Annotated in this window: 101 protein-coding genes and 8 pseudogenes (1 of these 109 only partly in view); 49 read left to right on the plus strand and 60 right to left on the minus strand. The window is 41.1% G+C overall.

From position 1 onward, the window contains the following. From QI031_RS04410 to QI031_RS04420, 3 genes are all read right to left on the minus strand, one after another. A protein-coding gene (locus QI031_RS04410) for a RecQ family ATP-dependent DNA helicase (RefSeq protein ID WP_281484000.1) crosses the window boundary here: on the minus strand, window positions 1-119 show its beginning. The gene continues 1,324 nt to the left of window position 1, outside the view; only the first 119 of its 1,443 coding nucleotides appear in the window; it begins with the start codon at window positions 117-119; the stop codon falls past the left edge of the window. 149 nt (window positions 120-268) lie between these two features. Continuing rightward, on the minus strand, window positions 269-2,311 hold the full coding sequence (locus QI031_RS04415) for a cation:proton antiporter domain-containing protein (RefSeq protein WP_281485929.1): 2,043 nt from the start codon (window positions 2,309-2,311) through the stop codon (window positions 269-271). A gap of 243 nt (window positions 2,312-2,554) precedes the next feature. After that, window positions 2,555-3,010 carry a DUF1392 domain-containing protein gene (locus QI031_RS04420; RefSeq protein WP_281484001.1) on the minus strand — a complete coding sequence of 152 codons (456 nt, stop codon included), beginning with the start codon at window positions 3,008-3,010 and terminating at the stop codon, window positions 2,555-2,557. A 146-nt stretch (window positions 3,011-3,156) separates the two neighbouring features. On the opposite strand from QI031_RS04420, the pseudogene QI031_RS04425 reads away from it, so the two are divergent. Continuing rightward, window positions 3,157-3,312: pseudogene (locus QI031_RS04425) on the plus strand (helix-turn-helix domain-containing protein); the annotation flags it as partial. A 129-nt stretch (window positions 3,313-3,441) separates the two neighbouring features. On the opposite strand, the gene QI031_RS04430 reads toward QI031_RS04425, so the two are convergent. Then, window positions 3,442-3,831 carry a hypothetical protein gene (locus QI031_RS04430; protein WP_281484004.1) on the minus strand — a complete coding sequence of 130 codons (390 nt, stop codon included), beginning with the start codon at window positions 3,829-3,831 and terminating at the stop codon, window positions 3,442-3,444. A 935-nt stretch (window positions 3,832-4,766) separates the two neighbouring features. On the opposite strand from QI031_RS04430, the gene QI031_RS04435 reads away from it, so the two are divergent. The 3 genes from QI031_RS04435 to QI031_RS04445 all read left to right on the plus strand — a co-directional run bounded on the left by QI031_RS04435 (window position 4,767) and on the right by QI031_RS04445 (window position 7,146). Continuing rightward, window positions 4,767-5,567, plus strand: coding sequence for a superoxide dismutase (locus tag QI031_RS04435; protein WP_281484005.1), 801 nt, complete (start codon window positions 4,767-4,769; stop codon window positions 5,565-5,567). A gap of 74 nt (window positions 5,568-5,641) precedes the next feature. Then, a complete protein-coding gene (gene rpiA, locus QI031_RS04440; protein ID WP_281484006.1) occupies window positions 5,642-6,352 on the plus strand; it encodes a ribose-5-phosphate isomerase RpiA in 711 nt (236 codons plus the stop codon). 101 nt (window positions 6,353-6,453) lie between these two features. Further along, window positions 6,454-7,146, plus strand: a complete 693-nt coding sequence (locus QI031_RS04445; RefSeq protein ID WP_281484007.1) for a Uma2 family endonuclease — start codon at window positions 6,454-6,456, stop codon at window positions 7,144-7,146. A gap of 327 nt (window positions 7,147-7,473) precedes the next feature. Here the strand turns inward: QI031_RS04445 and QI031_RS04450 are convergent, their stop codons facing one another. Then, entirely contained in the window at window positions 7,474-7,788 is a 315-nt protein-coding gene (locus QI031_RS04450) for a hypothetical protein (RefSeq protein WP_281484008.1), read from the minus strand. Between the two features lie 620 nt (window positions 7,789-8,408). Between QI031_RS04450 and QI031_RS04455 the strand changes: the two genes are divergently transcribed. The 4 genes from QI031_RS04455 (at window position 8,409) to QI031_RS04470 (ending at window position 12,944) form a co-directional block, all read left to right on the plus strand. Then, entirely contained in the window at window positions 8,409-8,537 is a 129-nt protein-coding gene (locus QI031_RS04455; protein WP_281484009.1) for a hypothetical protein, read from the plus strand. Between the two features lie 509 nt (window positions 8,538-9,046). Next, entirely contained in the window at window positions 9,047-9,742 is a 696-nt protein-coding gene (locus QI031_RS04460) for an acyltransferase (RefSeq protein ID WP_281484010.1), read from the plus strand. 386 nt (window positions 9,743-10,128) lie between these two features. Then, a complete protein-coding gene (locus QI031_RS04465; RefSeq protein WP_281484011.1) occupies window positions 10,129-10,245 on the plus strand; it encodes a photosystem II reaction center protein I in 117 nt (38 codons plus the stop codon). Between the two features lie 218 nt (window positions 10,246-10,463). After that, the gene (locus QI031_RS04470; RefSeq protein ID WP_281484012.1) at window positions 10,464-12,944 is read left to right on the plus strand and encodes a DUF3769 domain-containing protein; all 2,481 of its coding nucleotides are present in this window, start codon (window positions 10,464-10,466) and stop codon (window positions 12,942-12,944) included. Between the two features lies 1 nt (window position 12,945). On the opposite strand, the pseudogene QI031_RS04475 reads toward QI031_RS04470, so the two are convergent. Further along, window positions 12,946-13,176 (minus strand): annotated as a pseudogene (locus QI031_RS04475) (fasciclin domain-containing protein); the annotation flags it as partial. A 388-nt stretch (window positions 13,177-13,564) separates the two neighbouring features. Between QI031_RS04475 and QI031_RS04480 the strand changes: the two are divergent. The 3 genes from QI031_RS04480 to QI031_RS04490 all read left to right on the plus strand — a co-directional run bounded on the left by QI031_RS04480 (window position 13,565) and on the right by QI031_RS04490 (window position 17,003). Next, on the plus strand, window positions 13,565-13,804 hold the full coding sequence (locus tag QI031_RS04480) for a DNA-directed RNA polymerase subunit omega (RefSeq protein ID WP_281484013.1): 240 nt from the start codon (window positions 13,565-13,567) through the stop codon (window positions 13,802-13,804). 257 nt (window positions 13,805-14,061) lie between these two features. Beyond that, complete coding sequence (locus QI031_RS04485) at window positions 14,062-14,652, plus strand: hypothetical protein (protein ID WP_281484014.1); 591 nt, start codon at window positions 14,062-14,064, stop codon at window positions 14,650-14,652. 251 nt (window positions 14,653-14,903) lie between these two features. Continuing rightward, window positions 14,904-17,003 carry a protein kinase domain-containing protein gene (locus QI031_RS04490; RefSeq protein WP_281484015.1) on the plus strand — a complete coding sequence of 700 codons (2,100 nt, stop codon included), beginning with the start codon at window positions 14,904-14,906 and terminating at the stop codon, window positions 17,001-17,003. Between the two features lie 97 nt (window positions 17,004-17,100). On the opposite strand, the gene QI031_RS04495 is transcribed toward QI031_RS04490, so the two are convergent. Both QI031_RS04495 and QI031_RS31680 read right to left on the minus strand, forming a co-directional pair. Further along, window positions 17,101-17,328, minus strand: a complete 228-nt coding sequence (locus QI031_RS04495; protein WP_281484016.1) for a DUF6887 family protein — start codon at window positions 17,326-17,328, stop codon at window positions 17,101-17,103. Further along, window positions 17,312-17,605 (minus strand): DUF6888 family protein, encoded by a 294-nt coding sequence (locus QI031_RS31680; RefSeq protein WP_425526006.1) that lies wholly within the window; start codon window positions 17,603-17,605, stop codon window positions 17,312-17,314. The genes QI031_RS04495 and QI031_RS31680 overlap by 17 nt, the downstream gene beginning before the upstream one ends. Before the next feature lie 173 nt (window positions 17,606-17,778). Here QI031_RS31680 and QI031_RS04500 point away from each other — a divergent pair, with 173 nt between their 5' ends. Both QI031_RS04500 and QI031_RS04505 read left to right on the plus strand, forming a co-directional pair. Beyond that, window positions 17,779-18,372 carry a Uma2 family endonuclease gene (locus QI031_RS04500; RefSeq protein ID WP_281484017.1) on the plus strand — a complete coding sequence of 198 codons (594 nt, stop codon included), beginning with the start codon at window positions 17,779-17,781 and terminating at the stop codon, window positions 18,370-18,372. 939 nt (window positions 18,373-19,311) lie between these two features. Beyond that, window positions 19,312-20,277 (plus strand): DUF1517 domain-containing protein, encoded by a 966-nt coding sequence (locus tag QI031_RS04505; protein WP_281484018.1) that lies wholly within the window; start codon window positions 19,312-19,314, stop codon window positions 20,275-20,277. A gap of 310 nt (window positions 20,278-20,587) precedes the next feature. On the opposite strand, the gene QI031_RS04510 is transcribed toward QI031_RS04505, so the two are convergent. Both QI031_RS04510 and cobU read right to left on the minus strand, forming a co-directional pair. Then, a complete protein-coding gene (locus tag QI031_RS04510) occupies window positions 20,588-21,019 on the minus strand; it encodes a hypothetical protein (protein WP_281484019.1) in 432 nt (143 codons plus the stop codon). 56 nt (window positions 21,020-21,075) lie between these two features. After that, the gene (gene cobU / locus QI031_RS04515) at window positions 21,076-21,624 is read right to left on the minus strand and encodes a bifunctional adenosylcobinamide kinase/adenosylcobinamide-phosphate guanylyltransferase (RefSeq protein ID WP_281484020.1); all 549 of its coding nucleotides are present in this window, start codon (window positions 21,622-21,624) and stop codon (window positions 21,076-21,078) included. Window positions 21,625-22,131: 507 nt separating this feature from the next. On the opposite strand from cobU, the gene argJ reads away from it, so the two are divergent. Continuing rightward, window positions 22,132-23,445 carry a bifunctional ornithine acetyltransferase/N-acetylglutamate synthase gene (gene argJ, locus QI031_RS04520; RefSeq protein ID WP_281484021.1) on the plus strand — a complete coding sequence of 438 codons (1,314 nt, stop codon included), beginning with the start codon at window positions 22,132-22,134 and terminating at the stop codon, window positions 23,443-23,445. A 459-nt stretch (window positions 23,446-23,904) separates the two neighbouring features. Further along, window positions 23,905-24,558, plus strand: a complete 654-nt coding sequence (locus QI031_RS04525; RefSeq protein ID WP_281484022.1) for a MotA/TolQ/ExbB proton channel family protein — start codon at window positions 23,905-23,907, stop codon at window positions 24,556-24,558. Window positions 24,559-24,687: 129 nt separating this feature from the next. Here QI031_RS04525 and QI031_RS04530 read toward each other — a convergent pair whose 3' ends face one another. Continuing rightward, window positions 24,688-25,932 carry an ABC transporter substrate-binding protein gene (locus QI031_RS04530; RefSeq protein ID WP_281485930.1) on the minus strand — a complete coding sequence of 415 codons (1,245 nt, stop codon included), beginning with the start codon at window positions 25,930-25,932 and terminating at the stop codon, window positions 24,688-24,690. A gap of 65 nt (window positions 25,933-25,997) precedes the next feature. After that, window positions 25,998-27,254, minus strand: a complete 1,257-nt coding sequence (locus tag QI031_RS04535) for an FGGY-family carbohydrate kinase (protein ID WP_281484023.1) — start codon at window positions 27,252-27,254, stop codon at window positions 25,998-26,000. Window positions 27,255-27,401: 147 nt separating this feature from the next. Here QI031_RS04535 and psaM point away from each other — a divergent pair, with 147 nt between their 5' ends. Beyond that, the gene (psaM, locus tag QI031_RS04540; protein ID WP_281484024.1) at window positions 27,402-27,497 is read left to right on the plus strand and encodes a photosystem I reaction center subunit XII; all 96 of its coding nucleotides are present in this window, start codon (window positions 27,402-27,404) and stop codon (window positions 27,495-27,497) included. A gap of 230 nt (window positions 27,498-27,727) precedes the next feature. Here the strand turns inward: psaM and QI031_RS04545 are convergent, their stop codons facing one another. The 3 genes from QI031_RS04545 to QI031_RS04555 form a co-directional block, all read right to left on the minus strand. Next, a complete protein-coding gene (locus QI031_RS04545; protein WP_281484025.1) occupies window positions 27,728-28,810 on the minus strand; it encodes a glycosyl transferase in 1,083 nt (360 codons plus the stop codon). A gap of 309 nt (window positions 28,811-29,119) precedes the next feature. Beyond that, a complete protein-coding gene (locus QI031_RS04550; protein ID WP_281484026.1) occupies window positions 29,120-30,334 on the minus strand; it encodes an aminotransferase class V-fold PLP-dependent enzyme in 1,215 nt (404 codons plus the stop codon). A gap of 7 nt (window positions 30,335-30,341) precedes the next feature. Next, window positions 30,342-30,878 carry a PadR family transcriptional regulator gene (locus QI031_RS04555; RefSeq protein WP_281484027.1) on the minus strand — a complete coding sequence of 179 codons (537 nt, stop codon included), beginning with the start codon at window positions 30,876-30,878 and terminating at the stop codon, window positions 30,342-30,344. 213 nt (window positions 30,879-31,091) lie between these two features. Here QI031_RS04555 and QI031_RS04560 point away from each other — a divergent pair, with 213 nt between their 5' ends. Next, complete coding sequence (locus QI031_RS04560) at window positions 31,092-31,505, plus strand: hypothetical protein (RefSeq protein WP_281484028.1); 414 nt, start codon at window positions 31,092-31,094, stop codon at window positions 31,503-31,505. Window positions 31,506-32,168: 663 nt separating this feature from the next. Here QI031_RS04560 and QI031_RS04565 read toward each other — a convergent pair. The 8 genes and pseudogenes from QI031_RS04565 to QI031_RS04600 form a co-directional block, all read right to left on the minus strand. Next, window positions 32,169-33,152 carry an SDR family NAD(P)-dependent oxidoreductase gene (locus QI031_RS04565; RefSeq protein WP_281484029.1) on the minus strand — a complete coding sequence of 328 codons (984 nt, stop codon included), beginning with the start codon at window positions 33,150-33,152 and terminating at the stop codon, window positions 32,169-32,171. Between the two features lie 51 nt (window positions 33,153-33,203). Then, window positions 33,204-33,608, minus strand: a complete 405-nt coding sequence (locus QI031_RS04570) for an ExbD/TolR family protein (RefSeq protein ID WP_281484030.1) — start codon at window positions 33,606-33,608, stop codon at window positions 33,204-33,206. 151 nt (window positions 33,609-33,759) lie between these two features. Next, window positions 33,760-35,856, minus strand: coding sequence for a hybrid sensor histidine kinase/response regulator (locus tag QI031_RS04575; protein WP_281484031.1), 2,097 nt, complete (start codon window positions 35,854-35,856; stop codon window positions 33,760-33,762). A gap of 4 nt (window positions 35,857-35,860) precedes the next feature. Next, window positions 35,861-36,433, minus strand: a complete 573-nt coding sequence (locus QI031_RS04580; RefSeq protein ID WP_281484032.1) for a chemotaxis protein CheB — start codon at window positions 36,431-36,433, stop codon at window positions 35,861-35,863. After that, the gene (locus QI031_RS04585) at window positions 36,434-37,264 is read right to left on the minus strand and encodes a CheR family methyltransferase (RefSeq protein ID WP_281484033.1); all 831 of its coding nucleotides are present in this window, start codon (window positions 37,262-37,264) and stop codon (window positions 36,434-36,436) included. A 180-nt stretch (window positions 37,265-37,444) separates the two neighbouring features. After that, window positions 37,445-38,306, minus strand: a pseudogene (locus QI031_RS04590) (PAS domain S-box protein); the annotation flags it as partial. A gap of 51 nt (window positions 38,307-38,357) precedes the next feature. Beyond that, window positions 38,358-38,636: pseudogene (locus tag QI031_RS31685) on the minus strand (PAS domain-containing protein); the annotation flags it as partial. A 126-nt stretch (window positions 38,637-38,762) separates the two neighbouring features. Next, window positions 38,763-40,106: pseudogene (locus tag QI031_RS04600) on the minus strand (protein kinase domain-containing protein); the annotation flags it as partial. A 59-nt stretch (window positions 40,107-40,165) separates the two neighbouring features. Between QI031_RS04600 and QI031_RS04605 the strand changes: the two are divergent. Next, the gene (locus QI031_RS04605; RefSeq protein ID WP_281484034.1) at window positions 40,166-41,251 is read left to right on the plus strand and encodes a polyamine ABC transporter substrate-binding protein; all 1,086 of its coding nucleotides are present in this window, start codon (window positions 40,166-40,168) and stop codon (window positions 41,249-41,251) included. 24 nt (window positions 41,252-41,275) lie between these two features. Then, window positions 41,276-42,190: an ABC transporter permease gene (locus QI031_RS04610; RefSeq protein ID WP_281484035.1), complete on the plus strand. Its 915-nt coding sequence runs from the start codon at window positions 41,276-41,278 to the stop codon at window positions 42,188-42,190. 273 nt (window positions 42,191-42,463) lie between these two features. Here QI031_RS04610 and leuS read toward each other — a convergent pair whose 3' ends face one another. Further along, on the minus strand, window positions 42,464-45,091 hold the full coding sequence (gene leuS / locus QI031_RS04615) for a leucine--tRNA ligase (protein ID WP_281484036.1): 2,628 nt from the start codon (window positions 45,089-45,091) through the stop codon (window positions 42,464-42,466). A 134-nt stretch (window positions 45,092-45,225) separates the two neighbouring features. Between leuS and QI031_RS04620 the strand changes: the two genes are divergently transcribed. Continuing rightward, the gene (locus tag QI031_RS04620) at window positions 45,226-45,666 is read left to right on the plus strand and encodes a gamma-glutamylcyclotransferase family protein (RefSeq protein WP_281484037.1); all 441 of its coding nucleotides are present in this window, start codon (window positions 45,226-45,228) and stop codon (window positions 45,664-45,666) included. Window positions 45,667-45,698: 32 nt separating this feature from the next. Here QI031_RS04620 and QI031_RS04625 read toward each other — a convergent pair whose 3' ends face one another. The 3 genes from QI031_RS04625 to QI031_RS04635 form a co-directional block, all read right to left on the minus strand. Further along, on the minus strand, window positions 45,699-46,316 hold the full coding sequence (locus QI031_RS04625; protein ID WP_281484038.1) for an anti-sigma factor family protein: 618 nt from the start codon (window positions 46,314-46,316) through the stop codon (window positions 45,699-45,701). 155 nt (window positions 46,317-46,471) lie between these two features. Further along, window positions 46,472-47,128 (minus strand): sigma-70 family RNA polymerase sigma factor, encoded by a 657-nt coding sequence (locus QI031_RS04630; protein ID WP_281484039.1) that lies wholly within the window; start codon window positions 47,126-47,128, stop codon window positions 46,472-46,474. A gap of 708 nt (window positions 47,129-47,836) precedes the next feature. Further along, a complete protein-coding gene (locus tag QI031_RS04635) occupies window positions 47,837-47,989 on the minus strand; it encodes a hypothetical protein (protein ID WP_281484040.1) in 153 nt (50 codons plus the stop codon). A 273-nt stretch (window positions 47,990-48,262) separates the two neighbouring features. Here QI031_RS04635 and QI031_RS04640 point away from each other — a divergent pair, with 273 nt between their 5' ends. After that, window positions 48,263-49,084, plus strand: a complete 822-nt coding sequence (locus QI031_RS04640; protein WP_281484041.1) for a L,D-transpeptidase — start codon at window positions 48,263-48,265, stop codon at window positions 49,082-49,084. 57 nt (window positions 49,085-49,141) lie between these two features. On the opposite strand, the gene QI031_RS04645 is transcribed toward QI031_RS04640, so the two are convergent. The 11 genes from QI031_RS04645 to QI031_RS04695 all read right to left on the minus strand — a co-directional run bounded on the left by QI031_RS04645 (window position 49,142) and on the right by QI031_RS04695 (window position 61,521). Further along, window positions 49,142-49,687, minus strand: coding sequence for a late competence development ComFB family protein (locus tag QI031_RS04645; protein ID WP_281484042.1), 546 nt, complete (start codon window positions 49,685-49,687; stop codon window positions 49,142-49,144). Window positions 49,688-49,814: 127 nt separating this feature from the next. Next, on the minus strand, window positions 49,815-50,750 hold the full coding sequence (locus tag QI031_RS04650) for a M23 family metallopeptidase (RefSeq protein ID WP_281484043.1): 936 nt from the start codon (window positions 50,748-50,750) through the stop codon (window positions 49,815-49,817). 257 nt (window positions 50,751-51,007) lie between these two features. After that, the gene (locus tag QI031_RS04655; protein ID WP_281484044.1) at window positions 51,008-51,643 is read right to left on the minus strand and encodes a Uma2 family endonuclease; all 636 of its coding nucleotides are present in this window, start codon (window positions 51,641-51,643) and stop codon (window positions 51,008-51,010) included. Between the two features lie 742 nt (window positions 51,644-52,385). Then, window positions 52,386-53,084 carry a DevA family ABC transporter ATP-binding protein gene (locus QI031_RS04660; protein WP_281484045.1) on the minus strand — a complete coding sequence of 233 codons (699 nt, stop codon included), beginning with the start codon at window positions 53,082-53,084 and terminating at the stop codon, window positions 52,386-52,388. A gap of 108 nt (window positions 53,085-53,192) precedes the next feature. Further along, the gene (gene devC, locus QI031_RS04665; RefSeq protein ID WP_281484046.1) at window positions 53,193-54,365 is read right to left on the minus strand and encodes an ABC transporter permease DevC; all 1,173 of its coding nucleotides are present in this window, start codon (window positions 54,363-54,365) and stop codon (window positions 53,193-53,195) included. Window positions 54,366-54,608: 243 nt separating this feature from the next. Then, window positions 54,609-55,829 carry an ABC exporter membrane fusion protein gene (locus QI031_RS04670; protein WP_281484047.1) on the minus strand — a complete coding sequence of 407 codons (1,221 nt, stop codon included), beginning with the start codon at window positions 55,827-55,829 and terminating at the stop codon, window positions 54,609-54,611. 556 nt (window positions 55,830-56,385) lie between these two features. Then, window positions 56,386-56,961, minus strand: a complete 576-nt coding sequence (locus tag QI031_RS04675; protein ID WP_281484048.1) for a Uma2 family endonuclease — start codon at window positions 56,959-56,961, stop codon at window positions 56,386-56,388. Window positions 56,962-57,245: 284 nt separating this feature from the next. Beyond that, window positions 57,246-58,352 carry a Gfo/Idh/MocA family protein gene (locus QI031_RS04680; RefSeq protein WP_281484049.1) on the minus strand — a complete coding sequence of 369 codons (1,107 nt, stop codon included), beginning with the start codon at window positions 58,350-58,352 and terminating at the stop codon, window positions 57,246-57,248. Between the two features lie 55 nt (window positions 58,353-58,407). Further along, on the minus strand, window positions 58,408-58,875 hold the full coding sequence (locus tag QI031_RS04685; RefSeq protein ID WP_281484050.1) for a DUF4870 domain-containing protein: 468 nt from the start codon (window positions 58,873-58,875) through the stop codon (window positions 58,408-58,410). A gap of 74 nt (window positions 58,876-58,949) precedes the next feature. Beyond that, on the minus strand, window positions 58,950-60,110 hold the full coding sequence (locus QI031_RS04690; RefSeq protein WP_281484051.1) for a DUF1822 family protein: 1,161 nt from the start codon (window positions 60,108-60,110) through the stop codon (window positions 58,950-58,952). A 235-nt stretch (window positions 60,111-60,345) separates the two neighbouring features. Then, the gene (locus QI031_RS04695) at window positions 60,346-61,521 is read right to left on the minus strand and encodes a sigma-70 family RNA polymerase sigma factor (RefSeq protein WP_281484052.1); all 1,176 of its coding nucleotides are present in this window, start codon (window positions 61,519-61,521) and stop codon (window positions 60,346-60,348) included. A gap of 85 nt (window positions 61,522-61,606) precedes the next feature. Between QI031_RS04695 and QI031_RS04700 the strand changes: the two genes are divergently transcribed. Together QI031_RS04700 and QI031_RS04705 are read left to right on the plus strand one after the other, a co-directional pair. Then, window positions 61,607-62,395, plus strand: coding sequence for a hypothetical protein (locus tag QI031_RS04700; protein ID WP_281484053.1), 789 nt, complete (start codon window positions 61,607-61,609; stop codon window positions 62,393-62,395). Window positions 62,396-62,524: 129 nt separating this feature from the next. Continuing rightward, a complete protein-coding gene (locus QI031_RS04705; protein ID WP_281484054.1) occupies window positions 62,525-62,998 on the plus strand; it encodes a hypothetical protein in 474 nt (157 codons plus the stop codon). Between the two features lie 107 nt (window positions 62,999-63,105). On the opposite strand, the gene QI031_RS04710 is transcribed toward QI031_RS04705, so the two are convergent. After that, window positions 63,106-63,486: a hypothetical protein gene (locus tag QI031_RS04710; RefSeq protein ID WP_281484055.1), complete on the minus strand. Its 381-nt coding sequence runs from the start codon at window positions 63,484-63,486 to the stop codon at window positions 63,106-63,108. A gap of 118 nt (window positions 63,487-63,604) precedes the next feature. Here QI031_RS04710 and QI031_RS04715 point away from each other — a divergent pair, with 118 nt between their 5' ends. Then, on the plus strand, window positions 63,605-63,934 hold the full coding sequence (locus QI031_RS04715) for a hypothetical protein (RefSeq protein ID WP_281484056.1): 330 nt from the start codon (window positions 63,605-63,607) through the stop codon (window positions 63,932-63,934). Between the two features lie 166 nt (window positions 63,935-64,100). On the opposite strand, the gene QI031_RS04720 is transcribed toward QI031_RS04715, so the two are convergent. Then, entirely contained in the window at window positions 64,101-64,532 is a 432-nt protein-coding gene (locus QI031_RS04720) for a hypothetical protein (RefSeq protein ID WP_281484057.1), read from the minus strand. A 562-nt stretch (window positions 64,533-65,094) separates the two neighbouring features. Then, a complete protein-coding gene (locus QI031_RS04725) occupies window positions 65,095-68,103 on the minus strand; it encodes a valine--tRNA ligase (protein WP_281484058.1) in 3,009 nt (1,002 codons plus the stop codon). A 60-nt stretch (window positions 68,104-68,163) separates the two neighbouring features. Here QI031_RS04725 and QI031_RS04730 point away from each other — a divergent pair, with 60 nt between their 5' ends. From QI031_RS04730 to QI031_RS04780, 11 genes are all read left to right on the plus strand, one after another. Next, entirely contained in the window at window positions 68,164-68,589 is a 426-nt protein-coding gene (locus QI031_RS04730; protein WP_281484059.1) for a GxxExxY protein, read from the plus strand. Between the two features lie 74 nt (window positions 68,590-68,663). Then, window positions 68,664-69,935, plus strand: coding sequence for an MFS transporter (locus tag QI031_RS04735; protein ID WP_281484060.1), 1,272 nt, complete (start codon window positions 68,664-68,666; stop codon window positions 69,933-69,935). A 60-nt stretch (window positions 69,936-69,995) separates the two neighbouring features. Then, window positions 69,996-70,940, plus strand: coding sequence for an N-acetylglucosamine kinase (locus QI031_RS04740; RefSeq protein WP_281484061.1), 945 nt, complete (start codon window positions 69,996-69,998; stop codon window positions 70,938-70,940). Between the two features lie 121 nt (window positions 70,941-71,061). Then, entirely contained in the window at window positions 71,062-73,002 is a 1,941-nt protein-coding gene (locus QI031_RS04745) for an APC family permease (RefSeq protein WP_281484062.1), read from the plus strand. 763 nt (window positions 73,003-73,765) lie between these two features. Then, window positions 73,766-74,446 (plus strand): tetratricopeptide repeat protein, encoded by a 681-nt coding sequence (locus QI031_RS04750; protein ID WP_281484063.1) that lies wholly within the window; start codon window positions 73,766-73,768, stop codon window positions 74,444-74,446. A gap of 856 nt (window positions 74,447-75,302) precedes the next feature. Then, the gene (locus tag QI031_RS04755) at window positions 75,303-76,748 is read left to right on the plus strand and encodes a glycoside hydrolase 100 family protein (RefSeq protein WP_281484064.1); all 1,446 of its coding nucleotides are present in this window, start codon (window positions 75,303-75,305) and stop codon (window positions 76,746-76,748) included. Window positions 76,749-77,071: 323 nt separating this feature from the next. Continuing rightward, window positions 77,072-78,487, plus strand: a complete 1,416-nt coding sequence (locus QI031_RS04760; RefSeq protein ID WP_281484065.1) for a glycoside hydrolase 100 family protein — start codon at window positions 77,072-77,074, stop codon at window positions 78,485-78,487. A gap of 371 nt (window positions 78,488-78,858) precedes the next feature. Next, a complete protein-coding gene (locus QI031_RS04765; RefSeq protein WP_281484066.1) occupies window positions 78,859-79,749 on the plus strand; it encodes a hypothetical protein in 891 nt (296 codons plus the stop codon). Window positions 79,750-79,758: 9 nt separating this feature from the next. Then, window positions 79,759-80,172, plus strand: a complete 414-nt coding sequence (locus tag QI031_RS04770) for a hypothetical protein (protein WP_281484067.1) — start codon at window positions 79,759-79,761, stop codon at window positions 80,170-80,172. A 163-nt stretch (window positions 80,173-80,335) separates the two neighbouring features. Continuing rightward, window positions 80,336-81,685, plus strand: a complete 1,350-nt coding sequence (locus QI031_RS04775) for a 16S rRNA (cytosine(967)-C(5))-methyltransferase (protein ID WP_281484068.1) — start codon at window positions 80,336-80,338, stop codon at window positions 81,683-81,685. Window positions 81,686-81,743: 58 nt separating this feature from the next. Beyond that, window positions 81,744-82,166, plus strand: a complete 423-nt coding sequence (locus QI031_RS04780; protein ID WP_281485931.1) for a tellurite resistance TerB family protein — start codon at window positions 81,744-81,746, stop codon at window positions 82,164-82,166. A gap of 57 nt (window positions 82,167-82,223) precedes the next feature. Here the strand turns inward: QI031_RS04780 and psb35 are convergent, their stop codons facing one another. After that, a complete protein-coding gene (gene psb35, locus QI031_RS04785) occupies window positions 82,224-82,457 on the minus strand; it encodes a photosystem II assembly protein Psb35 (protein ID WP_281484069.1) in 234 nt (77 codons plus the stop codon). 575 nt (window positions 82,458-83,032) lie between these two features. On the opposite strand from psb35, the gene bchD reads away from it, so the two are divergent. Continuing rightward, complete coding sequence (bchD, locus tag QI031_RS04790) at window positions 83,033-85,060, plus strand: magnesium chelatase ATPase subunit D (protein ID WP_281484070.1); 2,028 nt, start codon at window positions 83,033-83,035, stop codon at window positions 85,058-85,060. Between the two features lie 250 nt (window positions 85,061-85,310). Here the strand turns inward: bchD and QI031_RS04795 are convergent, their stop codons facing one another. Beyond that, the gene (locus tag QI031_RS04795) at window positions 85,311-86,096 is read right to left on the minus strand and encodes an RNA polymerase sigma factor SigF (RefSeq protein ID WP_281484071.1); all 786 of its coding nucleotides are present in this window, start codon (window positions 86,094-86,096) and stop codon (window positions 85,311-85,313) included. A gap of 559 nt (window positions 86,097-86,655) precedes the next feature. Between QI031_RS04795 and QI031_RS04800 the strand changes: the two genes are divergently transcribed. From QI031_RS04800 to QI031_RS04830, 7 genes and pseudogenes are all read left to right on the plus strand, one after another. Further along, complete coding sequence (locus tag QI031_RS04800; RefSeq protein ID WP_281484072.1) at window positions 86,656-87,963, plus strand: restriction endonuclease-related protein; 1,308 nt, start codon at window positions 86,656-86,658, stop codon at window positions 87,961-87,963. Further along, window positions 87,963-88,673 (plus strand): annotated as a pseudogene (locus tag QI031_RS04805) (pPIWI_RE_Z domain-containing protein). Before QI031_RS04800 ends, QI031_RS04805 begins: the two are co-directional and overlap by 1 nt. 135 nt (window positions 88,674-88,808) lie before the next feature. After that, complete coding sequence (locus QI031_RS04810; protein WP_281484073.1) at window positions 88,809-91,433, plus strand: hypothetical protein; 2,625 nt, start codon at window positions 88,809-88,811, stop codon at window positions 91,431-91,433. Continuing rightward, entirely contained in the window at window positions 91,426-94,179 is a 2,754-nt protein-coding gene (locus QI031_RS04815) for a pPIWI_RE module domain-containing protein (protein WP_281484074.1), read from the plus strand. The genes QI031_RS04810 and QI031_RS04815 overlap by 8 nt, the downstream gene beginning before the upstream one ends. A 112-nt stretch (window positions 94,180-94,291) precedes the next feature. Next, window positions 94,292-95,021, plus strand: a pseudogene (locus QI031_RS04820) (Bax inhibitor-1/YccA family protein). A 339-nt stretch (window positions 95,022-95,360) separates the two neighbouring features. Continuing rightward, window positions 95,361-95,489, plus strand: a complete 129-nt coding sequence (locus tag QI031_RS31690; RefSeq protein WP_425526007.1) for a hypothetical protein — start codon at window positions 95,361-95,363, stop codon at window positions 95,487-95,489. A gap of 2 nt (window positions 95,490-95,491) precedes the next feature. Continuing rightward, window positions 95,492-95,896, plus strand: a complete 405-nt coding sequence (locus QI031_RS04830) for a type II toxin-antitoxin system VapC family toxin (RefSeq protein WP_281484075.1) — start codon at window positions 95,492-95,494, stop codon at window positions 95,894-95,896. Between the two features lie 61 nt (window positions 95,897-95,957). Here the strand turns inward: QI031_RS04830 and QI031_RS04835 are convergent, their stop codons facing one another. From QI031_RS04835 to QI031_RS04865, 7 genes are all read right to left on the minus strand, one after another. Then, window positions 95,958-97,175 (minus strand): ABC transporter permease, encoded by a 1,218-nt coding sequence (locus QI031_RS04835; RefSeq protein ID WP_281484076.1) that lies wholly within the window; start codon window positions 97,173-97,175, stop codon window positions 95,958-95,960. A gap of 10 nt (window positions 97,176-97,185) precedes the next feature. Then, a complete protein-coding gene (locus tag QI031_RS04840; protein WP_281484077.1) occupies window positions 97,186-98,655 on the minus strand; it encodes an efflux RND transporter periplasmic adaptor subunit in 1,470 nt (489 codons plus the stop codon). A gap of 330 nt (window positions 98,656-98,985) precedes the next feature. After that, window positions 98,986-99,657 carry an ABC transporter ATP-binding protein gene (locus QI031_RS04845; protein WP_281484078.1) on the minus strand — a complete coding sequence of 224 codons (672 nt, stop codon included), beginning with the start codon at window positions 99,655-99,657 and terminating at the stop codon, window positions 98,986-98,988. A gap of 101 nt (window positions 99,658-99,758) precedes the next feature. Next, the gene (locus QI031_RS04850) at window positions 99,759-101,030 is read right to left on the minus strand and encodes an ABC transporter permease (protein WP_281484079.1); all 1,272 of its coding nucleotides are present in this window, start codon (window positions 101,028-101,030) and stop codon (window positions 99,759-99,761) included. A gap of 124 nt (window positions 101,031-101,154) precedes the next feature. Then, window positions 101,155-102,708 (minus strand): efflux RND transporter periplasmic adaptor subunit, encoded by a 1,554-nt coding sequence (locus QI031_RS04855; RefSeq protein ID WP_281484080.1) that lies wholly within the window; start codon window positions 102,706-102,708, stop codon window positions 101,155-101,157. Between the two features lie 187 nt (window positions 102,709-102,895). Further along, window positions 102,896-103,324: a hypothetical protein gene (locus tag QI031_RS04860; RefSeq protein WP_281484081.1), complete on the minus strand. Its 429-nt coding sequence runs from the start codon at window positions 103,322-103,324 to the stop codon at window positions 102,896-102,898. 59 nt (window positions 103,325-103,383) lie between these two features. Further along, entirely contained in the window at window positions 103,384-103,578 is a 195-nt protein-coding gene (locus tag QI031_RS04865; protein ID WP_281484082.1) for a hypothetical protein, read from the minus strand. A gap of 431 nt (window positions 103,579-104,009) precedes the next feature. On the opposite strand from QI031_RS04865, the gene QI031_RS04870 reads away from it, so the two are divergent. The 4 genes from QI031_RS04870 to QI031_RS04885 all read left to right on the plus strand — a co-directional run bounded on the left by QI031_RS04870 (window position 104,010) and on the right by QI031_RS04885 (window position 107,217). Continuing rightward, entirely contained in the window at window positions 104,010-104,384 is a 375-nt protein-coding gene (locus QI031_RS04870) for an NINE protein (RefSeq protein ID WP_281484083.1), read from the plus strand. A 14-nt stretch (window positions 104,385-104,398) separates the two neighbouring features. After that, on the plus strand, window positions 104,399-104,932 hold the full coding sequence (locus QI031_RS04875; RefSeq protein WP_281485933.1) for a ComEA family DNA-binding protein: 534 nt from the start codon (window positions 104,399-104,401) through the stop codon (window positions 104,930-104,932). A gap of 348 nt (window positions 104,933-105,280) precedes the next feature. Then, a complete protein-coding gene (locus tag QI031_RS04880; RefSeq protein ID WP_281484084.1) occupies window positions 105,281-106,474 on the plus strand; it encodes an NAD(P)/FAD-dependent oxidoreductase in 1,194 nt (397 codons plus the stop codon). An 80-nt stretch (window positions 106,475-106,554) separates the two neighbouring features. Further along, window positions 106,555-107,217, plus strand: coding sequence for an HAD-IA family hydrolase (locus QI031_RS04885; protein ID WP_281484085.1), 663 nt, complete (start codon window positions 106,555-106,557; stop codon window positions 107,215-107,217). Between the two features lie 234 nt (window positions 107,218-107,451). On the opposite strand, the gene QI031_RS04890 is transcribed toward QI031_RS04885, so the two are convergent. The 6 genes and pseudogenes from QI031_RS04890 to QI031_RS04915 form a co-directional block, all read right to left on the minus strand. Further along, window positions 107,452-108,279, minus strand: coding sequence for an oxidoreductase (locus tag QI031_RS04890; RefSeq protein ID WP_281484086.1), 828 nt, complete (start codon window positions 108,277-108,279; stop codon window positions 107,452-107,454). Between the two features lie 32 nt (window positions 108,280-108,311). Then, window positions 108,312-108,851 carry a quercetin 2,3-dioxygenase gene (locus tag QI031_RS04895; RefSeq protein ID WP_425526008.1) on the minus strand — a complete coding sequence of 180 codons (540 nt, stop codon included), beginning with the start codon at window positions 108,849-108,851 and terminating at the stop codon, window positions 108,312-108,314. Window positions 108,852-108,884: 33 nt separating this feature from the next. Continuing rightward, the gene (locus tag QI031_RS04900; RefSeq protein WP_281484088.1) at window positions 108,885-109,406 is read right to left on the minus strand and encodes an aromatic-ring hydroxylase C-terminal domain-containing protein; all 522 of its coding nucleotides are present in this window, start codon (window positions 109,404-109,406) and stop codon (window positions 108,885-108,887) included. A 9-nt stretch (window positions 109,407-109,415) separates the two neighbouring features. Next, window positions 109,416-110,414, minus strand: a complete 999-nt coding sequence (locus QI031_RS04905; RefSeq protein WP_281484089.1) for an alpha/beta fold hydrolase — start codon at window positions 110,412-110,414, stop codon at window positions 109,416-109,418. A gap of 19 nt (window positions 110,415-110,433) precedes the next feature. Continuing rightward, window positions 110,434-110,560 (minus strand): annotated as a pseudogene (locus QI031_RS04910) (IS982 family transposase); the annotation flags it as partial. A gap of 11 nt (window positions 110,561-110,571) precedes the next feature. Further along, complete coding sequence (locus QI031_RS04915; RefSeq protein WP_281484090.1) at window positions 110,572-110,697, minus strand: hypothetical protein; 126 nt, start codon at window positions 110,695-110,697, stop codon at window positions 110,572-110,574. On the opposite strand from QI031_RS04915, the gene QI031_RS04920 reads away from it, so the two are divergent. Together QI031_RS04920 and QI031_RS04925 are read left to right on the plus strand one after the other, a co-directional pair. Then, window positions 110,686-111,276, plus strand: coding sequence for a class I SAM-dependent methyltransferase (locus tag QI031_RS04920; protein WP_281484091.1), 591 nt, complete (start codon window positions 110,686-110,688; stop codon window positions 111,274-111,276). The two genes, QI031_RS04915 and QI031_RS04920, sit on opposite strands and share 12 nt — an antisense overlap. Before the next feature lie 53 nt (window positions 111,277-111,329). Continuing rightward, entirely contained in the window at window positions 111,330-111,593 is a 264-nt protein-coding gene (locus QI031_RS04925; protein ID WP_281484092.1) for a PIN domain-containing protein, read from the plus strand. A gap of 558 nt (window positions 111,594-112,151) precedes the next feature. On the opposite strand, the gene QI031_RS04930 is transcribed toward QI031_RS04925, so the two are convergent. The 4 genes from QI031_RS04930 to QI031_RS04945 form a co-directional block, all read right to left on the minus strand. Further along, window positions 112,152-113,030: an alpha/beta fold hydrolase gene (locus QI031_RS04930; protein ID WP_281484093.1), complete on the minus strand. Its 879-nt coding sequence runs from the start codon at window positions 113,028-113,030 to the stop codon at window positions 112,152-112,154. Between the two features lie 436 nt (window positions 113,031-113,466). Then, window positions 113,467-113,847, minus strand: a complete 381-nt coding sequence (locus tag QI031_RS04935; RefSeq protein WP_281484094.1) for an antibiotic biosynthesis monooxygenase family protein — start codon at window positions 113,845-113,847, stop codon at window positions 113,467-113,469. 75 nt (window positions 113,848-113,922) lie between these two features. Further along, window positions 113,923-114,816, minus strand: a complete 894-nt coding sequence (locus QI031_RS04940) for an NmrA family NAD(P)-binding protein (protein ID WP_281484095.1) — start codon at window positions 114,814-114,816, stop codon at window positions 113,923-113,925. A gap of 177 nt (window positions 114,817-114,993) precedes the next feature. Further along, window positions 114,994-115,299: an antibiotic biosynthesis monooxygenase family protein gene (locus QI031_RS04945; RefSeq protein WP_281484096.1), complete on the minus strand. Its 306-nt coding sequence runs from the start codon at window positions 115,297-115,299 to the stop codon at window positions 114,994-114,996. Window positions 115,300-115,343 lie beyond the last annotated feature (44 nt).

A 115,343-nucleotide genomic window follows, 5' to 3' on the forward strand; every position in this document is an offset into this window, starting at 1 on the left:
TTTTGGGCTAATAAAGTATTGACAATTTCTCCTTGTGGCGGACGGAAATCTTCGTAACCCCAAATTTTTTTGAAAGTAGTACGGACTTCGTTGCAAGATGGTGTTATTGGATGATTCATTTACATTAGTAGATGCGTGGAGTTTTAAATCAGTGAACAGTTAACAGTAACAACTGATAACTGTTGAATATATCCTCTACTAATGATTTACTGGTTCAGTAATATTATCAGACGATTATGGAGACGCAAAATCTCACGTCTCCACAACACTATTGGGGAAAATAGGCAATAATCATGGCAATTTCCGGATGACTTCGAGCGATCGCTTCTGGTGCATGACCTAAAAGCGAAAATAGTTGATGTTTATGCTCAACAGTTCCATTTAAAAGTAGTATATCGTTGGGTTTGAGTAACCGAGAAACTTGCCGGACAAAGTTACCTCGCACCCGTTGAATGGGTGTATCTTCTGGTAATCCCATATCAGTTAATACGGCAGTTGCACCTCTAACTGAAACTACTTGTAAAAGTTGTAGGGATGCTTTAAGTTCTGTTGACAGACTTTTGGCTAGTTGGATACTTTGTCCAAAAGAATTAGCATAAGTTTGTTGGGTGGTAAAAGCTAGAAATACTCGTGTTGTATGCTCAATTGGCAAGGGAAATCGAGTTACCAAAACAGGTACAGAACTGCGTTGGACAATTTTATCAATGACACCGCCAAATAAGTTTTCTTGATAACTGGAGTAACCTTTCCAACCACAAACAACCAAACTCACTTGCTTTTCTTCTGCCACACGGGCAATACCCTTATCAATCGATTCATCAATTCGATCAATTGGGGTAACATTTGCCACAGCTGCATGGGCAATCATTTCTGCGGTTGAGAGTAATTGGCTTTGCTTAGCTTTAGCCTCTGGGGAAATAGGATCACCTTTTTCAAGTAAAATGTGAAGTGGTAACAAAGTCCCATTTGCTGATTTAGCCAGCAAAATTGCTAACTGTAATAAATTATCTTCTGTACTGGGGTTAGCAACTGGAACTAATACGCGATCGCCTAGATGTCCTCCTGGATGGCTTTGGGTACTAACTTCTGGCTTAAGTTTTTTTCCCCACTGACTTGTTACCCAAGGAGAAGCAATACAGGTAACTAAGATCATGGCGATCGTGCCATTTACTGTTAATTGGTCAACTAGCTTGATATTATAAGCAACGGTGATCGCAGCCAGAGTAGATGCCGCCTGAGCTACTGATAGCCCAAACATCACCATAATATTGTCAAAGTTGAATCCAAATAACTTGCCAGATCCCCAAGCAGGGATGTACTTGGCAATTATTGCCACAGCCACCATTACACCTGACACTACCAGCGATCGCGGTTCTTGAATTAAAATGCCGGGATTAACTAACATCCCTACAGAAATCAAGAAAAATGGCACAAATAGCGTATTTCCAATAAATTGAATCCGATTCATCAAAGGACTCAGTTGGGGAATCAATTGAGTAATCGCAACTCCCGCTAAAAAAGCCCCAATAATCGGCTCAATTTGCACTAATTCTGCCCCATAAGACACTACAAACAAGGTAGCCAATACAAAAGTAAATTCTGCTCCCTCATCATGTCCAAAGCGCTGAAAAAACCAGCGTCCTAAACGAGGTAAACCCCACAAAATCAAAAATGTGTAGATAGTCAGTGAGGGAATCATGAATAACCAAAAACTCAAGGTCAAACTACCTTGATGCGCTCTCACCACCACTGCTAAAACTAAAAGTGCCAGAATATTGGTGATTAAAGTGCCTCCTAAAGTCGTAGTTAAGACCTGAGAACGCATGATGCCTAATTTACTGGCTACAGGCAAAGCTAGTAGAGTGTGGGAGGCAAAACACGAAGCAACTAAAACGGCTGCCAATGGGCTATAACCAATGGCTAACATTGCTCCCGTACCCAATGCCATCGGCACTAGAAAAGTCGCAAACCCAAAAATCAGCGCTTTATCAGCGTTATATTTCAGGTCATCTAAGCTAGTTTCTAGACCTGCCATGAACATGAGAAATAACAAGCCTACCGTACCCAAAAGTACAATAGTACTATCTCGTGCTAATAATCCAAATCCATTTGGCCCAACCACAACGCCTGCCAAAATTAATCCCACAATCCCAGGTAAACGGACTTTCTCAAATAGCAGGGGTGCGATTAGCATAATCCCCAGAATCATCAAAAAAACCGGTACAGGATCTTTAATGGGTGTAGATAATACAGAAGCTATCCAGTAATTAGATATACTTGCCCCAAGAGTCGCGATCGCATCTGGTGTCATAGATGTTTGTAAGGCACTATAGATAGTTGACTGACTCAAATATTAGTACCTTCTCAAAACTTCAATCGCATTAACACTGTTTTTAGATATATATTTCTTTAACCTAGGAACTTGGAAGTCAAATAATTTCGGAAATTGAGGCTGCCTAAGCAAGAATTGCTTTTATTGAACTGTTCCCTGCAATGCACTGAGCGTAGCCGAAGTGTTCTCTGCCTCTACTAATTGAAAAATCAAACCCGATTCCTATACATCTACACTTACTAAATCAACATCAGCAAGCCATATAGTTCGGCTTGGGGCTAATGTCCCTTCTTCTAGAATAGGAGAACGCCAATCTACAGCATAAAGCCAATTGTTTTTGAGGCTAAAAATACCTTGGATAATCCGACGTGTCGGCTGTTCACTAAAATCAACTTCAACTACATCCCCCAATTTGAAAGCTGGAATAGAAACAGTGGCATTTTCCCATAAATTGGTTGCATAAAATTCTCGTCTTGGCAAGTAGAGTGTTTCACCAAAGCAAACAATCGCGTATATCCACTCTTGCGCTTCCCAATGCACACCACAGCAATAGCCTGACAAATCAGAACCTGATAAAAAAACTTTCTCATGCATTTGAACTACCAGTGGTGGCATGACTTGACCCCAAGGCGGAGAAATATGCCAGCAAGACTCTAAAGCGGTAATCTGGTTAATCATAATACTTTAACTTTATAGTTCCCTTTTTATACATACACTCGCTTACACCAGTATTATCCGGAATGTATGGATTAAGGAAACTTATCTATTTATTGAGGCAGATAGGGAAAGAGAAATCTGTATCAATTTTATTTGATCAATTGCCTATAAAACTCTCCCAACTTAGAGCCGTAGTCGCAGTTGCAGATTGTGGCAACTTTAGTGAAGTAGCCTTGGAATTGGAGCTTACCCAGCTAGCAATTAGTTATGCTATTGCTACTTTAGAAGAGGAACTGGATGTGTCTTTGTTTGCCAGAGACCGTGAGCTGACGGCATAGCTACGCTTAAGGCGGAGCATCTCGTAGAGAAATAATCGCAAAGGCTTAGTTTTCGTCACCAGTGCGTAAGTTTTAATTGATTACAATTTTAGGGCGTTTTAAAATCATTGATATCTATTTAAAAAACTTTTTTGCCGAAAAGTCACCTTTTTTGGGTGAATATTCAGAGCAATCTTGAGCCTCTTCAGTCATCACAATATCAGGTTTGACTGCACACTTAAGATAATTATTATTTGAATAAAATTGACAGTTTCTGCAAGGGACTTTATGTAATCCTTTAACTTCAAAAACCATCTTATTATCTAAAACCGTCCGAATTTTGCGTAAAATCAGAAAAAAAATCACCCAACTGGAAAGTAAACCAACAGGAGCCAAAGATACTAATACATCAGGAACATTTGAAACATCAACTTGTACTTGCTCTTGTTTAACATCACTTCGATTTGCTTGAAGAGTATTTCTGTTGACTGTTAAGTTTTTTTCTAGTGTTTGTTTAATAAACATATTATTTATCCTTGAATATTATATATTTTTACCGCCTTAATGTTGTGATCAAGAGATAATTTTTAATGGTGAACAGTAACAATCAATTGCTACTTGCTAAATAGCAATAAGAAAGAATCAGATACCAGAGATGAAAATACTTTATATTTCGGATAACTGCTGACTATAATTACTGTTTTATGTTTGTCAAAATATTTTTGACAGAGTCTAGCAGTCACCGTAAGCAGGAAGACAAAGTAATACAAGATCTCCGTAGCTTGTTCAAAATATAGTATGCTCAACGTTCCAATTATATATTTAACAGAATAAGATTTATCCTATCTCTGCCGATAGTTTTGCTTGTCATTTAAGGTTGTATGTCCAAAGAAGTATATTAAAAACTAGGTGATGAATATATGTTCCTGTATTAAAGTAGACTGACATTTGAACTAAATTCTCAATTCTAAGCAAAAAATATTGTAGCTTCCTAATTTTTGAGGTTAATTCTTAAAAGAAGAAATCATCATCTGATTAGATCATATATATAGTAAATAAAACGAGCAACTATTATATTAGACATAAATCCTCACTTGATTAGTTGCCTGTATCAAGTCTTTGGTTATTTATCGACTGACTACGTAATAAGTTTGACAAAATATAGTAATCCGGTTTGATTTGGTAAATCACTCGTAGAGGTAGGGAACACTTCGGCTACGCTCAGTGCATCGCAGGGAATAGCCAAGAAGGGATAAAGCGAAAAGTCAAGCCAGTCTCGTGGGTGGCTTTGCCGACTTGAGAGAACTGGCGTTGTGCGTCTCGGTTTCCGGGCGCAGAACTTTTCAAGACAATGTACTGAATCTTGTTCAAAAATCAAATAGGAGTCCTATATATTTTTGTCTGCTCGTTAAACAATAGTAAAATTTTTATAATTTCAGCAAAAATTTAATACACAGCCAATGTTGATCACAAAAATTAGACAAAAAGTAACTGCTTTTCTATTTACAGTCGTATTGGGGATTCTACTAGTTTCTTGTCAACCAGTACCATTAGCTGGTTCTCAATCTCCCACAGTAACTCCGACTCCTACTGAATCGCGTCCTCCTGTAGCTTCGACTCAAAATGAATTAAGTGCTAACCCAGCCAAGCTACCGCCATTACCTTACGATTATGGGGTACTAGGAAAAGCAATTGATGCTGAAACAATGAAATTGCATCATGACGCGCACCATGCAAGCTATGTCAGTAAACTGAATGACGCTTTAAAAAATTATCCAAATCTGCGAAAAAAAAGTGTTGAAGCTTTGTTGAAAGATTTAAACAGTGTGCCAGAGGATATTCGCACAAAGGTACGCAATAACGGCGGTGGACACGTCAACCATACAATGTTTTGGCAGATTATGAGTCCTCAAGGTGGTGGAGAACCAAAAGGAGCGATCGCTAAAGAAATTAACCAAACCTTTGGCAGTTTTGATGACTTTAAAAAACAATTTAATGCAGCAGGTGGCGATCGCTTCGGTAGTGGTTGGGTGTGGCTAGTACGTAACCCCCAAGGTAAACTCCAAATCACCACCACAGCAAATCAAGATAGCCCAATTACAGATGGTGCATATCCAATCATGGGTAACGATGTTTGGGAACATGCCTATTATCTGCGCTATCGCAACCGTCGCGGTGAATATTTAGATAATTGGTGGAATGTAGTCAACTGGCCAGAAATTGACAAGCGATCGCAACTTTCATTGCAACAGCGCGGTTAACATCCAGTAAAGCGAAAAATGTACGTAACTTTAGGTTATGTTCATTTTAGAAGTTTTATGGAGCAGATTTGGGCATGACCGCAGCAGCAGACCCAGTAAAGTTGATGAAGCAAGAAGTTGGCAAAGCCGCCGCCGCCCTGGTAAAGTCAGGTTCAATAGTCGGTTTGGGTACAGGCTCAACCACAGCTTATACAATTCAGTTTTTGGGCGATCGCCTCAAGTCTGGTGAAATTAAAGATATCGTGGGCATCCCTACTTCTTTTCAATCAGAAGTTTTGGCCAAGCAGTACGGTGTTCCTCTTACCACCTTAGACGCTATTGACCACATTGATATTGCGATCGATGGCGCTGATGAAGTTGATCCCCAAAAAAATCTCATCAAAGGTGGTGGTGCAGCACATACCCGCGAAAAAGTAGTCGATTACTTGGCAGAACAATTTATCGTTGTGGTTGATAGCGGTAAGTTAGTTGATCGTCTGGGATCAAGTTTCGCCGTACCAGTAGAAGTGATCCCAATGGCTATTACCCCCGTGATCAATGCAATTAAAAAACTTGGCGGAAAACCAGAACTCCGCATGGGTGTAAAAAAAGCTGGGCCAGTCATCACCGATCAAGGCAACATGGTTGTAGATGTTAGATTTGATTCAATTGACGACCCAGTTAACCTGGAAAAAACATTAAATAATATTCCAGGAGTCTTAGAAAATGGCATCTTCGTCAACTGTGTAAACTTGGTTTTAATTGGCGAAGTTAAAGACGGCAAACCCTTAGTCAGAGAACTATAGATTTTCCTTAGTGTCTTAGTGTCTTGGTGGTTCAAAAATCATCACCACTAAGTCACAAAGACACTAAGATGTTAAATGCAAGCTACAACTCTTTCTGAGATATGGCTGATTCTGTGAAACATGGCTTCAATAATAACGCTTTGATTCCTCCTTTAGAAAGTGGCGATCGCTTAAACCGTCACGAATTTGAGCGCCGCTATACAGCAATGCCTCATATTAAAAAAGCAGAACTAATAGAAGGAGTCGTCTACTTGGCATCACCTCTACGTTTTAGAAGTCATGGACAACCTCATGGACAGTTAATTACTTGGTTGGGAGTTTATCAAGTTTGCACTCCAGGCGTAGCGCTAGGCGACAATGCTACCGTTCGTTTGGATTTAGACAATGAACCACAACCTGATGTTTTGCTGTTGATAGATAAACCAGCAAGAGGACAAGCACAAATTAGTGAAGATGACTATGTAGAAGGCGCACCGGAATTAGTAGCGGAAGTAGCAGCCAGTAGTGCATCTATTGATTTGTATGACAAAAAACGCGCCTACCGCCGCAATGGCGTACAAGAGTATATTGTCTGGCAAGTTTTAGAGAACAAACTTGACTGGTTCTATTTACAAAATGGTGAATACTTACCACTTGTGGCAGATGCAAACGGTATTATTAAGAGTCAAGTATTTCCTGGTTTATGGTTATCGATTAACTCGTTAATTACAGGAGATATGACTAAAGTTTTAGCAGTGTTGCAACAAGGGTTAAATTCCTCAGAACACACACAATTTGTGCAGCAGTTAGCTTAATAAAACTTTAGAGAAATATATAGCATTCAACCTGAATTGGTTCAACTTCAACCAATCAGTACTTGATTCTCAAGGACATGTAATTGATAAGTAAGTCGGTGAAATAAAACCAAACTATGTAAATATTAAAGTAAATAAGGCTCAAACTCTTTCTCCCCCTGCCTCCGGTCACTGAGTTTCGACTACTTCGACTTCGCCCTTCGGCTACGCTCAGGCTAAACTCAGTACAAGTGCGCTCAACTACCGCATAGCCGAAGTGCTGCTTCTCTTCTTCCCCTGCCCCCCTGTTTTATTCTTTGACAGGAGGGCGCTTTTTCCATAGACAATCTATGCACCCAAAGAAGGTTGATCTTGAGGCATAGTCAGAGCCATAGCTGCTGCAAAAGCCATCTCTGCTGCCATTTGATAAGCAAGTTTGATATTAGATGTAGTATCTTTATTATGGGAAGAACGAAAAGTTTTGCGAGTACGCGATTCTTCTTTAACATCACCAGCCACAACAGCTCGCTGCAAAATGATATAGGCATCTAGGTCTTCTGAGTCGTAACTTGTTTGCAGTAGCACTTGTATCTGGTTTTGGTCTGCCACGCTCAAGTAGCCAGTAGTTAAAGCTTGTTGAACAATTTCTTTAATTAAAACCATAATCTTAAACCAAGTGTGTGAGTTAACAGTGATGCCTTTGTGTACGAGTTAGCTGTTGTGTGTGTAGATTTTGTCAATAATTTATAATGAATAGATACCAAAACACATCACCCATTTGGATCACCTGATCGGGTGATTGACACATTTTGGATTATAGGCAGTGATAAAAACCTTTTAACTTTGTTGGTTGTTTAAAAACCTCAGTTGTAAAAAGTATCGCAGATATCATTTTTACTTTAAATAATGTAGCAAATAATTCCTTTACTATTTTAGAGTAACTTGAATAGCTTCCGGATGTATAAGCCTAGATAATGATAAATTATCAATTGTGTTTCTTGTAGATGTTTAATATATATCAATTAATCTAAAACTTGCCAATTTCCAACTTGGTAATGTATATTTTTTAGCATGAAGATAAAATATTTGACAATCAAGATTACAAAAGTAATAATGTTGGCTTAATCGTAAATTTTATATATAAACAAAATAGAAGTAAACTTACTTCTTCAGAGTGAACCACTAAAAGGAAAATGTGTTATCGTTATAAACAACTATTATTAAAAAACATTAATGTAGTTATAATTGTGACTTGGTTGGTATGTAAATCATCGGTGTGCAACATGGTTAGAGCAGCATACTCTAGAAATTCGTTGCAAGAAAGTCGTCATCGCAGTCGAGGAAGTGCTTACTTGTTTGCACCGATGGTGAATTTTAATGTGATGGCTGAAGTTGGCGATACTCCACCCTAATGGAGTTTTACTTAGATAAAATACTCAAAATAATTAAACAATAATCACATTTTGGTGGATAGAATAAATTCTCCTCATAATTTGAGATCTTTCCATAAAAATGTAGGAATGTTGAAAACATCGTGAAATTGGGTTTTTGAAAAAGAAAAAACTCAACTTTATTGATAGGAAATAGCTTGAGGCTCAACAACTGTATTGACCGTGCATCCAGCTATTCATATCATTTTGTCTCTAACACCCAATTTTTTAAATTCTGAGGCTAGACGCTGTAACTCACTAAAGTATTAGTTTGGGAATGCATCCCGAAAAAATATCAATATCATTACTTTGATATTGAAACACTGGGACAAAGTTTTTTGTCGGCCAAGACGATTGATGTGCAGGTAAATTTGGAAAACTTTGTATTCCTGAAAACTAAATTCTTAAATTGATAGCAGGATAAGCACTACTACCAGAAATAACAGATATTCAATACTGTCAACAACAATTCATTTGAGACATATTCAGCCATGAATAACAAGCGATACTCCTCAAAATGGCAGCGCTTACAAGAACTATTAGTAGTCACTTTGTTAGGAGATATTCCTACCATTGCTTTAGGCCCAAAGTTGCGAAATTTGATATATCGCAGAATTTTTGCTCGGATGGGCAACCCAGTTTATATTCAAAATGGTGTTGAATTTATTAGCGCTGACTGTATTGAAATAGGCAAGGGAGTATACCTTTTTAAGGGTGTGCGTATTGATGCCAAAGGACACCAAAATAATCGGGTGTATCTAGATAATGGAGTTGCCATTGAGCGTAACGTTGATATCGGGTGTATGGAAAACACTTACATACATATTAGTGAAGAAACCTTTATCGGAACCGATGTCTGTATTGCTGGGCCTGGAAACATCAAAATTGGTAAACGTTGTATGATAGCAGCCCACTCTGGCATATATGCTAACCAACATAATTTTACAGATCCACTAAAGCCAATCAAATATCAAGGTATTACTCGCAAGGGCATTGTGATTGAAGATGATTGTTGGTTAGGGCATGGAGTAACAGTATTAGATGGTGTTACTATCGGTCAAGGCAGTGTTATTGGCGCTGGAGCCGTTGTCAATAAAGATATTCCTCCCTTTTCTGTTGCTGTAGGCGCGCCTGCGCGAGTGATCAAAAGCCGAATTGCCAAGGATTTAGTCACATCTTCTGACTGAAAAACTCTAAGAAGTCGGTGCAACTGGAAACTTGTTGTTGTTAGTGAACGTCACCAAATTAAACAGCTAAAAACGACCTTTTCAGGTGCATCTACAAGAGCAGACAAATCATATAGCCCAACTTGCGTAAACTCGCATCCCTGTCTTTTAAATGCAGCACGGTTTTCTTACCAAGCTACTGTATTGCTGATTTGCGATCGCGTGTTTGCAAACAAAAGGTACTTTGTGATTGAACTGTATCTAGTTAAGTAGCCAAAGGTTCTCCACTTTGACCAGAGTCATCTAAAAAAGGGACGAGATTTGGGTAATATAAAGGAACTATCTTTTTCTGCATGGCGGATACCAACAGAAAAGCTCTGTTTCTCATAACCCTTGGAGATATTTCTATGGTGACTTTAAAAATCGCTGTTTATATTGTTGTTGCTTTCTTCGTGAGTATCTTTATCTTCGGATTTTTGTCAAATGACCCAGCTCGTAACCCCGGTCGTCGGGATGCAGAGTAATTCCCGATAATTATCCGCGACTGCCGGTAGGCGAAAAACACCAGACTTAAGAACACTTGTTTCAACGGGACGGCAGTTGCTGATGACTCTTTGCAACGCAGTGTTTTCTTCCGGGCGGTTTGCTGCTTGTAAGCAAAAAGCAAAATCGGAAGGCTAAAAGTGTAAATTCCTCCTTCCGGCTATCAATTGGCTATTTGCTAGCTTGATTGTTCCTAGATATGCTGCATTCAGTTCCACCGCCCGCACTGCTTCCCGTTACCGAACCTGTACAAACTGCAAATTCTATCTCATTTGCTAGTAATCTTCAGTTTCCTTCTGTCGTAGGAACTGAAAGTAGTACTTCAGAAAATTTAACAAAAGCCCATACACAAAAGGAAACGCCACAAATACCAAGTGTGCGGCTACTAACTACCACTGAAGCTACTAGAAATAACTCAGTAGCACCTAACTCTCTAGAAACCCTCCCTCCAGAATTTCCTCCTGTCAACGTCTCTAGGAGTGCTGCCAATTTGGGGCAACCCCAGGTAGTGGGCTATCCCCAAGCCTCTAATTCTGATGACGGCAGTAATTCAAATTTACCTATTGTTCCCAGCCTCACAAACAGTAGAAACTCATTACCAACCAAAACGCCAGTCTTAGCTGAAAAATTAGCTCCAACAGCACAACAGGCTTCCGGAAAAATCAATATTTCTGTATCTACTGCTGATTATTCACCAAGTTCTCAACCAGTAAGAAATACTATACAATTTAAGTCTCGCAGCCCGATAAACACATCTGCAACGCCTTCTACTATAGAGTTTAACTCAACTCAACAAACTGCACCCGCACCTGCCCCTACGCCTCCAGCCAGAATGAGAGTTGTAGAAGTCACATCAGATCAGCAGGTATATGACGAACAACGGCGAATTGTCACAGCACAAGGTAATGTGATAGTGCGCTTTGATGGGGCAGTCATAGATGCCGATCGCTTGCAAGTAAATTTAGACAATTTAATTGCCGTTGGGGAAGGTAACGTAGCCTTGACAAGGGGCGATCAGGTATTACGAGGACAACGTTTTACCTATAACTTTGTCCAAGACAGTGGAGAATTAGAAAATGGTAGGGGAGAGATTAATATCCCCTCAGCCCAAACAGACTTTGCTTTCTCACCTAATGATGTCACAGCAGGTAGTGTACCCCAGCGTCCTCCAAGCGATCGCATTCGGGCTAATCAGCCTACTACTGGTGTCAGTAGTCCGGGAGGAGTTGATTTTGTGTTAGGTGGTAGGCCAGATGCGAGAAACCTTGCATCACCCAAAGCAGGGGGTGTAGTCAAGCGAGTACGGTTTGAGGCTGCACGAATTGAATTTTACCCGCGCGGCTGGCAAGCTAGGGATGTGCGGCTGACTAATGACCCGTTTTCGCCGCCAGAACTAGAACTGCGAGCAGATAAAGTAACTCTGACGCGGGAAGCACCGTTAGTAGACCGCATCAAGACAGAGCGCCAGCGTTTAGTATTTGATCAGGGGATCACTATCCCGATTCCAGTAGATCAGCAGATTATTGACCGTCGCGAAAGAGAAGTTACACCTGCGCTCGTCTCCCCTGGTTTTGACGGAGATAAACGGGGTGGTTTGTTTGTAGAACGCGGCTTTACACCAGTAGATACAGAACAAACCCGCTGGACAATTACACCCCAGTTTTTTGTGCAGAAAGCTGTGCAAGAAGGCACAAGTGATATATCCTCGCTATTTGGTGTCAAAACAAAACTAAGTGCTGTTTTGAGTCCACGAGCTTCACTCCGAGGTTCTGGGGAATTGACCAGTTTAAATTTAAATAAATTAGATGAAAATTTACGGGCAAGTTTGCGATTGCGCCAACAACTAGGCGATATCAATCCCCACATCTTGAATTTAGAATACAGCTACCGCGATCGCCTTTATAACGGTACTCTCGGTTTTCAAACTGTCCAGAGTAGTCTGGGTGGTGTAATTATCTCTCCAGTCATTCCTTTAGGTAATAGTGGTGTTAACCTCAGCTATCAAGCAGGCGCTCAATATATCAACGCCAACACCGACCGCCAAGACTTGCTAGAAGTCAACCGGGAAAACAATCGCATCTCCCTAGGTCGCTTACAAGCCAGCGCTGACCTCAGTACTGGTGTATTGTTGTGGCAGGGTAAACCACTACCACCTACACCGACTGAGGGATTAAAATACACAGCTAATCCTGTAGTTCCTTACTTGCAAGCTGTAGCTGGTGTTACAGCCACTAGTAGTTATTACACTAATGGAGACAACCAAACCACTCTAACTGGTAGAGTTGGCTTGGTAGGACAGGTGGGTCATTTTTCTCGCCCCTTTTTAGACTACACGGCTTTTAATGTTATTTATTCCCAAGGCGTAAACAATGGCTTATCGCCCTTTTTGTTTGATCGTTCTGTAGATAATCGAGTTTTAAGTGCTGGAATTTCCCAACAAATTTACGGGCCATTACGCTTAGGCTTTCAAACATCAGTTAACTTGGATACAGGTGAAGAAAGTAGTACCGACTACATTTTAGAATACAGCCGCCGCACTTATGGTCTTACCTTGCGTTACAATCCGGTGTTGGAATTAGGCGGTATCAGCATCCGGATTAGTGACTTTAACTGGGCTGGCGGTACTGATCCATTTTCTGATGTTAAACCAGTTGTAGGTGGTGTGCGACAGGATTATTAATTAAAGCTTCAGATCTGACATCACCAAAAGCAACATGATACATCAATATCTTTTTCAACTTATGGATGTCTTGCAGTAGAGAATCTAAACTCCAGTGTGGTAGTTGAGCAAAAGCTTCATCAGTAGGTGCAAAAACTGTCAGAAAATCAGGACTTTTGAGAGTTTCTACAAGTTTCGCCGCTTTAGCAACTTCTATTAAGAGAAAGGTTAGTTGCAGTTGAGCATACAGCAGTAGATTTATTTACGCTACACGGGTCAGTTGTCAGTTGTCAGTTGTCATACCATTTCACGAAATTATTGATACAAATTACTTTTCTTACTCCCCCTGCCTTTGGTCACTGAGTTTCGACACTTCGACAGGCTCAGTGCGGCGCTGCGCGGCAGTTGAGCGTAGCCGAAACTCAACTACCGCGTAGCCGAAGTGCTGCTTCCCCAGCTTGCCCAAATGTATCAACTTTAAAGTGAAAAGGTATCAGCGGTGCATTGAGTTTCGACTACTTCGACTTCGCTCAGTACAAGTGCGCTCAACTACCGCGTAGTCTAAGTGTCGAAGTGCTGTCCCCCTGCTTCTTCTTGACTAGTACTGCTAAACTGGGGAATAACCACAACAACCACTGAATATGCTAAAGCGTTCTAAGTTCGAGACCACTCAGTCTCAAATTATGCATCGTGCCGAAGATTTGATTGGTGCAGCCTCAAATCGTTATCGCATCACAGTTCAGGTGGCAAATCGTGCCAAACGTCGGCGTTACGAAGACTTTGATAATCCTGCGGAAGATGTAATGATGAAGCCAGTACTGAGGGCAATTATCGAAATGTCTGATGAACTAACTCAACCCGAAATTATTGGCGAATTATAAAATTTTGTCAGTGGTCAGCGATGCCTGAGTTTCGATAATTTAACAGGTTCAGTGCAGCGCTACGCGGTAGTTAAAGTGTGGTTAGTAGTCAGTGGTAAAGAGAAAAGTCTAATGGGAGGATACTCTTACCAGAGAACTTTTCAATCACATGTTTTTAAGGCCACTGGAGTATTAAACCAGATAAAAAACAACTGACAACTGACTATTGACAACTGACCCGCGTGGCGTAAGTAAAAAATGGCTTTAGAGAAGGTAGGATGAGCAAAAAATCATCGTTCATTCAAGTCTTACTCCAGCCTTGGCAGGCACTCACTGTCTTAATGGTGGTGAGTGTACTTGTTTTAGGTTTAGGAGTGGGTAAATTAATGCCAACAAATTTACTTGGCATTTCATCAGCCCTAGCTCAAAGAGTAAGTCCTGGAGACGTTTGGCAGCAAGTGTATCAGCAATTGCCCGACTTACCCAAGGAAAATAAGTATAACCGTAAAGATTCGGGGAAAGTTGCCGACAATAACACCTTAGCAAGTCGTCTAATTCGTTATCACATCTATATAAAAGGACGTTCCCCGATTTATCGCTTAGATTGGAAGCTGACTTTGGCTGATTACCTGGGTGTCAATGAAATTATGTATGACACCACCTATCCAGGTAATGATACATTACAACAAAATCCGATCGCAGGCGATCGCACCGCCATCAAAAACCTGACTCGTCAGCAAAGAAACGCTTTAGTACAAGTTTTAGTTAATATCTTTAATCCCAGTTCTCCAAATACTCAAGTTCCCAGTCCCAGTCCATCAACGCCTTCACAGCAGCCCCAACGAGGAGGTGCTGATCTATTAAAATAACTAAGTATCAAAGCTTGCAAAAATAAACACAACTCCTGTTTAGTTATCTAACGGAATAGTTGGACATTTCTAAAGCTATTTGATCACATTTGGCAGACACGCACACAGGCTTGTGCTTGTTCATTTGTTAGATTTATCATCTGTTCCTCAATTGTGATATGAGTAATAATAAGCGTTAATTTTGCGGTTTCTACCAAGAGTGGATTGTGTTTAAGCGATAATAAATACATTTCCCCACAGAAGCGTAGTTTATGACCTGCTGCCTGAACTCAGCTTGCCACAATCCGCCCAACCCTGATGGCACAATGTTTTGCTCTAACTGTGGTACAGGGTTAGTCGTGTTGAGAAACCACTATCGCCCGATTAAATCATTAGGTGGTGGGGGATTTGGTAAAACTTATTTGGCAGAAGATATAGACAAACTAAATGAGCATTGTGTCATCAAGCAATTTGCACCGCAAGTACAAGGAACAGCATCACTCAACAAAGCCACAGAATTATTTGAGCAAGAAGCAAAGCGACTGCAACAACTAGGAGAACATTCACAAATTCCGACATTGTTGGCGTACTTTGAAGAAGATACTCGCCTGTATTTGGTACAGCAATTTATCAACGGGCAAAATTTATTAGATGAATTAAAAAAGCAGGGACTTTTTAACGAGCAAAAAACCAGAGAATTATTGCTCGATTTGTTATATATTCTCAAAACAGTTCATCAACACAAAGTCATTCACCGCGATATCAAGCCAGAGAATATCATTCGTCGCAGTGATGGCAAGTTGGTGCTAATTGACTTTGGTGCATCTAAGCAACTGACAATGACGGTAATGCCTCGTCCAGGAACAAAAATTGCTTCCTTTGGTTATGCACCGTTGGAACAGATGCAGGATGGTGAAGCTTACCCAGCCAGTGATTTATATAGTGTGGGTGCAACTTGCTTTCACCTGTTGAGTGGAATTCACCCTTATCCACTTTTCCTACAGCAAGGTTACACTTGGGTTGCTAATTGGAGACAGCATTTACCACAACCAGTCAGTCAAGAATTGGGGGAAATGCTGGATAAATTGCTACAAAAAGAATACCAGCAGCGTTATCAGTCAACTGAGGAAGTCTTACAAGATTTAAATCCCCCACCACCTTCAATACCCCCAACTCAATCAGGGATTCCAGCGCAAGCTTTACCACCTGTTATAGTACCTTCTCAACCTCCGATACCAACGCCAGTAGCACCGACAAAGTTACCAGTAAAACTCACGTTAAAACTAAAAGCACGGCAACAAAGATTACTTGCGGGTGTGGCTATTACTCTGGGGGGATTAGTGTTAACCCAGTTCGTTGGCTATGTTCGCTATGGCTTATTTCCAACTAATCCCGTATCTCTAATTGCTAACAAAGATAGCGATGTTTTCTTAAAAAGAACTCTAACAGGGCATTCTTACTGGGTTGGTTCCGTCGCTATAAGCCCTAATGGTAAAACCCTTGTCAGTGGTAGTGGTGACGGAACCATCAAACTATGGAATTTGGCAACAGGAGAGCAAATCCGCACTTTAATAAGGCATTCCAGCCCAGTTAAGACCTTTACCATCAGCCCAGATGGTAAAACCCTTGCTAGTAATGGTGTAATTGATATTCTTGGTAAACGTGATAATGACAAGACCATCAAACTATGGAATCTGGAAACAGGAAAGCAAATCCGCACTTTCATAGGGCATTCTGACTCGGTTAATTCCGTCACCTTTAGCCCAGATGGCAAAACCCTTGCTAGTGGTAGTGGTAGTTTCTCCTTTACTCTTAATAATGCTAATAATAGCAATGACAAGACCATCAAACTATGGAATCTGGAAACAGGAAAGCAAATCCGCACTTTCATAGGGCATTCCTCCTGGATTAATTCCGTCGCCATCAGCCCAGATGGCAAAACCCTTGTCAGTGGTAGTAGTGACGAAACCATCAAACTGTGGAATTTAGAAACAGGAGAGCAAATCCGCACTTTCACAGGACATTCTGAATCGGTTAATTCCGTCGCCATTAGCCCAGATGGCAAAACCCTTGTCAGTGGTAGTAGTGACGAAACCATCAAACTGTGGAATTTAGAAACAGGAGAGCAAATCCGCACTTTCACAGGACATTCTGAATCGGTTAATTCCGTCGCCATTAGCCCAGATAGCAAAACCCTTGTCAGTGGTAGTAGTGACGAAACCATTAAACTGTGGAATTTAGAAACAGGAGAGCAAATCCGCACCTTCACAGGGCATTCTGATCCGGTTAATTCCGTCGCCATCAGTCCAGATGGCAAAACCCTTGTTAGTGGTAGTAGTGACGAAACCATCAAAATTTGGCGGCTAGAGTAGCGTTAGCGGTAGCGGGGCGTTTAGCCCGTACTGAGTTCGCTGTTTTGAATATTTAGCTAGATACAGAACAACTAACCTAAACTATCTGGGTAACTTTTTATTTATCGTCGCTATTTCCCGCGTCAATTCTCTGTTTAATCGCTTCCTCAACTGTGCGAATATTTTCCTCTACTTGTATTCCATCTACTGTAGCAAGCGGAGGCATAATTTTCCATTTCAAACTAGGATGATGAAACAGCACACGCATAGCTTCTAGATCATCGCGGTGTTCTAATACATATTTTCTCAACTCAGGTACATTCATCTCTTCAAAGTTCGGTTTCATCTACAAACCTCCAAGGTTCATGAGAGGGTACGATAATTTGTATGTCCTCACTTGCCAAAATATAGATATCTCCAGTTTTGTCATCGAATCTAAACAACCGGATATCACAATAGTAGTTAGACAACATTTGACAAACTATTAAACAAGTTATAGCTTGCTGTGCATTGGTATATATAGTATTTTCCTCAATTGTGGCATAAATAATATTAAGCTTTAAAGGGTTACAAAATCTCGGCCAACAAATGACAACTTGCAGTGGTAGTCGTGACAAAACCATCAAAATTTGGCGGCTAGAGTAGTAAGTGCTGAGTTAGCAGTTTTGAGTATTTAGCTAGATACAGAAAAAGTAACCTAAACTAATAGAATCTGAATAAATAGCTTAATCAAGATTATCTGGATTTATCTCATCTCAGTTCTATGATAGAAACAAGCCACTCTCTGGTTTAATTTATGTCTCCCCTTGTCTTGGAAAAACCTTCGACCTCTAATACTTCTTACGTTCTTCTATACAATGTCAGTTGGGAACAGTTAGAACAGCTTGATGTCGCCCTTACAGGAACAAGCGCACGACTAACTTATTTAGATGGGATTCTTGAAATTATGTCCCCACTTTCTGACGACCATGAGGATAACAAAAAAACTCTGGCGATGTTGCTGGAAGTTTATATGCGGGCAAAGAATATCCGCTTTTATGGACGGGGAAGTGCAACTATAGGTAAACAAGAAGACAAAACTCGGCGAGAACCAGATGAGTCTTATAATTTAGGCACAAAAAAATCTATTCCTGATTTAATTGTGGAAATAACTGTCACGAGTGGTGGAATTAATAAGCTACAAATTTATCAACGTTTGCGAGTACCTGAAGTTTGGTTTTGCGAAGATGGTTTATTATCAGTTTATTGTCTGCAAGTTGATAGCTATATAAAAGTTCCTAAAAGTACTTTATTGCCTGATTTGGATTTGGATTTGTTAGCAAAATATGCACTAAGGGCTGACCAATATGATGCTGTGACTGAATATAGTGAGATAATCACTAAGGAATAGTAATTCAGCAATTGAATAATCACAACATAAACTTAATCAAGATTATCTGGATCTATGCCAAGCAATGTCTGAAGTTACGTTAAGTTATAATCAGCAGTCCAACGTTTAAAACAAATGAACTGAAAACTTGCCGAAGCACAAGAAAAACTGCCAGAGGTAATTGATACTATTACCTCAGAACCTCAATTAATCTTCAAGCAGTATAAATTTAGTTGCTGCGATTGTAGAACATAAATTTTTTCAATACTTCATGGCTTGGTATCAACAACAAAAAGCCTCTTCCCTCGCAGATGCTTTTGCAGAATTATGTCAACTTTGTGCTGAAGAGAATTACATTTTAGAAACTCCTGAACGATGTAGCGATAAGAGTCTCCTTACTTGAGTAGCTTTTTAACAATAAGAAGCGCCAGAAAGATTTCTGGCTGTAAAACTAAGCGAAGTTACTTAAATTACTGGCGAACAGGTATTGCGATCGCTAGAGCCTCAATCTAACTTACATCTAATGTAACTATAACGGGATAATAGTTTTGTTAGCACTTTTACCGGAGGTGCAAGGGAATAGTTGACAACTGACCACTGACACGAAATTCCGCCCCTTCCAGGAGTGGGATAAGCTTAAAATGCCCCAAAATTTATGCAATTAGGTAGTTAAGTAAGTATCCTCAGACATAAATAATTAATTGATTCCAAAGTTCCCTTGATCAAGAATACGTTCTCAGGTACGGTTATCTACTACAGAAATCCCCCCTTTGCTTGCTGTCTAACCAAGATCAGACGCGGTAAATTGGATATGTAGCCATTAAAGATGAATTTTACAAAAAGCTACAATCAATCAAAATCTCGCTGACTTGTTGCGGGCTAATACAACCCACACCCCGAAACATTTTTGCCAACAGGGGGAGCAACCATTAGCAATACAATTTTTCAAGCGACTGTGCTATGCGTAAAAAACTACAACAAACAATCAAACCGCTGTTAAAAACTTTCTTTGTTCTAAGTCTAGTTTTAGGCTTAGTGCTGAGTCATGCCGATGGAGCATTTGCCCGTGGTAGTGGTGGTAGAATCGGCGGCGGTTCCTTTAGAGCGCCTTCTAGCCGTACCTATACACCGCGTACTTATGCGCCTCGTGGTGGTGGAGGATACTATCCTGGCGGTGGTTTTGGCTTTCCTTTTTTAATTCCCTTCTGGGGTATTGGAGGAGGCTTTGGTGGTCTGTTCAGTATCTTAATTTTCTTGGCGATCGCTAACTTTTTAGTACAAACCTTCCGCCGTGTCGGCAGTGGCGAAGGAGAAGTAGGCTATAGCAGCAATCCTTCTGTTTCTGTGACTCGTTTGCAAGTTGGTTTATTAGCTCAAGCTCGTGATTTGCAAACTGAACTTAACCAAATTGCTGAAACTGCCGATACCAATTCTCCACAAGGCAGAGCAGAAGTTTTGCAAGAAGCTAGCCTAGCTTTGCTGCGCCATCCAGAATACTGGGTATATGCAGGTGGTGGTACACAACAAGCGAAGTTAAATTCAGCAGAATCTCAATTTAACCGTCTTTCATTGGCAGAACGGAGCAAATTTAGCGAAGAAACTCTTTCTAATGTCAATAATCAGCTCAAAGCGGCTCTAAAAAAAGATGCTTTACCGAGCGCTGGTGAAATCGATAATCCAACTAGTTTAATTGCCGAAGGTCCTGGAGAGTATCTAATTGTTACTTTATTAGCAGCTACACTAGGCAAATTTGAAATACCAACAATCAACAGTGCTGATGACTTACGTCAAGCCTTGCGACAAATAGGTGGTATGTCCAGTGAGCAACTTCTGGCCATAGAAGTTCTTTGGACTCCTCAAGCTGAAGGTGATACCTTAACATCTGACGATGTTTTGGCTGAGTATCCTGATTTGAAATTGGTTTAACTACGAGTTATATAAGCAACACAAAGCAGGGTATGTGCTACCCTGCTTTCTTTATTTTCATTAACAGTGGCGGGAAACTCCATCCCTTCGTGGATGGTTAAATTAATTATCAGTTAACAGTGATAACTGATTACTTCTTCCCTATGCCCCCTTCGGGTTCGCAGTCGCCTGCGGAGGGAAACCCTCCCGCAGCGCTGTCTCACCATGCGCCATGCCCTATTCCCTATACTTCGGCTAAATTAAGTACAAGTGTTCTATGTCCGAAAACTTCATCCCACTTGCGGGATGAAGTTTTTTATTATTCTTAAACTCAGGTATTTGGAGATGACTGGGCATTCGCCAAGCGATCGCGAATGACCGATAATTGTTCTTTGGTATTAACTGGATTTCTTGGTGCTGGCAGTTCGGTGTTAGGCCAATTGGGTAAATCGTTGCAAGGACACAACAAAGCCGGCATCCCTACGTTCCGCATAGCTACTGGCATACTGCAACGACTGCAAGGCGCTAGTTCCCATGTTGGCATCAACAGTTCGGCAAGGGTTTCATGAGTACCTTCTAGGTAACAGTCACCAGATTCCGGCAAAAGAATTTTTTGCCAACACTGTTCAAATTCATCGCTATAACCATCGCCTTGGAACACTGATTGGGGCAAAAAGCTTGCCTTACCATTGTTTGTTATTACTCTTTTTCCTAACTGAAACCAGTAGGCTAGATATCTTTTGACTTCTTGTTTTGTTGCCATACCATGATTTTAAATTTTAGATGAGCAATTTTGGGTTTTGAATGCTTAATTTTGAATTAAGATTTTGGTGCTGGCAAAGGTGAACCAAGGACACTGAGATTGAGAACATGTCCACCTGTGACTAAATAGACAACCTCGCAAATTGTGCCTAACTGACGCACTAAACAACCCAGGCGATCGCGGAATTTCCTACCTAAAGGATAAGCTGGTATTATGCCCCAGCCTGTTTCTTCTGCTACGAATAGCATATCAGCAGCAACTAGTTGTACTGTTTCTAAAAATTCTGATAGCGTATTTTCCCAGTCCACCTCATCTTGTTCCAAAAGGTTAGCTACCCAAGTTCCCAAAGAATCAACTAAAAGGCAAGTATTTGGCTTGGCATCAGCAAGAGTGGCAGAAAGTTCTATTGGAACAGCAAGTGTTACCCAGTCTTCGGGACGGCGTTGTTGATGTTTGTGAATGCGTTGATGCCACTCTTCGTCCGCTGGGTCTTCGAGAGCCGTTGCTACATAAACAACCATTTTTCCTGATTGCATTGCCAGCAATTCTGCCCATTCACTTTTACCAGATCTGGCTGGACCTGTAACTAAGATAACTTCACCCACAGCTATTTTCTGGCTCCTGATTACTTTCTTTCTACTACAACCTGATGCCACTTAATTTATTCACTATATATAGCGCTTCTCGGTTGTGTGCAATACACTCCTTTCAGAAAAAGGGTCTAGGAACTAGAGGCTAGAGTAGTGTATTTTATTTTTTTAGCCATACAACACGTTAAATGTTCAATTAGTAGTGAGCAAAGTTACAATTTCTAATTGTAGTTTTTGAGGTTCAACATACCAGGAACTTTCTTTATCAGATTTATACCAAAAAAATAAATGATGGGTATTACTCCTCATGGCAAAAGTGATATACTGTGCTAAGTAGATGCACCCTGATGATCTGGAGAGCTGCTTAAGTAGCTCTCTTTTTTTGAGTTTTGATAGTTATTCTGTAAGCATTTGGGATGAAATGAGCAGTTATTAATAACTAACAACTAACCATTAAACTAATGAGTAATACTTGGTATAATCACCAGTCGAGCGCCTATTATAGTTGTAAGGTAAAGAATAATGGCAGACTGGCAAGAAATTACTGGAGGTGTCACAGCTCCAAGGGGATATCAGGCAGCTGGAATAACCGCAGGACTAAAACCTTCAGGATTGCCTGATTTAGCCTTAATATTGTCGGATGTTGAGGCGATCGCAGCTGGTGTATTCACTACTAGCCAAGTCAAAGCCGCCTGTGTAGATTATTGCCGCCAACGCTTGCAAGCTAAACATGGCGTTCGGGCAATTCTTTGTAATGCTGGACAAGCAAACGCTGCCACTGGTGAGCAAGGTGTACAAGATGCTCAAGAAAGTGCTGAGTTATTGGCTCGTGAATTGCATATTTCACCATCATCAATTTTACTCGCTTCTACAGGCGTGATTGGTCAACGGATTAAAATGGATGCTCTGCGTCATGGCATTCCTCAGTTAGTAGCTGCGCTTTCTGAAACAGGTTCAGATGCCGCTGCCGGGGCAATTATAACTACAGACTTAGTACCGAAATCTATTGCCCTAGAAACAACCATAAGCGATCGCCCAGTTAGAATTGGTGGCATTGCCAAAGGTTCGGGGATGATTCATCCTAATATGGCAACCATGTTGGCATTTGTTACCTGTGATGCAGTTGTTTCAACAACTTTGTGGCAACAAATGTTAGCTAGGGCAGCTGATAGAAGTTTCAATTCTATTACTGTTGATGGTGATACCAGTACCAATGACAGCTTAATCGCCCTTGCCAATGGTCAATCTCGTACTCCAGCAATTACTGAAATGGGAGCAGAAGCCGAAAAATTAGAGGCGATGTTAACAGCAGTTTGTCAACATTTAGCAAAAGCGATCGCCCGTGACGGTGAGGGTGCAACCTGCCTGATAGAAGTACAAGTGACAGGGAGTCATGATGAACTCTCAGCCCGTCAAATAGCCAAAACCATTGCTGGCTCATCCTTAGTTAAGTCTGCAATCTTTGGACGTGACCCCAACTGGGGACGTATCGCCGCTGCCGCCGGACGTGCAGGTGTGCATTTTGATCAAGAAAACCTGCAAATTAAGTTAGGCGATTTTTTGATGTTAGAAAATGGTCAACCTTTAACCTTTGATCGTGCAGCAGCAAGTGCTTATTTGAAACAAATTGCAGCTGAGTCTTCCTTACCCAAAGATTTTATAGCTACAAATAATAGTAATGATTTGTCTGTAGACAGAAGCATTATACAGTCTCAACGGATTGATAATCCTGTAATCATTGCAGTTAGTGTTGGCAATGGCTCTGGTTCTAGTAAAGCTTGGGGCTGTGACTTGAGTTATGATTATGTGAAAATTAATGCGGAATATACTACTTGATTTGAGAATAAGGCATAAGTTTTGAGATAATTCTACGCCTTTTTTAGCCATAGCGGATCTGATTTTAAGATCAATGAACGGCGCTTAGAGATTTTAGGGGGTTATAATTTATTGCAACAGAATCTTAGTAAACTAGATATACTAAAATGCTTAGATAGAAATATCAAGTAATAAAAAACTCTGTTATGGGGCATGGGGCATGGGGCATTGGGCATGGGAAAGGATTACTAATACTACGAAAATATAGCTCTGGAGCAGCTTTATATTACTAATCTCTAATTAGGCTCTAGATTTGATCAATTACGATAAAATCTCTAGAGAGCTTTTAATGGTAATTTTCTCAAGAAAAACAATTGATAAATATTTGCATAAAACTTTATAGACTCTTGAGAAATAATCTCAACTTATATCAGGATTTCTGCTAATCTGTCTGTTATTGATTCATTAACGAGGCTCTAAATGGGAATCAACAATATGTTTACAGCTGGCGGCGTGGTGATGTGGCCGTTACTGGGGTTTTCTGTACTAGCGGTGGCCTTGATTATTGAGCGTATTAGATTTTGGGTCAGAATCAATAGCCGTCAAAGCCGTGTCATCAGAGAGGTTTTGAATCTCTATCGCCTAGAAAATGTAGTTGGTGCAATCGATAAACTGCGACAAAATGCAGATTTACCTCTTGCACGGATTTTTTTAGCAGCCTTGGAATTAGAAGAACCAAATCCCGAAGAGTTTCGTTTAGCCTTGGAAAGTGAAGCACAAGCTGAAATACCTTTACTCAAACGCTTTCAAAATATCTTTGAAACAATTATTGGTCTAGCTCCATTATTGGGTTTGTTGGGTACAGTGTTAGGTTTGATTGCTTCTTTTGCATCCTTGGATATCGGTGATGTGGGAGGAACAAAAACAGCAGCTGTAACTGCTGGGATTAGTGAAGCTTTGGTATCCACAGCATCAGGATTAGTAGTTGCTATATTTACACTTTTATTTGCTAATTCCTTTCGGGGATTGTATGTACGCCAAATGGCGCTGATTCAGGAGTATGGAGGACAACTAGAGTTACTTTACCGCCGTCGCTACGAACGAGGAGAGAAAAGTTATGCGTCTACCAGATGAAGCAGAGATATCAACGTAGATCAATATTGTGCCAATGATTGATGTGATATTTGCGATAAAGGGGCAAAATTAGCGATCGCTACCCAAAAGCTTTAAAATGAATGGGGCATTGGGCATTGGGCATGGTTTTTATTCCATTGTTTTGATTTGTTGATTTGCTGCTTTTTGCGCTCTTTGCATTGCCTGTTGTAATGGTTGTTGTCCTAATAAGGCGCTGACAAATTGGTTATCAAAGTTGTTGACGATCGCAGCTGGATATTTTCCTACCTGCCAAGGTATAGCATAATTTATTCCGGCTACCAATGGCGATCGTAATGGGTCTTGGTCATAACCCAAATTTTGAGCTACCGATTTACGTGTTGGTAATGCAAACCCTGTCCCTGTCCATTTTTGCATTCCGGCTTTGCCAGTCAGGTAAGCAATTAACTCCCAGGCAGCAGCTTTGTGCTGCGATTGTTTGTTCATCACGTAGGCAACGGTAAAGACCATTGTACCTTTTTTACTATTAATCTTAGGTATTTCTGCGGTGGCAAATTTGAGTTGGGGAAAGGTTTCTTGTAGGTAAGGAATTGCCCAATTGCCCTCAATCACCATTGCTACCTTACTCTGACCAAACATTTCACTACCTGAATTAGTCCCAACATCAGATTTTTGGGCAGAGGTACGGTCTTTTTGATACTGATCTACCACTAACTGTAATCCCTGCAAGGCGGCTGCGCTAGCAAAAGCAGCGTTACCATTTTGGTCTACAAGTTGCCCACCAAAAGCTGTAATTTTGTAAGCTTGACGCGCTAACTCTGGACTGACACCAAAGCCGTATCTGTTTAGTTTGCCTGTTAATTGTTGAGAATAGTTGCGTAGTTCATCCCAAGTAGTCGGCGGATTACTCAAACCCGCAGCGGCGAAAGCTGTTTGGTTATAAAACAAAGCGAGGGTGGAATAATCTTTAGGCAAACCATAGATTTGGTTTTGGTATTTGAAACTATTTAGTAAGGTAGGTTCAAAGTCTGCTAAATTAAACTCTGGGGTAATGTAAGCATCTAGGGGTTCTAGAACATTTTGGCTCATTAAAAAAGGAGCTTCTAAGGCATCGAGATAAAACACATCAGGAGCAGCTTCCCCAACCAAACGGGTTTTAATTACATCCATGTATTGGTCGGAAATTACCTCATATTTAACTTTAATTGTAGGATTTTGGGCTTCAAAGTCTTGTAATACTTGTTTTAATAGTTTTTGCTCTACCGGAGAGCCTCCCCAGCCACTGAGTTTGATAGTAGTTGCGGTGGGGGCTGATAATTGTAAACTATGGCAAGCAATAATAGTAATTGCGATCGCAATTACCAATCCCCAAAATTTCCATAAATTCTTTGTGATCACAAACTAATTAAGAATAAGTCGCATATCGTGTGAGTTATGAATTTGTATTCCCTATGCCTATCTTAATTTTTTACACCCCGCATTGCCAATAATGCTGTACCATAAGCAGCTTCTGTATTTACTGACGAAACCACTGGTACTTTTAAATATCGTTGGCGAATTGTAGTCCAGGTCTGATTCGCTGCGCCTTTGCCAGCAGTATAAACACGACTCAAGGGGTCTGCTTGCATAAGCTGTAATAATTTGTATCCTTGCGATTCTATACGGGCAATGCTTTCTAATAGTCCGTGCAGAAATTCGACAGGATCATCTGGACGTGGTGTCAATCGTGGGGGTAGATGAGGATCATTGATGGGAAAGCGATCGCCTGCTTGCAATAATGGATAATAATCTAACTCGCTAGCTTTTGATGCATCAATTTGGCGGCTAAAACTTTCTAACTCAACGTCTGTGAAAAAATACTTCAACACTGCACCCCCAGTATTAGAAGCGCCTCCAGTCAGCCATAAATCACCCAGACGATGGCTGTAAATTCCGTATTGTGAATTTTCTATGCGGGTGCGGCTTAAGAGTTTGATTACCAACGTTGAACCTAAAGAAGTCACCGCTTCCCCAGGCAATTTTGCCCCACTGGCAACAAAGGCAGCAATACTATCAGTTGTCCCAGTACATACTAAACAATCATTGGGTAAACCAAAATTAGCTGCAATTTTCGGACGTAATTCCCTAATAGGACTACCAGGAGGTAAAACTTTGGGTAACTGAATCGGTATTTGCAGATTTTCTAGCCATTTGGGATATTTCAGCTCTTCTACGTCATAACCCAGTTTTAAAGCATTATGATAATCGCTAATAGCCAACTCTCCATGTAGTAGAAATGCTAACCAGTCGGCTTGATGCAAAAAATATCTCGCTTCCGTAAAAGTAGGTTGTTGCGACATCCACAGCAATTTGGCCAGACTAGAGGTGGCACTGATGACTGGATGATTAGCAGGTGCAATGCTTCTTAATTTCTCTATTACAGTTAATCCTCGCCCATCGTTATAAAATAAAGGTGCATCTACAGGTTTGCCAACAGCATCAACCAGCAAGACAGTAGAAGAAGTACCATTAATTGCGATCGCTTTGATTTTTCGCCGCAATTCTTCAGATATTTTAGCTAACAGAGTCAACAATGCCGTCTGCCAATCAGTCACCCAGTCAGAAACATGAGAATTTCCCCAAGGATATCGTGCTTCTGCTTGAATGCAAGCGGCATCATCAATCACCACAGCGCGTGCGCCAGAAGTACCAAAGTCGATCCCCAGATAAAAATTCATAGTTTTATCAATTTTTTAAATTTTTTAATGACTAAATATCTGCTTTTGTTGCATCTTGTTACAAGATATTCCACAATCTTGGCAAAACAAGGAAAAGTAGTAAACGAACGGTTCAAAATCAATTTGAAGCTCAGGAGGTTTCCAAGTATGAATATATCAGATACTCAAGTCTACATCGCTCTAGCTGTGGCGCTGATTCCAGGGATTCTGGCTTGGCGTTTAACTACAGAACTTTACAAGTAAAGAAAGCTGTCAGTAGTCAGTGGTCAGTTGTTAGTTATTTTTACTACTGACTACTGACTACTGGCGCGAAATCCTGCCCCTTCAAGGGGTGGGATCAATACCGTTAGGTTAGGGAATTTCTTTGTTGAGATAAGTAAGGGGAGAAGAGAAGCAGGAAAAGAGAAGAATTACTCAACAATGACCCTTTTTCCTTCCCTGCTTATCCGAACCGTATTGGAGGTGGGATGAGCTTAAAGACTGCGAAAATACCTAATTATAGCCTGAGCGATCGCTTCATTACCATCTTTAGCAACACCCTGGGATTGCTTCGGTTTTTGGGGTTGTTGATGAAGAAAATCCCAAGTCCCATGAAAAAACTCAGTTGGGGTAAGAATTTGATGTTGATGGTAATTAACAATACCTTCTAAAAGAAAAGCTGCTTCCGCAAAGTCATCACGGGGAATAGTAACCAGAGGTATTCCCAGGCGTGTAGCTTCCGCAAAAGTGCCGTAACCAGGTTTAGAAATAACACGCCCACAAATAGACATAAAATCTACAGGACGATATTTGCGGTCAGTAACTTTGATTAAATTAGGTAAATCAGGAGCAGATTGATCAAAGATCATGAATTGCCAATCTAGAAAATGTTTCAGATTGTCATAGGGAATCTGATTTAAACCTAAGCCTCCAAAGGTCAGTAAAATAGTTTTTTCTAAAGGCGCAGTTATCCTCCAATTAGCACGTAAATCATCCGCAAAGTAACGAGGAGAACCACCAGTTAAGCCGACATCTGTGATATTATTGAAAACCTGCATTGGCTCGTGAAAAGGAAGACGAAATAGGCGATCGCACTTTGAGTAACAATCACTAATCCAATCAGCAATAGCAATAAATTCGTCTCCCCAATCTCGGTAAATCAAATCCCAGCCAAAATTACTCATCATCCAGCAAGGAATATTTGCCGCTTTGGCGAATAAAGGAGTTAGAAAAGGAATATCTGCCAAGATGAGATTGACGCGATTTTGGCGAATAAAATTGACTTCAGAAGCTATCAAAGAATTTTGATGTTTCTGAATATCTAGCAACTTTTCTTTAGTCGCTTCCTTATCCATTGTCAAGCTATCTGCTTGAATTACACCCAAGTCAAATGATCGGGGACGATGAATAAAATCTCCTTCTATATAGCACTCTAGTAACCACCGTGGGGCAGTTGTCACCATAATTAGCAAGACTTCTGGACACAACTTTTGAATTGTCGCCGCTACCGATGCTGTGCGAGTCGCATGGCCGAAACCGTGGTTAGTGATGGCTACGTATAAAATTGGACGTTCCATTTAATTTCTAACTTTCACTTTGTTAGTCTGTTTTACTGAAAGAAATCACAAAATTCGTATTATCAGCGCACGTTTAGCTACTAAAAAAGAATGTCAAGATTATGAAAAATACACAAAATTCTGAATCTAACCAAAATTTAGAAGACGACTTACTAATTGAATATAACTTTGATTACAGGAAGGCTCGTCCTAATCGTTTTGCTACTCAAGAAAATGAGACTTCTATAATAGAGGACTTACGCAAAACTAACGCAATTTCGTCATTACGAGCGATAGCGACGTAATCGCAAAAATCCTGCGATTGCTTCCCTACACTTCGTTTCGGTCGCAATGACGATTTTGGCTTGCGTAAGTCCTGCTAAACTTTTGTATTTCCTCAATTAATTGGTCGATTTCTGATTCCAAAGTCAAGTAATGGACTGTGGCGCGAATACAATCAGGATCGGCAATTGTGCGAGTGAATATTTTTTGTGACTCTAAAAACTGCACTAAATTGAAACTCGCTTGAGGTTGTGACTCAGTGAGTTGAAAAGAAACTAAACCGCTTTCAGGTGGTGAAGTTCGGAGACATTTAACATTAGGTAGCGCTGCCAACTTCCGCCACAAATACTCACTTTTAGAGCAAATTTGCTCGTAACGTTCTTGTGAAGTTCCCCATTGTCGATGAACAGCGATCGCCTCTTTAAATCCTACATATAAAGAGTAAGCTGATGTTGATACTTCATATCTTCGTCCATCCGGTTGCCAAGACACAGGCTGCGATCGATTATCTACAACAATGCCACGCAAACCAATAAATGTCGGTTGCAGACTTTCTCTGGCTTCTGACCGCACATACAAACCACCAATACCAGCGGGACCACATAACCACTTATGACCAGTGAAAGCATAAAAATCTGCTTGCAATTCACTCAAGTTTAAGGGTAATAAACCAGCAGATTGAGCAGCATCTACTAAAACTAAAGAATTATTCCTTCGACACACTTCCACTATTTTGTCAAGAGGTAAAACTTGACCCGTATTCCAGAAGACATGACTTAAAATTACCAAACGAGTATTAGGGCGCAAGTGTTGGGCAACAACTTTCGCGGGGTCGCCTTCATTTAAAGTTGCCATTAAAGGGCAAGTAGTCACTTCTACTGCGTATCTGCGGCCAATTTCCTGCGCCGTCGCAATTACCCCTGGGTGTTCGCAGTCAGAAAGCAGTATGTGGTCGCCAGCTCGCCAATCAATACCCCACATGGCAATATTGCAGCCGACAGTGACATCTTCGGTTAAAGTAATTGTTGATGATGATACATGAAATTCCGAGGCGATCGCTTCTTTGATCGCTTGCTTTTGTTGAGTCAGCCACGCATAAGCTTCATTTCCAAAAGGGCCGAGGTGTTGAATGTGAGCTTCAGCTTGAGTAACTGCATCCATTGCTTGCTGAGGCATTGGCCCTTGCCCACCATAGTTAAAATATGTCTTATTTGCTAAAGCTGGAAATTGCTCTCGATGGTGATGCAAATTAGTTTTGATCATAGAAATATTAATTAGTACTAATGACTTCAATAGCCGTCTTCAACCAATCAATGTAAGTTTGCTCTCGCTGCATAATTAAGTCCAGCACCAGTTGATGCATAACTTGCTCACGATTTATAGATGCTTGGTTGAGAGGCAGCACTTTGATTGCTTGACAATTGACCATCTTTTCACCGTGAACTACTAGCTGTTGTTTTAGTAAGTTGATGATTGCTTCATTAGGTAGTTGAGCTGCAAAAAATAATTGCATCAGCAACGGTTCTCGTACCGTCGGTAATGGTTGAGGACATTGCAGCCAGCGAACTAATTCAGCTTTTCCAGCATCAGTTGTACTATACACCTTTCGGTTGGGGCGATCGCTCTGAATTTCAACAGTACAAGTAATCCAGCTCTGTGCTTCAAGCTTATCAAGGGTTCTGTAGATTTGCGCTTGGTCTGCCGGCCACAAGTGAGCAATACATTGATCAAAGCAGTTTATTTTCAGGTCGTAACCTGTCATTTGTTCTTGCTGAAGGAGACCTAGAATGATGTGCGCTAAAGACATAGGCGGTTTTCCGAAAGTAAATTAGTGGAAACCATATCTGTTCATTCTCATATAATCTTATGCTAGTATATGATTAATCATACAAGAAACAACTTAATTACCAACTATCGGATCAGATTTTTTTCAGTTGTTTGCTACTGTCTATTTGTCAGGAATATTAAAGCAGAACTTATTCAAGCTATTAAAGCTATTGCCACGGGAGGATCAGTTCAATTGGCTTCTAACATACTCCAACAAAGAATACACCAACATCAACATTTACGTGATTTACGAAACAAATTACTACATCTTCACAAAGCGTTGATTGAAACAGAACGCATTGCCTACGAACAAGTTAGTGGACGAGTATCAAATAGAGAACTGCTACAACTTGTCATCAGTCATGAACAATTTGCTTGGCTGCACAGCATTTCTGAGTTGGTTGTGCAAATTGATGAAACCCTTGTAGCAGATGAACCAGTATCGCTGGAAAATGTCCAAAGCTTGATTGCCAACGCCCGGATGTTAATCTCACCATCTGAGGTTGGTAATACATTTGCCAGAAAATACTACGCAGCGTTGCAACGTGAACCTGATGTAGTGTTAGCTCACGCAGATGTGTCACAGTTTCTAGCATCCGAGAAATAAATCAAATTAAGTTCATCCCACTCCTAATACCGTTTCACTTTAAAGTTGATACATTTGGGCAAGCAGGGGAGGCAGTGCGGTCTTGGGGAGCCAGTCCGCCCTTGCGGTTTCCCGACTTGAAGGAACTGGCGTGGTTTCCCCTCTTGTGCGACTGCCGCACCCCTTGTGGGTCTTGGGGAGCCAGTCCGCCCTTGCGGTTTCCCGACTTGAAGGAACTGGCGTGGTTCCCCCCAGGAGCAACTGCCGTGGAGCAGGGGAAGCAGCACTTCGGCTACGCGGCAGTTGAGCGTAGTCGAAACTCAGTGACCGGAGGCAGGGGGAGTAAGAAAAGTAATTTGTATCAATAATTTCGTGAAATGGTATAAAAGGGGATAGAATTTCGTGTCAGTAGTTAGTTGTTTTCGCCAGCTGTATCCGGACGGTGGCGGGGCGACTATCCCTGACACTCCTCAAAGAAGTGAGCTTCCCGCCGCCTTTGGTGAAAAATTAGCACCGTGATTTATCTTACCAAAGAGGCGGAGGGGCAGAGGGAAAGGGGGCTATTATATCATGTCCGCGTAATTAGTTATAATTCCCGCATCTGTGCAAAAAGCATGAAACCCTCTTTCTCCCTGCCCCCTGCCCCCTGCTCCCTGCTCCCCTGCCTCTTCTGACGGTGCATTTTCAAATTTGAGGTGAGCTAAGTGCTTTGATTAATAGCAGTGACCACGGTACTTTAATATCTGGAATAAGCCAAGGATATTTTCTCAGTCCAGGTAAAGCCGAGGGTATCAGAAAACGCAAAGAGCGTAGGGATGCAGGAAGATTCCCATCTTGATCTACAATTCCATATTGTTGAGCTAGTTCCGCAACAATCTGTACATGTCCAGTACGATGCATTACATTTGCATCTGAAGCTAATTTAGCAATCACCCGTCCTGTGAGTAAGGGAGTTTCCCAGTTGTATCGTTCACTGAGTAATGAGTTTTTCTGGTCAGTAGTTTTCTTTTGAGCCATTTCATCTGCGAAGCGAGAAATATGCTCAGTACCAACAATACCCGGCCAAATTGAGACAGAAGCAATATTATGGGGTTTGAGGTCAACAGCCATATCAGCCGCTAATCTATCGCACGCTGCTTTACCACTACCATAAGCTGTACCGAAGATATAGGACATACTGCCCCAGGAAGAAATAGTACAAATTAGTCCTTGTTGATACTGACTCATGATTCGAGCAGCAAAAACACTCGCAACATAGTGGCTACGCAGACCAACATTATTACAAGCATCCCAAAGACTGGGTTCACAATCCCAAAAAGGCTGGCCTTGAGCGTCTGTTAATGCCTGAACTCCTGAGTAAGCATTATTGACTAGTAAATCGAGTTTTCCCTTTTGCTCATCTTGGATACGCTCAAAGAGCAAACGCACCTGTTCATCATTACTGTGGTCTACTTGGATGGGAATGCATACACCACCAACTTTCTCTACTGCTGATTGAGTTTCTCTAAGACTGCCAGAAACATTATGATTGGCATCAGAGATATTGTCTAACCTGCGCCCTGTAATGTACACAGTTGCACCTGCTTCACCGAGACCAATAGCAATTCCCTTGCCAATGCCCCTCGTCGCACCTGTGACTAGTGTCACTTTACCCTCAAGGTATTTCATTGATCAACCTGATAGAGCGATCGCTGCTTATAATATTAGCTAAATAAATTATTAGGGTTTTTGGGTAGCGATCGCTAATTTAGCTCCCTGGACTCGACGTAAACGATCCATAACTGCCACTACCTGACCGTGCTTAACTCGTTCATCAGCATTAATAATTACTAAACCTTCAGAATTAGAACCAATTAATACACGTACTTCTTGTGCCAATTCATCTAGAGAAATTTGTTTACGGTTAAGGCTAAGTGTGCCAGTTTGGTCTAAAGTAACGGTAATTGGCGCAGATGATGCCTGTTGTTGTGCCATCGCCGCTTTAGGCAAATTGACTGGTAAACCTTCTGAGCGAGTTAAAAATAGAGTTGACATGATAAAAAATGTCAAAATCGCAAATATCACATCAATCATCGGCACGATATTGATTTGGGTTGGAATATCTGGTTCATCTGGTAGACGCATAAGATTTATAACAACGACGGTAAAATAATTCTAATTGAAGGGATTGGGCATAGGGAATAGGGCATGGGGCATAGGGAAGAAAAGAAATTGGGGAAAGAAATGTCTCCTTGTCTGTTTCTCTTTCCTGCTCCCCTACCCTCTATTCAACTATTTAACTCACTGGAACTGATAGAGGTAGTTGCAAAAGATTGGCAACCGCAGCAATTAATTTGTTAGGGTCAACAGGCTTCGATAAATGCCGTTGAAATCCAGATGAAAGAATTTTACGACGGTCTTCTTCTCGTGAATATGCAGTTAAAGCGATCGCAGGGATGCATCCTCCTTTTTCTGGTTCTAAGGAGCGCAATTTGCGAATCAGTGTATAACCATCTTGTTCTGACATGCCGATGTCGCTAATTAAGACATCTGGTTGTGATTGTTCCAAAAATGCCAAGGCAGCATCGACTGATCCTACCGCAGTCGTGATCGCCCCATATTCTTCAAACATAAAGGCAAGAAAGTTACGGGTATCAGCTTCATCATCTACAACCAGCACTTTTAATCCGGTGAGGGGGGTAGAAGTATCACTAACAACCGCAGATTTTTGTTTCTCTGCTGTTTCAGCATCCTTATTGTCTGGCGTTAATGGTAGTTTGACGGTAAAGATGGCTCCTTGTCCTTCACCTGGACTTTCGGCAACGATTGTGCCACCGTGTAGTTCCACTAAATGACGCACGATCGCTAGTCCCAATCCTAGTCCATTGTGCGATCGTGTTGTTGTGCTGTCTGCTTGCCGAAAACGTTCAAATACTTTAGGCAAGAACTCTGACCCGATGCCAATACCTGTATCAATAACTTGGATTTGGGCGTAATCAGATGTATTCAAAGCCAAACTACCAACAGTAGAGGAAAGCTTAATTTCTGGATTAGGAAATATTACTTCAGTTCCCTGTTTGAGACTTTCTATGCGGACTTCTACCTTACCACCTTCAGGTGTAAACTTAATGGCGTTAGTGAGTAAATTCCAGACAATTTGCTGCAACCGAGCTGGATCGCCATATACTGTGCCTAATGTACCATCAAGGATAGTATTTAATTGGATACTTTTTGTTTCGGCTAGGGGGCGGACTGCTTCTAGAGCTGCTTCCATCACAGAAATAAGATTGACAGCAGATAAATTTAGCCTTAACTGACCTCGGATGATCCGTGATACATCCAAGATATCTTCAATCAGTTGCACTTGAGTTGTAGCATTGCGTTCAATCGCTTCTAAAGCACGAGCAGTGGCTGTGTCATCTAATTTTTTAGAACGAAGTATTTTTGACCAACCCAGCATTGAGGTCAATGGTGTGCGGAGTTCATGGGAGAGAACGGCCAGAAACTCGTCTTTCATCCGATTTGCAGCTTCTGCTTCTTGTCTAGCTGTCTGTTCTCGAATTACCTGAGTGCGGACTTCTTCTGCTTGCTTGCGTTCTGTAATGTCTTCGAGAGTGCCTACATACCCTAGTAACTTCCCTTGTGCAGAAAGCATCCGTGAAGTGCGAACTTCTACCCAACGGACATTACCATCAACGGTTTGAAAACGAAAATCTTCTGAATACTCACAACCTGCATTTAAATAAGTAGACCAAGCAGCGATCGCTCTTTCTTGATCTTCTGGATGTACAGATTCTAACCACTTTTTTCCTAAACTTTCTCCCGCACTCAAGCCACAAATTGCCTGATAACAAGGATTAGTATACCTACAATAACCTTCAGTATCAGTCTCAAAAATTCCTATAGGTGAGCAGGTACTGAGGGAGCGAAACCTTTCTTCACTTTGCTTGAGTTCAGCATTAACAGCTGTGAGTTGGGCCGCTTGTCGTTGAATTGCCAGGGTTTTTTTAAATAATTCGACGAATACTGTAACTTTAGAAGTTAATATATCGCTATCTAAGGGTTTGAGCAAATAGTCAACTGCACCCAAGGCATAGCCTTTAAACTGCATTTGGTCACTAGTGCTAAAAGCAGTTAAAAAGATGATCGGAGTCTGACGCGATCGCCCCCGACTGCGAATTAAGGTCGCAGTTTCAAAGCCATCCATCCCTGGCATCTGCACATCTAGCAAAATTACCGCAAAATCTTGATGCAGCAGACACCGCAAAGCTTCTTCTCCGGAAGTGGCTCTGACTAGCTTTTCTCCCAGCCCCTCCAAAATAGCCTCTAATGCGAGCAAGTTTTCTACTTTATCATCCACTAGGAGGATGTTGACTTTGGGTTCCGGCTGCATGAGTTCATTTCCGTATATAATCACAAAGGTTGACTAGCAAAGGAGCAATTTCTGAAAGGGACACAATCCAGTCTACTGCAACAGCAGCAATTGCAGCTTTGGGCATAATTGAACTTTCAGCTGTAGCTGGCTCTTGAACAATGGTAATTCCTTTGTGCGCCTGTACTTTTTTAAGGCCTTGCGTACCATCTTGATTTGCTCCTGTCAATATTACACCAATGACTTGCTCTCTATAGATGTCTGCTGCCGATTCAAATAACACATCAATAGATGGACGGGCAAAAGAAACAGGCTCATCAGTAGAAAGAGCAAAATAGCCTGGTTCTACTAGCAAATGATAATCTGGAGGCGCTAAGTAGATCTGTCCTGGGAGAATTTCTTGTTTATCTTCGACTTCTCGAATCGGCAAAGATGTATGTTCCTGCAATAATGCTTGGAGTGTTCTGTCAGAATCTTTGTGACGATGTTGCACGATCGCAATTGGTGTCAGAAAATCTAGTGGTAAATTGACTAAGATATTTTTTAGTGCTGACAACCCTCCTAACGAAGTTCCAATAACTATAATTTTAAAGGACACTTAGTTTAGCCTCCGGTACAGTTTCTCACCCTGAGCTATTTCTTCGTAATGGTTTTCACAGGGAGTAAATCTGATTGATTCTTGTCTTCCTAAACCTAAGATACCAAATGTGCATAGACTGTTATAAAACAGCGTGTGTACTCGCTTTTGCAGTGTCGGATTGAAGTAGATGAGGACATTACGACAAAGGATGACATTAAACTCATTAAAAGAACTATCACTTGCCAGATTATGCTGGGCGAAGATCACATTGTCTCTCAAAGATGCTCGAAAAATGGCGTTGTCATAAGCTGCGGTGTAATATTCTGAAAAAGACTTTTGCCCACCTGCTCTCAGGTAAAGCTGAGTATATTCTTGCATTAATTTCAAAGAAAAAATGCCATTTTTGGCATTTTGTAATACCCTTTCGTTAGTGTCGGTGGCATAGATTCGACAACGGTGGTAAAGTTTTTCTTCTTGGAGTAATATTGCCATTGAGTAGACTTCTTCCCCCGTTGAGCAGCCAGCGTGCCAGATGCGAATAAAAGGATAAGTTCGCAATAAGGGAATTACCTGCTGTCTAAAAGCAATGTAGAAACTGGGGTCACGAAACATTGATGTTACATTTACGGTTAAATTTAACAAAAACCGATCTAGACAGGGGCGATGATGCAGCAGTCGCTCTTGTAATGCAGAAATATTGGTTAACCCCTCCAAACGCACAAAGCTGTGAATGCGACGTTTAAGTGAAGAAAGAGCATAATTGCGAAAGTCATAACCGTAATACTGGTAAACCCCTTCCAAGAGCAACTGTATTTCGATGTCCTCCAAGCTGGATTTAGGCAGATCCATAGTCTAAATTGTGGGAGAGATGCTGAGATCATTATGGACTTTAGGAGGCTTAGATCCGCGGCTTTTCCAAAAAGTCGGGAATCTGCAAAGCAAATCGCTACAAGGTCAATGCATAAGTCCTAAATTTACTTTATTGCTTTATCCCAACGATAATTCTTGACATCGACCTACTTAATTGGTATGTTTAAGAATTAAAATTCTACTGTCAATACCCTCATAGATATTAAACGGTACTTTGCAATATTTATCAGTACGGGAGAAAGTCCGTAAACTAGTACTGAATATTTTTCAGGCGATCGCACGCCATCACCATTGCATCAATCATCTTAGGTAAGTCTTCTAAACTAGAATCTAAGTCAATTTTGATCGCATGATCTTTAATTTCATCATCTGGATTTGGTAAAGTTTTTCGATATAGTTCCAAATGTTTAAAAATATCAGCAATAATGGGTTTAGCTTGTTGGAGGCTAGCATAAATAAAACCCAAAGGATTGTTCATTTCGTGAGCTACCCCTGCAACTAAATTACCTAATGCAGACATTTTCTCACTTTGGACAACTTGTAATTGAGCTTGTTGTAAATTTTGTAAGGTTTGTTCTAATTCTTGAGATTTCTGCTTGAGTGCGGCTTCCGATTGGCGAATCAATTCTTCTGCTTGTTTGCGGACTGTAATATCTTGAAATGTACCAAGAATCCCAATGACGTTTCCTGATGCATCTAGTAATGGTGCTTTATTAGTTTCTAACCAAGCTTGTTTACCATCAGCTTGTAATTGCGGTTCGATAATTCCAATTTCTGGAATTTTAGAATCCATTATGCGGCGATCGCATTCTCGAAAGAAATCAGCTTCTTCTTTTTTCCAGGCTAAATCGTAGTCGATTTTACCTTTGATTTGTTCAGTGGAATCAAGCCCCGCAATTTCTGCAAATAATTGGTTGCAACCTAAATAAATGGAATTGAAATCTTTCCAAAATACAAATTGAGGGATTGTATTAAGAACTAGTTGAAGCAGTTGTTGAGATTCTTGTAACTGAATTTGGGTTTGATGTTGATCGGTGACATCCATTAAAACACCATTTAATATAATTGAGCCATCGGGTTGCATTTCGGGTTGAGAAACTGCCTTTACCCATTTGACAACACCTGATGTTGTAATAATGCGCCATTCGTGTTGAAAGGGAGTTAAAGTTTGAATTGAATGTTGCACTTCTTTGTGGATACTAGGGCGATCATCGGGATGTTCCATTGAGCCGAAGTTCTTCTTCCCGTTCATGAAATCTTGGGCTGATACTTCATACAAATCAATGCAACCGGAACTGACGTAAACAACAGACATAGTACCATCTGCTGCTATCTGATATTGGTAAATCATGCCGGGAAGATTATCGGCAAACTTCTGAAACCTAGCTTTAGTAGCTTGCAATTCCGCAAGGGATATTTCCAACTTCTGGGCATAAGTTTGGGACTCTTGATAGAGGCGAGCATTCTCTAGAGAAATGGCAGCTTGAGTACAAATAAAATTGATTATTAATAGGTGATCGCTAGTAAACACTCTACTGGTTGAGCGATTTTCTAAATATAAAATGCTAACTAATTGCCCTTGGTTAAGCATTGGCAAACACAACATACTTTGAGGTTGATGTTGGTGAAAATAATCGTCATTTATGAGCAGATTAGTTTTTGAATCGTCAATAATTACAACTTCCAGAATATTTTTAACATACTGAATTAATTTAACAGGAATTTGATCAGATTTTTCGATTTCTTCTGAATAAAGTTGTACATTTTCAGATGTAGCAATCACTCGAATTTGCCATTGCTCGTTATTATTTGGCATGAGCAACACGCAACGATTAGCTCCTGAATTTTGTAAAATAATTTTAGTTAATTTTTTCAGAAGTTCATCGAGTTGGATAGTACCTGCAATTATTTGGGAGGACTTGAGAATAGCCGCAAAATCCAAGGCATTCTCAAAACTTGCGACATTACTAGTTTCTTGGAGTTGATTTAAACAATTTTCTAAATCAAATTTTATTCCCAATGCACTTTGATAGCGGTCTTCAGCGTTTTTCGCCATCAATTTGCTAACAACATCTGAAAGTACAGATGGAATTTGTGGGTTAACTTTGTGTACCAAGGGTGCTGTTTTGGCAATATGACAATGCACCAACTCCATCGAATCATGTGATTGAAAGGGTAACTCTCCTGTAAGTAATTCGTAGAAAGTTACACCTAAAGAATAAAAATCAGTGCGGTAGTCAATCCCTCGATTTATCCTTCCTGTTTGTTCGGGAGAAATATAAGCTAGTGTCCCTTCTAATACGTTGGGATTGATTAGGGTTTGGGTTTCTCGTGGCAATAAAGATGCAATACTAAAGTCAATTAATTTAACTTGTTTGGTTTCGGGATTAATTAAAATATTGCTAGGTTTTATATCTTTATGAATAATGCGATCGCGGTACAGTATCTCTAAGGCATTGCACAGTGCGATCGCTATTTGTAAAAACTTTTGTAAAAACACAGTATATCGTGTGTCTACAGAGGCAAAATAATCTTTTAAAGAAATCCCCCCAAAGTCCTCCATGACCAACGCATAACCATTTTGGTACGGTTCTAGGTTATAAGTTTGGATAATCAAAGGTGAGTTAAGATTTTTAGCGATAATGTACTGATTGCGAAATTGTACCAGTTCGCTGAAACTAGGATGGGGATTTTTCAGTAGCTTAACCACTACTCTTAAAGAGTCAGTTTCTCGATACCCCCGATAAACTAAAGTTCTGGAACTATCATAAAGTTGTTCATTGAGGTGATATCCGGGAATACTGATTAAAGTGTTAGCCATACTGCTACATACTTAAGACTGCTAGATATAGTGTTCCCATATATATAAACTATTAACTCATGACTAACAGACGACAATTTTTACAAGCAATAGCAGTAACTTCTAGTTTGTCTTTAGCTGGATGCGGCTGGAGACTGGCTGATGTTAAGGCTAGTGCCAATAATTCCGGTAACAATGACCGACTAGATATTTATACTTGGACGCAGTACGCCGACCAAAAATTATTGCAAACTTTTAGTACCCAAACGGGTATGAAAGTGCTTGTAGATGTATACGATTCTAACGAAGTAATGCTAGCTAAACTGTTAGCTGGAGGTGGAGGTACTTATAGCCTGATTTATCCATCTGATTATATGGTGCAGAAGATGGTAGATAAAAATTTGTTAATAGAAATAAATCACGATCGCTTAATTGGTTTAGATAATTTATTTGCCGAATTTCAAAACCCTAGTTACGACTCTCACAACCGCTACAGTATTCCTTTTAATTGGGGAACTACAGGTTTAATTTATAATTCTGAAGTCTTGAAGAACGCACCAGAAGATTGGGACTATCTTTGGCAAAATCAAGCAATACTTAATAAGCGGATGACATTGCTTAATGATGTTCGTGAAGTGATGGGTGCAGTCTTACGGATGTTGGGTTACTCCTATAACTCCAGAAATGAAAAAGAAGTGAAACAGGCTTATGAAAAATTAACAGAAATTAAACCAGCGATCGCAGCATTTGACACTGATGCTTGGCAAAATCAAATTTTGGCAGGAGATTTATTATTAGCAATGTGCTATTCAGCAGATGCAATTCGAGTTAGTAAAGAAAACCCCAAACTCAAATATGTAATTCCTCGTAGTGGTTCTTCGCTATGGACAGACACAATTGTCATTCCTAAAACAGCCCCTAACTTGCCTGGAGCCTATGCCTGGATTAACTTTATTTTACAGCCAGAAGTAGCTGCTATGATTAGTCAACGGATGAGTGTTTCCATACCTAATAGTGCGGGATTTGAACAATTACCCAAGAAAATTAAAAATAATGTTAATTTATTTCCTCCAATTTCGCTGCTAGAAAAATGTGAACGTCTTGCTCCTCTGGGAGATTTTGAAGAAGTTTATGAGCGTTATTGGACTCAATTAACTAGTAGTTAAAATAATTAATTATCAATTCAGCTTGTGTCTACAAAAAATCATTCTTCTCAACTTAATTCTCCAGGCGATATTGCCCAAATAGAAAAACTGTATCGTCCGCGGTTAAACTTACAACCATTGATATTGCTTGCACCTTCTGGTATTTGGTTGTTACTTTTATTAGTACTACCAGCGTTAATCATTTTAGAATTGAGTTTAGTACCAGATATTAGACCAGGAGATTTAGTAAATCCGAGTGGATTTAGTAACTATATTCGGATACTTGACCCACTTTATTTACAAGTAATTTTCCGATCATTATGGTTGGCGATCGCGACAACAGTAATTTGTTTAATTTTGGGCTTTCCTGTGGCATATTGGATTGCTGTAATAGCACCAAAACGTTGGCAAAATTTATTACTATTAGGGTTTATTTTACCTCTGTGGACTTCCTCTTTACTGCGTTCTTATGCTTGGATTACTATTCTGCGTCCTACGGGATTATTAAATAGTATATTAACAAGTTTAGGTTTACCAGCTTTAGAATTGTTAAATCGGACTCCAGCCGTATTAATTGGGATGAGTTACAGCTTATTACCCTATATGGTGATAATTTTATATGCCTCTTTAGAAAAGTTAGACAAGCGGTTACTAGAAGCAGCAGCCGATTTAGGTGCAAATCCTGTCCAAACTTTTTGTCAAGTGACTATACCCGAAGTTTTGCCAGGAATCGCTGCTGGTTCCATCCTAGTTTTTATTACAGGTTTAGGAGATTTCGTTGACCCAGAATTACTCGGTGGTGCTTCGAGTATGACAGCAGCGCGGTTAGTTTATAATCAGTTTTTAGGAGTTACCCAAAACTGGGGATTTGGTTCAGCTTTGAGTATGACATTAATTTTAGCTGTGAGTATTGCGATCGCTTTTTTGATTAAATTTGGTGAAGCTACACCCAAACGCTAAACTTTTGATCACTCACTTTTAAGCTCATCTCACCAAATTTCTTCTAGTATATAAGCGCGAATTTATATGACCTTGACTTAATACAATACCCTACTTACGATGTCCAAATAATTTTTTCATTTGGTCAAGCTTTGCTTATGCCCACAGTGCGGCATTGCCGCACCGTTGTTTAAAAATATTAACCTCCCCTACTATTTTTTATTTTCTTTAATGCGAATTAGAGGGCTTTACCCCTGATTCGCCAGCTGTATCCTTCTAAGGCACAAGATGAGCTTAAACAACTACAAAATTCACTAACTTACCAGGAACCACAATCACCTTCTTAATTTCTTTACCCTCGATATAACGCTGAGTAACTTCTAATTCACGGGCATACTTCTCCAACTGGGCTTTATCAGCTTGTGCTGGCACTTGCAAGTCAGCCCGCTTTTTGCCATTAATCTGAACCACCAAAATAATTTCGTCAGCTACCAAAGCACCAGGGTCAAAAGACGGCCAAGTTTGAGTGTGAACAGAGTTACTATTACCCAATAAATGCCACAACTCATCAGCAATGTGTGGTGCAAAGGGAGCCAGCATTACCACCAAAGTCTGAATGCCTTCTGCATAAATTGGCGAAGTTTGACAGTTAGCATCAGTTAAGGCGTTACTCAACTTCATCAATTCTGAAACAGCCGTATTAAATTGATATTCATCCTCTAAGTCTTCTGTTACTGCTTTGATAGCAGTGTGAATCGACAACCTTAATTCCTTTTCTGGCTTACTTAAATCATTAAGTTGCGCTTTTTTACGGCATACTCCAGCAGCAGCATAATCACTCACCAAGCGCCATACCCGATTTAAAAAGCGAAACTGACCTTCGACATCGGCTTCATCCCATTCCAAATCCTTTTCTGGCGGCGCTTTAAATAAAATAAACATCCGCGCTGTGTCCACACCATATTTGGCAATTACATCTTCTGGCGCTACACCATTACCTTTGGATTTCGACATGGTAGCATACAGGCGTTGCAATGGTTCACCTGTTTGGGGGTCACGAGGATCGCTTGCATTGACATGACTAGAGGGAATCCACTTATCTTTACCTCCCTTATTGGGATTTAGGTAAGTTAAACCCTGCACCATTCCTTGAGTTAACAAACGTTGAAATGGTTCGTCAAAATTCAGCAAGCCTCTATCTCGTAATACTTTGGTAAAGAACCGCGAATACAATAAATGTAAAATCGCGTGTTCAATTCCACCCACATACTGATCAACTGGCATCCAGTCATTAGTTTTACTGGAATCAAAAACCTGCTGTTCATTATTAGCATCAGGAAACCGCAAGAAATACCACGAGGAATCAATAAAGGTGTCCATCGTATCGGTTTCTCGCTTAGCTGGTGTCCTACAAGTTGGACAAGGCACATTTACCCAACTTTCCATCTGAGTCAATGGTGAACCGCCGCGTCCAGTAAATTCTACTTCTTCCGGTAACTGTACTGGCAAATCTTCATCAGGAACAGGCACTATCCCACAACTAGGACAATGAATTACTGGTATGGGCGCGCCCCAATAGCGTTGCCTAGAAATTAACCAATCCCGCAAGCGATATTGTATCTTTTCTTTACCAAAACCTTGTTCTTGAGCATATTTAACAATCGCTGCTTTAGCCTCCCCAGAAGCCATGCCAGTAAATGATCCAGAATTGATTAAAATTCCTGGTTCGGTGTATGCCTCGTTATACTTTACTAGGACAAGTTGTGTAACTTCATCTGTATCTGATGTATCTGATGTTGGAGTTAAGTCAAAATCTACATCATCGGGCGCAGCAATCACAAACTCAACTAGCAAGTCATAAGCTTGAGCAAACTTAAAGTCCCGCACATCATGGGCTGGTACACCCATCACCGCCCCAGTACCATATTCATACAATACATAGTCAGCAATCCAAATAGGCACTTCTTCCCCTGTAAATGGGTTAATTGCCTTACCACCTGTGGGGATGCCTCGCTTGGGTTTGTCTTCGGCAGTCCGTTCTAACTCACTTTGATGAGAAACCTCCTTAATAAAGGTTTCTACTGCTGCTTGTTGTTCTTTGGTGGTGACGCGCTTTGTTAAAGGATGTTCTGGTGCTAGAACTACGTAACTAACCCCATAAACGGTGTCTGGACGGGTGGTATACACACCAATTTTTTCATTCATTCCCACAATAGGAAATTCTAAATATGCCCCTATCGATTTACCAATCCAGTTGGCCTGCATTAATTTAACGCGTTCTGGCCAACCTGTTAATTTATCCAAATCGTTGAGCAATTCTTCGGCGTATTCGGTAATCTTCAAAAACCATTGGCGCAATAATTTACGCTCGACTATCGCTCCACTGCGCCAAGAACGCCCTTCATTATCAACTTGCTCGTTAGCCAGTACAGTTTGGTCAATCGGGTCCCAGTTTACCGCTGCTTCTTTTTGATAAGCTAACCCGGCTTGTAAAAATTGCAGAAAAATCCATTGTGTCCACTTGTAATAATCTGGTGAACAAGTAGCAAGTTCGTTATCCCAATCGATGGATAAACCCAAATGCTGCAATTGCTGACGCATTTGCGCCATATTTTGATAAGTCCACTTGGCTGGCGGAACTCCTCGGTCGATGGCGGCATTTTCTGCTGGCAAACCAAAGGCATCCCAACCCATAGGATGTAGTACCCGATACCCTTGCATTCGCTTGAGGCGGGCAATCACATCAGTAATTGTGTAATTACGGACATGACCCATGTGTAGGCTCCCAGATGGATAGGGGAACATGGATAAAGCATAGAATTTGGGCTTGTTGCTATCTTTAGGTGTCTTGTCTAAGCCGTGTTCTGCCCATGTCTTTTGCCATTTTTCCTCAATTGCTGCCGGGTTGTATCGGGAATCCACCAAAAATTCTCCTACTGGACTTTAAATCTTATCTGCCTACATATTGTAGATGCTAGGCAAGAGAATATTATAGTAATCCTGTTTGATTTGGTGAATCACTCGTAGAGGCAGGAAACAGGGAAGAAGGAATAAATTTGAATCCAAAAATAAAATTATCTCCACAAGTGCGGGTTTTTGTTTACGGCACGCTCAAACCAAGTGAAGCTAATTATCAAAAATACTGTGCTGGCAAGGTGTTACATGCCCAAAGAGCAGTTATCAAGGGACAATTATTTAATTTGCCGTTTGGCTATCCAGCACTAACGTCTGGAGAATGCTTTGTCCACGGTTATTTACTTTCGTTTAACGATTTAAATATTTTAGATGCCTTAGACGAACTGGAAGATTACCAACCCACTAGGCAAATGTCGGCAAACCTCTATAATCGCCAAGAAGTGGAGATTTGCGATCGCCAAGGTTTACCTCTGGGTCAAGCTTGGGTATACTTCATGACTATGGAGCGAGTTTACCAATTAAAAGGCATCCCCCAACCGGATGGCTGGTGGAGTAGTTGTGGCTCAATCCCCCCACCATAGCTACGAATTGTAAATCAACTATCGCTTGGCGATTAATTAATGTTTTGTTCAATTTCCCTAAGTTCAGACTGCTGCAAATTGACTGGCTTTTCCGGAGAGGCTACCGCTGCTTTAGGAATTTCGATTACCGGATTATTTAAAGTTACCATCAGCGGTGAAGCAGAAGATCCAGGTGTTGTCGTCACTTGTGTCGATTCTGCTTTTGGTTTTTGAGCCAGTTGCAGTGTTCTAGACTCACCACCTGGTAGCAAGCCAGATACTGCGCCGATCACACAAGCAGCTACGGCTGCACCACCAAATAACCAAGCTAACCGAGAACGGCGATCTAAACGCGCCATTACTTGCTGGACTGTTACTTCTGGTGACTGTTGGGCTGCTGGTACTGGGAGAGTCCGCAAGCCTTGCCGTAGCTTTAACAGTCGGGCATACAAGCATTGAACTGAGGCATCGTTATCTAGCCATTCTTCTACTTGTCTGCTTTCGGCAGCTGTAACTTCACCATCAAGATAAGCACTCAATAACTCGAAGCGATCGCGCTTCATCATATCCATAGCACCCGTTGATTCATTGGTATGCTGATCCATTCCGTCTGACAAATTTCCAATAAGTTGCAAGTGGGAAGAATCGTAAAACTGAGAATCAGTAGTCATCTTAACATTATTACCAATTCATATGCGGGTAAAAGCAGCCAGCCATCCTGAGAAATTGATCAATTTTCTGACTAATGGCATAGTGTTAGACATTTCATCATCATTCTTAATCAATGCTTAAATTCTGCCACTAGGCAGAGGAAAAGTATTGTAAGTTAGATATCTAGATAATTTTGCAACTGAGCTTGCAACCGAGATCTAGCTCTAGCGATTCTCGACTTCACTGTTCCTAAAGAAACACCGGTGATTTCGGCAATTTCTTCATAAGCCATGCCTTCGATTTCTCGCAGGACAATAGTAGTGCGAAACACCTCAGGTAAATCGGCGATCGCCTCTCGCAACTGATCATAAAATTCTCTAGTTGTGAGTTCTTCTTCTGGTCCTGGAGTGTCTCCGGCAATTTCCCAATCCATTTCGCCATCTTCTAATGAACGAGGAGCATCCAGTGACAAAGGACTGACAACTCGCTTGCGTTTTCGCAACTCATCGTAAAACAAGTTGGTCGCAATCCGGCTTAACCAGCCTCGAAACTTAGCCGGTTCTTGTAATCGGTTAACATTTCGATACACTCGAATCCAAACTTCTTGAGCCAAATCAGCTCTGTCAGACCAATCTGGAGCTAGGTGATACAAGACCCTATCGACTTGACTTTGATAGCGGCGCAATAGCTCTGCAAACGCAACACGATCTGGACGCAGCCCCACTTGACAGCGCAAAATTAGATCGTGATTAGATAGTTTGTCAACTTGCACCGATGCTTCCGGACACCTCGCATCAACCGTTGACCAGGATACAGTAATCGATTGACTCATAGATCGTACTGGCTGTAAATTCTCCCTTTCTATTAGACCTGCTAATGGCCATGATGTTCCTACATCAGGGACGGATTTACGACTGGAACAATCAGGTATAGAAGTTTAGATATGTTCATAGTTACAAAAAGCTTTATTTTTGTGGCACAGCGCTTGTATATCAACTCTTTTAGCCATTATTTATTACCGTTTAAGGCATAGCAATGTTACGTATGGCTGTGCAACTAACAGTATTTGGCCACCTACCCTTGACAAAAAAACTATTCTATGTACAAAGAAAATGCCAGATTAAAGACTTAGCCACTTGATTGAAAGTGGCTACTCGCTCCAGTAGTTGTTTATTCTTTGTGGTACGCTGGAATGAAAATTTTGCTACTAACATCATTGGTAACAATTTATTCTTTCATATAGCTGAAGTATGGTGACTAAGATAATGTTAAATTAAAAAGCGTCAAGCGTCTTTTCTTCTCAAACACTAATTTCATCAATTGAGAACTTACAATTTATTGGAATTACATCCCTTAAAACTTAATCATGGTAGATAGAAAACCGATTGATTAGCATCTTTATTGAATACTAAATGGGTGTTTTAGATGTTTCTAACTAGATGAGAGTAGCTCTTCTATTTGGTAAATACTTCGTTGATGCTTAAAGGTTTAATACCTAAGTCAAATTTTTGTACTAGGGGCAGCTATAGCTAACAAGATGTTATTTTTCAAATTTTTTTACCAGAACTGTAGTTGATGTTTGTGTATTCTGTTGGTAACTAGCACCCGTTTTATTTTGATCGGGTAAGCGGACTTGAAAAAATAAATTGAGGGAAAACGTAATCGTCACTGCTAGTAAAAGTTTTTCAAACATGATCTTTCTCCCACCCACACCATTAGTGATTGATTGCTGTACTTGGAAAGTTTCACAGACAAGTCTGATGAAACCCAACTTCCGTGCAGAACTGCTGATGGATAAAGTCGTTGACCAAAAGTTTTGTCTACGAGGATGTCAGCATAGCCTTAGTTTGCCCAATGGTATGAGAAGAGTTATAAGGGAACAGATAAGAATTGATAAATTCTTGATAATTAGATCATGAGCGCATCCAATTAGTCATTTGGATATGTCAGGGATAAACAATAGGCTATGGCAATGGTAAGAAATGAATCTGTAGCGCGTATAGTAATGTTTCTCTGTTTTGGCACAGCCATCTTATCGCTAGCTGTCCATTGGCGCGTCACTTCAACCCTAGAGAAATTTGAGAAGCCTACTTCCGCCACAGGAAACCGTCCTGGGAGCTTTCCAGGAAAATTTGCTGGGAGTATAGGGCAAACTGCTTTGGGTGCATCTACACCGCCTGAGGAAAACACTCAAGAAAAACCTGCCCAGAAAACTTCTAATGTTAGACCTGACAATATGTCGGGTCAAGTGAGTCAAAATGTTGCTGAAATAACTGATGTACCCAAAAACATGCGACTATCAGCGCCAGGGCAAAAGCAGAAGCAAAATGAATACCGACCTAAGTTTTTCTTACCCCAGTTTTTACCTCAACAAAAATCATCTAATAAACTGGAAGTGATGAAAACAGAAGTAGTGGTTGATTTAAGCGATCGCCGTACTTATGTTTACACAGGAAACATAGTCATGGCTAGCTACCCGATTGCTGTAGGTAAGCAAGGTTGGGAAACACCCACTGGTTCTTTTGAAGTCAGACATAAGCAGCATGACCCGATTTGGCGGCATCCAATTACTGGCAAAATCTTTCCACCAGGTGCTGATAGTCCTTTGGGAGAGCGATGGATAGGTTTTTGGTCAGATGGACGTAACGAAATTGGCTTTCACGGCACGCCAGATATCCATTTGCTGGGAACTGCGATCTCTCACGGCTGCTTAAGAATGCGTAATGCTGATGTTCGCTTGTTGTATGAGCAAGTGAAAGTAGGCACACTTGTAACAGTGCGCGATTAAGCAAATCGAAAGTTAAGAGTATGCGTACTCTCAACTTTCAAATACTTAATCTCAATCTTACCCATCTGATTTTTGTTCAAAGTTAGGTGCGTAAGTTTGAAGTAAAGCACTAACTTGGCGTACAACTTCATTGCCAGTATTTTTGCCTAATGCTTGACGTTCTGGGAAGAAACTGGGGCGATCTAGGTAACGACTAATCGCTTCACTGACTTGTTGAGAAATCAACTCTTCGAGTTCGGCTTGAGCGCGTTGGCGTTGGTAGCTAGCACCTTCTTCGGTAGTAGCGTACAAAGGTGGAAGCCTATTAAGGGCATAAGCAGCAATATCTCCTACATCAAGGGAGCTTTCACTGGTAGCTTCAATTTCTGCTACTCTGGCGATCGCTTCGGTTAGTACCAATTCTTCCATGACGTTAATGAATTGTTTGCGAGGTACCGCCACTACCTCACCAGTCAATAGCGACCCCATCAGTCGATCTAGCGCCATGTACTCTTCGATTGAGAGTTCCGACGCATTATCACAGATTCGCCCGACTTCTGCTTCCATTGCTGGTGTGAGATAACCATCCTGGAGAGCTTGTTCTACAATTTTTTCAATACTCATAACACTCATCTTGTTAAAGCAACCCAAGCAAGGTAGTGACGGTATAAATTCAATTTATTTTGCCCAATTTAGTTAGCAAAATCTATCTAAAATTGCGCGTAGACACGGTTTATTTTTGCCGTCTCTACTATTCAACTCCATTGAATCGCCAAGGCACTGGATCAATAGCTTGCCCATTAACATATAAACCCCAGTGCAAATGCGGACCTGTGGAAGCGCCTGTAGAACCAACTGCACCAATTAATTGGCCAGTTTTGACAATATCGCCTTCTTTAACATTAATACGACTGAGGTGCATGAAAATACTTACCACTCCTTGACCGTGGTCAATGCCAACTACGTTACCGTGAACCCGGAACCCTTGTGACACTCTGCCTACTAAAGCAACTCGCCCAGCAGCTGGGGCAACTACAGGCGAACCCGCAGCACCAGCGTAGTCAACACCACGATGGTAGTAGTCATTAGCAAATTTACCATTGTAGTAGCGACGTACACCATAAATAGTACTAATCCGCCCTGTATTTGGTTTGCCAAATGAACCATTCCAATACTTTTGAGGTGTTTGTAACGCTTTAAAAGCTGCTACACGCTTGAGTTCATACTCGGTAGCTCCATCTGCCGATTTACCTGGTGGTAAAGTAATGCGTTGTACGGGGAATTTACGATTACGGACTGTTACTGCCAAGTTTTGCACTTGGCCGTCACCTGAAATCTTCAGTTTTCTGATGCCGGCTGTTTCTACTGGAGTTGTGGGAACAAAAGCCCGATATTTATTAGGGGCAATTGCAAACGTGGGATACGTTTTTTCGCCAATAGCTACTTTTGGATTACTACCGTTATCTGGATTATCTAAATTAATAATCACAGACAGCGTATCTCCTAACTCAGGATTACTCGGTGTCACTTTTACCTGTAAAGCATCAGCAGGTAATGTCAAAGTTATGGGAACAGAGGCAACTATGCCAATGAATAAGTTTATGACACGGCGATAAGGTTTATCGCCTGTAATGTTAAGACAGAGCAACTTGTTTTCGGAGTTTTTAGTGCAATCCTTAATAGTCATAGAGCTATAAAACAACTTCTTACTTTCTGTTGACCAACAGACTAGCTTAAAGAAGCTAGTGTTTCCAAACCGAAGTAGAGATTTGTGAAACAGTATATAATGTTAAGTGATATCAAGCAGCATCTTAAAAACCAAACTATACTAGCCTAGCTCAGGCGATCGCATCTTGGGGAAAATAAACCTTGTAAAGTAAAAAACTTAATCACAATATTTAAGCCTACGGTGATGAAGAAGATAATGTTTAATTGATTGCTAACTCAAAGAACCGAGTCAAAAACCTGTTGGGCGGTAAGCTTCAGATTGGGGAAAATAGGAGAAATGATTAGGTCATGGTCTACGAAGTTTGTAACTTGGTACTCATCCCCTACAAGTTGACACACTGAGATAGTCGGCTGTTTAGGGTCTGCAATGAATTTTTTACCTCCTAACGCAGCATAATCTGCAATCCAGCATTCAGGGATGCCCATCTGCTCAAAGTCAGCAAACTTGAAATGATAATCGTCACGCCAGTTGGTTGAAACGACTTCGATAACTAAAGGTATTGATGCACCTTGACTGACAGTAGCTTCTGTTTTCCAGCGTTTTTCATGGGATAAATTTGGGCGGTTTAATAAAAGTACGTCAGGAAAATATCCTGACTCTTTTTCAGGCGGCTTTACTATAGCTTGATTGGGAATGAAGTACGGAAGATTTAGTCGGTCAAATTCTACGCTGACTTTTCGAGCCAAAAATCCTTTTATTTCCTCATGTTCGCCTGTAGGCTGTGACATTTCAATAATATTGCCATTGTGTAGCTCGTAACGTGCGCTGGGATTTTCTGGCAGCCATTCGATGAATTGATTAAAAGTGTATATTTTTGGTTGGGTTGGTATTTGAGCTTGGGTTTTGGTCATTAGTTACCATCTCCACATATTATTGATACCATTTCACGAAATTACTGATACAAATTACTTTTCTTACTCCCCCTGCCTCCGGTCACTGAGTTTCGACTACGCGGTAGTTGAGCGTAGTCGAAACTCAACTGCCGCGTAGCCGAAGTGCTGCTTCCCCTGCTTCACGGCAGTTGCTCCTGGGGGGAACCACGCCAGTTCCTTCAAGTCGGGAAACCGCAAGGGCGGACTGGCTCCCCAAGACCCACAAGGGGTGCGGCAGTCGCTCCTGGGGGAAACCCCCAAGACCGCGCTGCCTTACCGCACTGCCTCCCCTGCTTGCCCAAATGTATCAACTTTAAAGTGAAACGGTATGACTTTACCACCCTTATAGGAAGTGTTAATTCGTTCTTAAAGTCGTCACCGATTGCTTAATCAAATTAACCATAAACCTGAGTGTATTTATTGGGAGTGAAAATCAACATAGAAAAAGTTACTCTCTTTCCGTAATATTCAGTACTATTTACCCTGACAAAGTTGAAGCTCAACGCTTTGCTGAACTATGTTTGGGGTAAGAGTAGCTGCATTGACAAAAAAATTTAATAAAAAAGTAAAAGGTAGAGCTTCCTACCTTTTACCCAGAAAAAAGCATTTTGTAACCAAATACAAAATTAAATATCACACATAGTTATGACATGACTATTACAAAATTACGACAAAAGTGTGAAATATTTGAACAGATGCACTTAATGTCAACAATTGTGGCTTATATTTTTACCATGACTTGAGAAGCATTGACTAGTTTGCCATCTTCCATGTAGAGAATGCGATCAGCGACATCTAAAATGCGATTGTCATGAGTAACCATGAGGATTGTACAGCCTTGTTCTTTAGCTAGTTTTTGCATGAGGTTAACTACATCTCGGCCAGACTGACTGTCAAGGGCAGCCGTAGGTTCATCTGCTAAGACAATTTGAGGATAACTAACCAAGGCACGAGCGATCGCTACGCGTTGTTTTTGTCCCCCTGAAAGTTGATCAGGATAATGATGAAGGTGATTTGTTAGTCCTACCTGCTCAAGCATCTGGGCTGATCTTGTTTGCATCTGTTGTAACTCAATATGCTGATGCAGTTCCAAACCCATTTTGACGTTCTGAAGTGCTGTCAAGCTACCATGTAAATTGTGTGCTTGAAAAATATAGCCATTACGTCGTCGTACCTGTACTAATTGTTTAGCACTAGCATGGCAAACTTCTTGTCCTAGTACCTGTAAACTACCAAATTGGGCAGAACGTAATCCACCTACTAAGGTTAGCAAGGTAGTCTTACCAGAACCAGAAGGCCCGGTCAAAATAATCATTTCACCAGCGCTAACCTCTAAGTTGAGATTGAATAAAACTTGCTTACGAAGTGAACCTTGACCAAAGTAATGGTCGAGGTTATGGATAGAAATAGCTTTAGTCATTGGTATTGGGCATAGGGCATGAGAAGAAAGCAGAGGGGCAGGGGGCAGGTTGCAAGGGAGATGAAGAAAATTAACTTATCCTTTTCTCCCTGCTTTTTACTATGTTTTTTAGAACATGTCTGCGGGGTCAGCGGATTGGAGTTTACGAGTAGCGATCGCTCCGGAAATGGTACACATGATGATGGTCAGTAGTAATACCTGCAATGCCCGGATTGCAGTCATGTAAATCGGCAAGTTTGTAGCAGTGCGAGTTAGGTAATAAAGTCCTAAAGAAACTGCAACTCCTGGCATAAAACCCAAGACTGCTAAAATCACAGCTTCTTCAAATACCACACCTAATAGATAGTAATTGCAATAACCCATTGCTTTAAAGGTGGCGTATTCTCTAACGTGGGCATTAACATCCGTGGAGAGGACTTGATAAACGAGAATTACACCAACCGCGAATCCCATAGATACACCTATGTTGAAGATAAATCCAATAGGGGAATTTCTTCTCCAAAAGTCGTTTTCAAATTCAATAAATTCTTCGTGGGTTAGGACTTTGATGTTATCTGTAAGGCGTGCTTTCAATGCTGCTATTACATGTTTGCGATCAAAGCCTGGCTGTATTTGGATTAAACCTACACTAATACTAGAAGCTTGTTGTTGAGGAAATAGCCGCAAAAAGTTTTGATCGCTGGTAATGAGAGTTCCATCAGCACTAAAAGAAGCACCAAGGGTAAATAAACCAGTAATAGTTACTGTGCGTCGTTCTAATTCAGTCTTTACTGTTTTACCTAACTCAAGTTGGGCGATCGTCTTTTGGTAATTTCCTCTAGCAGCACGGTCAAATAAGACAGTATCTGGTAGCTTAATTTCTGGCAATTTTTGGATAACTTCCGGGAAATCAAAAGCTGGCTTGTCTGGATTGAACCCAATGACTAAAATCTCCGTATCGCTCCTTGTTTGGGGATTCTTCCAGATCATATTACTGATGTACATTGCTTCTGCCGATTTGACCCCTGGTACATCCATTGCTTGGTAAAGTCGCCGACGAGAAAATGTCGATATTCTTTGTATGTTACGAGTTTGGGAACCGATTAAGACAACGTCTGAGCGCAAACTGCGGTGTAGTTTAGTATTACTATCATACAAAGCAGTCTGAAAACCCAGCTGCATAAACATCAGCAGATCAGCAAAGGCAATGCCCGACAGCGCTACCAACAAACGACTTTTTTCATGACTTAGTTGCAGCCATCCTAGAGGTGTTCGCCGCTTTAGTTGTTTGAGTAATCCCATTATTTAAGGAGTGAGTGAGGAGAAAAAGAAGCAGGGACAGGGGAAGAAGAAGCAGAGGTGCAGGGAGCACAGAGGCAGCACTTCGACTACGCGGTAGTTGAATCTCGACTTCGCGGCAGTTGAGCGTAGTCGAAACTCGATTGCCGCGCAGCGCTGCACTGAGCCTGTCGAAGTGTCGAAACTCAGTAATCGGGGCAGAGGAGAATAATAATCCCTATGCCCAATGCCCAATGCCCAATGCCCTTATAGTTCTATGACTACTTTGACTTGCATATTGGTTAAGTTGGCTGCTTTCTGGCTGGAAGCCTCATCTAGTCGCACATGGACTTCTACTACTCTGTTGTCGATATTGCTGGAGGGGTCAGTGTTAATTACATTTTGCCGTCGTACCTGTAAGCCTTTACGCTCTACAATTCCTTGCAATTCGATAGGTAGAATGTCACCAATTACTCGCGCCCGTTGTCCTGAATGCACTTTGTTGATGTCGCTTTCGTAGATCTCGGCGACTACATACATCTGATTGGTTTGCCCAATATCGGCAATGCCATCATTTGAGACTAATTCCCCTGGATGGGTATGGATCTCGAATACCTGACCATATTGAGGCGATCGCTCTCCCAAGGTCTTCGGCCAACGCACGTAAGCTTGTTTTAAATCTGCCTCTGCCCGATTCATAGCTGCTACGGCACGGCTAACTTCTGCTTTGGCAGTTTCTACATCTACTTCTCGGACTTCAGCAACTTGATCAAGTGTTGCTGTCGCTTCTTTAAGTTGTTGCTGGCTGGCTGAGCGAATGCGCTTTAATTGTACTTGTGCTTCTTGTAGACTTTTTTGAGCAGTTTCTAAAGTTAAGCGCTTGCTATCTTTTTGGGAGGCGGAAATTGCTCCTTTTTGGTACAAAAGCTGATAACGTTGATTTTCGGCCTCGGCGTTACGCACTTCGGCTTGCAATTTCGCAATTGTCGCTATTTGGGCATCGATATCTCCTTGGCGTTCTGCTTCTAGGCGAGCAATTGTTGCTTGTTGCGCGGCAATTTCTCCAGGTTTAGCACCTGCTTGAATGCGATTTAGATTGGCCTGTTGTACCTTTACTTGTTCTTGTGCTTCTTTTAATGCTGCTTCTAAGCGATCGCGACTGTCTAGAATGGCTATTACCTGTCCCGGTTTGACTTTATCCCCCTCCTTAACTAGCAGTTGTTCAACTCGACTTCCTTCAGTAGATGTGGTGGCAGAAAGTTTAATGACTTTTCCCTTTGGCTCGATTCGTCCTAGAGAAGTTACCGTTTTTAACTCTGGCAATACTGCTGCTGGAGTTTGTGCCTTCTGATTGGCGGTATCCTGGAATTTTAATACTGTATAAATACTAGTTCCCAATACAGCCAAAGATACAATTATTGCTATAAAAATGCGTGGACGTAAAATCGACTGAGGAGATATTGAACCGTCTAGCTTTGAGTTTTGCACAATAGCATACCTTATTGGCTGATTCAAATTAGGGAAAAATCGAATTTTGGAAATGTCTTGATCAACTTTGATAGATGTCTATTTGAAAGCTATACTGTTTTTCACTTCATTCTTGAGATTACTGTTACAGCTACTTTTATATGCTCAAAAAAAAGAATGATCTGTAAGATACAAAACTAAATTGTATAGTTATATATATGATTATACTAAACCGACTAGTCTAGTAAATTGTTCATTAAAGACAATTGATTATTTGCTGACTTTATAAAACATACTTTCGAGTAATGGGTTATAGTAGGAGGCGAAAGTATTATTTTTTTAAGATTCAAGCTTTCAAAACGTCCTAACTATCTGGCTACAGCTATACTTTCTTAAAATGTCCTAATTTGTATACTCTTTGCTACACAAACTACAGAAATTTTTCAGACTGTTTGCCAATTAAGGATTATTGAAAAATGGTACATCCACAAAGTTGGGTAAATTGATCGCTCAAGTTCAGCAGATGAAGTAGAAAAATTCTGCAAGAGGCAATATACCCGACTTTTCAAACACTTTCTTACCAAATCATACCTAAATTTAAAACAAAACCCTTTAAAACATCTTCTCCTGATAACGTAGCAGGAGAATCTAATATTTCAACATTTTGGTCTTGTCTATAAATCTCAACTTTTCGAGATTTACGATTAATTAACAAGCCTAAACGCACACCATTATCTAGATATTCTCTCATCTTTTCCTGAGCAACCTTTAAACTATTACTTGGGGAAAGTAATTCAACCACAAAATCAGGACAAATAGGAGGAAACTTTTCTTTTTGTTCACTAGTTAAAGCATCCCATCTTTCTAATTTTATCCAAGAAGCATCAGGGGAACGATCTGCACCATTAAGTAATTTAAAACAAGTAGAAGAATCAAAAGCGATACCAGTACCATCAGCATCAGTCCAATTCATTAATTGTTGAGTAATTCTTGCATTCTTATTTCCCGTTTCTCCCCCCGTAGGTGGCATAATTGTTAATTCTCCATTTGCGCTGCGTTCAAACTTCAAGTCCTTATTTGCTTGACATAGATTAAAAAATTGTTCATCTGTCAGTTCCAGTACTGGTTTGAGATTGACTGTAAAAGTATTCATAGCGATGTTCCAGATTAAATATTAAAGCAGCAATTGTAACTACCTTAGATACTATTCTATGTTTCATTACCCCGTGAGCAACGAGCGATCAATCGCACCTCTGCACATTCCCAAACGCCATACCTACGCTAACGCTGATTCTATGATGGAATTGTAGGCGATCGCTTTACAGAAAACCTCAAAAATAAGGCAATTGTCTATTGTGTAAGAGAGTGCGATCGCAATAGTTATTCTAATAAACAAGCAGATATCAAGCCCATCTTGGGTGTTTGTACCATTTTGACTCAAATAAGAAATGCTTCCAAGGCGGGTACGTCTATCCATTTTGATGCAGCATGAGATTGATGGGATAAATCCATCAATAACTGAGAATAAACGCCTTCTCGTAGTGATGGTACGATTTGCTGTTGGCGGTCAATTCCCTGTACCCATTGGTCTACTACCCGGATAAATGCACAAATGCGCCCATCGTTGTAATGTTGGGGAAACTTTAACCGACTAGGTATTTCGATTTCCGTAAGAGGTTGACCAGACTGGGAACCCCAAATACGAAATCCGTGTATATAGTCTTTTTGATTTTCGCTGCCTAATACTAAAGTACCGCGATCGCCATATACTTCTAGCCAATGGGTTCTAGCTGCATGAACAACCGCACTGATGGTAACTTGGCAAGGTGTACCATCTGCCAATTCCAGCGACAGCAAACAATTATCGTCGGTATTCACAGGCTTTAATTTTCCGCTAGCAGGGTCAACTCGTGTCGGAATTGCAGTACTCAAGTAAGCGTTTAATCTGCGTACTGTTCCAAACAGCCAGTAAATGTAATCAAAGGCGTGTGAACCCAAAGAACCTAATGCGCCACCGCCTTTGTCTTGAGAAGAATACCAATTCCAAGGTCGGGAAGTATCTGCACGGGAAGAACCTAACCAATCAATTTTAACCAAGCGCTTGTTACCTACATAGCCAGTTGACAACACTTCAGCGAATAGTTGCCATTCCGGTACAAAACGAAATTCAAAATCTACAGTCGCAGTTACCCCTTGATTTTTCGCTAATTGATATAATTCTTGGGCTTGAGATACATTTAAAGTTAAAGGTTTTTCTATCAATACATGTTTGCCAGCTTGCAAGACTGCTTTTGCCATTTCATAGTGCAGAAATGGCGGTGTGGCGATACTAACTGCTTGCACTTCTGGTAATACAAGAATATTTGCAATATTGTTACATGCATGAGGGATATGATGAAAGTCGGCAATTGTTTTAGCTTGATTAATATCTCGATGATAAACTGCAACAACTTCAGTGCGATGATGCGCCTGAAATCCGGGAATATGGACTTTTTGACCAAATCCAGTACCAACAACTGCAACACCAATTTTATTTGGATTCATGATATCTTTCCCTATCAAAAACAACTGACAACTGACTCGCATCGCGTAAATAAATTTACCGCAAAACTCGCATAGTCAAAGGATAGCGGTAATGTTGTCCCTTATATGCTTTGATGGCGGCGAAAGTGACTATAAATGCTTGCAATAACATTAATATAACAATTAACCACATCCACACAAATAATAAACCATCTAAAACTGTATTAACTTCATTAATCTCACCATGAGTAGTGACTGCAATACCGCAGCTAGCTAATACTAATAATAAAGATATAATGATTGCAATTAAAATATATAAAGTCACTGAAATTTGAAAATTTAAAGATTCTTTGCCTTGAAAATCAATCCAGGGATATTGTGATTTTTTGCATCGCCAAATTATCAATGGTGCGAGGATATTTAATGGCAAATATAATGGAATGCCTAGAAACACCACAACAAACAATAATACCCACGCCAACAAAGCCGAGATATGACACAACATCGCCCATATCCGCATTTGCTGTTTGTGTTTTTTGATCATGGCTGTTTCTTTTTAGATAGATTTAAGGAATGATTCCTTAACCACACTATCGGTAAACTCAGCCAAATAAAAGCTTAAAATCTCAGAATTTCTCGGTCATAATTTTCTGGAAGTGGTTCTACTTCCCAGACTACGCCCTCTTTTGCTTCTAAAGCGACTTCTATGTAAAGTTGTTCTACGGCAGTGGTAGCGATATCTTCGTTGTTAGGGAAAGGCTGTAAATCTTCGGTTAGGAGTCTTAGTTTAAAACCACCAGGAATGGCTGCGCCTACAGCAGTGTTACGTAACTCAAAGCGCCAATATTGTGCGTCTGGTTCACCTTGGGGTGTAATTAGCAGTTCATATAATTGACCTGCGATCGCTAATTGGCGTGATAAAGTAACTCGTGTTTGTCTTTGTTCTACACTCCGAGATGCAGCAGCACTTAATTCTAAATTCAAGCGTTCCCAACCAATAGCTTGCGCTACCTGAGAAATACCACTCTGCAACCATTGCAGAACTGACCGCTGTTCTGGTAATCCTAAACGTCGTTCATACAAACTTTGTCGCCAGCCGCCATGTTCAATTAATCCTCCCCATAATTCCCAAGGGCTGGCTAAACGGGGAGTAATAATTTCGGGCTTTCCCAGACGAGTAATTAAGTTTTGTGCTTGTGTTTGTGATAAAGTCGGCAACGCCATAATATTGCTGCGTGTAGGCTCCTGGGGACAAATTTGTCTCGCCACCATTAGCACACTAACATCAGCGATCATATCAATAGCATCTACAGCATAAGTGCGATCGCTGGCATCATAATTACCTTGAATTTTCAATTGTTCGTGGGTACAGTAGCCCCAAACCCTGACATAGCCTTCATCTGAATCTACTTGCACACCTAAATAATAATCACCAGCCCAACTCGGAATATCTACCCATTCTTGGCAAACTCGCAATTCACTTAAATCAAATGTCTCGTTGGGAACCAAAATAAATCGAGTCGTGTCTAATGTGATTGCGGTTCCACTCACCAATTCCCAAAAACTGGGTAAAACAGTGGTAGTTGGCCAAACCTGAGCCTGGGAAGTAAAATCCTCTTGCAGCCACGGCAAAACAGCACTCAAGCAAAGTTGATTCAAGTAAGCTTGATAACCGGAACCAGGATGAGAAAAAGCTTGACGATCAAGATCTGTGGTGGGAGGAATTTCTAAAATTAAATCTGTGGAAGCAAAACTTAATATATTGGTGTCAGGGGTCATAGTGGTTACTCCAGGGAACTTTTTGTTATAGCAAAGAGCATATAGATTATGAAAGCTTGAATATCAGAAACAGTAATATTTTTCCCTTAGATAACTCCAAAAAATAAATTATCTAATTTATTCAGGTTCTATTTTTCTTACTTCCCCCTGCTCCCTTCTTCCCTGCTATGCTGAGGCAACCAGGGAAAAGTTCTATTCCCGGCACAAAGGACGTGAAAATCTTTTTTAGCACAGGTTAGTGAGGAGATACACTGTAGTAATTATGCAACCATTCCTCCATCACGTTACTCATACTGGTAAGTAGGTCTGATGTCACCGCAATATGCAGAGTATCTTGACTCCAATTAGCCAAAGACCGCAGCAAAGTTTCTCTGGCTTTGGTCAGTCGCCGCGAAACCGTGTATTGCTTCATGTCTAATTGTTTGGCAATTGTATCTTGATTTAATTGTTGAGCGTAGTACAGTTGCAAAATCTGCTGTACTTGCAGTTCTAGTTGAGCGATCGCCTCGACTAAAAGTTTGTTAATATCAGCTTTTTGAGAGTTTCGGGTTTGTTCTTCTTCTTGGGTAACAAGTTGATGAATTAGGGATTGTTGTTCTGTCCCTGGTAGATTATCTAGTAACTCCCATGAATCATCACCACCTTTGGATACATTTAGTGAATTTGGGGTGGGGTAAAGATATTTGCGTGCAGCTTTAGCAATACTTAATAGCCACTTTTCGAGAGTTTGTGGGTTGACTTGTTGAGGGCTTTGTGAATTATAAGCTTGAGCGATCGCTTCCCAAGTTTCATGATCTGGTCTGGAAAGTTGCCGAGAATTACTGGCTTTTGTGGGTACATACAGAGTTTTAAAACAGTTCCAAGCCAGAACATAATTAACTATCGTGTCTGAGGATAAACCTGCATTTTGTAAAGACTCTTGCAAACGTTTTTGAGAAATTTTTCGTAACAGACCCCAATCTGTACAGATATCAACTTCGCGGCGTTGGCGCAAAGTTTCCCGAATAGCACTGCCAAAAATAATGCCAGCATAGTTTTTGAGAGTATTGCCTTGTTCAGGATTAAAACCTTTGAGGACTCTATCAACTTGGGCGATCGCTATTTGAAAACAGTCTGATAGTTTGTACTGCGTACTGACAAAGCTAGTGGCTGTTTTTTGCGATGTCCAGTAACAGGGTTCTTGTAAATAGGCCGCTAAATGTTGTTTAGCCAAAAGTTTAGTTTCAGAGACTTGCCAAAATTTATACCAGTACAACACCCAAAAAATCTCTGAAGTTTCTTTTGGTGTATGAGAAAGACAACTTTTGATACTGCGATGCAATCTTGATTCTATTGCCCAATGACTAAAGCGATCGCCATCAAACTGCACAAAAGTCGAAAAAATTTCAATAATATTTTGCCGAGGTTGCATAAAAAATTAAAAGCCGACTTATAAAAAAAGTGAAGGTAGGCATTATTGAACGCCTGCACAAACTTTACTACAAGGAAGGAAAGCTATGTTTCGGTTAACACTGAAATCTTTAATACTTGGTGGAATGGTAGCCATATCTACTACAACTAGTGTTTTCGCTCAAGTACCGAGATTAGAAAACTTGCAATTAGTACAAGCACCTAGCTTTAGTTGTGGTCGCTATCTTCGCACATATATTGTTAAACCTTTAGATAACCGCAAAGGTTCTGGTATCCGCTGCGTCAAATTCAGCGAAGGTAAACCGGGAACTACAGTTCCCAGGCTAGCATGGTACGGCGAAGGTAAGTGGGGCAATGCGACCTATCGTCATGTTGGACAAGCTATATACAGAAATTCCAACCTTGTCGGTTTCGCTTCTGACATTTATGGCAACGGAGAAAATACCAACAATAACTTCCCCGGTAATCTAAATGTGCAAGTCCTGGGTTCAACCATTCGTGTGACTGGTGCATGGAATGAAGAATGGCAATTAGTTAGGGCTACAAACTACAATCCTTTGCCCAGACCACGTACTTGTGGCGGATATTTCGATCAATATAAAGTTTCTGACCTTGCAGGAAGCCGCCGAGGTTCTGGCTTGCGTTGTGTTCTCCGCGTTGGCCCAGATAACACAACTTGGTTTGGCAATGGTAACTGGGGAGGTTCCACTTATTCTCACATCGGCACTCGTTCTTTTGATGGTCATGGTGCTGCTGATATTTGTGGTGCTGGTTTTGGTCCTATTTGTAACAACTTTGGTTGGGGTTCTTTAAAACTCAATTCTGTTCCTGGTGGTTTTAATGTCACAGGTGCTTGGAGTGAAAAATGGCGCTAATTGGGAACTGCAAAATATGCAGATACTTAAGGTAAATTTCTCCAAATTATCAGAGTTATATCTACCAAATATGTCATTAAAGACTGTATCTAGCCAAATAATAATTACTATTAATGGAGTGTTAATCAAATGTTGAAAAGTTCTTTAACTCTTGCTACTAGTGCAATTTTATCTGCTGCTTTAGTCAGTCCTGTTTTAGCTGCACCTGCCGATTTTGTTGGTACTTGGGTAAATAAAGATGCCAATACTCGCGGTGTAACTCGCTTGGTTATTACTTCAGCAGGTGGTAATAAATTAAATATTCGAGTGTTTGGTCAGTGTCATCCTAGTGATTGTGATTGGGGAACTAAACCATTAGTTACCTATGGTGTCAATGTTCAAGATACTAACCATAGTTATGCTACAGCCAACTATAATAAGGGGTTTGCCAATTCTTTCTTGACTTTAAATCACGCAGGTCAACAAGTAATGTTGCAAGGCTACACTCAGTTTTTAGATAATAGTGGTCGGCAAAATTACTATTCTCGCGAGTACTTTCAACGACAACCTAGAGTGAGAGTTCCTGTAGATATTCGTCAATTACCTGCTACTCCATTCAGGTAATGAACAACAAGATCCCCGACTTCTCAAAGAAATCGGGGATCTAAGTCTTTTAGTTAAAATCATCTAACATTAATCTGGACTAAGTTCTTGCTGCCAATCTTTGGAGATTAATAATGACCAAAAAAAAATCCTAATACCGCTAAACCAGCTATGCCATCAGTCCAGATTAAAAGGTGCATCTTCGTTGAAAACTGTGATAAATTCCCATAAAAGTAATGTCCTGGGCTAGCTAAACCTGTCAATGAATAGATAAACAAACAGCCATAAGCAAGCCAAAATTTTTGATATTTATATAACCAATACCCCATAATTCCTATGACTGTAAGAATAAACCATAATTGATAAATTGAAGGGGCAGTAATCCATTTTGGTTGGGGATACTGCTCAATAAAAAAGTAATTATCGGTAAAGTGAAGACCTGTAGAAATGATGTTGATAATTAGCAAAAGTTTCAATAATCCCTGACCCTTGGCTGCAAGTGTCATCATCAGGTTTCCTCAAATTTAATAGTCTATGACTTAATGTAAAGTCACGATCGCCAGTTTTTCCGGATTAGCCAAAACCCAACTGAAGAGATAATGTATATTGCATCTTTGTACTAAACTTATGGATTTGCCTCAACGCGTATCAATTCGTTACAAAGACACACCCTACAACACTAATGAGATACGCTTAAAAACTTTCCGACTAGCGCTACAAATATGGGAAGAACAAACCAAACCTAGAAAAACAGAGCTTTATACATTTATATCAGCTTGCATAAAGCAGGTAGACCGTCAAGATCGTTTTATGTTTTCTCTGCTATTCGTCGAATTAACAGACCTGATCCGTAATTCTACACTTGATAGGGGAACGAGAGAAGTATTGATTAAAACAGCTTTTAGTGAGTTTGCTTACGCTTTAACAGACTTTGAAGATAGCAATAAAAAAGATTAGTATTACTTATTAGTACAGCATGACAGAAATAAACCACCGATAAGAAATGTCTAAAACCCTTGTAAAAAGTAATTACGTAAAGCCTGCGGCATAGCTGCGCTTAGAGCGTAGCGGTAGCGAGTCCGCGATAGCGACGTAGGAGCGTCATTACGAATTACAAGCTACTTTATTCGTCTCTATTATGGCTGTTTTTGTCGCGTTTGATACTTTCTTCTAAAGCTTGAATTTGTTCACGACGAGCTTCTAACTCTAGAGAACGACGTGCCAAATCTTGATTTTGCAATGTCAGAGATTGTCGCCATTGTTCGGCTCGTTCTGCTTCTTGTTGTAAGAAATCTGGGGTAATACCAGTGCTAAGATAGGCTTGAATTAAATGTAAAACCCAGTTAGTAGCATCTTCTAACTTAATAATGTCACCTGTAGGGGAAAGCTCAACTAAAACTAGCAATTTTTCGCTCATAGTATTTCCTTTCCCTAGCAAGATGAAAGCTTCTTCTGGGATAATTGCCCAGACTTGATCAATTTCCTGACGCGCTAACAAGCGCAACTGATACTGATCTAAAAATTCATTTCTATGTACCTGGGCTAGATATAGCATGGTCTTCGCTTGGCTCCAACTTGAAATTTAAAATAAAAAACGCTTTTTGATAATTAGGTAAATTCTAGTCATAAAATTACCATAGCCGTTGGTTTCGACTACTTCGACTGCGCCCTTTGACTACTTCGACTACGCTCAGTACAAGTGCGCTCAGGCTAAACTCATACCAAGTTGTAGTCAAATATGATATTCCGTCATTGCGACTGGAACAAAGTCGAAGGAAGCAATCTCATCAACCTTGAACTACTACAATAGAACGCAAATTAGTATCAGTACAAGTTCGCTCAACCAACTGAGGGGTCGATAGTTGAGCGAAATTGAAACAAGAATCTCCTATTACACCAGTAGGTTTGATGGTGAGAGTGTCAAGTCGCTTCGCTCCAATTCGTAATTACTAATGGGCTACGCTTTGCTGCGCTCTAAGCGTAGCTATGCCGCAGGCTTTACGTAATTCGTAATTAATACCCCATGAATAAATTTAGGGGCTTGAAACCCGAATGAATTACTTATTAATTTTGTCCGTAATTACGAATTACGAATTATTTGGTCAATGCAGCTATGCCTACAGCAAGGCTTGGAGGCGATCGCGCAGAATTTCTACTTGTTTTTCAGCTTCGGTTAAAGCATCTCGCGCTCCTTGGACTACATCTGGTCTAGCTTTATCCACGAAATTAGAATTACTTAACCTTGCACTGAGAGAATTAACTTCTGCTTCAGCTTTGTTGAGGCTTTTTTCTAACTTGGCGCGCAGTGTGGCAGTATCTACAACATCGCCAGTCAAAGGAATTACTACTTGTACTGTACCAATTACACCAGCAATTTCTTTTTCTGGTGCTTGTGTTGATTCTGTCTGAGGTAAGTTCTGCTGGTCAAGAATTGGCATTAATAGTCGGTTCCAAAACTTTTGTCTAGCCTGAGCATTAAGCAAGTTTTGGGCAATAAACCAAGTAGCATAAACCAAGCCAACCATTTCTAAGAAAGTTCCTAAAATAGGAACACCATTCATAGCATTGCCAATCGCTAAACCGATCCTGCCAAAAACAATTACCACAATGATTAAACCAATTACCTTCAAACCTCTTTGAGGCTTTTTCGCAGTTGCTGTTTGGCTATTTTGCTGATCAGCAATAGTTAAAGTCTCCACCTTAGCTAAATCTTGAATGTAAGCCTGTCCAGCAGTTAAAATTTGCCTTTCTTGAGCATTTTCACTTTGTAAATTCGCTGTTACTTTCGCTCCTGGTTTGATATCAGCTTCCGCGCGTAAATTCCGAATTGTGCGGATAGTGCCAATTAATAATTCAAACTCTTCCTCCAAAGCCGAAGCAATCAAATCATTATCAACTTGCGGATAGAGTTGTAAAGCTAAAGTTTGTTTTGAATCTGCTGGTTGTTGAGTGAGAGTCTGCCAAATCTCCTCAGTAATGTGGGGCATAAAAGGATGCAGGAGTTTTAAAATTCCTTCTAGTACATAAGCTAGGATTTGTTGAGCAACTCGCCGGGAGGAAGCATCTGCACTTGGTTGGAGGCGAGATTTTACTAGTTCAATATACCAATCACAAAAATCACCCCAGATAAACTCATACAGCCCTTTCGCTGCTTCACCTAAACCGTAATTGTCGATGTAACTGGCAGTTTGTTTAATAACTTGATGATAGCGAGAAAGAATCCAGCGATCGCTAATTTCTGTAGGAATTGGTTTTCCTAATTGTTGTGGTGTCTGTTCATCCAAGTTCATCATCACAAACCGAGCCGCATTCCACAACTTGTTAGCAAAGTTACGGGATGCTTCTACTGATGGAGATTCATCCTTTTTGCGATCATATTCCAAGCGGATATTTTGACCAGCACCGACAACTTCCTTAACCATCGTGTAGCGCAGGGCATCAGTACCATATTTACCAACTAATAATAATGGGTCAATTCCATTACCTTTAGTCTTAGACATCTTTTGACCATTTTCATCCAGCACCAACCCGTGGATGTAAACATCTTGAAACGGCATTTGCCCAGTGAAATGACCAGCCATCATCGTCATTCTGGCAACCCAGAAAAAGATGATATCAAAACCTGTAACTAAGGTACTGGTAGGATAATAAGTAGCTAAATCCTGGGTTTGTTCTGGCCAGCCCAAAGTCGAAAACGGCCAAATTCCGGAAGAAAACCAAGTATCCAATACATCTGGGTCTTGTTTTAACTGGACATTTTCACCAAATTGTGATTTCGCTTTTTCCCAAGCTGCGTCTGCTGATTTGGCCACAACAAACGGGGTGCTATCGGTAATTTGACCACCCGTTTCACTGACAGCATACCAAGCCGGAATTTGATGCCCCCACCATAATTGACGAGAAATGCACCAATCTTTGAGTTTGACTAACCAATCACGATAAACCTTAGTCCAACGTTGGGGGACAAACTCCGGAGAACTTTGTTGGTCAAGGAATTGTAGGGCTTGGTCAGCCATTGGGCGAATTTTGACAAACCACTGAGTTGACAGCAAAGGTTCAATCGGGACTTTACCGCGATCGCTATAAGGAATGGTATGCTTATAATTCTCTACCTTCACTAAAACGCCATCTGCTTCTAGGCGAGAAACTACATTTTTTCTAGCGACAAAACGATCTTGTCCTTGAAACTCACCAGCATTTTCGTTGAGTGTGCCATCCTTATTAAGAATATTAATTAACGGTAGATTGTGGCGCTTACCCATTTCAAAATCATTGGGGTCATGGGCAGGAGTTACCTTGACACAACCTGTTCCGAATGTGGGGTCAACAAACTCATCACCAATGATAGGAATTTCCCGGTGCATTATTGGCAGAGTTAGCGTTTTGCCAATTAAATGCTGATATCTTTCATCATTGGGATTAACTGCTACCGCGGTATCACCCAACATAGTTTCTGGTCGAGTCGTCGCTACTTCCACATAACCAGAATTATCTGTCAGCGGATAGCGGAAATGCCAAAGATTTCCGTCAACTTCTTGGTTATCTACCTCCACATCAGACACCGCTGACTGGGAAGCCGGACACCAATTTACTAAGTACTCGCCACGATAAATTAATCCTTCTTCGTAGAGACTTACAAAAGCGGATACCACGGCTTTTGATAAACCCTCATCCATCGTAAACCGTTCCCGCGACCAGTCTACTGAGACCCCTAAGCGTCGTAGCTGATTGAGAATCGTTCCCTCAGACTCCGCTTTCCATTGCCAAGCGCGTTCTAGGAATTGTTCACGTCCTAACTCTTGACGAGTTTTGCCTTCTTTTTTGAGTTGCTTTTCTAGCATCGTATGAACGGCGATGCTAGCGTGGTCAGTTCCGGGTAGCCATAAGGTATTGCGCCCCTGCATCCGGTGGTAGCGGATGAGGACATCAATTAAGGCATACTCAAAGGCGTGACCCATGTGCAAGCTACCAGTGACATTAGGTGGCGGAATCACAATGCAATAAGGTTCGCCGCCATGATTGGGGTCAGCTTTGTAGACTTGATTTTCTTCCCAGAATTTTTGCCATTTGGCTTCGGTGGTAAAGGGGTCGTAGAGGCTGGGGAGATTGGGAATGGTTGCGGTCATGCTGGGAAAACTAAGGTGGAAGGACTCTAATAAATTTTGCCACAGGGTTGAGAGGGTTTAATGGAAACGAACCGCCAAGACGCCAAGAACGCCAAGAGAGAGGAACCAAGTCAGGAGGTTGATAGACTTGCTTATGCTGTGATAGGGGCAGCAATTGAGGTGCACCGGGTGTTGGGACCGGGGTTTTTGGAGGAGGTGTATAAGGAGGCGCTAATTATAGAGTTTTTCAGGTGCGGGATACCTCATGTGGTTGAGAAGTCGGTAACAGTAAATTACAAAGGACATGAGGTAGGAAAGGGCAGATTAGATTTTCTGGTTGCTAACTGTCTAGTTGTAGAATTAAAAGCTGTTCAGAATTTAGCCCCAATTCACGAAGCACAAGTCCTCTCATACCTCAGAATGACTAATTACCCTCTAGCCCTCCTCATCAACTTTAACGTCCCTCTCCTCAAAGAAGGCATCAAGCGTATTATCCTGTACTCTTAATATTCTCTTGGCGCTCTTGGCGTCTTGGCGGTACCCTTCGGGAAGCCACTTCGTGTCTACGTTAAAAAAAATCCATGAAACACCCAACCATCCCCCACACCCCCTGGTTTTACATCCCCACCCTATACTTTGCCTCCGGCTTACCCTACGTCATTATCAACACAGTATCCGTCATTTTTTACAAAAAACTCGGCATAGATAATGCCCAAATTGCCCTATGGACAAGCTTCCTCTATCTCCCTTGGGTAATCAAAATGTTTTGGGGCCCAATTGTCGATATTTACTCTACCAAAAGAAGATGGATACTCTACACCCAATTTGCTATGTTCTGCGCTTTGGGATTAGTAGCCTTTTGTTTACAATTGCCAAATTTCTTTTTTATCTCCCTAGCCGCATTAACAATTGGCGCATTTATTTCAGCAACTTATGACATTGCCACAGATGGTTTTTACCTACTAGCTTTAAGCCCAGAACACCAAGCCTTTTTTGTCGGTATTCGCTCCCTTGCTTACAGACTGGCTGTAATCTTTAGTTCTGGATTTTTAGTAGTTGTAGCTGGTCAGCTGGAAGTCTCCTTGAATAATATTCCTTTAAGCTGGACTCTAGCTATTGGCTGCTCGGCTTTAATTTTGGCGATACTTTTTATTTTCCATTGTTTAGTTTTACCTTTGCCTGAATCAGATACTGAACGACAACTACAAGCAACAGAGAAGATTCCATTTTGGACAATTATTAAATCATACTTTGCTCAAGAAAAGATTATAGCTGTTTTAGTATTTATCTTACTCTACAGATTGGGTGAAGCAATGCTGGTCAAAATAGCTTCTTTGTTTTTACTGGATAACCCAGAAGTTGGTGGACTCGGACTGACAACCTCAGAGGTAGGATTAGTTTATGGAACATTTGGCGTGTTATCGCTAATTTGTGGTGGTATATTAGGAGGATTAATAATTGCCAAATATGGGTTAAAAAAATGCCTATTGCCTATGGCCTTAGCATTGAATTTACCTGACTTGTTTTATGTTTATCTTGCTTATACTAAACCTTCACTAACATTAGTGTATCCTTTAGTTTCCTTGGAGCAATTTGGCTATGGAATTGGATTTACAGCTTTTAGTGTTTATTTAATGTATATTTCTCAAGGTGAATATAAAACATCTCATTTTGCCATATCTACAGGCATTATGGCTTTAGGAATGATGATACCCGGCTTAATTAGCGGTTATTTACAACAAGCACTGGGATACCCCTTATTTTTCGTTTTGGTCTGCTTCTTGACTATCCCCGGAATGATCACTCTATTTTTCATTCCTTTAGAGGTAGAAAAAAATAGTCCAACAAGTTAACAGAAATATTCGTGCGTTACATTATCACTAACGCACCTTAAAAGAAATAATTTAATTTTTATGCGTTATGTTTTAGGAATAGATGGGGGCGGTAGTAAGACTGTCTGTATCTTGATGAATGATGCGCGTCAAGTAATAGGACGTAGTGAAGCAGGGTCATCTAACTATCAAAGTATAGGTATTGCCGCAACATTAAAATCTATTCAATCTGCAATTTGCTCTGCTGTAACAAGTACGGTCAAAATTGAAGCGATTTGTTTGGGTTTAGCAGGTGTAGGACGCGCAGCAGATATCGAAAATGTCAAGGTTTTAGTGCAAGAATTACAAAATAGTCAACTGTTGCCGATTATTTGGGATTTACAACCATCTAATATTGTAATTTGCAACGATGCTTTAATTGCCTTGGTTGGCGGAGTTGGTCATGATGTCGGAATTGTCGCTGCTGTTGGCACTGGTTCGATAATTTTTGGGCGAAATCATCAAGGTAAGACGAAACGAGTTGGTGGTTGGGGATATATTTTAGGTGATGAAGGTAGCGCTTATAAAATTGCGATCGCTGGTCTGCAAGCAGCGTTAAAATCTTATGATGGACGTGAGATATCGACGAGTTTAGTAGAGAATTTTAAACAGCATTTAAGTTTGGCAAGTATAGAAGACTTAATAGAAGTAATTTATCGGCAAGGATGGAAAGTAAAAGAAATAGCAGCTTTAGCACCAATTGTAGATTTAGCCGCAGCGTCAGGTGATGAAGTAGCAAATAAAATAATTGATAATGCTGCCGAAGAATTAATCAAAGCAACTTCTACAGTAATTAATGCTATTTTTAGTCAAAATTCAGGTTTAGAAGTAATCACAACAGGAAGCGTGTGGCGTGGTAGCTCTAAGATACATGAAAGATTTACAGCATCGATTATTAATGAATTTCCTCATGCAAAAGTGATTTTTCCGAGATTTGAACCTGCTTATGGTGCTGGTTTGTTAGCGTTGCAGAGATTAACGAGATAACAAAACCTGAAGCCAAGTAGGATTAAAGATATGAATAGCATCAGCAATAAACTCTCGTAGAATGCAAATAAGCAAGCTGTAATCACAAGCGAGATATCACATACATCAGGAGTAGGACTGGATGGCTACAAATTCACCAAAACGGCTTAGTCAGCAGTTCGTCAGGTGGTTGCTCGAAAAAGACCGCAAAGAGCAAGAAGGAGCGTATCATAAGGAACAATCGCATCAGCAGCATCCTTGGTGGCAGGTTATGTGTCTGACTGGTGTCGATTATTTTTCCACCCTTGGTTATCAACCTGGTATTGCTGCATTAGCAGCAGGCGCTCTTTCACCTCTGGCTACCTTGATTTTGGTGCTGTTAACACTATTTGGGGCATTACCGATTTATCGACGTGTTGCTGCCAAAAGTCCTCATGGTGAAGGCTCTATTGCAATGCTCGAACATTTGCTGTCCTGGTGGCAAGGTAAGTTATTTGTCTTATGTCTGCTTGGTTTTGTGGCTACAGACTTTATTATTACTATCACTCTTTCTGCGGCTGATGCTACTGCTCATATTATTGAAAATCCGCTGATACCAAGTCTGTTTCACCAACAGCAGATAGGTATTACGTTGCTATTAATAACATTGCTAAGTGTAGTTTTCCTGAGAGGTTTTCAAGAAGCGATTGGTATTGCAGTATTTTTGGTGGGAGTTTATCTGCTATTAAATTTTGTTGTCATAAGTGTCGGTGTGTATCAAATTTTAAATCATTCAGATGCGATCGCAGCATGGCAAACTGCACTTTTTGCCCGCCATTCTAATATTTTTGTGATGCTCGGTGTATCAACATTGTTATTTCCTAAACTCGCACTAGGATTATCGGGTTTTGAAACTGGCGTGACTGTGATGCCCCTTGTCAAAGGTAGTAGCAGTGATATTGATAGTCATCCTCAAGGACGTATCCGTAATACACGCAAGTTGCTGACTACTGCCGCAGGCATCATGAGCTTATTTTTACTTACTAGCAGCTTTGTAACTACACTACTAATTCCAACCGCAGAGTTTCAAGCTGGAGGCAAAGCCAATGGACGTGCCTTGGCTTATCTCGCACATTTATATCTAGGTAATGGCTTTGGCACAATTTATGACCTGAGTACTATTACTATTCTCTGGTTTGCAGGTGCATCTGCAATGGCAGGGCTGCTGAATATCGTACCTCGCTATCTGCCACGCTATGGAATGGCTCCAAATTGGGTTTTAGCAACACGACCCTTGGTATTAGTCTATACAGTCATCGCTTTTGTAGTCACAATCATCTTTCAGGCGAACGTAGAAGCTCAAGGTGGAGCTTATGCAACTGGTGTATTGGTATTGATGAGTTCAGCTGCTTTGGCTGTAACTTTATCAGTTCATCGACGCAGAGCCAAGCGAGGAACAGTTGTTTTTGCCATAATCACGCTGCTGTTTATATACACTACTATTATCAACATTATCGAAAGGCCTGAAGGAATTAAGATTGCTGCATTCTTTATTAGTGCTATAATTCTGACCTCGTTGATTTCCCGTGTTTGGCGCTCTACCGAACTGCGAGTAGAACGAATCGAAATTGACGAAACTGCCCGCCAGTTTATTGCTGAACAAGGACAAGGGGCAATTAGGCTAATTGCTAATCGATTGAATGCAGGTGATGTGCAAGAATATTTTTTAAAAGAAACAGAGGTACGCCAGGACAACCATATTCCGCTGGATGATCCTATTTTGTTTTTGGAGATTATGGTAGCTGATGCCTCAGAATTTGCCGACGTAATCAGAGTTAAGGGAGTACAAGTTGGGGATTATCATATCTTACGGGCTGAAAGTGCAGCAGTTCCCAACGCGATCGCAGCTTTACTTCTCTATATTCGTGATCTTACAGGTAAAATTCCTCATGCTTATTTTGGTTGGGTAGAGGGCAATCCCTTACAGTACTTGCTGCGTTTTATCTTATTTGGTGAAGGTGATATTGCTGTAGTCACCCGCGAAGTTCTGCGTAAGGCAGAGAAAGATCCCGAACGTCGTCCTGGCATTCATGTCGGCGGTTAAAATTAGCAAATTATTCTTTCTTAACTGTTTGATGTGGTTATTTTATCCTCAATATAAGTAGGTAGGCTTAAATAATTATTGTTGAAATAAGGCAGGGGGTAGGGGGAGAAAGAGTTTGAGCCTTATTTACTTTTCGTTATATAGCTTGGTTTTATTGCACCGACTTACTTAACTATGAGAATACTTTGAAGTATTGTAAATGAAAAAGAGAGAATAATAGAATTTTATATTTATGTTGGAACTACATTCTTGTTTGAAACGTCTTGTTCAGTAAAATGTAGCAAGTAATGAAAATTAACTTGTAATTTGGATACGTAAATAGCAAATGAGCAAGTGATATTACGTAGCTAAAGAATTTGTTCCCTTTCTATAGTCAGGAAGAAAATGCCAAAAATACTGAATACAAAAGGCATTTTTTTGTAATATCATGTGCGCGTAATTAGTTATAATTCCCGCATCTGTGCATAAAGCATGAAACCCTCTTTCTCTCTGCTAAGAGCCTCCTGCCCCCTGCGGTCTTAATGACAAGTCTTTAACCAGACACGATATAATTCCTAGACTCAAAAGCGGGATATACTTAATCTTTTATACTGATGAATCTACCCTTCAGTAGAAATTTTAGCGTTGTTGTCTTGTTATCAGGTATCGGAATTTACAGTTTATTAATATCTTCAAAACAGGGAATAAATACAGTTTTCAAAAATCAAGATCTTTGTTTTAATGTACAAGAAAAAAAGTTCTCTAGTATTTCAGGAAATTTACTGTGTACAAACGCATATCACTGATAGTTAGTGTCATGTTATTAGGATGTTATGGTGTTACTATCCCCTCGGTAGCTCAAGCTCAGGTATTAGTAGCGCAAGCTAGAAATCCTGAGTTGAAGGAAATGTTAGAACAAGGACGCAGACTAGTAGATGGCGGTGACTATAATGGGGCGATCGCTATTTATCAACAAGCCGCTACCCTAGATCCTAAGAATGCCAAAATCTATTCTGGAATTGGCTACTTATACGCCCAACAAGGAAACTTCCAAGGGGCGCTAGCTTCTTATCGTCGTGCTATTGGGATTGACCCCAACAATAGCGATTTTTACTATGCTGTAGGTTATATCAAAGGTAATTTGGGCGATACACCTGGAGCCAAGGAAGCTTATCGTCGTTCCATACAGTTAAACCGCAATCATGTCAATGCCTATTTGGGACTGGGTATAACCCAGGCTCGAATGGGAGACTATGAAGCAGCTAACTGGGCTTATGAACAGGCAATTAGCATCGATAAGAACAATCCCCAAACTTACGAGTTTATGGCTTCAATGTATAAACAGCGACGACAAACAAAACAAGCAAATAGCGTTCTGCAAAAAGCTCGTGTCTTATACCAAAGGCAGAATGATTCGGATGGAATGGCCAGAGTTGATGCCATGTTGCGAGAATTAGGCGGATGAAAGTAATTCAATTAACGTCTTGTTAGTTTGACAAAAGCGAAATGTGGGTGTGAGGAGTAACCCAATTTTTCGTTTCTCAGCAATTCCAGAACCAACTCACAAATTTAACTACAGCTGTACTTATAGCTAAGAACCTTTATTGGTTATTCAGTTTGCGATCGCTCATCTGTTTATTCCCAGATACAGATCGATTTTCGCTCGTTTTGGCACTGCGATCGCATCAACATTATAGATGATTTGCCAAATATTGATATTCCAGTTATAGCAGTATCCGCAATTATTAGGACATAATTGTTTCAAAGGTTACTTTACCAGATGTACCTCATTCAAACGAGAAGCCCTAAATCTCATTCTTTAATTGATCGATGAGATACAATCTGCACTTCTCCAGAAGTATTGACATCTTAAATTTATTAAGCATTCGTATTGCATATTCTCAAAAAACGTTATAAATTATTAAGTTATAGGGGAATAAATCAATTTGTATATCAAGAACTAAATCCTGATTAAGTAAATCTACTGTTTGAGGTTTAAACTTCACAAAAATCTCAAACAGTAACGGAGATGCATTTTTGTTTGGTAAAGCACAGTTTTGGACTACAGAAACGAAACAACGAATCATCTAAAATTGTCAGAAACATCTAATAATTTGAGTTGAAAAAATAGCTAGCTACAATTCACTCAAAAGATTATTGATTAAAACCAAATTAACTGTTAATTAAGCTGCTTAAATTTTATCAGCTTAAGTTTTTTATTGCTAAAAAATTGTTTTTGTTGTGCTGAAAATAGCAGAAATAATTACTTAAAGCATATCCATCCACTACACATACCCACATTTAATGGAGTGATTCTGATAATGCACGTAAATGAATTACTAACAGAAGAAAATATAGAAGAACAAGCATGGAAAGCGCTAGAGCAATCAATTCTCTACTATCAAGGTCGTCCTATTGGAACTGTAGCAGCCTATGATGCATCTGTAGAGGCACTAAATTATGACCAATGCTTTATTAGAGATTTTGTGTCTTCAGCTTTAATTTTTTTGATTAAAGGTAGAACAGATATTGTTCGTAATTTTCTCGAAGAAACCTTAAAGTTACAGCCTAAAGAAAGACAATTAGATGCCTATAAACCTGGAAAAGGATTAATACCAGCTAGTTTCAAAGTTATATCGCTCAATGGTCAAGAATATTTAGAAGCAGATTTTGGTGAACACGCCATTGCCAGAGTTACACCTGTTGATTCTTGTTTATGGTGGATTATTTTATTGCGTGCTTATGTCATCGCTACCAAAGATTTTTCCATAGTATATAAACCTGAATTTCAAAACGGTATCAGGTTAATTATGGAAATCTGCTTAGCGAATCGTTTTGATATGTACCCAACGCTATTGGTTCCAGATGGCGCTTGTATGATTGACCGTCGCTTAGGTATCTATGGTCATCCTTTAGAAATTCAAGTTTTATTTTACACAGCATTACGCGCTGCGCGTGAAATGCTGATTTGTAATGGTAATCAAGATATTGTGGCAGCAATTGATAACCGCTTACCGCTATTATGCGCTCATATTCGTCAGCATTACTGGATAGATATTTATCGCCTCAATGCAATTTATCGCTTTAAGAGTGAAGAGTATGGCAAAACAGCAGTCAATCTGTTCAATATATATGTAGATTCCCTTCCTTATTACGAATTGGACAAATGGCTACCTCGAAAAGGTGGTTATTTAGCTGGGAATGTCGGACCATCTCAATTAGATACTCGCTTCTTTTCATTAGGTAACTTGATGGCTATTATTTCAGATTTGGCTACTGAAGAACAGTCGCAAGCGATTATGACTCTTATCGAAGAAAGATGGGATGATTTAGTGGGAGATATGCCCATGAAAATCTGTTTCCCAGCCTTGGAACATGAAGAGTATAGAATTGTCACAGGCTGTGACCCTAAAAATATACCCTGGTCTTATCATAATGCTGGCAGTTGGCCAGTTTTAATGTGGATGTTGGCAGCTGCATCTGTAAAAACTAATAAAACAGGTTTAGCCAGAAAAGCTATTGAAATTGCTCAAGCACGCCTCGGTGAAGATGAATGGCCAGAATATTACGATGGTAAGAAGGGAAGATTGATTGGTAAACAAGCGAGAAAATATCAAACTTGGACAATTACTGGGTATTTATTAGCAAAAGAACTAATAGCTAATCCTAGTTATTTACCATTAGTCAGTTTTGATGAATTACCTCCAGAAGCAATTTCTAGAGCTTGTGAATTTGAAATAGGCAGTGTAGATCCATACATGTCTTGATAATATAATTGGTATAAGTCCTGAGTTTAATTGTCCAAAACAAACAATATTTCAAAAGCCCTTTTGTAGCTGCATGGGGCTTTTTACATTTTCGTAACTGCTATCTTTGAAAAATTCAGAAATATATCATAAATGAAAATGAAATAAGTGAAAAAATTGAGTTATCCTGAGAGAATGGATGATGGAATATAGTGCTAAATTGAGTGCGGCAAAATGCTCAATTGCTCTATATTTCTTACCCAATCAACAAGTATTGAAGCAGAAGAGACAAACCAAAATATTATCTACTGCTAGAATCCAATTTAAATGGAGTATTTCTCACAATGGAAAGAGAGGAATTAGCAATATTTGATGATGTAGAGAAACAGGCATGGAAACTACTAGAAAAGTCAATTATTTACTATAAAGGTCGCCCTGTAGGAACTGTAGCTGCTTGTGATTGTTCAAAAGCAGCATTGAATTATGACCACTGTTTTGTCAGAGATTTTGTATCTTCAGCCTTGCTTTTTTTAATCAAAGGCAGATATGATATTGTCCGTAATTTTCTCGAAGAGACTTTAAAGTTACAACCTATAGAAAGTCAATTCAATGCTTATACACCGATTCAAGGTTTCATCCCAGCCAGCTTTAAAGTTGTATCAACAAACGAACAAGAATATTTAGAATCAGATTTTGGTGAACATGCGATCGCAAGAGTAACATCGGTTGATTCTTGTCTATGGTGGATTATTATATTACACGCTTATGTAAAAGCCACAAAAGATATCAGTTTTGCCTTGCAACCAGAATTTCAGCAAGGCATTATGTTAATTATGGAACTCTGCCTAGCAACTCGGTTTGATATGTACCCGACGCTGTTAGTTCCAGATGGAGCTTGTATGATTTTCCGTCGTATGGGTATTTATGGTTATCCTTTAGAAATTCAAGCTTTATTCTATACGGCATTGCGTGCTGCTCGTAAGCTTTTAATTTGTGCAGGCGATGAAGAAATTGTCATTGGTATTGATAACCGTTTACCTTTATTAAGAGATCATATTCGTCATCATTATTGGATAGATATGAAGCGATTGAATGTAATTTATCGCTTTAAGGGTGAAGAATATGGACACTTAGCCACCAATCAATTTAATATTTATCCAGATTCAATTCCCTATGCTAACTTGGCTATCTGGTTGCCAAAACACGGTGGTTATCTAGCAGGTAATGTTGGGCCATCACAGCTAGATACTCGTTTCTTCGCGCTGGGAAATATGATGTCGATTCTGTCTTCTCTAGCCAGTGAACAGCAATCGCAAGCAATTATGAATCTTATTGAAGAACAATGGGACGACTTAGTAGGGGAAATGCCGATGAAAATCTGTTTCCCCGCTGTAGAAAAAGAAGAGTATAGAATTTTTACAGGATGCGACCCCAAAAATATGCCTTGGTCGTACCATAATGGTGGTAGTTGGCCAGTTTTAATCTGGTCACTAATTGCTGCTGCTCAAAAAACAGGTAGAACAAATATTGGCAAGCGCGCTATTGAACTCGCTCAAACACGCCTTAGTGAAGATCACTGGCCAGAGTATTATGATGGTACAAGAGGATTGTTAATTGGTAAAGAAGCTAGGAGATGTCAAACCTGGACAATTACTGGGTTCTTATTAGCGAAAGAACTGATGCGAAACCCTCATCATTTAGAATTAATTAGTTTCGGGCAATTTGATTTAGAGAATGCTTCCCAAGCTTGCGAGTTGTAATTTAAAAGTTGTGGAAACTTATTTGTAGCATCTCGTAGAGAAGGGGCTACTCTTACGAGAACGCTTTTAGCGAACCCGCAGGTTAACCCAACAAATACTTGGGTTTTGCTTCCCTACGGTACGCTAAGCGAACGCTCAACCTGCACAACACAAAAATGGCGAAGGTATTGCTTAATAAAAATATTTATTAACAGTAAGTACTTGATTTTTCTAGTATACGCTCAGAATGTGCGATCGCTGTCAATTCTTTCTAATTACTTGCTACCTCTAGCCTGTTATCATTTTAACTAGGCTGCTTTTAACTTTCTTGCTAAAAGAATAATCAAATATATCAACATACTTGTTTGGAGTCTGTTATCGGAGATACTTTTGTGAATTTAGTTTTAACTAAATATTATTACAATAATGAATTGTTCGGCATTACACAAGAAGTACGTGTTTATTCCCAAGAAAAAGGCGCAAAGGGTAGAATTGTTTTAGAAGATATCATAAATATTTTGCTTACTGATATCACATATATCTCAAAACCTACCAATGCTAGCAGTGACAACAATATTCTAGTTATAACGAAAGAAAAAGTAGAAATAGCCCATATCAAGCCATCTATATATGAAGGTTTGCATCTTGCTGATGTAGAACAGCTTTGTGAATTTTATCATTTTTGTAATGACCTTGCAGATACTGAGGCTTACAAAAACTTGGGAGATTGGTTAAATTTTCAAGTTTGTTCTCTGATTCTTAAACGTTTAGCTCATTTAGGCAATTTAGTTAATAGTTTTTGTTTTGAAGAAGAATATTCTGCAAGGATAGCAAAGTTATTTGCAGACAAAGAAAAAGTAACAATTGTCGAATGGTTAACTAAAAACTATGGTTTGACCGTTCCTTGGATAATTACTATTTTGATTCAGAAAGTTAAAATCCTAATCCTTGGCGGATTTCAAGTCAATACTGAAGGAATTGCAAAGCCTCATCAAAATAATATCAATATTTATTCTCTTAATAGCTTTAAATTTATTGCTCAAGCGATAGAGTGGTTATTTTCTGGTAATGATAATTGGAATTGGTTACAAGAATCACTGAGTAATGATTTAGTCAAGAAAGCAGTTGATGAAGAACAGCAGCTAATAAAGTCTCTTCGAGAAGATGGTAAAAGTGATAATGAAATTATTAAAATAATTTGGATGGTAACTCCAACTTCTCATCTTGTTGAAAATAAAAATTATCAATACAAAATATTGAAAGCCTTCCTCGCAATGGTATAAGGGTGCAGAATGTTGTCTGAAGAAGAAGCAATTATTATACTAGAATCGAACAATATGAAGCCTAACATACGTCAATTAGGCAACCAGAAGAATTTGATCACAAAGTTAATTAATGGATATTCGTTTATCGTTACAGAAGACAAGTCACATTCTGGTTACTTGTGTGCATTTTTGAATCATCCAGAAAATGGAGTTTTAATTACCTGGAATGAAATTGATCGCCAGTCTTTATCTTTGGCAATAAAGAATGTACAAGCACTATTAAAAATCAAGTCTAAATCCAAATTGATTAATGACCGTCAATTTTTGATTATTGCTATTACACTTTTGAGTGTGTTGATAGGTACAGGTTATATTGTCGGGGCAACAGTAGTAAGTTATTGTAATATCCAGCGTCCAGAAATACCGTTGAAGAAACCTTAGTTGTAACAAATTTGCTACAAGTTAAGCGATCACATTTTTTAATAAATGTTTCTGCCAAAAGTTGATTTTTAAAAATGAAATACATCACTCTAGTCCCTAGCCCCTTTTTCTTACTGAAATCTATTGTACACAACAAAGAAGCGCTATAGATTAAAATATTTTCATGGCAAACTCCCGTCAAATAGCTTTTATCGTCTTGCGAGATGTTCATCAAGGCGCTTATGCTGATGTTGCTTTAGATAAAGCACTGCAAAAAACTAAGTTGCCTGATCTTGACCGTCGTTTGGTCACAGAATTAGTTTATGGTAGTGTCAGAAGACAGCGTACTCTTGATGCTCTAATCGACCAACTCGCCACTAAAAAATCTCACCAACAACCAAAAGACCTCCGCAGCATCTTACATTTAGGTTTATATCAACTGCGTTATCAAGAACGTATTCCTGCCTCGGCTGCTGTTAATACTACCGTCCAACTAGCTAAAGAAAATGGTTTTTCTGGACTCACAGGTTTTGTAAATGGTTTATTACGGCAGTACATTCGTCTTACAGACAAATCACCAAATCCTTTAGATTTGCCAGAAAACCCAGTAGAACGCTTGGGTATTTTATACAGCTTTCCGGATTGGATTGTTCAAGTGTGGTTGGAACAACTTGGGTTCGCTGAAACAGAAAAACTGTGTGAATGGATGAACCAAGCACCAACAATTGACTTGAGAGTTAATCTTCTACGTACTAACTTAGAAGTAGTTGAGGCAACTTTGCAATCTGCGGGGATTTTAGTCAGGCGTATTCCCCATTTACCCCAAGCTTTACGATTAATTAGTAGTACTGGATCAATTCCCAATCTACCTGGATTTAAAGAGGGTTGGTGGTCTGTACAAGATAGTAGCGCTCAATTAGTGAGTCATTTACTCGACCCTCAACCAGGGGAAGTGATCATTGATGCTTGTGCTGCCCCTGGAGGTAAAACAACCCACATAGCTGAATTAATCAAGGATGAAGGGAAAATTTGGGCGTGCGATCGCACTTCTTCACGTCTTCGCAAACTCCAACAAAATACTCAACGATTGAATTTACATGCAATTCAAATTTGTACTGGCGATAGCCGTAATTTACCACAATTTTATCATACAGGCGATCGCGTCTTACTAGATGCACCATGCTCTGGTTTAGGAACCCTACATCGTCATGCTGATGCCCGTTGGCGACAAACACCAGCGTCTGTTCAGGAACTGACGATTTTGCAAACAGAACTCATTACACATGTATCTAATTTTGTCAAACATAATGGTGTACTAGTTTATGCCACTTGTACATTACATCCAGCAGAAAATGAAGGTGTAATTTCCGCATTTTTAGCAAATAATCCTGATTGGCGAATTGAGCCTCCTAGTGCAAATTCCGCTAGCTACGGCTATTGCACACCACAAGGCTGGCTCAAGGTCTGGCCTCACCAGCAAGACATGGATGGCTTTTTTATGGTGCGCTTAAGAAAAACCAACAATTCCGAATGAATACTGTTTAGGATTGTACTATTTGGTGGAAGCTCCGAATCTACCACAGGAGGCAGCAATGGTTACTGATTCCAATGTAAAAAACTTAGTTAAAATCTTGATAGGAGCCGCCTGGATTGATGGCAGAATCCAGCCAGAAGAACGGCAATATCTGCGCGAAATAGCTCAAGCTAAAGGTTTGGCTACTGACCCAGAGATCAAACCTTGGCTGTACGAACTAGTTCCAGTGCAGCCAAAGAAATGCTATGCATGGGTGAAAGAATACTTAGGCGATCGCCCCAGCATGGAAGATTGCGAAAATCTCATTGAAGCCATCAGCGGCTTAATCTACAGTGATGGCGAAGTGGCGACCGAAGAAGCTAAACTGCTAACTCAATTACAAGGGTTAGCGCAGCTAAATGAGTCAAATCAATCGGCTTACAGGGGGTTGCTTAGACAAATTCAAAAACTTTACCGCCGTTGGGTTGAAGTTCAAAATTAAAATCATAGTCAATAGTCAAAATTTTATTGGACTTTTGACCGTTGACTATATGACTGCTTATGACTTCGGTTCACCCACACCCGGAGTTTCTTCTTTTTCAACTTTAGGTACAAAATCAGGGCGTTCTTTGCTTTCCCAACCAGCAGGACGTTTAGAGTTGTACCAAGCTATAGAACCAATAGTTACAGCTGCAATAAAGCCAACTACATACACCAAGGTAAAGGACACAGGAAAATGACCACCACCTGTTGCTACTGAATCCGCTGCTTGCATAAATAAATGTAAATGCATGAGTATATTCTCCTAATTTTGGCGCTCTACTTAAGACCCTATAGAAAGAGCGTACCACTTACATCCACCCCAAGTTTGAACCTTTTAATCTAACATAGGGAATATAAGAGGCAAATAATGTGATTGTAGCTTGATTTACGCTGTGCGGATTAGTGGTCAGTTGTCAGTGATGCACTGAGTTTCGACACTTCGACAGGCTACTTCGACTACGCCCTTCGGCTTGCTTCGACTGCGCCCTTCGGCTGCACTCAGGCTAAACTCAGCAACCAACGCTCAGGCTAAACTCAGTACAAGTCAGTGCAGCGCTGCGCGGCAATCGAGTTTCGACTACCGCTTGTCGAAGTGTTGTTATTCTTCTTGCTTCCCCTGCTTCCCCTGCTCCCCCTGCCTCCCTTGCTCCCCCTGCCTCCCCTGCTCCCCCTGCCTCCCCTGCTTCCCCTGCTCCCTGGTTACTGAGCGCAGTCGAAGTATGCCCCCTTCCCCTCTGCCTCTTCGGAGATCGCCATCAAGCAGCCACCGTCTTTGTACCAGAAATTGATATGCTAAAAGCCGAGACTACTTAAACTTTGCTAAAAATGTCTGCGCCTACACTTAGTCCCACAATCACCGCCTTTCCCTTGACGGCCGTGGTCGGTCAAGAAGCGATTAAATTAGCCTTGCTGTTAGCAGCGGTCGATCCAGGTTTGGGAGGAGTAGCGATCGCAGGTCGTCGTGGTACGGCAAAATCAGTCATGGCTCGTGCTATCCACGCCTTACTACCACCCATTGAAGTTGTTCAAGGCTCTATCAGCAACTGCGACCCTACACATCCAGCAGAATGGGATGATTATCTGTTGGCGAAGTATGCAGATCAAGATATTCAAAATATACCCACTGATATTATCCCCTCACCTTTTGTGCAAATTCCTCTGGGAGTGACAGAAGACCGACTTTTGGGTTCTGTGGATGTGGAAAAATCGGTACAACAAGGTGATACTATTTTTCAGCCTGGGTTACTCGCTACAGCTAACCAAGGCGTTTTGTATGTAGATGAAATTAATTTATTAGACGATCAAATATCAAACCAACTCTTAACAGTATTATCTGAAGGACGCAACCAAATCGAAAGGGAAGGAATTAGTTTTCAGCATCCTTGTAAATCTCTATTCATTGCCACTTATAACCCTGAAGAAGGGGCTTTGCGCGAACATTTATTAGATAGAATTGCGATCTCTCTTTCTGCTGATGGTGTGCTGGGCTTAGATCAAAGAGTAACAGCAGTTGAACAAGCGATCGCTTATTCCACTTCTCCCCAAGCTTTTCTGCAACAATATGACGAAGACTTAGATGCTTTAAAAACTCAAATTATCCTAGCGCGGGAATGGTTAAAAGAAGTCACCATCACCCATGAACAAATCGCCTACTTAGTAGATGAGGCAGTTCGCGGTGGAGTTCAAGGACACCGCGCTGAGTTATTTGCCGTGCGAGTTGCCAAAGCGGCTGCGGCTTTGGAGGGACGAACAGCAGTGAACGCTGAAGATTTGCGTCGTGCTGTGGAATTGGTGATTGTACCACGAGCAACAATTGTCCAGACACCGCCACCAGAACAACCGCCACCGCCACCACCTCCCCCACCGGAAAATCAAGACCAGTCAGAAGAGGAGGAAGAAGAGCAAGAAGAGCAAGAAGAACCAGAAGAACCAGAACAGCAAGAACCCCCCAGTATTCCCGAAGAATTTATTTTTGATCCTGAAGGGGTAATTCTTGATGACAGCGTGCTTTATTTTGCTCAGATGGCAAAACGACAAGGTAAATCTGGGAACCGTAGCATCATCTTATCTGAAGACCGGGGACGTTATATTAAGCCGATGTTGCCTAAAGGGAAAGTGCGAAGAATTGCAGTAGATGCTACCCTCAGAGCCGCTGCTCCTTATCAAAAAGCCCGACGGCAAAGACACCCAGGTAGAAACGTAATTGTTGAGTCAGGTGATATTCGCTCGAAGCGCTTGGTACGTAAAGCCGGAGCGTTAGTAGTATTTGTAGTAGATGCTTCTGGCTCAATGGCTCTCAATCGAATGCAGTCAGCGAAAGGTGCGGTGATGCAACTTTTAACGGAAGCTTATCAAAACCGCGACCAAGTAGCGTTGATTCCCTTCCGGGGAGAACAGGCAGATGTGTTGTTGCCCCCCACACGCTCTATTGCCTTAGCACGTAATCGCTTAGAAAGATTGCCCTGTGGCGGTGGTTCGCCCTTAGCACACGGTTTAACCCAAGCTGTACGCGTCGGCTTAAATGCCCAAATGAGTGGGGATATTGGACAAGTCGTGATTGTAGCAATCACTGACGGACGGGGTAACATTCCCTTAGCACGTTCTTTAGGTGAACAGTTAGAACCAGGAGAAAAGCCAGATATCAAAGCAGAATTACTAGAAATTGCTGCCAGAATCAGAGCTTTGGGGATGCAACTGTTAGTAATTGATACAGAAAGTAAATTTGTTTCTACTGGCTTTGCCAAAGAATTATCACAAACAGCGGGAGGCAAGTATTATCATTTACCAAAAGCGAGCGATAAAACTATTGCCGCCATGACAAGAGGTGCGATCGCTGATTTAAAATCTCGTTAGTTCATTTTACTATTTAATATTTATGGTTCAGTCTTCTAATCAACGCCTGATACCGTTTCACTTTAAAGTTGATACATTTGGGCAAGCAGGGGAAGCAGGGGAAGCACAGGAGGCAGGGGGAGTAAGAAAAGTAATTTGTATCAATAATTTCGTGAAATGGTATAATCTTATAAATCAACCTCTGATTACACATAATTGTGTATACACGAAAACTTTGAATCTTTGACTTTTAGCTCAGTGCTGATCAATTTTAAGGACTGGTTGCCACTGTTTGAGGCTGTAAATAACACATTAAATCATTAATACCCTTTTGCAGATATCGTGTTACCGTCATCGGACTAGTGCCAATATTTTTAGCAGCATCCTTGCGAGAAAGTTCCTTTAAAAATACCATTTCAACTGCCATGCGGGGCTTTTCTTCTAACATACTAATTGCCCCTTGGAGTTGTTGCCGTTCTTCTTCTTGGAGCTGGAGAGCAAGAGAGCGCGGACAAGGAAGTGCCTCACCCAAGGTAATTTGGCAATCAACATAGTGAGCTGCGGTAGCATCTAAACTCAAAGGCATACGATTTTGCGCCGCTAGCTTCGTTTCTTGCCATTCTTGCACAGATACACGCAGTATTTGGGCGATTTCTACATCCTTGGGAGGACGACCTAAAGACACTGATAATTCTTTGCGGATTCTTTGACCTTCATTGTACAATTCTTGCCAACGACGGGGGATTTTTAATAGCGTACTGCGATCGCGTAAAAAGTGCAGCATCTCGCCTCGAATGTATGGCACAGCGAAGGAACTAAAAGCATATCCTTGGCTGGGGTCGAAACGTTCGATTGCTCTAATTAAACCAAAATAACCAATTTGTTCTAAATCTTCATAAGGTTCATTACATTGATGGCTAAATTTATGAGCCATCTTTCGGACTAATCCAGTATGTAACTGTACGAGTTTATTACGAAGTTTAATAGAGGGATTTTGGTGATATAAGTGTAATAACTCTATACCATCAATTCGCACAGAGGACTCACTTGTTGCCATATCAATTCCTTTGTTGTAACTCCTTTTCTTAAAAGAATGGAGCTGCGTATATTTCCTTCAAATCTGTAATTATTTTCCTTAGTAGAGCCAGATTAAACCATCGTCGTTTCACTGAAATTGTGGGGGGGTTCTACTTTGCCATTCAGTAATTACACGCATGATTTCCCTAGTTATCTGTTGCAGATTATTGTGAATTTTTTGATAATAACTAATTGCAAATAATGTTTATCTTTTGCAACGAAATCTAGCTATTTATGCGTAAAAATGCCTGACTTACCCAACAGCCATCTGTCATATTTACCAAAACACAGATTGGTGTTGAACTAAAGCAATCTGACCTTAAGAGTTAACGGATAGGGTATTTTTGTAGGTTTATCATTTTTTACAAGTTTTCCTCAACCCTTTAGTCGGCTATTTGGCGCTAAAGCGGTTTTCAAAAACCCTAGAACTACATCATGAAGAAAATGGAAACTTTGGAAACCTAATGGAAACTTAGAAACATCTAATTGACATGCAAGTTTGCTGGGTGTCACACTTCTCCTAAATAGAAGGGTGAACCATGAAAATCACCAAACATCGACAAAAAATTCTCGACGCACTAGAGAGATGGTTTCGCATTCATCAACAAGGGCCAACTTTGAATGAGTTGTGTCAAGAACTCGGAAAGCCACCAAGCCAAAAAGCCACAGTTCAGAAGTGGTTGCAGACTATGCGCGATATTGATGTGCAATGGGAGGATCACAGTCCTCGGAGTCTCCGCCTCCTGCGATCTAAATCGGAGACACCATCTTTACAAATATCTGTGACAGACACTCTGCGGTATTTAGCCACTGGTATGGTGCAGTGGGAAACACTTGAGCTAGAAAAACGAAGTCATGTACCAGAAGCCCTTCGCATTGGAATGTCCCGTATGTACTTGACTTCTTTACTACAAAAAGAACAAGCTCCAGAGAACTTACCAGAATTTTTTAATTGGGCGGAAACATCAGTTATTTCCTGGAAACCAGCCCAAGAAATTAAATATCTTTCACCAGATGTCAAGGTTATAGAAGACGGCGTAGTTTCCGATTTTGCTAGAGAATGGCAAGTTTCGGGTAATGATGTGGTGGCGCAGGTACAAGAATCAGTATTGAAAGATGTACTGGAATACTGTCGGGGAAATCAGCTAGGAGATGCTTATCGCGCTTTTCGACTACTAATTATTCCTAAACCTACTCTTCATTACTCAGAATATCGGCAACAACTACGTTTACCCGAACTCAGACCACTGCGGGAGTTGTTGTCACGGTTAGAAATTTATGTCGATATGGATAAGTTGGCAGAGGATAGCATCTATCATCTGTGTCCGCGCTGCAAGTATGTTCAACGCCAACGCCCGGATGGTACTTACACCTGTCGTAATCCTTGGTGTGAAAGACTTTGTGCAATTAGCAACCTTCAACCATTACCACCTATTCCTAAAGAAAAAGCAGCGGATTGGAAAGCTGTTACTCCTGGCGTACATTTGTACGGTACGCTGCCAGGAATTTGGGAAATTCAACTTAAAGAAGAACTGACAAAATTGGGTTTGCATATTACTCTCTGGCCTTTTATCGATGAATTTGACTTACTCGTAGAGTTCCCGCGCAAAGTTCGCTGGGCAATTGATCTTAAAGATTGGTCATCTTTAGACGAGGAACGTTTGCGAAAAGTGCAGTATCGGCGTGACGCAACGGAAACCTTTGTAGTTTTTCCAGATGAGCGCGAAGAAATATTACGGATAAAGGTTGTACGCAAACAACTAGAGCCTGAACTGGAGGGTGTGCGTTTGTGCCTATTTAGTGAAATCATCACTGAGGCTCAAGCAATTTTAGAGAAGAAAAAATAATGCGTGACACTATTAGCTGGCGCAAGGGTCTGTGTAAAAAACTCCGCAACTCGGATGAATTACAACAATATGTAGTATCTAGTCTAGTTAACGCAGATACAAAGGTACAGCAGCGAGAACTTAAGCGTCTTGCCCAACTCGTTGCTGATGTGGAATTAGGATTAACTTTACTTCAGGAAATAGCACCAGGAGAACCCGCAACTTCTGTGGAAGCTTTGCTAAAAGGATATCGATTTCCAGTACAACAACTACAAAGCGATCGCAACTGGCAGCTTATCCAAAACGCCCGTTTCTAACTGATTCAACGCAAAGGTAGGCAATGGCTACGAGTGCTTCAAGAGTACATTAGTCTACCTGAAATTATTAGAATCTATAGTTTGGAAGATCCAAGGAATATTCCTCAAATTATTCCATCTAGTATCTATCCAAATCGTTTAGAGGAAATATATCTCCTAACTTTATTAACAACACCACAGCATAAACAACGAAAAGTCAAATTAGCAACTGAGGGATTGTGGTATGCAAAGATTTCTCAAAAAGGTAATTCTCCAGTTGAAGTTCCGATTGATATTAATCAAGAAGTTGCTAATATTGCCACTCAATCTTTAGTTTCCCTTCATCGCACACGCACTCAGCAAAACCCATCGTCTAGCGTCACCCGTGAAGAATTAATATTAGCTGCTCAAGAAATGGACGAGAAATTATCTTAGTTTGGGCAACAAGAAAATTATCGTCACCGCTTAGAAAACATTCTCTTTCAGATATATGATGCTGAGTCTGATAATTTTCATCAAGGCGATCAGTTAAATTTTGTAGAACTAATCCACATAGTTGGGCTTTTGAATGTGGGCAAGTCTACCTTGTTGGAAATTATAATTTATCTCTTAGCTAAACAGGGATATCGCTGTGGGTTGATGGTCAATGATGTCGCTACAGCAGTGCGCCTTGCTTCTTTGTTTTGTCACAAGTTAAAAATTCCTGCTGCACCAGTGTTGGGTAGTAAACGCCAAGAACAACTGACAAAAGTCTATGAACCAATTCTTAAAAGTGACGGTAAGGAAGTTATCAAGGGAGGAATGCACCCTGGATGGCGTTGGTTTAGTCCAGTTTGCCCACTTTTAGCTTTAGTGAAATCAGAAGATCAATGGGAATTTGGTAATGAACCTTGTCACAAGCTCTATCAAAAAGTTTCTATAGCGGGAAATGATGATGATGATGACTGGCAAGAAAGTGATGAAAAATATACTTGTCCTTTTTATTACAAATGTCCACGTCACCATTTAGAACACGACATTGCTACAGCCTTAGTCTGGATTTTCACTCCTGCTAGTTTCATTCATACTCGTGTACCCCGCCAAGGATTTGAACAAGACTTAACTTTTGCTGAGGCGGTTTATCGAGAATGTAAATTTCTATTTGTTGACGAAGCTGATCGCGTGCAGATTCAGTTTGATGAAGAGTTTGCTCCTGATGAAGTCTTAGTCGATGCTTCGGGAAACTCATTTTTAAATAAGCTCGGATTGAATATTGCGACGATTTACAATTCTGATCGCGGTGATATGGCAGGCGATCGCTTTGTTGCTTGGACAAGCGCACATTACCACACTCAAAATGCAACTAACCGCATCTATCACTTACTTCTTACCCACTCTAAACTGGTTGAATGGTTGGGGCCACTTCCTTTTACAGGTCGTTCTCTATTTGCTCGGATTATCCGTGACCTCGTTGATCCTCCCAACATTACTGTTTCACCGAAACCAAAGCTAACTCGCCAACAACTTATGGAAGAACGGCGTAAACGCATCATTGAAGCAGACTTGGCTCCCACAGAACAACGTCGCCGCCGCAAACAAATGATGGACGAATTAGACGGATTTTTGCAATATCCGCTCAATCGCCGTCGTGGTGGTGAACTCTCAGATTTGGCATTGACAATCTTAATAGCGGAAAATGACCGTCAAGCATTAACTGAAATTGCTCCTTGGTGTGAAAGATGGCTGGAAACTCACAATATTTCCCTACCAGATGAAGCTCAATTTGAAGAACTAATCCGAAATCTCCAATTTGCGATTTTAGTTACTGTACTCGACAACCGACTTGGTTTTTTGGTTGATAATCTGAGCGACCTTGGTCGAGTAATGAACCTACACGACTTGAATCAAGACCTCTTGCATCGTCCACCGCGCGACTTTCTCCCCGTTTTACCAGAATCGCCAGTAGGAAATATTCTAGGCTTTTTATATAAGCAAGAACGTAGCAATAAAAAAGCTGGGAAGTTGGACTATTTTCGCTATGTAGGTGTAGGCCATGCAATACTCTTAAATTTCCCAAAACTGTTCGCAGTTGATGGCTGGGAAGGTCCGCATACTGTTCTGATATCAGGTACTAGCTACGCTCCTGGTTCGCCAGCCTATCACATCAACATAAAACCTACCGTGTTGCTGCAACCCAGAACTGGTGAGGCTGGTATAGCTGAGAGTCAATTTTTCTTTAGTCCTAAACAGAATCGAGAAGCGAACTATATTGCTTTATCAGGATTACTACCTACAAAACGCAAACTTGCTGCTAAAGAAATGGTTGAGGCTATGTGCCACTCAGTAAGAGGTGCAGAGAATTTTCTTGATCGGGTATTTCAGGATTTACAAGAGCGAAAACAACAGCAACCCCAATGGTGGAACGATCGCGATCGCATCTTGATTGTTGTGGGTAGCTACGAGGAATCGGAGTGGGTAGCGTCTATCTTACAATCGCGCTACCGATTCAACGTAAATATTAACGATGACGGTATCGCCACCCTCCGCCGTGACAATGCTCCCGCTCATCTTCATGGTATTCCTCGGAGTGAAATTCGGAATTTACAACATTTATCCACTCAAATTGTAGTTGCTCCTTTGATGGCTCTAGAACGGGGTCACAATATCTTGAATGCTCAACGTAAAGCCGCATTCGGTGCAGTTCTGTTCCTCAACAGACCCATGCCAATACCTGATAACTGGCAATCTACCGTTCAGCAACTCAACGCTTGGGCGCTGAAGCACGAAAAAGACTCTAATCTGTACGAAGAAGCTCAATCAATGTTGGGAAACCTAACTCTGACTCAGGTTGCAGATATCTTCTATCAGAATGCTGCTGCCGAGATGGTCAACTTAAACTACACAGCATGGTCTTTCAAACAACTAACAAAAGACGAGCGATCAGTACTTTGCTGGACTCAGTTAGTGAGTATCTGGCAGATCATCGGGCGTTTGGTGCGTGGTGGTGTACCAGCAGTAGTCCATTTTCTAGATGTGAAATTTGCCCCAAATTCAGCTATTGGCGAACAAGACAGCGAAATCACTTCACTTTTAGTTGCCATTATCAAGGTGCTGGAACCTTGTATCGAAAGTGAGGATGTGTTGGCGCGATCGCTTTATGGCACTTTTTTGAATGCACTTCAACAAATGCAACAAAGAAACTTAAACTATGACTAAAATTATTCGTCCTGGTGCTTGGGAACTTACTGCAACAAATCCAAAATGCGAACTGTCTGCAATCTATGTTCCTACTGCGTGGCGACAAGTTGCCAACAACCTTGCTCAACAGCGTGCCAGATTCAAAAGTCAAGGTTATAGAGCCGTACCAGTTTATTCTCTTGACCCTTTGATAGTTGGTAGCTTTCCTCAAATTATCAAAACTATGCGTAATGGCTGGCAGAGAGGCAATATACCTTGGTTGTTAGCCACAGAAACTACAGACCTTTCTGACTTGGGTAACTATATCAAAGATTGGTTGATTGAAGAATTTAGTTCTTTAAAAGATGTTGAGTCACAGCTTGCAAATCTGAATAATGATGATTGGCACTGGGAAGAGCCAAAAATCTATGATTTACTTCATCCTCAAGATCAAGCCGAAACAAGCAACCTTTACCAAGCTATTCCAGATTACCTTGCCAAGGAGTTTCTTCAAAACCCAACAGTTTCCTTTGGTGTTGATGAGCAATACCAACTGACATTTTACCGAGTAGTCAGCCTTCAAGGTGCGGAGTTGATGTCATGGCCTCCTAGTGAAATTACGGTGACTAAAGGAAAGGAAACAATAGAAACAGCTTATATCTCGTTTGTCATTAGTTTTGTATTACAAACAGTTCCCTGGCGCGAAAAACCTATCATTTATAATCATTTATCAATTCGACGCTGGCTGACTCAACCTCTGAAATATGTACCGTACCCAGGTGTAAAAGCTCATGTCGGTGATAACCGTCGGTGGTTAGATGGTCAACGCCAATCTTTTTGCTTTATTCCACTGATGATCAACCGTTATGGAAAGAAAGTGAAATGGTCTCAAGCTATTAGCAATCTTTTTTCTTTTAATGACTCTCAACTTCCTGACGCAAATAATTTCGTTTCTAACCCAAACTATAACTGGTCAGGTGTCAACACAATTCCTAGTGGTATCCAAGCTGCGATCGCCTACACTTCTAAATTAGGTGAACCACCCTGCTTGGGTGGTATTAGTCCACAGGATTTGGCTAGTTTAGATCGAGCTATTGAAGCACGTCTTTCTGTTCAAAGAGTGGGTGAGGCTGAAAGGGTGATAGGTAACGTTTTTATTTTCTGGCCTTCAGAGAAACCCAAAAATAAAATTGTGCCTTTGCTTGCTGACAAAGATAACCAATCTCCCAAGCCTAAAAAAGCCAAGAAATCTGAAGACCCAAATCATTCAGCGACTCCAATGCTGCGACCCAAACTAGCAGCACCAGCAGTATTTCGTAATGTGGAAAATCCCATTCATACTATACTTATTTTGTGGGAAACTCCACAATGTCGTGATGCACTGATTGATGAGATTTGCAAGTTACTATATTTATCACCTACAAATGTAGGCAATATTTATGAAGGTGTATACGGTTCTTTGTGCATCAAAACTCAACACGTTGGCGACCTCACACAAGACCTAGAAATTAAAGCTTTTTCTGAAACGAAGAAAACTTATCAACAGCAACGTCCTAATTTATTAACAGAAAGAACTAATAAGATTACTGCATTTTTACCTCAAACTAAAGAGCTAAGTGGAGCCTTAATTGAAATCAGACCGAAACCTTATATATCCGAGGCTGACCCTAAAATTGCTTGGCGAATTGGGGCAGTAAAAGCAGGCTATCTAAATCAACACATACACCGACTAACTACTATAAAAGACCCGAATAAGCTAAAAAAGTCTGGTTTGGAACCAGTGAAACGAGCAGTATCAGACTTACTCAGACAATTTGGAATATTACCTGATACTCCTTTGATTGATTCTAAAAAAGATGGCATTGATATTGATGTCTGGTTAACGTGCTTTTATGTTCTACGCCGTACCCGCAAAACCAATGCTGAAAACATTCCCAAAACTGTTGTTTTGATGATTAGAGTTAATCCACTTACAGCAAAAGTAGAGTTAACAACACCTGACTTATTTAATAAACAAGGTTGGGTATCCTATCCTGTCGGACTCGCACACCTTTCTGATGAAGACTGGGATTCTAACTCTTATGATGAAAATAATGAAGAACTTGATGAGGAACAAAAGCGCAAGGAGCAAACAAAAGAACAAAGATTAATCAATAAATTTGTTGCTGAATGTTTGCAAGATTGTTTAAATACTCCAATTACTGATGAAAAATCCCCGCATGTGCTATTCATGGCAGAAGCACAAAATGCCCGCAAAATGCTGAACTGGTTACAAAACCAAAATCTAGTAACTAATGACCCACTACAAGCACTAAAACAGCACCTTTCACAAGAAGAAATAAATCGCCTCTGGGTTGTGCGCTTACGAGTTGCAGATAATGGAGAAGTTCCAGTTGCTATTGTTAAAGATTCTCCTGGTAGTCGAACCAGCGGTGTTTATCGATGGCAGAATGTGTGTGATGATGTAGAGCGATCGCTCTTCTTGAGTGTTAGAAAACCTTTAAATACTGAAAAGCACATATTACGCACATGGCAGTCTCGTCTTGACAATGGCAATAGGCAAGCTGGAAGAGCCAGAATCTTAGAAATAGCCTTGATTCATCACCCAGAAATCAAGGGTGACAAGCTAGCTTATTTTGTCCACTCTCTCAGGAGTCGTTGGCCTTATTTTGCTAATGATGTTGCTCTGCCTTTACCTTTTCGCTTTGCAATTAAGGCTAAAGAGTATGCTGTCAGTGCTAAAGATCCTGTGGAATCCTCTGAGACTGACGATTCTAATTTTTAACCACAAAGCCGCCCTTCAGATTTGGCAAAGATATTAAATTCTTGGCTGTTCACCGCAAAGATTGGTAACAATAGAAATAAGCAGAACGTTTTCCTAAAAACAGTTTTTCAATATGAGCAATACCAGTAATTTTCGTGAAGCTATCCGTGAGGCTAAAACTCAAGCCCTCGTTGGCCCAAATGTAATTGCTAATGCCTTACCCTATGTCGGTGGAGGTCTTGTACTAACTGCATTGGGAACCTATGGTGGTTTGGGAGTTATCCGTACCAACCCCGAAATATTCTTCCCCACATTCATTGGTGCAGTGATTGTGGAGTTAATTTTGTTCTTTGTTGCCCAAAACGTCGCCCGAAAAGGTAATAAAGGGGTTGCCCTGCCGCTGCTAGCAACCTATAGCCTGTTATCTGGATAATACCCTCAGTGGTTTAGTATTTGTTGCCTTGAGAACTCAAGGTGTGGGCATTCAAGGCATTGGTTTAGCTGCCCTTGGTTGTGGCGTTACCTTTATTGCTGCCCGTCAAATTGGTTCAAATCTCTCTGAACAAGATGGGATGGCTTTGTCAAAAACCGTCTCTTTGGGCGTTATTGCCTTGGTAGTAGTTTGTCTCGCGCAATTTGGGTTTGCCATGTTTGGTGTTTATACACCAAATTGGTTAGAAATTGCTATCTCCGGCTTAGGGGTGTTTCTGTTTGTTGGGGTTTCTGTTGTTGATTTTTACATCTTGCCCCGTACTTACCGCGATGACGAGTACCTACCTGCGGCTTTGTCGATGTACCTCACCTATATCAACTTGTTCATCTTTATTTTGCGGTTGCTAATTGCCATCAATGGCCGTGATTAATCAACCATAAACACTTGCGTAGGGAACAACAATGTTGTTCCCTAACAAAGGACTGTATTTTATCTAACTACGAAAAGCGATCGCCTCCGCTACGCTACCATTCCATCTTCATCAATCCGCAAACAGAAGAAGCAAAAGCCGTCTGCGAAGTCTGCCGTAAATATGTTTGGAGAAAAGAAGAAGTTATGTGTATTTTATCCATAAGAAAACCGCTGTAAATGCTATTAGAAATTAGATAGGAGATCAACTACAATACTACGAACCATTGAAGGAATCTATAAAAACGGTAAAATCGAACTAGCTGAAACGCCAAAAGGCATAATAGAAAGCAGAGTATTTGTGACTTTCTTAGAAACAAAATCTACAACTTGGCCAGCAACAATTATGCAACATCAAGGTGTAGTAGAAAGTATTATTTTTGAATCCTACCGAAACGAACTGTTACCACCTAACGAAATCGAATTGTAATCATGGGTTACTTACTCGATACCTGTGTAGTTAGTGATTTTGTCAAAGGAGAAGAAAACACTCTCAAGCTTTTAAAGTCTACTACTCCTACTGATATTTTTATTTCCTCCTTAACAGTAATGGAGGTAAAGTACGGATTAGCAATAAATCCTCAACGTGCCTTGAAAATTCAATCATTGATTACAGTATTATTAGACTCGATTACAGTTTTACCTTTTGGAGTGAAAGAAGCTGAACAAGCTGCCCAAATTAGAAGTATTCTGAAAACAGCAGGTACTCCTATCGGTTCTTATGATGTATTAATCGCAGCAACAGCAATAACTCACAATCATATTGTTGTAACATCAAATGTTAGAGAATTTCAAAGAGTACCTAGCTTAACAATAGAAAATTGGCGTTCTTCTTAAAAGTAATGATGCGATCGCCCAGAAGAAAACAATGTCAGTCAATGAAAGGCAATTGCTATTACTAAGCACTTCTAAGCGCCACAATCGGATCGAGTTTAGCAGCGCGACGGGCGGGAACGACACCAAAGAATAAACCAATACCACCAGAAACACCAACTGCTGTTGCGATCGCTATAGGAGAAATTCCTGCTTCTAGGGGTGTTACGGCTGCTACTAACAAAATGCCACTAACACCAACTGCTGTTCCCAGTAAGCCACCCACAGCGGAGACAATCACAGCTTCAATGATGAATTGTAATAAAATATCTTGTTCAGTTGCCCCGATCGCTTTTCTCAGTCCAATTTCTTGGGTGCGTTCAGTCACAGAGACAAGCATAATATTCATGATGCCAATACCACCGACAAACAACGATATTCCGGCGATCGCTGCTAGCATAATTGTCAATGCACCTGTGATTTGACCAACTGTTTGCAAAGCATCTTTTTGAGAGCGAATAGTAAAGTCATCTTCACCATTAATTTTGTGCCGTAGACGCAACAAATTAGCAATTTGAAACTCTGCTGCATCTACGCTCTCTGAATCACGAGCCGCAGCGACAAGGTAATCTAAGGCAATACCATAAGGAGAATTTTTTCCTACCAGTCGGTTAGCTGAAGTCGTGATTGGTATGATGGCAGCATCATCATAATCTGCGCCGACGCTAGAACCTTTGGCTACTAATGTGCCAATTACTTGAAAGCTAGTATTTCCAACTCGTAATTGCTGACCGATAGCGTTAGTACTACCAAATAGTTTTTCTGCCAAGTCTCCACCTAGCACAATGACTTGGTTACTTCGCTTGATGTCTACCTCCGAGAAAAACCTGCCTTTAGCAGTTTCAAAATCCCGCACCGATAAGAAACTGGGAGTTGTGCCAATAATATTAACATCGGTATTTCTGTTGCGATATGCAACTACTTGTCTTCTATTTAACTCTGGCGCAACTCCCATTACTGTTGGTACTTGAGAGGCGATCGCTTCGGCATCTTGCAATACTAAAGTTTTTGGTACTTCAAAAGAAATTCGCTGAGTTTCTTGATTACCTGGCAGTATAAACAGCACGTTTGGCCCTAAGGATTCTAGCTGGTTAGATACGTATTTTTGTCCTCCTTCACCGATACCAATCATGGCAATCACCGAAGCGTTACCAATAACTATACCCAGCATCGTCAGGGCGCTACGCAACTTATTCGACAGCAGGGTTTTCCCCGCCATTTGTACACTTTCTACAAGATTCATCTCTTAAAAATTACGAATTATTTTGTTCTTTAGCCTTTTGGAATTTGTAATCTTGAGGCGGGTTGATAAACACGCGATCGCCTGGTTTAACTCCCTCTAAAATCTGAGTTTGGTCTTCGATTTGTGACCCGATGGTGACTTCGCGGAACTGGGGTTGATTTTTTTCATTTGGGACGAGTACGCCAGTTTGGCCTTTTTCAGTCACAATGGCGACAGTGGGCAAGACTAAAGCATCGTTAACGCGATCGCCTAAAAAAGTCAAATCCACATTTAAGCCAGAACGCAATTTATCTGTACCACTATCTAAAGCAACCCGCACTTGAAAGGATGTCACGCCTTGTTCTACTACTGCTTCTGGTGCTATCAGGCGGACATGACCTTTAAAAACTTGATCGGGATAGGCATCAGCAATAATTTCTACCTCCTGTCCCTGCTTAATTCTACCTATATCAGCTTCTGGGACTTGAGCAAGGACTTCTAAACCGCGGGCTACAGCCACAATTGAGCTAGAAGTTGCCGATGCACTAGTAGAAGCCGAGGTTGTGGGTGTAACAAATGAGCCAATATTGGCATATTTCTGTGTGACAATTCCATTGAAAGGAGCGCGGATAATAGTATCTTCCAACCTCACTTGAGCTGCTGCAAGTTGCGCTTGGGCAGCTTTCACTGCTGCTTGACGTTGGGCAATTTCTTCAGGACGACTACCATTTTCTAACAAAACCAGTGCTGCTTGTGCTTCAGTCACAGCTGCTTCTCTTGCAGCTATTTCTTCATTCCGAGTCCCACTTTCTAACAGTGATAATCGTTTTTGTGCTTCTTCTAAACTAGCTTTGGCTCTACTATCTTCACTAATATACTGATCTAACTGATCTTGAGAAGTCGCTCCTTGCCTTGTTAATTCCCGATATCGATTTACCCGTACTTGTGTAAGATTAACTTGGGCTTTTGCTGATTCTACTTGCGCTCTTGCTTGGGCAATTTCTTGAGAACGATTCCCAGCTTGGGCTTGGGATAACTGAGCTTGGGCTTGGGCTAAACGCGCCCTTGCTTGAGCAATTTCTTGGGGACGACTGCCGGCTTGAGCTTCGGCTAACTGGGCTTGAGCTTGGGCTAAGTTAGCTTTATATTGCTGGATTTGGGCTTGAATATCACCTATATCCATTTTGGCAATAATTTGTCCTTGCTGGACGCGATCGCCTTGTTCCACATATAACTGTGCCAGCACACCAGGGTTTTTAGGACTAATATTCACACTTTGAACTGGCACTACCTTACCACTAGCAGAAATCCGCAAAGTAACATTTTTAGCTTCTACAGGTACAGTTAATTCAGTAATATCTTGTTGGCTTGCTCCCCTATTTAATAATGTATAAGTTGTTGGTACAGCAACCACCAAAGAACCCGTTGCTATCAACCCAATTAACCAACGTCGCGGATACTTAAGTTTGCCAATAAAGGGAATTTCTATATGCGTAATCATAAATACTAGCCTACGGTTGTTGCTGTGCTAACGCTTAAGTAGCGTTTAGTGGGATGGCAAGTGGGAAAATGTAAAAAGCTGGTGGACTAAAAATTTATCAATAAATCAACGAAAGTTAGTTGAATCCTTGCTCAACGCTCCCTTATGTTAGCCTTTAGCACTTCCGTATGGCTTCACCTGATTGGGTGACTTTATTCATAAATCAATACTTCCAAAGTAAAAGTAATTACTTTGAACTTGAGAAAGATGAAGAGGCAATTACAACTTTATTTTTGATTACTTTGTGAGTTTCAGCTCCCCGACTTATTTAATAAATCAGGGATCTTATTATCAGCCAACAATCAAACCATCTTGAACTCGAATAATTCGTTTCGTTTGGGCTGCAATATCTGGTTCATGAGTCACAATCACAATTGTAATTCCTTGATCGTTAAGCTCTGTCAGTAAATTCATCACATCGTGGGAAGTTTCGGTATCTAATGCTCCTGTTGGTTCATCAGCTAAAACTAATGCAGGTCGATTAACTAAAGCTCGTGCAATGGCTACCCGTTGTTGTTGTCCACCAGAAAGTTGACTAGGACGGTTGAGAATGCGATCGCTCAATCCTACCCTATTTAAAGCTGCCAATGCTCTTTCACGGCGTTTATGCTTGGGTAAGTTAGCATAAATCATTGGTAACATCACATTGTCTAAAGCCGTCGCCCGTGCTAATAAGTTAAATTGTTGAAAAACAAACCCTATCCTTTGATTGCGGACATAAGCTAATTCATCATCATCAAAAGTAGTTAGGTTTCTCCCTTCAAAAATGTAGTGTCCAGTTGTCGGCCGATCTAAACACCCCACAATATTCATCAGTGTAGATTTACCTGAACCAGACGCACCCATAATAGAGACATATTCACCTTCCTCAATAGAAAGTTGAATCCCTTTAAGTATAGGAACAGTAACTTCTCCTAAATAATAGGTTTTAGTAATAGATTCCATCCAAATCATCGTTGCCATATAAATATAAGTAGTTAAATTTATTAGTGGAGTTAGGGAACAGGGAACAGGGAACAAAAGTATCCGTATAATTGTATTACGAATTACGAATTACGAATTATTTAGTCGCTTCTTAAAGCTGTAATTGGGTCTAATTTGGCAGCGTTACGTGCGGGAATCACCCCAGCAATTAAGCCAACGCTTAACGAAAGTGCAAACCCAGCAATAATTGATAAAAAAGAAATAACAAACGGAAATTTAAAAATACTTGCAGAGACAAAAGCAATCAAAACACCACTACCCATACCAACACAACCACCAACAATAGAAATAACGATCGCCTCGGCTAAAAATTGATTCAAAATAGCTGAATTTGTGGCTCCAACAGCTTTGCGAATCCCAATTTCTCGTGTACGTTCCACGACTGAAACTAACATAATATTGGCAATGCCAATGCCACCGACGACTAAAGAAATCCCCGCGATCGCTACTACCATCACTGTAAATAAACCCACAACATTAGTGAAGGTACTAACAATATCAGCTTGGTTAGTTAAACGAAAATCATCGGCTTGTGGCGGATAAATATTGTGACGTAAACGTAAAAGATTAGTAACTTGAAACTGTGCCGCTTCTAGTTGTTCTTGATTACTAGATTTAACTAAAATGCCATTAACAGAAACCCCTGCTAAAGAATTGTTTCCTACTAGTCTGCTGGACATACTAGTTAAAGGAATGAAAATTTGGTCATCTCGATCCATCGGCCCTTGAGAACCTTTAGCTTCCATCACTCCAATTACTTCATAAGCTTCTCCTTGAATACGGATTTTTTCTCCAATGGCATTAACACCCTGTCCAAATAGTGTTCTTTGGACTGTCGGCCCAATAGTTGCAACTTGAGTAGCCGTATTTAGTTCTTCTTGAGTAAAATATCTACCTGATTGGGGATGAGTATTTCTGACTTCTGGATAGTTCAAATCTGTACCATAAATAGTTGTTGAGGTGTTTTGTCCTTCATAAACAACTTGAGCGCTGCGTTGGAGGTAAGCAGAAACCATTTGTGCTGACGGTGCTTGTGTGGCGATCGCTTGAGCATCTTCCCAGGTTAAAGTACTGCTAGAACCCAATCCCTGCCTAATATTCCCACTTCTTGCTGCACCAGCCAAAACTTGTAATACATCTGTGCCTAATGCTTGTATCTGTTGCTCGACTCCCTTTTGCACCCCTTGACCAACAGAAGTAATGGCAATAACTGAGGCAATGCCAATAATTACACCCAGCATAGTTAATCCTGTGCGTAATTTGTTACTCCACAGGGTTTCTGCCGCCATTGACAATATTTCTGTAAATGGAACAGTGCGGGTATTCTTGCCTTGGTAGAAAGCTTTAATCATATAGCGCTTCTTGGTTGTGTGCAGTAACTCTCAGAGATAAAAGGGACTAGGGACTAAAGGCTAAGGTGATGTATTCTATCTACAAGAAAACTGCTATTTTTGTATTTAAAATTAAAAACTAAATTTAAGGTGCAGCATTACCACGAGAACGACCGCCAGAAGAACGATTACCTCCTCCCATACCCGGTAGCAATCCTCCTCGTGGTGTTGATTGTGGTCTTGACCCTGGAGGGAAACTCAGCAAGACTTTCTCGTTGCCTTGCAATCCAGACTTAACTTGCGTAAAGTTATCGACAGTCACGCCAGTCTCAATAGGAGTGAAAACAGGTTTTTCATCTACTCCGGCAACGAACACACCTGTAGCATTTTCTCTACGTACAACTGAGGCTGTGGGTACAACCAAAACGTTCTTCAATTGACCAGCTTGAAAATCTGCTGCTACATTCATCCCAGATCTCAGCAGCCTCTGAGGATCTGAAAGTGATACTTTCACTTCAAAACTGGTAACGTTTTGTTCTACTACAGCTTGAGCTGCAATTTGGCTGACTTTACCTGTAAAGGTTTTTCCGGGGTAAGCATCTGCCCTGATTGTGACTGGTTGACCAAGGCGAATTTTAGAAATATTGGTTTCAGCTAAATTGGCCACAACTTCATTTGTAGAAGCTAAGGACAAAATTGAAGATGAAACCGCCGAAGAGACGGAACTAGCTGAAGTTGTAGGAGTTACAAAAGCTCCTGGGTCAGCATACTTCTGCGTCACCAGACCTTCAAAAGGAGCGCGAATTATATTGTCATTGATTTGAGCTTGGACGTTTTGCAGCGAACCACGAGCAGAAATTACCTGAGCATTGGCGGCATCAATATCTTCTCGGCGCGTGCCTGCTTTCAAAAGTGCTAAGGCTTCCTGTCTCTGCTTGACTACAGATCTCGCTTGCTCAATGTCTTCGGGACGTGACCCAGCTTTTTGTAATGCTAAAGCCTGCTGTGCTTCATTGACCGCAGCTTGGGCGCTGTCACGATCTGCACGAGTTTGATTTACACTTTGTAGGGAAATAGCTCCGGCATTGTAGAGTTGTTGATTACGGCGGAAATTATCTTCTGCTTTACTTAAATTAGCTTGGGCGCTGTTTAAACGTGCCTGGGCTTGGGCAATATCTTGAGGACGATTACCTGCTTGCGCTTTTTGCAGATTTGCTTGAGCTTCGTCTAACTGTGCTTGAGCTTGAGCAATATCTTGAGGGCGATTACCTGCTTGCGCTTTTTGTAGATTTGCCTCAGCTTGTGCCAACTGTCCTTGAGCAGAGGTAAGTTGCCCACGCAGGTTGGAATCATCCATATATGCTACAATCTGTCCCTTTTTGACAATATCTCCTTCCTTAACTAGCAGTTGTTTCAGGATGCCTGAGTTTTTAGGGCTAAGATTAATTGACCGTTCAGGCTTGACTGTACCGTTTGCTGAAATTGTGATTGTTAAGTTTTGCCTTTCTACAGGTTGTGTCAATATCCGCCGTCTTGCTTCTTGATTAGGAAGGATAGTTATTTGGTAATAAAGCGCGTAGCCAATTCCACTTAACAGTCCCAGAATGAGTAGCCAAGACAGCCAAGGATAACTACGCTTTTTTTTTACTTCTGGAAGCAAAGATGAGGAATCTATTGAAGGCGATGTATCGGTTTTCATATTAAATACCAGTGTAGAAAAAATGGCTACCGAACTAATTCTTAACGGCTAGAACTTAAGCCTAGTAGCCCTATACTTGCAATTCCTTGATTTTTTAATCATAAATATTGACGTATTAAAAGCTTCTTGCAGGATCACGATCAAAGAACTCAAGTGTATAAAGTGTATTGCACCCTGTCGCAAATCGCTATATCCTCACTATTACTCCATTGGGAAGTCTGATATCACCGTTGCGAAGTCTGACTACGCTTCTACTAAAAACAATTTCCTGACTGGGAAGAATAATATCCCCATTAGGAAGTTTAAAGTAACCTGGATTACGCAGTCTAACTATTCTTCTAGCAGAAACAATTTCCCCGTGGGGAAGTCTGATGTCACCATTAGAAAGTCTAGTTACTCTGTTGGAAGTAACCACTCTTCTATTGGGAGTAACTACTCTAACTGGAGTCACTACTCTTCTATTGGGAGCAACGACTCTTCTATTGGGAGTAACTACTCTAGTGCGGACTTCTTTATGACGGTATTTTGTCTCAGCACTTGCAGGTGTAGTCAAAAAAATTGGAGAAACGATGAGAGCCGTAGCCAGCAGTATAGCTGGACGTATTTGTTTCAACATAAAATTGACTCCTTTGTTTGCATGGAATTTCAATTGTGCTTAAGTTCCGGTGAGCAAAATTACAATTGATGCCAGCAATTATCAACGAGAAAGCCATAACTTAGCGCGTGACCAAAGTCACTAGTAGTTGCAAATTGATCTATGACCAAAGTCACCAATTTATAAATAAAAACTCCACCCATCAAGGGATGGAGTTTTGTCAGTAGTCGGTAGTCAGTGGCAAAGCGAAAAGTGCGGTCTTGGGTAGAACCCAAGAGGAGCAACTTTTCAAGACAGCGAAAAGTGAGTTTTAAACCAGATTAAAACAATACTTAGAGAATCGGCAGTTGAGTTTCGACTTCGCTCAACTGCCGCGAAGTCGAAACTCGATTTCCGCGCAGCGATGTACTGAGTTTCGACATTTCAGCATGGTTCGACTGCGCTCACCAGCCGCTTAGTGCATCACTGACAACTGACAACTGACCCCTGACACGCGCAGTGTCAAATAAATCAATTTTGGTTCGGGGCTTAATTACACACCCTGTTCGCTGTTAAAAGTTCTCTCTCTGATACCAATGAATTTAATAGAATAGATTTATCTGTTTGCTTTTCACGAGGACTTCCGCAATGCTGAATTTATCTACGTGCTTTGCTACTATGGCTATCTGATTGGAGGAACTGTGGTAGTAATAGGTTGATTGGGAATATGTTGACTAAGCGCAAAAGTCGCAGCGTTGCCGCAATTTTAGCTTTTTCTGGCACGTTGACAATTTCAGGATTACATAAGTTTTATTTGGGACAGCCTCTGTGGGGTGTGCTGTATGTTTTGCTTTCTTGGACACCGATACCTAAGGTAGCTAGTGCTATTGAGGGAGTTTGGTACTTAGCCCAAGATGAAGAAGCTTTTGATCGTAATTTTAATTTCGGTAAGTCAGCAGTCAAAATATCCCAGCAGGCGAACAATAATGTCGGGGCGATCGCTGATGCTTTGCGTGAATTAGACGCTTTACGCCAAGATGGACTGATTTCTGAGTACGAATTTGAACAAAAGCGCCGCCAGCTGCTCGACCAAATTTCTTGAAGCAAGCAAAAATGATGAACAACTGGCTACCTTTGAATTTTAAATTACAAAAACTTAAGGCCAAGCTCCTCAACGACCCCTACTATCGACTACAGTCTGGGGAAGAAATTCAAGTAGCAGCCAAACTGGGTATCCGCATTGATGCTAATCAAGCAACTGTAGATGATTGGTTACGTCTACCTGGTTTGTCGATTCACCAAGCGCGATCGCTGGTAGAACTTTCACGCTCAGGTGTTAAATTTTATTGTATTGAAGATATTGCAGCGGCTTTGAGTATGCCAGTCCAGCGATTAGAGCCTTTAAACCCGCTGCTGATTTTTAATTACTATGACCACGAATCTTTAGATAAACCTGCGCTTTTAGTTAACCCAAACACAGCCACAGTTGAGCAATTAGCCAAAATTCCTTTTATAGATTTATCTTTAGCTGAAGCGATAGTCCAAAATCGCTTATCGGCTGGATTTTACAGCAATTTAGCCGATTTTCAGCGACGACTAGATTTGTCTGGTGAAGCGATCGCCCAGATGATGTATTATTTAAGATTTTAAGACTTACAACCCTGAGAGCAGATTTTTGAAGAACTACCTTTTAACTTGATAATCACCGTGTCTAGAAACAAGACACTTTTATTCTTAGGGAACTCCAAAAAATACATTATCCAATTTATTCATATTTTATTTTTCTTACTCCCCCTGCTCCCCGAAGTTGCTCCACTTGGGGAGACCCCAAGACCGCACTTCTCTTCTGCTCCCTGCCCCCCTGCTTCTATAACGATGGGATATTTTTTTAGTTGGAAGTCCTTTACCTCTTTAAAACTTTCAGGGGTTGTTAAAATCCGTCCACAATTATTAGAGTTAAGTTAGTTGCCTTGGTGGGATGGACAGTCCTAAAGAACGATGACCCAACAAACAGAAAGAATTTGTATCCTTGGTGGAGGCTTTGGTGGTCTCTACACTGCCTTGCGCCTGTGTCAGTTACCTTGGGAATCTTCACAAAAGCCCGAAATTGTACTAGTCGATCAAAGCGATCGCTTTTTATTTTCTCCCTTACTTTACGAATTACTTACAGGTGAACTGCAAACCTGGGAAATTGCCCCACCTTTTGAAGAACTTTTACAAGATACAGGTATTCGTTTTTATCAAGGAGTTGTGTCTGGAATTGATACCGACCAAAAACGAGTTCATTTACAAGATGGCCCAGAAATTCCCTATGATCGATTGGTACTTGCTTTGGGCGGAGAAACACCACTAGATATGGTAACTGGAGCTACGTCTTACGCCTATCCATTCCGTAGTATTACTGATGCTTATCGTTTAGAAGAACGCTTGCGAGTATTAGAAGAATCTGACGCAGATAAAATCCGGGTGGCAATTGTTGGGGCTGGTTATAGCGGCGTAGAATTGGCTTGTAAATTAGCAGACAGGCTAGGAGAAAGAGGACGCTTTCGATTAATTGAAATCAGCGACCAAATCTTGCGAACTTCCCCAGAATTTAATCGTGAAGCCGCCAAAAAAGCTTTAGAAGAAAAGGGTGTGTTTATTGATTTAGAAACCAAAGTTGAATCAATAGGACAAGATACCATTTCTTTAGATTATAAAAATCAGGTAGATACAATCCCCGTAGATTTGGTAATTTGGACTGTAGGCATACGAGTTGCTTCTGTAGTGCGATCGCTAGCTTTCAAGCAAAACCAGCGTGGTCAAATCAGCACTACACCTACTTTGCAAGTCCTTGACCATCCCGAAATCTTTGCCTTGGGAGATTTAGCAGATTGTTGTGATGCTGAAGGTCAACAAATACCCGCCACAGCCCAAGCAGCTTTCCAACAAGCTGATTATACAGCCTGGAATATCTGGGCAACTCTTAGCGATCGTCCTTTACTTCCTTTCCGCTATCAACAGTTAGGAGAAATGATGGCGTTGGGTACAGACAACGCTACGCTGGCTGGTTTGGGAATTAAATTAGATGGCTCTTTAGCTTATGTAGCGCGTCGTTTGGCTTACTTATATCGGATGCCAACTTTAGATCATCAGCTCAAAGTTGGTTTTAATTGGCTAGTCCGTCCTATTATAGATACACTTTCTCAGTAACAAGTAGTGTGCCTTGACTGCGGAAACTCTCTCACAAGCCAAAATCTCAAATCCGACATTTGTAAATCATAAAAAGTTTGATGGAACGACCGAAAGTTATTCTAGTAGATGCTGTGGGTACACTCTTCGGAGTTAAAGGCAGCGTAGGCGAAGTATATAGTCAGATAGCCCAAGAATTTGATGTTGAAGTAGCACCAGAAGTATTAAATACAGCATTTATCAAAAGCTGGAAAGCAGCACCACCGCCAATTTTTCCAGATGCTGACCCACAAGATATTCCCCAACGGGAGTTTGATTGGTGGCAGATTATTGCCTTGAATACTTTTGAAAGTGCAGGTGTTCTCAAGCAGTTTTCCGACTTTTCGGCATTTTTTGGTGAACTTTATATTCACTTTGGTACTGGCCAACCGTGGTTTATTTATCCTGATGTCTTACCATCTTTATTAGATTGGCAGCGTTCAGGAATTGAACTAGGGATACTATCTAATTTTGATTCCCGAATTTATTCAGTATTACAAAGTTTAGGACTAAGCCAATACTTTAAATCCATCACCATTTCTACCCAAGCCCGTGCGGCTAAACCAGATCCTCGAATTTTTGCCATTGCTTTAGAAAAACATAACTGTCAACCTGAGGCAGCATGGCATATTGGTGACAGTATCGAAGAAGACTATCAAGGGGCTAAAGCCGCTGGACTCAGAGGCATTTGGATTAATCGAGATCAAATACAACCAGGCAGTTAGCAATGTTAGAAAACGCAGAGGTACAGCTTGACTCTGCGTTAAATTTTAGGCGATCGCTCTTCCCTTTTGAAGTAGAGGGAGTAAGAAAAATAAAGTCTGAATAAATTGGATAATTTTTTTTGAGTTTCTTAATAAAACTTGTCATTCAGCTAAACTGGTAGCTTTTATCAAGACACTTAATACTAAATTATCAATGAGTCTACTGACTCAGTCTGTATACGATTTATTTCATGTCTATAAAGAGGTGTCCAGAGTAACGTCTTCCCATTCTTGAATTTCTTTCTCAAAGGATTCTAGTTTCTGACGAAAACTTGTCAATGCATCTTCTCCTAATAGCAAATGCAGAGGAGGATTGTTTGACTCTACTACTTTAATAATTGCTTGTGCAGCCTTGTCAGGATCTCCTCTATCACTATTTTCTAACTGGTGTTTGACGAACTTGTGGACGGATTCTTGATAGTCATCAATTTGACAATCGGGAGTTGTTGTAGAACCTTGAATATTGGTTCTAAACCCTCCTGGTTCAATCAAAGTTAGCTTAACACCAAAAGGTGCAAGCTCTTGGGCTAATGCTTCAGAATAACCCTCAATCGCAAATTTGGTAGCAGAATAAATGCCCGAACCAGGAAAGCCCATAAGACCGCCAGCCGAAGAGATATTAATGATATGACCACTTTTTCTTTGGCGAAAATAAGATAACGTTGCTTTGATTACATTCAAAGTTCCAAAGCAATTAACCTCAAACTGACGACGTATCTGTTCGTCTGCGATTTCTTCCACTGCACCCATAGTAGCAATACCCGCATTATTGACCAGCACATCTATCTGACCAAAAGTAGAGAAAGCAACATTAATTGCAGAACTAATTTCCTTTGGTTTGGTAACATCTAAGCTGACTACCTTTGCAGTGTCAGAGTACTGCTTAACTAAATCTTCGATCGCTTCGGGATGTCGAGTTGTTGCCACAACCTTATCTCCTTTGGCTAATACAGCTTTACTCAAGGAAAGTCCAAAACCGCTATTACTCCCCGTAATAAACCAAACTTTACTGTCAGTATTCATGATATTTCCCAAATTCATTCTTTTTGTTGTAATTAGGGTACATTCGAGTTAGATGGTCGGAGCGGATCGGGTCCAGACACTGGTGTCATACCAAAAGCCTTCATCAATGCGGTAACGTGGACTTGGCTCGGACGGGTACGACCGTGTGGCGGGATCGTGCGGCTCTCGGCTGGCTCGGCGAGGGCTACCACCGCTGTTTCCCAACTTGCGGGCATATAGCTGTTGAGGACGCGGGCCACTTCGCTATCGACGCGGAAGCCATGAACTGTATTGCGCGGAATGACTACAAAACTACCAGCGGCTACCTGACTCATCTCATCATTCATTAGGAAAGTGACTTCGCCTTCAAGCACGTAGAAGGTTTCGTCTGACCAGATATGTACGTGCGGCGGTGCGCCCGAACCTTTAGGGCAAAGCTCTTCCATCATCGACCAGCGACCTCCCGTGTCCTCTCCAGATGCTAGGATCAGCCATAGTATATCGTCGCTCCAATAAGCTGGAGCATTGTCGCGGGTCTTGATGAAGGGCATCGAGCCAGGGGGTGGGAGCGTTGGCCAGGGTGTTAATGTCATTGGATGATTCCTTATTTATTTATGTTGATTCAATCAATTTGCAGCCAGTGGAAACCATCGACTGAGCCATTCTGTTAGGGCTGGCACAGCATTTTGATCGCCAACGAAGCCGACATACGAGTCAGGTCTTACAAGGAAAAGACCCCGATCGCTGCCAAAGGCATCGTGAAATTGAAACGAGGCTTCTTTGGAGGTAGCAGCCGTAATGTGTTTGACCTTCAGCATTGGTTGCCAGGGATAAACGACTTCATCTCTAGTTGAGGCAAAGGCTGTTGTATTGCGATCGCCGACCAGCAGCAGCGTGAAGCACGAGGGGTCGAGGAGCTTGTAGAGGGGGGCTTCGCGTAAAGCGTCCCAGAAGGACACTTCAAAATTGGGCAGACGATCGCCCGCCTTTAAACTTCCACAAGCATGGTGCGTTTGAGACAGCGTACTCTCGCGGTAGTTGGAGACAACCTCGCTGATGAATCCGGTACTCAAGCGCTGTACAAAGTGTGTGTCGAGCAGCAGCGGCACGATGTGCGCGATCGTCTGGTAGTATCGCAATTTGAACATTGCTCATAATCATGCTTTCTGTTCAGCCAAGAAAGCCAAGAGTTGACGCACTAGCCGATCGGGCTGTTCTTTCTGAATATAATGTCCAGCACCTGGAATGCTCCCACCGCGGATGTCATCCGCAACTGGTTTAAGCGATCGCAAGGGTAAGTCACCCATTGCTGCCTCTCCCCCCAATGCCAAGACAGGCATTGGCAGCTTACGGTTAGCAGCAAAGGCTCGGTTTTGTGTTGCCGTTTCGGGAATCGCTCGATAGTGACCAAAGGATGCCTGCATCGCACCAGGCGCAGTGTATTTCTGAACGTGAACATCAATTTCTGCTTGAGTAATAGCGGCAGGATTTTTCATGAAGTGATGATGCATATAGGTAATATATTCTCGCTCCTTGCCTTGAACGAGCGTTTCAGCAACCTCACTTTGGTGAAACTTGAAGTGCCAAACTCCGTTGTCTTTAACAAATTCCTCTAGTCCTAAACCTGGTAATACCATATCAAGGATGACAAGCTTGCAGACTGCTTGAGGATAGTTTGCAGCATAGGCAAAAGCTGGAATCGCACCCATATCATGAGCCACTAAAAAGACGCGATCGTACCCTAAATGGCGAACTAACTGATAAATGTCTTCACCCACAGTTCGACCATCATATCCACTGGCTGGTTTTTCCGAGTCTCCAAAACCGCGCATATCTGGAACAATCACGGTATATCGCTCTGCCAGCGCAGGCATAATTGTTTTCCAGCCGTACCAGGTTTCTGGCCAACCGTGAATCAGCACAAGGGGTTTACCTTTGCCGCCCATCACATAGTGTAGACGAACGCCGTTGACTGTTGCTGTGTGATGCGTGAATGTGCGATTAAACATTGCTTCCGTGGGCTGCCTCTGGCCGATCGCTGGGTGAATGGACAAAAAAGGTTGGTGAGAGTCAGCCCGTGCCAGAATCACTGAAAATAATAGTGTCGTTGTTAACGCAACAGAAGCGAGGCGAAATTTTAAATGCTTTCTCAACATGATTAACGCGATGTGCGACTTAATATTCTGTAACAAGTTCATCGAACTGAAGAGGATCGCGGCGGATGGCGATTAAGCCAGAAACAGACAGTGTGAGCTAAAATCTTGCGATTGAGACGACTGGTGAGATGCCACAGATATCGGGCATCGAATCAGATCAAACTACCGAGGTCATTTCGGTTGGACGAATCAGAATTTCGTTCACATTGACGTGGGGCGGTTGGGTGACGGCATAACTATTTGTTAGACCGCCACTCACTATAATTGAGCGATGTGGAATCATAATGTTCATTACCATAGCTATCTGTTGCACCAAATTCCCAAACGGGTCTACCGCGCCTTGGATATAGGTTGTGGGTTGGGTCTTTTTGCGTGGAAACTGGCGGAGCGTTCTGCGAGTGTGGATGCACTGGATGTTGATAGTGCAGTCTTAGCAGAAGCAGCAATCCTTAATCCTGCTCCTAATATTTCTTACCTGAAGGCTGACTTTCTAGCAGTCGAGTTGCCGCAAGCGAATTACGATGTAATTGTGTCGATCGCTACGCTACACCACATGGAGATAGAAGCAGCTTTGGAGAAGATGAAGTCACTCCTGCGCCCTTCTGGAAAACTGCTGATTCTTGGACTTTATCAAGAGAAAACCCTAATCGATTACGCTTATAGTGCCGTTTCAATTCCGCTCAACTTTGTGTTTTTGAAATGGCATCGAGCCTCAATTGTAGAACTGACTACAGTTGCACCGACTCGCCCTGCTTGGTTGTCATTGAAACAGATTAGAAAGGTCGCAGCCGTTGTTCTTCCTGGCTTCCATCTCCAGCGGCATCTGTTCTGGCGATATTCACTGATTTGGCAAAAACCTTAGCCTCTCGCTTTTGTGCAATGAGTTAAGATTGAGTTGTTTGCAAACGGCTGGGTATGAGTGAGACCGTCTACATCGAAACCAGTATTTTAGGCTATCTGACTGCTCGACCTAGCAGGGATATTGTTGTATCTGCGAATATTCAGATAACGAGAGAATGGTGGGATACGCGCCGTAGTGACTTCCAACTCTACTCTTCTCAAGCAGTTGTGAAGGAAACCTCTCAAGGCGACGCTGCGATCGCATCTCAACGACTCGAAATCATTCGTAATCTTGCTTTACTCGATTTGAATCAATCTGTGCTTGATTTAGCAGAATAGTTCTTGTGACGCAGTAACCTTCCCGCAAAAGCTGATGTTGATGCTGTTCACATCGCAGCCGCAACTATTCACGGCATGGACTACCTGCTGACCTGGAACTGCAAGCACATCGCCAATGCTCAAATTCAGCGAAAGTTGGCAGCGATCAGCCTTGACTTTGGATACGAGTTGCCGATTCTTTGTACACCTTACGAACTGCTTGGAGGTTAACTATGTATCAAGATGAGATTGTTGAAGAAATCCACAGAATCCGTGAAGAGTACTCTCAATCCTTCAATCACGATCTGAAAGCCATCTTTGCTGATTTGCGGAAGCAGCAAGCTGAGAGCGGCAGAGAGGTTGTCAACTTGTCGCGGAGGCGCGGTCTAACAACACGTTGGAGCGGACGGGTGAGAGACCCTGGTGAGGATGCAAAGGATGCTGACCGCCGCTCAACTTAGCTGTTATACGGAAACTTTCCGTCTATTCCCTGAAAATTGGGGTGATATACCGTCAAAAATATCGGCATAAAGCCCGATCAATCGTTGAGATTTCATTGTCGTTCTAAACAGGTAAGGTTTAATTCTTGTCTGAGAAAAAAGTTAATAGTTGTTGAGTAAAGTCATCTGGACATTCCGTAGCTAACCAATGACCACAATGCGGGATCGAGCCGCCACGCACGTCTTCAGCAACCAACTGTAAAGATGTTAACGGTAAATCTCGCAAACTCTTCTCTCCTCCTAAAGCGAGAATTGGCATTTTAAGTTTTGTCTTAAAGTCTCGTTTATTTTGTTCGGCATCTTTTGGCATAACACGGTAATATTCAAAAGCTGCGTGCAATGCACCAGGTGCAGAATAAGCATTAACGTATTTGCTAATTTCTTCTTCGGAAATCATATCTTGGCGGTGAGCGAAATTTCTGATAAAAAAAGTTAAATACTCATGCTCTTTACCTGTAATCAGCTGTTCGGGTAAATCTGGTGTCATATGAAAACCCATGTGCCAGTAATTGCCTGTTTGCCCAGTTGTGTCGGCATTAAAGCCAGGAACCAGAGTCTCCATAAAAACTAGCCGAAGAATTTCTTGTGGATACTGTACGGCGTAAGAATAAGCTGCTGCGCCTGCAATATCATGGGCAACGAGATTGATTTGTTTGAAGTCAAGTTTTTGAACCAATTGATGAATGTCTTCAGCAACGCTTTGCGCTTGGTAATCCGGTGCAGGACAAGAAGACTCGCCAAGACCACGCAGATCTGGTGCAATGACCGTATACTTTTCAGCAAGGGCGGGCATCACTTTATGCCACTCATACCAAGTCTGCGGAAAACCATGTAAAAGTACTACCGCTTCGCCTTTGCCACCCATAACATAATGAATGCGAACGCCGTTGACCTCAGCCGTCTGATGCTGGAATTGTCGATCGAAATCTACCGTATTGCTGTTTATTATTTGCGTCATTCTTTTGGCTCCTTCGGTAGTGTCATTCAGGAAAGGCAAGAGGAAAGAGAAATTGAACCGCTGGAACTTGAAAAGTTTCACTAAACTGTGACTGCGAAAGGAGTCATACCGTTTTACTTTAAAGTTGATACATTTGGGCAAGCAGGGGAGGCAGCACTTCGACCCTAATTTCTCACTCATACTGTGGGAGGTGTGGGGAGTAAGCCCCGCCCTTACTTCGACTTACTTCGGTTTCGCGGTAGTTGAATCTCGACTTCGCTCGATTTCCGCGCAGCGCCGCACTGAGCCTGTCGAAGTGTCGAAACTCAGTACAAGACGCTCAGTAACCATCTAGGGCGCTCTTGCTGGGGCGGAGTAACAAGCTCCTTCTGGTGCTTTCTCCCTTGCTCCCTGCCCCCTGCTCCCCTTCCTCTTCTGACATGTGAACCTGAATGCGTCAGTCCCTTTCCCCGACACAGATTAGCGGGATGTGAACCCGTCTGAACAGGTGCGGATGGGCTGTGGCGCTATCGGGATAGACCCCGCGCAACGGCCCGAACTCAGGCTGTCTATTGGTCGCCGCGAACGCCGCAGTGTTCTCGAACACGGCATAGTTGAGGAACATCCGGCTGTTGCCGATACCTTGGTGCAGCTGCGTGGAGATGTATCCCGGCTGCCGGGCGAAGAAGGCGGCATCCTCCGCCCAAGCCTTCTTGAACGCATCATGATCCCTGAGATCGACATCGAAGATGTTGACCAGGATGGTGGGCTTGTCGGATGTGTCCGCGTATTGCTGTTCGAGCGCAAAGGTCGGGTCGAGTTCGACGTGTTTAAGCATTTTTGTTCTCCTTAATCTAGAAACTTTGAGTTTGGAATTGCTGCCGTATCAACCGTTTGATCTATGTAGATGCGATTAAACTTTTGAAAGTGCTTCCTTGGCACTTGTCCACTCAACATCAGGATAGCGATCGTTATCCAGCGTTTTGTTTTGAACGTACAGCATGGTATGCACGTATTGCATTGCTTGCCAAGCTGGTAGAATTTCCGTTTCACCTTCTGGATTGGCTGCTCTCGCTTTTTTGTTGGAAGCAGAAAGATCTTCCATACTGCCCATATCAATAAGCTTAAACGGCTGCTTTTTAATCTCTTCGCCAACGGCTGCTAGCTCCTTCGGCGTAATCTGAAAACTAGCAATTCGCAAAATCCTGGGTGTCTCGGAGTCGAGTGCGGCAGCCGCTGTATAGTCTGCCGTATCGTCCGTTGTCGAAAAGTCTATTTTCCAGTCAGCCTTATCTCCCCAATAGCGGACGCTGTTGTTCTTTACGTCAAACAGCGGCGCACCTGGTCCTAGGATCAAATCGCAAAATGCACCGTTCATAATCGAAGTGGCGGCGATCGGGGATTTGTCTAGATACTGCTGAAATTCTTTGTGCAGATCGACATTTCTATTTTCTCCTTCTGGCAGTTGGGTAAAGTCGGATGAATAGTCTGAAGGGATAAAGCGAGGAACGCCTGCCGCAACTGCTGCGTCCAAAAGTTGAGATTGGGACTCAACCATGACATCACGCAGTCCTGACAACGCTGAGATGACACAAGAAACTCCCTGGCAGGCAGATTCTAGCGCTGCTGTGTCCGTCATATCCGCAGTGACGACTTCCGCACCGAGCGCGGACAATTTTTCCTTCTTTTCTGATGCGCTGCCGCTACGGACAATCGCTCGAACGTTTGCCCCTCTTTTAATCAAGGCTTTAACGATTTTCTCGCCGACTTTGCCCGTACCGCCTGCTACTAGGATTGTTTGTTTCATGATTATTCTTCAATATTGTGATGTTGTATTTTTGAAAGCGAAAGATAAACTAAGCTGACCAGTCATCATTTTGGTAGCCACGATCGCTAGCTGTTAACGATCTAAAGTACTTTTTGAATAGATGAACGGTGATCGCATTACCTCGATTGGGTTGACGACTATCAATAGTTTGAGTCGTTACTTTTCACCTTGATACTGAAGATTGACTATAGACTCGTAGAGCGCTGGATGCGCTTTAATGTCCGACAAGCTATGCTCATCTGAATAATTTTCTGTAGCGGATCTCCAAGCTTCGACGCTCTCCCAGCGAGCAATATTGACGAATTTAAACGTGCCATCGCCAACTCCAATATTACGGTGCAGATGCGTCTCGATAAAACCAGATGTGTGGGAAAACACCTCTGCGGTTTTTTGCCAATTTTTTAAGAATTCTGCTTCTCGATTTTCGGGTACGATAAAGCTATTAATTAAGGTAACAGCCATAATTTTTATCCTCTTTGTGAAGTTTGTATTCAAGACAGTGAAAT

This window comes from Halotia branconii CENA392 (assembly GCF_029953635.1).
Taxonomy (GTDB): Bacteria; Cyanobacteriota; Cyanobacteriia; order Cyanobacteriales; family Nostocaceae; genus Halotia; species Halotia branconii.

Coding starts and splice junctions, on each gene's coding strand:
- QI031_RS04415 (WP_281485929.1), bottom strand. CDS start 2,311: ATGACACCAGATGCGATCGCGACTCTTGGGGCAAGTATATCTAATTAC.
- QI031_RS04420 (WP_281484001.1), bottom strand. CDS start 3,010: ATGATTAACCAGATTACCGCTTTAGAGTCTTGCTGGCATATTTCTCCG.
- QI031_RS04430 (WP_281484004.1), bottom strand. CDS start 3,831: ATGTTTATTAAACAAACACTAGAAAAAAACTTAACAGTCAACAGAAAT.
- QI031_RS04435 (WP_281484005.1), top strand. CDS start 4,767: ATGTTGATCACAAAAATTAGACAAAAAGTAACTGCTTTTCTATTTACA.
- rpiA (WP_281484006.1), top strand. CDS start 5,642: ATGACCGCAGCAGCAGACCCAGTAAAGTTGATGAAGCAAGAAGTTGGC.
- QI031_RS04445 (WP_281484007.1), top strand. CDS start 6,454: ATGGCTGATTCTGTGAAACATGGCTTCAATAATAACGCTTTGATTCCT.
- QI031_RS04450 (WP_281484008.1), bottom strand. CDS start 7,788: ATGGTTTTAATTAAAGAAATTGTTCAACAAGCTTTAACTACTGGCTAC.
- QI031_RS04455 (WP_281484009.1), top strand. CDS start 8,409: ATGGTTAGAGCAGCATACTCTAGAAATTCGTTGCAAGAAAGTCGTCAT.
- QI031_RS04460 (WP_281484010.1), top strand. CDS start 9,047: ATGAATAACAAGCGATACTCCTCAAAATGGCAGCGCTTACAAGAACTA.
- QI031_RS04465 (WP_281484011.1), top strand. CDS start 10,129: ATGGTGACTTTAAAAATCGCTGTTTATATTGTTGTTGCTTTCTTCGTG.
- QI031_RS04470 (WP_281484012.1), top strand. CDS start 10,464: ATGCTGCATTCAGTTCCACCGCCCGCACTGCTTCCCGTTACCGAACCT.
- QI031_RS04480 (WP_281484013.1), top strand. CDS start 13,565: ATGCTAAAGCGTTCTAAGTTCGAGACCACTCAGTCTCAAATTATGCAT.
- QI031_RS04485 (WP_281484014.1), top strand. CDS start 14,062: ATGAGCAAAAAATCATCGTTCATTCAAGTCTTACTCCAGCCTTGGCAG.
- QI031_RS04490 (WP_281484015.1), top strand. CDS start 14,904: ATGACCTGCTGCCTGAACTCAGCTTGCCACAATCCGCCCAACCCTGAT.
- QI031_RS04495 (WP_281484016.1), bottom strand. CDS start 17,328: ATGAAACCGAACTTTGAAGAGATGAATGTACCTGAGTTGAGAAAATAT.
- QI031_RS31680 (WP_425526006.1), bottom strand. CDS start 17,605: ATGGTTTTGTCACGACTACCACTGCAAGTTGTCATTTGTTGGCCGAGA.
- QI031_RS04500 (WP_281484017.1), top strand. CDS start 17,779: ATGTCTCCCCTTGTCTTGGAAAAACCTTCGACCTCTAATACTTCTTAC.
- QI031_RS04505 (WP_281484018.1), top strand. CDS start 19,312: ATGCGTAAAAAACTACAACAAACAATCAAACCGCTGTTAAAAACTTTC.
- QI031_RS04510 (WP_281484019.1), bottom strand. CDS start 21,019: ATGGCAACAAAACAAGAAGTCAAAAGATATCTAGCCTACTGGTTTCAG.
- argJ (WP_281484021.1), top strand. CDS start 22,132: ATGGCAGACTGGCAAGAAATTACTGGAGGTGTCACAGCTCCAAGGGGA.
- QI031_RS04525 (WP_281484022.1), top strand. CDS start 23,905: ATGGGAATCAACAATATGTTTACAGCTGGCGGCGTGGTGATGTGGCCG.
- QI031_RS04535 (WP_281484023.1), bottom strand. CDS start 27,254: ATGAATTTTTATCTGGGGATCGACTTTGGTACTTCTGGCGCACGCGCT.
- psaM (WP_281484024.1), top strand. CDS start 27,402: ATGAATATATCAGATACTCAAGTCTACATCGCTCTAGCTGTGGCGCTG.
- QI031_RS04545 (WP_281484025.1), bottom strand. CDS start 28,810: ATGGAACGTCCAATTTTATACGTAGCCATCACTAACCACGGTTTCGGC.
- QI031_RS04550 (WP_281484026.1), bottom strand. CDS start 30,334: ATGATCAAAACTAATTTGCATCACCATCGAGAGCAATTTCCAGCTTTA.
- QI031_RS04555 (WP_281484027.1), bottom strand. CDS start 30,878: ATGTCTTTAGCGCACATCATTCTAGGTCTCCTTCAGCAAGAACAAATG.
- QI031_RS04565 (WP_281484029.1), bottom strand. CDS start 33,152: ATGAAATACCTTGAGGGTAAAGTGACACTAGTCACAGGTGCGACGAGG.
- QI031_RS04570 (WP_281484030.1), bottom strand. CDS start 33,608: ATGCGTCTACCAGATGAACCAGATATTCCAACCCAAATCAATATCGTG.
- QI031_RS04575 (WP_281484031.1), bottom strand. CDS start 35,856: ATGCAGCCGGAACCCAAAGTCAACATCCTCCTAGTGGATGATAAAGTA.
- QI031_RS04585 (WP_281484033.1), bottom strand. CDS start 37,264: ATGGATCTGCCTAAATCCAGCTTGGAGGACATCGAAATACAGTTGCTC.
- QI031_RS04605 (WP_281484034.1), top strand. CDS start 40,166: ATGACTAACAGACGACAATTTTTACAAGCAATAGCAGTAACTTCTAGT.
- QI031_RS04625 (WP_281484038.1), bottom strand. CDS start 46,316: ATGACTACTGATTCTCAGTTTTACGATTCTTCCCACTTGCAACTTATT.
- QI031_RS04630 (WP_281484039.1), bottom strand. CDS start 47,128: ATGAGTCAATCGATTACTGTATCCTGGTCAACGGTTGATGCGAGGTGT.
- QI031_RS04635 (WP_281484040.1), bottom strand. CDS start 47,989: ATGTTTGAAAAACTTTTACTAGCAGTGACGATTACGTTTTCCCTCAAT.
- QI031_RS04640 (WP_281484041.1), top strand. CDS start 48,263: ATGGCAATGGTAAGAAATGAATCTGTAGCGCGTATAGTAATGTTTCTC.
- QI031_RS04645 (WP_281484042.1), bottom strand. CDS start 49,687: ATGAGTATTGAAAAAATTGTAGAACAAGCTCTCCAGGATGGTTATCTC.
- QI031_RS04650 (WP_281484043.1), bottom strand. CDS start 50,750: ATGACTATTAAGGATTGCACTAAAAACTCCGAAAACAAGTTGCTCTGT.
- QI031_RS04655 (WP_281484044.1), bottom strand. CDS start 51,643: ATGACCAAAACCCAAGCTCAAATACCAACCCAACCAAAAATATACACT.
- QI031_RS04660 (WP_281484045.1), bottom strand. CDS start 53,084: ATGACTAAAGCTATTTCTATCCATAACCTCGACCATTACTTTGGTCAA.
- devC (WP_281484046.1), bottom strand. CDS start 54,365: ATGGGATTACTCAAACAACTAAAGCGGCGAACACCTCTAGGATGGCTG.
- QI031_RS04675 (WP_281484048.1), bottom strand. CDS start 56,961: ATGAATACTTTTACAGTCAATCTCAAACCAGTACTGGAACTGACAGAT.
- QI031_RS04680 (WP_281484049.1), bottom strand. CDS start 58,352: ATGAATCCAAATAAAATTGGTGTTGCAGTTGTTGGTACTGGATTTGGT.
- QI031_RS04685 (WP_281484050.1), bottom strand. CDS start 58,875: ATGATCAAAAAACACAAACAGCAAATGCGGATATGGGCGATGTTGTGT.
- QI031_RS04690 (WP_281484051.1), bottom strand. CDS start 60,110: ATGACCCCTGACACCAATATATTAAGTTTTGCTTCCACAGATTTAATT.
- QI031_RS04695 (WP_281484052.1), bottom strand. CDS start 61,521: ATGCAACCTCGGCAAAATATTATTGAAATTTTTTCGACTTTTGTGCAG.
- QI031_RS04700 (WP_281484053.1), top strand. CDS start 61,607: ATGTTTCGGTTAACACTGAAATCTTTAATACTTGGTGGAATGGTAGCC.
- QI031_RS04705 (WP_281484054.1), top strand. CDS start 62,525: ATGTTGAAAAGTTCTTTAACTCTTGCTACTAGTGCAATTTTATCTGCT.
- QI031_RS04710 (WP_281484055.1), bottom strand. CDS start 63,486: ATGATGACACTTGCAGCCAAGGGTCAGGGATTATTGAAACTTTTGCTA.
- QI031_RS04715 (WP_281484056.1), top strand. CDS start 63,605: ATGGATTTGCCTCAACGCGTATCAATTCGTTACAAAGACACACCCTAC.
- QI031_RS04720 (WP_281484057.1), bottom strand. CDS start 64,532: ATGCTATATCTAGCCCAGGTACATAGAAATGAATTTTTAGATCAGTAT.
- QI031_RS04725 (WP_281484058.1), bottom strand. CDS start 68,103: ATGACCGCAACCATTCCCAATCTCCCCAGCCTCTACGACCCCTTTACC.
- QI031_RS04730 (WP_281484059.1), top strand. CDS start 68,164: ATGGAAACGAACCGCCAAGACGCCAAGAACGCCAAGAGAGAGGAACCA.
- QI031_RS04735 (WP_281484060.1), top strand. CDS start 68,664: ATGAAACACCCAACCATCCCCCACACCCCCTGGTTTTACATCCCCACC.
- QI031_RS04740 (WP_281484061.1), top strand. CDS start 69,996: ATGCGTTATGTTTTAGGAATAGATGGGGGCGGTAGTAAGACTGTCTGT.
- QI031_RS04745 (WP_281484062.1), top strand. CDS start 71,062: ATGGCTACAAATTCACCAAAACGGCTTAGTCAGCAGTTCGTCAGGTGG.
- QI031_RS04755 (WP_281484064.1), top strand. CDS start 75,303: ATGCACGTAAATGAATTACTAACAGAAGAAAATATAGAAGAACAAGCA.
- QI031_RS04760 (WP_281484065.1), top strand. CDS start 77,072: ATGGAAAGAGAGGAATTAGCAATATTTGATGATGTAGAGAAACAGGCA.
- QI031_RS04770 (WP_281484067.1), top strand. CDS start 79,759: ATGTTGTCTGAAGAAGAAGCAATTATTATACTAGAATCGAACAATATG.
- QI031_RS04775 (WP_281484068.1), top strand. CDS start 80,336: ATGGCAAACTCCCGTCAAATAGCTTTTATCGTCTTGCGAGATGTTCAT.
- QI031_RS04780 (WP_281485931.1), top strand. CDS start 81,744: ATGGTTACTGATTCCAATGTAAAAAACTTAGTTAAAATCTTGATAGGA.
- psb35 (WP_281484069.1), bottom strand. CDS start 82,457: ATGCATTTACATTTATTTATGCAAGCAGCGGATTCAGTAGCAACAGGT.
- bchD (WP_281484070.1), top strand. CDS start 83,033: ATGTCTGCGCCTACACTTAGTCCCACAATCACCGCCTTTCCCTTGACG.
- QI031_RS04795 (WP_281484071.1), bottom strand. CDS start 86,096: ATGGCAACAAGTGAGTCCTCTGTGCGAATTGATGGTATAGAGTTATTA.
- QI031_RS04800 (WP_281484072.1), top strand. CDS start 86,656: ATGAAAATCACCAAACATCGACAAAAAATTCTCGACGCACTAGAGAGA.
- QI031_RS04815 (WP_281484074.1), top strand. CDS start 91,426: ATGACTAAAATTATTCGTCCTGGTGCTTGGGAACTTACTGCAACAAAT.
- QI031_RS04830 (WP_281484075.1), top strand. CDS start 95,492: ATGGGTTACTTACTCGATACCTGTGTAGTTAGTGATTTTGTCAAAGGA.
- QI031_RS04835 (WP_281484076.1), bottom strand. CDS start 97,175: ATGAATCTTGTAGAAAGTGTACAAATGGCGGGGAAAACCCTGCTGTCG.
- QI031_RS04840 (WP_281484077.1), bottom strand. CDS start 98,655: ATGATTACGCATATAGAAATTCCCTTTATTGGCAAACTTAAGTATCCG.
- QI031_RS04845 (WP_281484078.1), bottom strand. CDS start 99,657: ATGGCAACGATGATTTGGATGGAATCTATTACTAAAACCTATTATTTA.
- QI031_RS04850 (WP_281484079.1), bottom strand. CDS start 101,030: ATGATTAAAGCTTTCTACCAAGGCAAGAATACCCGCACTGTTCCATTT.
- QI031_RS04855 (WP_281484080.1), bottom strand. CDS start 102,708: ATGAAAACCGATACATCGCCTTCAATAGATTCCTCATCTTTGCTTCCA.
- QI031_RS04860 (WP_281484081.1), bottom strand. CDS start 103,324: ATGTTGAAACAAATACGTCCAGCTATACTGCTGGCTACGGCTCTCATC.
- QI031_RS04870 (WP_281484083.1), top strand. CDS start 104,010: ATGTTGACTAAGCGCAAAAGTCGCAGCGTTGCCGCAATTTTAGCTTTT.
- QI031_RS04875 (WP_281485933.1), top strand. CDS start 104,399: ATGAACAACTGGCTACCTTTGAATTTTAAATTACAAAAACTTAAGGCC.
- QI031_RS04880 (WP_281484084.1), top strand. CDS start 105,281: ATGACCCAACAAACAGAAAGAATTTGTATCCTTGGTGGAGGCTTTGGT.
- QI031_RS04885 (WP_281484085.1), top strand. CDS start 106,555: ATGGAACGACCGAAAGTTATTCTAGTAGATGCTGTGGGTACACTCTTC.
- QI031_RS04890 (WP_281484086.1), bottom strand. CDS start 108,279: ATGAATACTGACAGTAAAGTTTGGTTTATTACGGGGAGTAATAGCGGT.
- QI031_RS04895 (WP_425526008.1), bottom strand. CDS start 108,851: ATGACATTAACACCCTGGCCAACGCTCCCACCCCCTGGCTCGATGCCC.
- QI031_RS04900 (WP_281484088.1), bottom strand. CDS start 109,406: ATGTTCAAATTGCGATACTACCAGACGATCGCGCACATCGTGCCGCTG.
- QI031_RS04905 (WP_281484089.1), bottom strand. CDS start 110,414: ATGTTGAGAAAGCATTTAAAATTTCGCCTCGCTTCTGTTGCGTTAACA.
- QI031_RS04920 (WP_281484091.1), top strand. CDS start 110,686: ATGTGGAATCATAATGTTCATTACCATAGCTATCTGTTGCACCAAATT.
- QI031_RS04915 (WP_281484090.1), bottom strand. CDS start 110,697: ATGATTCCACATCGCTCAATTATAGTGAGTGGCGGTCTAACAAATAGT.
- QI031_RS04925 (WP_281484092.1), top strand. CDS start 111,330: ATGAGTGAGACCGTCTACATCGAAACCAGTATTTTAGGCTATCTGACT.
- QI031_RS04930 (WP_281484093.1), bottom strand. CDS start 113,030: ATGACGCAAATAATAAACAGCAATACGGTAGATTTCGATCGACAATTC.
- QI031_RS04935 (WP_281484094.1), bottom strand. CDS start 113,847: ATGCTTAAACACGTCGAACTCGACCCGACCTTTGCGCTCGAACAGCAA.
- QI031_RS04940 (WP_281484095.1), bottom strand. CDS start 114,816: ATGAAACAAACAATCCTAGTAGCAGGCGGTACGGGCAAAGTCGGCGAG.
- QI031_RS04945 (WP_281484096.1), bottom strand. CDS start 115,299: ATGGCTGTTACCTTAATTAATAGCTTTATCGTACCCGAAAATCGAGAA.